Annotated in this window: 118 protein-coding genes, 1 tRNA gene and 1 riboswitch (2 of these 120 only partly in view); of the genes, 58 read left to right on the top strand and 61 right to left on the bottom strand. The window is 61.8% G+C overall.

The genetic code is table 11. The annotated features are described in order from the left end of the window. The 3 genes from GR198_RS14600 to GR198_RS14610 all read right to left on the bottom strand — a co-directional run. Positions 1 to 289, bottom strand: the 5' portion of a protein-coding gene (locus GR198_RS14600) for a potassium channel family protein (RefSeq protein WP_029870408.1). Its footprint begins 161 nt before the window's first position; 289 of the gene's 450 nt are visible here — the first part of the coding sequence; the start codon lies at positions 287 to 289; the stop codon falls past the left edge of the window. Further along, positions 286 to 1,392, bottom strand: a complete 1,107-nt coding sequence (locus tag GR198_RS14605; protein ID WP_029870407.1) for an AI-2E family transporter — start codon at positions 1,390 to 1,392, stop codon at positions 286 to 288. Before GR198_RS14605 ends, GR198_RS14600 begins: the two co-directional genes overlap by 4 nt. A gap of 199 nt (positions 1,393 to 1,591) precedes the next feature. Next, positions 1,592 to 2,416, bottom strand: a complete 825-nt coding sequence (locus tag GR198_RS14610) for a helix-turn-helix transcriptional regulator (protein ID WP_029870406.1) — start codon at positions 2,414 to 2,416, stop codon at positions 1,592 to 1,594. A 97-nt stretch (positions 2,417 to 2,513) separates the two neighbouring features. Here GR198_RS14610 and GR198_RS14615 point away from each other — a divergent pair, with 97 nt between their 5' ends. Together GR198_RS14615 and GR198_RS14620 are read left to right on the top strand one after the other, a co-directional pair. Then, positions 2,514 to 3,437: a phytanoyl-CoA dioxygenase family protein gene (locus GR198_RS14615; RefSeq protein ID WP_164069160.1), complete on the top strand. Its 924-nt coding sequence runs from the start codon at positions 2,514 to 2,516 to the stop codon at positions 3,435 to 3,437. Between the two features lie 297 nt (positions 3,438 to 3,734). Continuing rightward, entirely contained in the window at positions 3,735 to 4,634 is a 900-nt protein-coding gene (locus GR198_RS14620; RefSeq protein ID WP_029870403.1) for a LysR family transcriptional regulator, read from the top strand. On the opposite strand, the gene GR198_RS14625 is transcribed toward GR198_RS14620, so the two are convergent. The 3 genes from GR198_RS14625 to GR198_RS14635 form a co-directional block, all read right to left on the bottom strand. Further along, the gene (locus GR198_RS14625; RefSeq protein WP_029870402.1) at positions 4,597 to 5,871 is read right to left on the bottom strand and encodes an MFS transporter; all 1,275 of its coding nucleotides are present in this window, start codon (positions 5,869 to 5,871) and stop codon (positions 4,597 to 4,599) included. The two genes, GR198_RS14620 and GR198_RS14625, sit on opposite strands and share 38 nt — an antisense overlap. Beyond that, a complete protein-coding gene (locus tag GR198_RS14630) occupies positions 5,868 to 6,518 on the bottom strand; it encodes a winged helix-turn-helix domain-containing protein (protein ID WP_029870401.1) in 651 nt (216 codons plus the stop codon). The genes GR198_RS14625 and GR198_RS14630 overlap by 4 nt, the downstream gene beginning before the upstream one ends. An 84-nt stretch (positions 6,519 to 6,602) precedes the next feature. Then, positions 6,603 to 7,709: an adenylate/guanylate cyclase domain-containing protein gene (locus GR198_RS14635; protein ID WP_029870400.1), complete on the bottom strand. Its 1,107-nt coding sequence runs from the start codon at positions 7,707 to 7,709 to the stop codon at positions 6,603 to 6,605. A 215-nt stretch (positions 7,710 to 7,924) separates the two neighbouring features. On the opposite strand from GR198_RS14635, the gene GR198_RS14640 reads away from it, so the two are divergent. Beyond that, on the top strand, positions 7,925 to 8,149 hold the full coding sequence (locus GR198_RS14640) for a hypothetical protein (protein WP_029870399.1): 225 nt from the start codon (positions 7,925 to 7,927) through the stop codon (positions 8,147 to 8,149). Positions 8,150 to 8,264: 115 nt separating this feature from the next. Here the strand turns inward: GR198_RS14640 and GR198_RS14645 are convergent, their stop codons facing one another. Then, a complete protein-coding gene (locus GR198_RS14645) occupies positions 8,265 to 8,573 on the bottom strand; it encodes a GCG_CRPN prefix-to-repeats domain-containing protein (RefSeq protein WP_003541107.1) in 309 nt (102 codons plus the stop codon). Positions 8,574 to 8,758: 185 nt separating this feature from the next. After that, positions 8,759 to 9,205, bottom strand: coding sequence for an SRPBCC family protein (locus GR198_RS14650; RefSeq protein ID WP_020050677.1), 447 nt, complete (start codon positions 9,203 to 9,205; stop codon positions 8,759 to 8,761). A 247-nt stretch (positions 9,206 to 9,452) separates the two neighbouring features. Then, positions 9,453 to 9,595: riboswitch (FMN riboswitch) on the top strand. Between the two features lie 78 nt (positions 9,596 to 9,673). Between GR198_RS14650 and GR198_RS14655 the strand changes: the two genes are divergently transcribed. After that, positions 9,674 to 10,108 (top strand): 6,7-dimethyl-8-ribityllumazine synthase, encoded by a 435-nt coding sequence (locus GR198_RS14655; protein ID WP_029870398.1) that lies wholly within the window; start codon positions 9,674 to 9,676, stop codon positions 10,106 to 10,108. Positions 10,109 to 10,336: 228 nt separating this feature from the next. Further along, positions 10,337 to 11,026 (top strand): VOC family protein, encoded by a 690-nt coding sequence (locus GR198_RS14660; RefSeq protein ID WP_029870397.1) that lies wholly within the window; start codon positions 10,337 to 10,339, stop codon positions 11,024 to 11,026. Positions 11,027 to 11,171: 145 nt separating this feature from the next. On the opposite strand, the gene GR198_RS14665 is transcribed toward GR198_RS14660, so the two are convergent. Beyond that, a complete protein-coding gene (locus GR198_RS14665; RefSeq protein ID WP_029870396.1) occupies positions 11,172 to 12,056 on the bottom strand; it encodes a LysR family transcriptional regulator in 885 nt (294 codons plus the stop codon). A 123-nt stretch (positions 12,057 to 12,179) separates the two neighbouring features. Between GR198_RS14665 and ampC the strand changes: the two genes are divergently transcribed. Continuing rightward, positions 12,180 to 13,337 carry a class C beta-lactamase gene (gene ampC, locus GR198_RS14670; protein WP_029870395.1) on the top strand — a complete coding sequence of 386 codons (1,158 nt, stop codon included), beginning with the start codon at positions 12,180 to 12,182 and terminating at the stop codon, positions 13,335 to 13,337. Positions 13,338 to 13,460: 123 nt separating this feature from the next. Here the strand turns inward: ampC and GR198_RS14675 are convergent, their stop codons facing one another. Both GR198_RS14675 and GR198_RS14680 read right to left on the bottom strand, forming a co-directional pair. Next, the gene (locus tag GR198_RS14675) at positions 13,461 to 14,237 is read right to left on the bottom strand and encodes a DUF1194 domain-containing protein (protein ID WP_029870394.1); all 777 of its coding nucleotides are present in this window, start codon (positions 14,235 to 14,237) and stop codon (positions 13,461 to 13,463) included. Positions 14,238 to 14,350: 113 nt separating this feature from the next. Next, positions 14,351 to 15,253 (bottom strand): LysR family transcriptional regulator, encoded by a 903-nt coding sequence (locus tag GR198_RS14680; protein WP_029870393.1) that lies wholly within the window; start codon positions 15,251 to 15,253, stop codon positions 14,351 to 14,353. A gap of 193 nt (positions 15,254 to 15,446) precedes the next feature. Here GR198_RS14680 and GR198_RS14685 point away from each other — a divergent pair, with 193 nt between their 5' ends. Continuing rightward, on the top strand, positions 15,447 to 16,172 hold the full coding sequence (locus tag GR198_RS14685) for an SDR family NAD(P)-dependent oxidoreductase (RefSeq protein ID WP_029870392.1): 726 nt from the start codon (positions 15,447 to 15,449) through the stop codon (positions 16,170 to 16,172). Continuing rightward, positions 16,166 to 16,654 (top strand): RidA family protein, encoded by a 489-nt coding sequence (locus GR198_RS14690; protein WP_029870390.1) that lies wholly within the window; start codon positions 16,166 to 16,168, stop codon positions 16,652 to 16,654. The genes GR198_RS14685 and GR198_RS14690 overlap by 7 nt, the downstream gene beginning before the upstream one ends. Before the next feature lie 83 nt (positions 16,655 to 16,737). Here the strand turns inward: GR198_RS14690 and GR198_RS14695 are convergent, their stop codons facing one another. Next, entirely contained in the window at positions 16,738 to 17,277 is a 540-nt protein-coding gene (locus GR198_RS14695; protein WP_003541124.1) for a Pycsar system effector family protein, read from the bottom strand. A 128-nt stretch (positions 17,278 to 17,405) separates the two neighbouring features. Between GR198_RS14695 and GR198_RS14700 the strand changes: the two genes are divergently transcribed. Together GR198_RS14700 and GR198_RS14705 are read left to right on the top strand one after the other, a co-directional pair. After that, positions 17,406 to 21,122 (top strand): FecR domain-containing protein, encoded by a 3,717-nt coding sequence (locus GR198_RS14700; protein ID WP_029870389.1) that lies wholly within the window; start codon positions 17,406 to 17,408, stop codon positions 21,120 to 21,122. Continuing rightward, positions 21,122 to 23,092: an adenylate/guanylate cyclase domain-containing protein gene (locus GR198_RS14705; RefSeq protein WP_029870388.1), complete on the top strand. Its 1,971-nt coding sequence runs from the start codon at positions 21,122 to 21,124 to the stop codon at positions 23,090 to 23,092. Before GR198_RS14700 ends, GR198_RS14705 begins: the two co-directional genes overlap by 1 nt. A 56-nt stretch (positions 23,093 to 23,148) precedes the next feature. Here GR198_RS14705 and GR198_RS14710 read toward each other — a convergent pair whose 3' ends face one another. Beyond that, positions 23,149 to 24,039, bottom strand: a complete 891-nt coding sequence (locus GR198_RS14710; RefSeq protein ID WP_029870387.1) for a LysR family transcriptional regulator — start codon at positions 24,037 to 24,039, stop codon at positions 23,149 to 23,151. Between the two features lie 173 nt (positions 24,040 to 24,212). Here GR198_RS14710 and GR198_RS14715 point away from each other — a divergent pair, with 173 nt between their 5' ends. Then, positions 24,213 to 25,106 carry a DMT family transporter gene (locus GR198_RS14715; RefSeq protein ID WP_029870386.1) on the top strand — a complete coding sequence of 298 codons (894 nt, stop codon included), beginning with the start codon at positions 24,213 to 24,215 and terminating at the stop codon, positions 25,104 to 25,106. Between the two features lie 49 nt (positions 25,107 to 25,155). Here GR198_RS14715 and GR198_RS14720 read toward each other — a convergent pair whose 3' ends face one another. Continuing rightward, positions 25,156 to 25,908 (bottom strand): nucleotidyltransferase domain-containing protein, encoded by a 753-nt coding sequence (locus GR198_RS14720; RefSeq protein WP_029870385.1) that lies wholly within the window; start codon positions 25,906 to 25,908, stop codon positions 25,156 to 25,158. 283 nt (positions 25,909 to 26,191) lie between these two features. On the opposite strand from GR198_RS14720, the gene GR198_RS14725 reads away from it, so the two are divergent. Next, a complete protein-coding gene (locus GR198_RS14725) occupies positions 26,192 to 26,887 on the top strand; it encodes a fumarylacetoacetate hydrolase family protein (protein WP_029870384.1) in 696 nt (231 codons plus the stop codon). Between the two features lie 10 nt (positions 26,888 to 26,897). After that, positions 26,898 to 27,428 carry a gamma carbonic anhydrase family protein gene (locus GR198_RS14730; protein WP_029870383.1) on the top strand — a complete coding sequence of 177 codons (531 nt, stop codon included), beginning with the start codon at positions 26,898 to 26,900 and terminating at the stop codon, positions 27,426 to 27,428. Between the two features lie 40 nt (positions 27,429 to 27,468). On the opposite strand, the gene GR198_RS14735 is transcribed toward GR198_RS14730, so the two are convergent. Together GR198_RS14735 and GR198_RS14740 are read right to left on the bottom strand one after the other, a co-directional pair. Further along, complete coding sequence (locus GR198_RS14735; RefSeq protein ID WP_204337115.1) at positions 27,469 to 28,176, bottom strand: methyltransferase family protein; 708 nt, start codon at positions 28,174 to 28,176, stop codon at positions 27,469 to 27,471. Between the two features lie 89 nt (positions 28,177 to 28,265). Continuing rightward, positions 28,266 to 28,667 carry a hypothetical protein gene (locus GR198_RS14740; RefSeq protein ID WP_032983784.1) on the bottom strand — a complete coding sequence of 134 codons (402 nt, stop codon included), beginning with the start codon at positions 28,665 to 28,667 and terminating at the stop codon, positions 28,266 to 28,268. Between the two features lie 330 nt (positions 28,668 to 28,997). On the opposite strand from GR198_RS14740, the gene GR198_RS14745 reads away from it, so the two are divergent. After that, entirely contained in the window at positions 28,998 to 29,369 is a 372-nt protein-coding gene (locus GR198_RS14745; protein ID WP_029870380.1) for a hypothetical protein, read from the top strand. Positions 29,370 to 29,400: 31 nt separating this feature from the next. Here GR198_RS14745 and GR198_RS14750 read toward each other — a convergent pair whose 3' ends face one another. From GR198_RS14750 to GR198_RS14765, 4 genes are all read right to left on the bottom strand, one after another. After that, the gene (locus GR198_RS14750; protein ID WP_029870379.1) at positions 29,401 to 29,799 is read right to left on the bottom strand and encodes an ester cyclase; all 399 of its coding nucleotides are present in this window, start codon (positions 29,797 to 29,799) and stop codon (positions 29,401 to 29,403) included. 151 nt (positions 29,800 to 29,950) lie between these two features. After that, the gene (locus GR198_RS14755; RefSeq protein ID WP_011652680.1) at positions 29,951 to 30,349 is read right to left on the bottom strand and encodes a Fur family transcriptional regulator; all 399 of its coding nucleotides are present in this window, start codon (positions 30,347 to 30,349) and stop codon (positions 29,951 to 29,953) included. Beyond that, a complete protein-coding gene (gene znuB / locus GR198_RS14760) occupies positions 30,346 to 31,161 on the bottom strand; it encodes a zinc ABC transporter permease subunit ZnuB (protein WP_029870378.1) in 816 nt (271 codons plus the stop codon). Before znuB ends, GR198_RS14755 begins: the two co-directional genes overlap by 4 nt. Next, positions 31,154 to 32,104 carry an ATP-binding cassette domain-containing protein gene (locus GR198_RS14765; RefSeq protein ID WP_029870377.1) on the bottom strand — a complete coding sequence of 317 codons (951 nt, stop codon included), beginning with the start codon at positions 32,102 to 32,104 and terminating at the stop codon, positions 31,154 to 31,156. The genes znuB and GR198_RS14765 overlap by 8 nt, the downstream gene beginning before the upstream one ends. Positions 32,105 to 32,206: 102 nt before the next feature. Here GR198_RS14765 and GR198_RS14770 point away from each other — a divergent pair, with 102 nt between their 5' ends. The 3 genes from GR198_RS14770 (at position 32,207) to GR198_RS35820 (ending at position 34,778) form a co-directional block, all read left to right on the top strand. Further along, positions 32,207 to 33,250, top strand: coding sequence for a zinc ABC transporter substrate-binding protein (locus tag GR198_RS14770; RefSeq protein WP_029870376.1), 1,044 nt, complete (start codon positions 32,207 to 32,209; stop codon positions 33,248 to 33,250). A 146-nt stretch (positions 33,251 to 33,396) separates the two neighbouring features. Then, positions 33,397 to 34,602 (top strand): zinc metallochaperone GTPase ZigA, encoded by a 1,206-nt coding sequence (gene zigA / locus GR198_RS14775; RefSeq protein WP_029870374.1) that lies wholly within the window; start codon positions 33,397 to 33,399, stop codon positions 34,600 to 34,602. Continuing rightward, positions 34,599 to 34,778: a hypothetical protein gene (locus GR198_RS35820; protein WP_029870373.1), complete on the top strand. Its 180-nt coding sequence runs from the start codon at positions 34,599 to 34,601 to the stop codon at positions 34,776 to 34,778. The genes zigA and GR198_RS35820 overlap by 4 nt, the downstream gene beginning before the upstream one ends. A 115-nt stretch (positions 34,779 to 34,893) precedes the next feature. Here the strand turns inward: GR198_RS35820 and GR198_RS14785 are convergent, their stop codons facing one another. Continuing rightward, complete coding sequence (locus GR198_RS14785; protein WP_029870372.1) at positions 34,894 to 35,220, bottom strand: RcnB family protein; 327 nt, start codon at positions 35,218 to 35,220, stop codon at positions 34,894 to 34,896. A gap of 435 nt (positions 35,221 to 35,655) precedes the next feature. On the opposite strand from GR198_RS14785, the gene GR198_RS14790 reads away from it, so the two are divergent. Continuing rightward, complete coding sequence (locus GR198_RS14790) at positions 35,656 to 36,039, top strand: VOC family protein (protein ID WP_012758163.1); 384 nt, start codon at positions 35,656 to 35,658, stop codon at positions 36,037 to 36,039. 242 nt (positions 36,040 to 36,281) lie between these two features. After that, a complete protein-coding gene (locus GR198_RS14795; protein WP_027683853.1) occupies positions 36,282 to 37,613 on the top strand; it encodes a hemolysin family protein in 1,332 nt (443 codons plus the stop codon). A 15-nt stretch (positions 37,614 to 37,628) separates the two neighbouring features. Here the strand turns inward: GR198_RS14795 and chrA are convergent, their stop codons facing one another. Further along, complete coding sequence (gene chrA, locus GR198_RS14800; protein ID WP_029870370.1) at positions 37,629 to 39,050, bottom strand: chromate efflux transporter; 1,422 nt, start codon at positions 39,048 to 39,050, stop codon at positions 37,629 to 37,631. Between the two features lies 1 nt (position 39,051). Then, positions 39,052 to 39,867, bottom strand: a complete 816-nt coding sequence (locus GR198_RS14805; protein WP_029870369.1) for a chromate resistance protein ChrB domain-containing protein — start codon at positions 39,865 to 39,867, stop codon at positions 39,052 to 39,054. Positions 39,868 to 40,245: 378 nt separating this feature from the next. Here GR198_RS14805 and GR198_RS14810 point away from each other — a divergent pair, with 378 nt between their 5' ends. After that, positions 40,246 to 40,554, top strand: coding sequence for a hypothetical protein (locus tag GR198_RS14810; RefSeq protein WP_003541169.1), 309 nt, complete (start codon positions 40,246 to 40,248; stop codon positions 40,552 to 40,554). A 241-nt stretch (positions 40,555 to 40,795) separates the two neighbouring features. On the opposite strand, the gene GR198_RS14815 is transcribed toward GR198_RS14810, so the two are convergent. Continuing rightward, positions 40,796 to 41,098 carry a hypothetical protein gene (locus tag GR198_RS14815; RefSeq protein WP_029870368.1) on the bottom strand — a complete coding sequence of 101 codons (303 nt, stop codon included), beginning with the start codon at positions 41,096 to 41,098 and terminating at the stop codon, positions 40,796 to 40,798. A 247-nt stretch (positions 41,099 to 41,345) separates the two neighbouring features. On the opposite strand from GR198_RS14815, the gene GR198_RS14820 reads away from it, so the two are divergent. Beyond that, complete coding sequence (locus GR198_RS14820) at positions 41,346 to 41,660, top strand: hypothetical protein (RefSeq protein WP_246711100.1); 315 nt, start codon at positions 41,346 to 41,348, stop codon at positions 41,658 to 41,660. 38 nt (positions 41,661 to 41,698) lie between these two features. Here GR198_RS14820 and GR198_RS14825 read toward each other — a convergent pair whose 3' ends face one another. From GR198_RS14825 to GR198_RS14845, 5 genes are all read right to left on the bottom strand, one after another. Beyond that, the gene (locus GR198_RS14825; RefSeq protein ID WP_155248885.1) at positions 41,699 to 42,067 is read right to left on the bottom strand and encodes a hypothetical protein; all 369 of its coding nucleotides are present in this window, start codon (positions 42,065 to 42,067) and stop codon (positions 41,699 to 41,701) included. An 83-nt stretch (positions 42,068 to 42,150) separates the two neighbouring features. Further along, positions 42,151 to 42,226: transfer RNA gene (locus tag GR198_RS14830), tRNA-Lys, on the bottom strand. 329 nt (positions 42,227 to 42,555) lie between these two features. Then, positions 42,556 to 43,467 (bottom strand): PhzF family phenazine biosynthesis protein, encoded by a 912-nt coding sequence (locus GR198_RS14835; protein ID WP_029870365.1) that lies wholly within the window; start codon positions 43,465 to 43,467, stop codon positions 42,556 to 42,558. A 165-nt stretch (positions 43,468 to 43,632) separates the two neighbouring features. Further along, positions 43,633 to 44,406, bottom strand: coding sequence for a DNA mismatch repair protein MutT (locus tag GR198_RS14840; RefSeq protein WP_029870363.1), 774 nt, complete (start codon positions 44,404 to 44,406; stop codon positions 43,633 to 43,635). Then, positions 44,403 to 45,512 carry an endonuclease/exonuclease/phosphatase family protein gene (locus GR198_RS14845; protein ID WP_164069161.1) on the bottom strand — a complete coding sequence of 370 codons (1,110 nt, stop codon included), beginning with the start codon at positions 45,510 to 45,512 and terminating at the stop codon, positions 44,403 to 44,405. Before GR198_RS14845 ends, GR198_RS14840 begins: the two co-directional genes overlap by 4 nt. A 197-nt stretch (positions 45,513 to 45,709) precedes the next feature. Here GR198_RS14845 and GR198_RS14850 point away from each other — a divergent pair, with 197 nt between their 5' ends. After that, complete coding sequence (locus GR198_RS14850) at positions 45,710 to 46,072, top strand: DUF4189 domain-containing protein (protein ID WP_164069162.1); 363 nt, start codon at positions 45,710 to 45,712, stop codon at positions 46,070 to 46,072. A 20-nt stretch (positions 46,073 to 46,092) separates the two neighbouring features. On the opposite strand, the gene GR198_RS14855 is transcribed toward GR198_RS14850, so the two are convergent. The 4 genes from GR198_RS14855 to GR198_RS14870 all read right to left on the bottom strand — a co-directional run bounded on the left by GR198_RS14855 (position 46,093) and on the right by GR198_RS14870 (position 50,860). Further along, entirely contained in the window at positions 46,093 to 47,145 is a 1,053-nt protein-coding gene (locus GR198_RS14855) for an ABC transporter ATP-binding protein (protein WP_029870359.1), read from the bottom strand. Beyond that, on the bottom strand, positions 47,133 to 48,827 hold the full coding sequence (locus tag GR198_RS14860; protein ID WP_029870358.1) for an ABC transporter permease: 1,695 nt from the start codon (positions 48,825 to 48,827) through the stop codon (positions 47,133 to 47,135). Before GR198_RS14860 ends, GR198_RS14855 begins: the two co-directional genes overlap by 13 nt. Positions 48,828 to 48,834: 7 nt before the next feature. After that, the gene (locus GR198_RS14865) at positions 48,835 to 49,812 is read right to left on the bottom strand and encodes an ABC transporter substrate-binding protein (protein WP_164046603.1); all 978 of its coding nucleotides are present in this window, start codon (positions 49,810 to 49,812) and stop codon (positions 48,835 to 48,837) included. Positions 49,813 to 50,092: 280 nt separating this feature from the next. Continuing rightward, complete coding sequence (locus GR198_RS14870; RefSeq protein ID WP_011652698.1) at positions 50,093 to 50,860, bottom strand: alpha/beta fold hydrolase; 768 nt, start codon at positions 50,858 to 50,860, stop codon at positions 50,093 to 50,095. Between the two features lie 231 nt (positions 50,861 to 51,091). On the opposite strand from GR198_RS14870, the gene GR198_RS14875 reads away from it, so the two are divergent. The 3 genes from GR198_RS14875 to GR198_RS14885 all read left to right on the top strand — a co-directional run bounded on the left by GR198_RS14875 (position 51,092) and on the right by GR198_RS14885 (position 54,087). Then, positions 51,092 to 51,559: a MarR family winged helix-turn-helix transcriptional regulator gene (locus GR198_RS14875; RefSeq protein WP_029870356.1), complete on the top strand. Its 468-nt coding sequence runs from the start codon at positions 51,092 to 51,094 to the stop codon at positions 51,557 to 51,559. 224 nt (positions 51,560 to 51,783) lie between these two features. Next, complete coding sequence (locus tag GR198_RS14880; protein ID WP_029870355.1) at positions 51,784 to 52,842, top strand: aldo/keto reductase; 1,059 nt, start codon at positions 51,784 to 51,786, stop codon at positions 52,840 to 52,842. A 201-nt stretch (positions 52,843 to 53,043) separates the two neighbouring features. After that, positions 53,044 to 54,087, top strand: a complete 1,044-nt coding sequence (locus GR198_RS14885) for a DUF2278 family protein (protein ID WP_029870354.1) — start codon at positions 53,044 to 53,046, stop codon at positions 54,085 to 54,087. Positions 54,088 to 54,127: 40 nt separating this feature from the next. On the opposite strand, the gene GR198_RS14890 is transcribed toward GR198_RS14885, so the two are convergent. Next, complete coding sequence (locus tag GR198_RS14890; protein WP_029870353.1) at positions 54,128 to 55,348, bottom strand: aminotransferase-like domain-containing protein; 1,221 nt, start codon at positions 55,346 to 55,348, stop codon at positions 54,128 to 54,130. Positions 55,349 to 55,554: 206 nt separating this feature from the next. Here GR198_RS14890 and GR198_RS14895 point away from each other — a divergent pair, with 206 nt between their 5' ends. From GR198_RS14895 to GR198_RS14925, 7 genes are all read left to right on the top strand, one after another. Beyond that, positions 55,555 to 56,655 carry a branched-chain amino acid aminotransferase gene (locus GR198_RS14895; protein WP_012758181.1) on the top strand — a complete coding sequence of 367 codons (1,101 nt, stop codon included), beginning with the start codon at positions 55,555 to 55,557 and terminating at the stop codon, positions 56,653 to 56,655. Beyond that, complete coding sequence (locus tag GR198_RS14900; RefSeq protein WP_155248884.1) at positions 56,621 to 56,959, top strand: hypothetical protein; 339 nt, start codon at positions 56,621 to 56,623, stop codon at positions 56,957 to 56,959. Before GR198_RS14895 ends, GR198_RS14900 begins: the two co-directional genes overlap by 35 nt. Positions 56,960 to 56,997: 38 nt before the next feature. Further along, positions 56,998 to 57,207 (top strand): AbrB/MazE/SpoVT family DNA-binding domain-containing protein, encoded by a 210-nt coding sequence (locus tag GR198_RS14905; protein ID WP_012758182.1) that lies wholly within the window; start codon positions 56,998 to 57,000, stop codon positions 57,205 to 57,207. Beyond that, positions 57,207 to 57,584, top strand: a complete 378-nt coding sequence (locus tag GR198_RS14910) for a type II toxin-antitoxin system VapC family toxin (protein ID WP_029870352.1) — start codon at positions 57,207 to 57,209, stop codon at positions 57,582 to 57,584. Before GR198_RS14905 ends, GR198_RS14910 begins: the two co-directional genes overlap by 1 nt. Positions 57,585 to 57,702: 118 nt before the next feature. Beyond that, positions 57,703 to 57,954 (top strand): ribbon-helix-helix domain-containing protein, encoded by a 252-nt coding sequence (locus GR198_RS14915; RefSeq protein WP_029870351.1) that lies wholly within the window; start codon positions 57,703 to 57,705, stop codon positions 57,952 to 57,954. Beyond that, a complete protein-coding gene (locus GR198_RS14920; protein WP_029870350.1) occupies positions 57,938 to 58,273 on the top strand; it encodes a type II toxin-antitoxin system RelE/ParE family toxin in 336 nt (111 codons plus the stop codon). Before GR198_RS14915 ends, GR198_RS14920 begins: the two co-directional genes overlap by 17 nt. Next, a complete protein-coding gene (locus tag GR198_RS14925) occupies positions 58,263 to 58,850 on the top strand; it encodes a class I SAM-dependent methyltransferase (RefSeq protein ID WP_029870349.1) in 588 nt (195 codons plus the stop codon). Before GR198_RS14920 ends, GR198_RS14925 begins: the two co-directional genes overlap by 11 nt. Positions 58,851 to 58,898: 48 nt before the next feature. Here the strand turns inward: GR198_RS14925 and ilvC are convergent, their stop codons facing one another. Together ilvC and GR198_RS14935 are read right to left on the bottom strand one after the other, a co-directional pair. Next, entirely contained in the window at positions 58,899 to 59,918 is a 1,020-nt protein-coding gene (ilvC, locus tag GR198_RS14930) for a ketol-acid reductoisomerase (protein ID WP_012758188.1), read from the bottom strand. Between the two features lie 49 nt (positions 59,919 to 59,967). Continuing rightward, positions 59,968 to 60,633 (bottom strand): TetR/AcrR family transcriptional regulator, encoded by a 666-nt coding sequence (locus tag GR198_RS14935; protein WP_020050738.1) that lies wholly within the window; start codon positions 60,631 to 60,633, stop codon positions 59,968 to 59,970. A 141-nt stretch (positions 60,634 to 60,774) separates the two neighbouring features. Between GR198_RS14935 and GR198_RS14940 the strand changes: the two genes are divergently transcribed. Together GR198_RS14940 and GR198_RS14945 are read left to right on the top strand one after the other, a co-directional pair. After that, positions 60,775 to 61,254 (top strand): hypothetical protein, encoded by a 480-nt coding sequence (locus GR198_RS14940; protein WP_029870348.1) that lies wholly within the window; start codon positions 60,775 to 60,777, stop codon positions 61,252 to 61,254. Between the two features lie 22 nt (positions 61,255 to 61,276). Next, entirely contained in the window at positions 61,277 to 61,642 is a 366-nt protein-coding gene (locus GR198_RS14945; RefSeq protein ID WP_017994657.1) for a DUF4087 domain-containing protein, read from the top strand. An 83-nt stretch (positions 61,643 to 61,725) separates the two neighbouring features. Here the strand turns inward: GR198_RS14945 and GR198_RS14950 are convergent, their stop codons facing one another. The 3 genes from GR198_RS14950 to GR198_RS14960 form a co-directional block, all read right to left on the bottom strand. Then, positions 61,726 to 63,408 carry a hypothetical protein gene (locus GR198_RS14950; RefSeq protein WP_029870346.1) on the bottom strand — a complete coding sequence of 561 codons (1,683 nt, stop codon included), beginning with the start codon at positions 63,406 to 63,408 and terminating at the stop codon, positions 61,726 to 61,728. Further along, positions 63,408 to 64,466 carry a glycosyltransferase family 2 protein gene (locus tag GR198_RS14955; RefSeq protein WP_029870345.1) on the bottom strand — a complete coding sequence of 353 codons (1,059 nt, stop codon included), beginning with the start codon at positions 64,464 to 64,466 and terminating at the stop codon, positions 63,408 to 63,410. The genes GR198_RS14950 and GR198_RS14955 overlap by 1 nt, the downstream gene beginning before the upstream one ends. 91 nt (positions 64,467 to 64,557) lie before the next feature. Next, positions 64,558 to 65,466, bottom strand: coding sequence for an AraC family transcriptional regulator (locus GR198_RS14960; protein WP_003541220.1), 909 nt, complete (start codon positions 65,464 to 65,466; stop codon positions 64,558 to 64,560). Between the two features lie 204 nt (positions 65,467 to 65,670). Here GR198_RS14960 and GR198_RS14965 point away from each other — a divergent pair, with 204 nt between their 5' ends. Further along, entirely contained in the window at positions 65,671 to 66,717 is a 1,047-nt protein-coding gene (locus GR198_RS14965) for an NAD(P)-dependent alcohol dehydrogenase (RefSeq protein ID WP_029870344.1), read from the top strand. Positions 66,718 to 66,777: 60 nt separating this feature from the next. On the opposite strand, the gene GR198_RS14970 is transcribed toward GR198_RS14965, so the two are convergent. From GR198_RS14970 to GR198_RS14980, 3 genes are all read right to left on the bottom strand, one after another. Beyond that, entirely contained in the window at positions 66,778 to 68,733 is a 1,956-nt protein-coding gene (locus GR198_RS14970) for an elongation factor G (RefSeq protein ID WP_164069163.1), read from the bottom strand. 320 nt (positions 68,734 to 69,053) lie between these two features. Further along, positions 69,054 to 70,319, bottom strand: coding sequence for an NAD(P)/FAD-dependent oxidoreductase (locus GR198_RS14975; RefSeq protein WP_029870342.1), 1,266 nt, complete (start codon positions 70,317 to 70,319; stop codon positions 69,054 to 69,056). Positions 70,320 to 70,427: 108 nt separating this feature from the next. After that, on the bottom strand, positions 70,428 to 70,892 hold the full coding sequence (locus tag GR198_RS14980) for an Lrp/AsnC family transcriptional regulator (protein ID WP_003541227.1): 465 nt from the start codon (positions 70,890 to 70,892) through the stop codon (positions 70,428 to 70,430). Positions 70,893 to 71,050: 158 nt separating this feature from the next. On the opposite strand from GR198_RS14980, the gene GR198_RS14985 reads away from it, so the two are divergent. The 5 genes from GR198_RS14985 to GR198_RS15005 all read left to right on the top strand — a co-directional run bounded on the left by GR198_RS14985 (position 71,051) and on the right by GR198_RS15005 (position 75,285). Further along, positions 71,051 to 71,770 (top strand): aspartate/glutamate racemase family protein, encoded by a 720-nt coding sequence (locus GR198_RS14985; protein ID WP_029870341.1) that lies wholly within the window; start codon positions 71,051 to 71,053, stop codon positions 71,768 to 71,770. A 228-nt stretch (positions 71,771 to 71,998) separates the two neighbouring features. Then, positions 71,999 to 72,916: a bifunctional helix-turn-helix transcriptional regulator/GNAT family N-acetyltransferase gene (locus GR198_RS14990; RefSeq protein ID WP_164069164.1), complete on the top strand. Its 918-nt coding sequence runs from the start codon at positions 71,999 to 72,001 to the stop codon at positions 72,914 to 72,916. Positions 72,917 to 72,977: 61 nt separating this feature from the next. Beyond that, complete coding sequence (locus GR198_RS14995; RefSeq protein ID WP_029870339.1) at positions 72,978 to 73,601, top strand: TetR/AcrR family transcriptional regulator; 624 nt, start codon at positions 72,978 to 72,980, stop codon at positions 73,599 to 73,601. Between the two features lie 110 nt (positions 73,602 to 73,711). Then, on the top strand, positions 73,712 to 74,920 hold the full coding sequence (locus GR198_RS15000) for an MFS transporter (RefSeq protein WP_012758201.1): 1,209 nt from the start codon (positions 73,712 to 73,714) through the stop codon (positions 74,918 to 74,920). Between the two features lie 131 nt (positions 74,921 to 75,051). Next, positions 75,052 to 75,285: a DUF6429 family protein gene (locus GR198_RS15005; RefSeq protein ID WP_164025734.1), complete on the top strand. Its 234-nt coding sequence runs from the start codon at positions 75,052 to 75,054 to the stop codon at positions 75,283 to 75,285. 48 nt (positions 75,286 to 75,333) lie between these two features. Here GR198_RS15005 and GR198_RS15010 read toward each other — a convergent pair whose 3' ends face one another. Then, positions 75,334 to 75,750, bottom strand: coding sequence for a winged helix-turn-helix transcriptional regulator (locus tag GR198_RS15010; RefSeq protein ID WP_164069165.1), 417 nt, complete (start codon positions 75,748 to 75,750; stop codon positions 75,334 to 75,336). Between the two features lie 137 nt (positions 75,751 to 75,887). Here GR198_RS15010 and GR198_RS15015 point away from each other — a divergent pair, with 137 nt between their 5' ends. Further along, on the top strand, positions 75,888 to 76,775 hold the full coding sequence (locus GR198_RS15015) for an SDR family oxidoreductase (RefSeq protein WP_128406265.1): 888 nt from the start codon (positions 75,888 to 75,890) through the stop codon (positions 76,773 to 76,775). Positions 76,776 to 76,836: 61 nt separating this feature from the next. Here GR198_RS15015 and GR198_RS15020 read toward each other — a convergent pair whose 3' ends face one another. Further along, positions 76,837 to 77,589 carry a pyridoxine 5'-phosphate synthase gene (locus GR198_RS15020; RefSeq protein WP_128406264.1) on the bottom strand — a complete coding sequence of 251 codons (753 nt, stop codon included), beginning with the start codon at positions 77,587 to 77,589 and terminating at the stop codon, positions 76,837 to 76,839. A 450-nt stretch (positions 77,590 to 78,039) separates the two neighbouring features. Between GR198_RS15020 and GR198_RS15025 the strand changes: the two genes are divergently transcribed. After that, complete coding sequence (locus GR198_RS15025; RefSeq protein WP_128406263.1) at positions 78,040 to 78,732, top strand: MerR family transcriptional regulator; 693 nt, start codon at positions 78,040 to 78,042, stop codon at positions 78,730 to 78,732. Between the two features lie 190 nt (positions 78,733 to 78,922). On the opposite strand, the gene GR198_RS15030 is transcribed toward GR198_RS15025, so the two are convergent. Both GR198_RS15030 and GR198_RS15035 read right to left on the bottom strand, forming a co-directional pair. Continuing rightward, entirely contained in the window at positions 78,923 to 80,050 is a 1,128-nt protein-coding gene (locus GR198_RS15030; RefSeq protein ID WP_003560862.1) for an ATP-dependent DNA helicase, read from the bottom strand. 73 nt (positions 80,051 to 80,123) lie between these two features. Beyond that, positions 80,124 to 81,047 (bottom strand): LysR family transcriptional regulator, encoded by a 924-nt coding sequence (locus GR198_RS15035; protein ID WP_131644810.1) that lies wholly within the window; start codon positions 81,045 to 81,047, stop codon positions 80,124 to 80,126. Between the two features lie 131 nt (positions 81,048 to 81,178). Between GR198_RS15035 and GR198_RS15040 the strand changes: the two genes are divergently transcribed. The 4 genes from GR198_RS15040 to GR198_RS15055 all read left to right on the top strand — a co-directional run bounded on the left by GR198_RS15040 (position 81,179) and on the right by GR198_RS15055 (position 84,642). After that, a complete protein-coding gene (locus GR198_RS15040; RefSeq protein ID WP_012758208.1) occupies positions 81,179 to 81,658 on the top strand; it encodes a carboxymuconolactone decarboxylase family protein in 480 nt (159 codons plus the stop codon). Positions 81,659 to 81,726: 68 nt separating this feature from the next. After that, positions 81,727 to 82,482 (top strand): SDR family oxidoreductase, encoded by a 756-nt coding sequence (locus tag GR198_RS15045; RefSeq protein WP_164069166.1) that lies wholly within the window; start codon positions 81,727 to 81,729, stop codon positions 82,480 to 82,482. A gap of 68 nt (positions 82,483 to 82,550) precedes the next feature. Further along, positions 82,551 to 82,967 carry a cupin domain-containing protein gene (locus GR198_RS15050; RefSeq protein ID WP_029870331.1) on the top strand — a complete coding sequence of 139 codons (417 nt, stop codon included), beginning with the start codon at positions 82,551 to 82,553 and terminating at the stop codon, positions 82,965 to 82,967. A 193-nt stretch (positions 82,968 to 83,160) separates the two neighbouring features. After that, complete coding sequence (locus GR198_RS15055) at positions 83,161 to 84,642, top strand: cyclic nucleotide-binding domain-containing protein (RefSeq protein WP_164046621.1); 1,482 nt, start codon at positions 83,161 to 83,163, stop codon at positions 84,640 to 84,642. A gap of 15 nt (positions 84,643 to 84,657) precedes the next feature. On the opposite strand, the gene GR198_RS15060 is transcribed toward GR198_RS15055, so the two are convergent. Both GR198_RS15060 and GR198_RS15065 read right to left on the bottom strand, forming a co-directional pair. Next, entirely contained in the window at positions 84,658 to 85,146 is a 489-nt protein-coding gene (locus GR198_RS15060) for an RrF2 family transcriptional regulator (protein ID WP_164046622.1), read from the bottom strand. 133 nt (positions 85,147 to 85,279) lie between these two features. Beyond that, complete coding sequence (locus GR198_RS15065) at positions 85,280 to 85,831, bottom strand: MarR family winged helix-turn-helix transcriptional regulator (protein WP_164046623.1); 552 nt, start codon at positions 85,829 to 85,831, stop codon at positions 85,280 to 85,282. A 149-nt stretch (positions 85,832 to 85,980) separates the two neighbouring features. Between GR198_RS15065 and GR198_RS15070 the strand changes: the two genes are divergently transcribed. From GR198_RS15070 to GR198_RS15090, 5 genes are all read left to right on the top strand, one after another. Then, positions 85,981 to 86,316 carry a cupin domain-containing protein gene (locus GR198_RS15070; protein ID WP_164046624.1) on the top strand — a complete coding sequence of 112 codons (336 nt, stop codon included), beginning with the start codon at positions 85,981 to 85,983 and terminating at the stop codon, positions 86,314 to 86,316. Between the two features lie 55 nt (positions 86,317 to 86,371). Beyond that, a complete protein-coding gene (locus tag GR198_RS15075; protein ID WP_164046625.1) occupies positions 86,372 to 86,788 on the top strand; it encodes a VOC family protein in 417 nt (138 codons plus the stop codon). Between the two features lie 156 nt (positions 86,789 to 86,944). Next, positions 86,945 to 87,325 (top strand): COG4315 family predicted lipoprotein, encoded by a 381-nt coding sequence (locus GR198_RS15080; RefSeq protein WP_029870325.1) that lies wholly within the window; start codon positions 86,945 to 86,947, stop codon positions 87,323 to 87,325. Positions 87,326 to 87,356: 31 nt separating this feature from the next. After that, the gene (locus tag GR198_RS15085; protein WP_012758217.1) at positions 87,357 to 87,872 is read left to right on the top strand and encodes an RNA polymerase sigma factor; all 516 of its coding nucleotides are present in this window, start codon (positions 87,357 to 87,359) and stop codon (positions 87,870 to 87,872) included. Beyond that, entirely contained in the window at positions 87,869 to 88,651 is a 783-nt protein-coding gene (locus GR198_RS15090; RefSeq protein ID WP_164046626.1) for an anti-sigma factor family protein, read from the top strand. Before GR198_RS15085 ends, GR198_RS15090 begins: the two co-directional genes overlap by 4 nt. 131 nt (positions 88,652 to 88,782) lie before the next feature. On the opposite strand, the gene GR198_RS15095 is transcribed toward GR198_RS15090, so the two are convergent. The 3 genes from GR198_RS15095 to nthA are packed head-to-tail and all read right to left on the bottom strand — an operon-like array spanning position 88,783 to position 90,369. After that, entirely contained in the window at positions 88,783 to 89,151 is a 369-nt protein-coding gene (locus tag GR198_RS15095; protein ID WP_164046627.1) for a nitrile hydratase accessory protein, read from the bottom strand. Next, the gene (gene nthB, locus GR198_RS15100; RefSeq protein WP_164052947.1) at positions 89,138 to 89,797 is read right to left on the bottom strand and encodes a nitrile hydratase subunit beta; all 660 of its coding nucleotides are present in this window, start codon (positions 89,795 to 89,797) and stop codon (positions 89,138 to 89,140) included. Before nthB ends, GR198_RS15095 begins: the two co-directional genes overlap by 14 nt. Then, positions 89,794 to 90,369, bottom strand: coding sequence for a nitrile hydratase subunit alpha (gene nthA, locus GR198_RS15105; protein WP_409514053.1), 576 nt, complete (start codon positions 90,367 to 90,369; stop codon positions 89,794 to 89,796). The genes nthB and nthA overlap by 4 nt, the downstream gene beginning before the upstream one ends. A gap of 423 nt (positions 90,370 to 90,792) precedes the next feature. On the opposite strand from nthA, the gene GR198_RS15110 reads away from it, so the two are divergent. Continuing rightward, on the top strand, positions 90,793 to 92,067 hold the full coding sequence (locus GR198_RS15110) for an SDR family oxidoreductase (protein ID WP_029870318.1): 1,275 nt from the start codon (positions 90,793 to 90,795) through the stop codon (positions 92,065 to 92,067). Continuing rightward, on the top strand, positions 92,067 to 92,543 hold the full coding sequence (locus GR198_RS15115) for a DUF2269 family protein (protein ID WP_029870317.1): 477 nt from the start codon (positions 92,067 to 92,069) through the stop codon (positions 92,541 to 92,543). The genes GR198_RS15110 and GR198_RS15115 overlap by 1 nt, the downstream gene beginning before the upstream one ends. Here the strand turns inward: GR198_RS15115 and GR198_RS15120 are convergent. Further along, positions 92,535 to 93,128: a LysE family translocator gene (locus GR198_RS15120; protein ID WP_029870316.1), complete on the bottom strand. Its 594-nt coding sequence runs from the start codon at positions 93,126 to 93,128 to the stop codon at positions 92,535 to 92,537. The genes GR198_RS15115 and GR198_RS15120 overlap by 9 nt on opposite strands. A 151-nt stretch (positions 93,129 to 93,279) precedes the next feature. Between GR198_RS15120 and GR198_RS15125 the strand changes: the two genes are divergently transcribed. Continuing rightward, positions 93,280 to 94,128 (top strand): aldo/keto reductase, encoded by an 849-nt coding sequence (locus tag GR198_RS15125; RefSeq protein ID WP_164069168.1) that lies wholly within the window; start codon positions 93,280 to 93,282, stop codon positions 94,126 to 94,128. Positions 94,129 to 94,186: 58 nt separating this feature from the next. On the opposite strand, the gene ilvN is transcribed toward GR198_RS15125, so the two are convergent. Both ilvN and GR198_RS15135 read right to left on the bottom strand, forming a co-directional pair. Continuing rightward, positions 94,187 to 94,759 carry an acetolactate synthase small subunit gene (gene ilvN / locus GR198_RS15130; protein WP_003541288.1) on the bottom strand — a complete coding sequence of 191 codons (573 nt, stop codon included), beginning with the start codon at positions 94,757 to 94,759 and terminating at the stop codon, positions 94,187 to 94,189. Positions 94,760 to 94,842: 83 nt separating this feature from the next. After that, complete coding sequence (locus GR198_RS15135; protein ID WP_164052939.1) at positions 94,843 to 96,633, bottom strand: acetolactate synthase 3 large subunit; 1,791 nt, start codon at positions 96,631 to 96,633, stop codon at positions 94,843 to 94,845. Between the two features lie 323 nt (positions 96,634 to 96,956). On the opposite strand from GR198_RS15135, the gene GR198_RS15140 reads away from it, so the two are divergent. After that, a complete protein-coding gene (locus tag GR198_RS15140) occupies positions 96,957 to 98,996 on the top strand; it encodes an ATP-binding protein (RefSeq protein ID WP_164069169.1) in 2,040 nt (679 codons plus the stop codon). Here the strand turns inward: GR198_RS15140 and GR198_RS15145 are convergent. After that, complete coding sequence (locus GR198_RS15145; RefSeq protein WP_164069170.1) at positions 98,981 to 99,907, bottom strand: dihydrodipicolinate synthase family protein; 927 nt, start codon at positions 99,905 to 99,907, stop codon at positions 98,981 to 98,983. The two genes, GR198_RS15140 and GR198_RS15145, sit on opposite strands and share 16 nt — an antisense overlap. Before the next feature lie 21 nt (positions 99,908 to 99,928). Next, a complete protein-coding gene (locus tag GR198_RS15150; RefSeq protein ID WP_164069171.1) occupies positions 99,929 to 100,543 on the bottom strand; it encodes a LysE family translocator in 615 nt (204 codons plus the stop codon). A gap of 151 nt (positions 100,544 to 100,694) precedes the next feature. Here GR198_RS15150 and pdxR point away from each other — a divergent pair, with 151 nt between their 5' ends. Further along, positions 100,695 to 102,203 (top strand): MocR-like pyridoxine biosynthesis transcription factor PdxR, encoded by a 1,509-nt coding sequence (gene pdxR, locus GR198_RS15155; protein ID WP_204337116.1) that lies wholly within the window; start codon positions 100,695 to 100,697, stop codon positions 102,201 to 102,203. On the opposite strand, the gene miaA is transcribed toward pdxR, so the two are convergent. Continuing rightward, positions 102,200 to 103,096, bottom strand: a complete 897-nt coding sequence (gene miaA, locus GR198_RS15160) for a tRNA (adenosine(37)-N6)-dimethylallyltransferase MiaA (RefSeq protein ID WP_164069173.1) — start codon at positions 103,094 to 103,096, stop codon at positions 102,200 to 102,202. The genes pdxR and miaA overlap by 4 nt on opposite strands. Between miaA and serB the strand changes: the two genes are divergently transcribed. Both serB and GR198_RS15170 read left to right on the top strand, forming a co-directional pair. Further along, positions 103,095 to 103,985, top strand: coding sequence for a phosphoserine phosphatase SerB (gene serB, locus GR198_RS15165; protein WP_164069174.1), 891 nt, complete (start codon positions 103,095 to 103,097; stop codon positions 103,983 to 103,985). The two genes, miaA and serB, sit on opposite strands and share 2 nt — an antisense overlap. 316 nt (positions 103,986 to 104,301) lie before the next feature. Next, positions 104,302 to 104,589 (top strand): BrnA antitoxin family protein, encoded by a 288-nt coding sequence (locus GR198_RS15170; RefSeq protein WP_164069175.1) that lies wholly within the window; start codon positions 104,302 to 104,304, stop codon positions 104,587 to 104,589. 15 nt (positions 104,590 to 104,604) lie between these two features. Here the strand turns inward: GR198_RS15170 and GR198_RS15175 are convergent, their stop codons facing one another. The 4 genes from GR198_RS15175 to GR198_RS15190 form a co-directional block, all read right to left on the bottom strand. Next, positions 104,605 to 106,335 (bottom strand): Do family serine endopeptidase, encoded by a 1,731-nt coding sequence (locus tag GR198_RS15175; protein WP_164069176.1) that lies wholly within the window; start codon positions 106,333 to 106,335, stop codon positions 104,605 to 104,607. A gap of 202 nt (positions 106,336 to 106,537) precedes the next feature. After that, positions 106,538 to 107,503, bottom strand: coding sequence for a protease modulator HflC (hflC, locus tag GR198_RS15180; protein WP_164069177.1), 966 nt, complete (start codon positions 107,501 to 107,503; stop codon positions 106,538 to 106,540). A 3-nt stretch (positions 107,504 to 107,506) separates the two neighbouring features. Then, entirely contained in the window at positions 107,507 to 108,589 is a 1,083-nt protein-coding gene (hflK, locus tag GR198_RS15185; RefSeq protein WP_164069178.1) for an FtsH protease activity modulator HflK, read from the bottom strand. 148 nt (positions 108,590 to 108,737) lie between these two features. Then, positions 108,738 to 108,788: the 3' end of a dihydrofolate reductase gene (locus GR198_RS15190; RefSeq protein WP_164069179.1), read on the bottom strand. 468 nt of this gene lie beyond the right edge of the window; only the last 51 of its 519 coding nucleotides appear in the window; the start codon falls outside the window, past its right edge — the gene reads right to left on this strand; it ends in the stop codon at positions 108,738 to 108,740.

Raw genomic sequence — 108,788 nt, forward strand, 5'->3', positions numbered from 1 at the left:
AACCGAGCGACGTGAAAGTGACGCCCGAAAAATACATGGCCGTTTCGAAGTCTTCGAAGGCGCCGAGCGCGCGATATAACAGCGCCCAGAAAGCGACCTGGAAGATATTGCCCAGCATGAGCACGATCATCAGGACCGAGAATTGCACGAAGACCGTCCGCCAAGGCTTTCGGCCCATGGGTTGCGTGCGCGCGTGAGCAAAATAACGCGCGGCCAGCACTGAAGCCAGTGCCTGCAGCGCGAGGCACATCGACATCGCAAGCAGGCCGAGACCAATGACTGTAATCATGGGGCCGGACCTTCGATCTGGGGTCCGTCCTCGGCCGGGCGCTGATGCAGCCATTCCATCAGCAACACGAAGCCGACGGCCAGCAACACAGGGCCGACAAATATACCGAGAAGGCCGTCGGCGATCATCCCTCCGATGACACCCACCAAGATGACCGGCATTGGCACGTCCGATCCACGGCCGAGCATCAAGGGTTTGAGCAAATTGTCGCTCAGCCCGGCGACGAAAGACCAGATGGCGAAGATAATTGCCGGAGTTGTCGCTTCCGTGACAAAGACATAGGCCATGACGGGCAGGGTCAGCAGCAGCGGCGGTATCTGCACGACTGCCAGGAGAAACGTGACCAGCGTCAGAGCACCGGCAGCGGGAAGGCCGATAGCGAAGAAGCCAATGCCGACGAGCATCGACTGGATCACCGCCACGCCGACCACGCCGACCGCCACTCCCCGGATCGTTGAGGCGGTCAGATGGATGAGCCGGGCACCCCGCGCCTTGCTGTTGGTAATGAGCTCCAGCAGACGGAGGGCAAATGCCGCAGCACCCTTGGCATAAGCGACAAGCACGGCGGCGATCGCGATGGAAAGAACGAAGGACAAGCCACCAGTGGCCAGGCCGCCGGCGAAAGATGCGAGCCACGCAGCAGGCTTGCTCAGCATCTCTCCGTATTGACTGAGCGCCAACGGCAGGTTGGCAGCAGCGAGCGACCAGCCCGCCGAGAGCTTCGCTCCGACCGCTGGCACATCGGCAAGCCACGCTGGCGGCGGCGGGATCGTCAGGCTGTGGTTCTGCAAGCCGGAAACAAGCCAGTAAATGGAAGACCCAAGCGATGTGACCACGAGGAACATGGGCACCAGCACCACGGCAACGCCGACCATCCCGATGAGAAATGCCGACCACCGATTGCCGATCCGATCGGACAGGCGCAGATGCAAGGGATTAAGCATGACCGCCAGGATCACAGACCAAAGCAGAATGCCCAGGAAGGGTAACATGATCCTGGCGCAGACATAGACCAGAAGCGCGACGAGGCCCAATTGAACCGCCGCATGGATGATGGATGGTCTCGACGACGCAAGGTCGGCGTTCAATGCGCTGGACGTCATTTTCCCCTCCCCATCCGGAACGTTCGCGAATGAGCGAAGCCGGACGTTCCCCCATCGGACAACGAAACCTTCCAGCCGGTAACACGCCGTAATTGGTGGTTCGGCGAAAATTTTGCCGACGCCATGAAAGGTCGTCTCCAACGCCCCGTGATCATACACGACTTCGTGAAAACGGGATACGGCCGCCGCTGCCGGGCTCTCAAACCCGCGGATATCTCGCACGGAATTCGCGAGGGCTGCAGCCCTCGCGTTCATGAAAGACCCGCGAAAAATAAAACGGGTCATCCAGGCCGATCATCGCGGCCACCGTTTCGATCTTTTCGTCGGTGGTTGCCAATAGCTGTTTGGCATGGTCCATGCGCACCCGAAGCTGAAATGCCTTGGGAGGCAGTCCGGTCTCGAGCGTGAACCGCCTGCGCAGCGTGGCCGGAGACATGCCGTGCTCGGCGGCAAAGGCTGCGAGGTCCAACGGTTGCATCGCCCGCCGCCGTAGCGTTTCCACGATGTCGGCCATATCTAGCCTTTCCTGGCGTCGATCGGCCGCGCCGCTTGCCTCTCTGGCGGCTGATATGACGATGCGATGCAGCATCAATGCCGCCGACGCCTGCCCGAGGTTGGTGTCGTCAAGCAGATCGGCATGAAGCTTGCCGAAGAGCCGCACCACCTCGTCGAGATGATGCAGGGCCACGACGGGATGTCGCTCCGCGATGATCCTCAGCCTCACGAAGTCCCGCGTGAACGACCCTTCGAAAAGCGCCCAGCGCTCGTCCCAGCCGCCTTCGCCGGGGCTATAGGAATGCACACGGTTCGGAAACAGCCAGAACAGTGCAGGTCCGGTCAGGCTCATGCGGCCGGTGGCGGCGGTTTCCAGCCAGCCCTGCCCGCGCTCCACCAGCACGACGGCGAAACTCGGCAGTTTCCGGTCCGTCACCGCACGGCGGGCATGCTGCCTGCCGCTGCCGGTGACTGCCAGTCCGCCGGCCGCGCCGAGCGGCGTTCTATAGATGGCCTCGGCGTCTTTCATGGTGAGCGAAAAGTCCAGCTATGAATTTCCTCTATGTCGGTTGGCCTGCCGGATCAGGTAATTGATGACAAGCCAACTCAAACGACGGAGGAGTGAAATGTCAATTGCTGCGGAGGTCATACAAGCTCGCAAGATGGAATTTCCTCTTGCCGCAAATGGCAGAACCTTGCCCGCGGAGCGGATCGGTTGGCTCGCGCCGACCGATCCCGGCATCGGCATCGACGCCATCCGCCGCCGCTACCAGGACGATGGTTATGTCTGGCTGAAAGGCCTTCTGCCGCGGGCCGATGTGATCGATTTCCGCCGCTGGGTCTTCGAACGCCTCGCCGAAACCGGGCTGGTCGAGCCCGGAAGCGATTTTTCGTTGGGCTTGGCGTCTGCCGGTGGCTTCGACAAAAGCCTGGCGGACCGGCGCCTGATGTCGCTCGTCCGCTCTGCCGCCTATGAAGGCTTCTGCGCGCAACCGCCACTTGCCCGCTTCATGGACGATTTCCTGCAGGGTATCTCCTATCTGCACAAGCGCAAGATCATGCGTTTCGTCCAGCCGGGAACGCCGACGGCCACACCCGCCCACTACGATCTCGTCTATCTCCGCGGCGGCACCAGCCGCCTGATGACGGCCTGGATTCCGATCGGCGACATCCCCACCGAGATGGGCGGCCTGGTCTATCTCGAAGGCTCGCACGCCCTGGGCGTCAGGATGGAGGCCGAGTTCCAGGCAGCAAGCGGCAATCTTTCTGCCGAAGAGCGGGTCAGTGCCTATAACCGCCACATGGCGGAAGGCGGCTGGGTCTCGAAGGATCTGCCCGATATGGCGGAGCGCTTCGACACCCGCTGGCTCGCCGCCGATTATGAGGCCGGCGACGTGGTGCTCCACTCGCCCTACATGATCCACGCCTCGACCACCAACCAGGACCGCAGCCGGCGGCTGCGCCTCTCCACCGACATAAGATATCAGAATGTCGACGACGAGATCGACGTCCGATGGAACAACCATTGGAGTCTCGGCGATATGCTGTAGTCCGGCTTTCCAGAGCCCTTTCGACAGAACCCAGATCGTCTCACGTCGATGCCGGCCGCGCGTCAGCCGGCATTGGCGGCCATGTCCGTCTCCTGCCTGTTTGTCGTGCCCCCGCCACCCTTGTTGACCGGCGATCCGGTGCGATGGCTGCTATAGCAGGTTGTTTGACGAAGGGATGTCGACACAGAAGCGAAGCGGTCGGACCTTACGGCCGCCTTGGGCGTTGATGGTCGGAACCTTGAATCGATCCCATGACTGACCGACTTATGGCTGTAGCCGAACCGCTCGAGTTGCCTGATGCCGCGTACGAACCTGAACGATATTCTGATCTTCATGGCCGTCGTCGATGCCGGAAGCTTTATCGCCGGCGGCCAGGCCATGGGCCTGTCGCGTTCGGCGGCAGGCAAGGCTGTCATCCGTCTGGAAGACCGGCTCGGCGCGCGCCTGCTCAACCGCACGACGAGGACGTTGAGCCTGACCGATGAAGGCCGGATGTTTTACGAGCGCGGGCTGCAGATTCTTGCATCGGTCGACGAGGCGGAGGCGAGCGTTGCGGGGCAGAACAACACGCCGCGAGGCGTTCTCCGGCTGACCGTTCCCGATGCCTTCGGGCGGCTTGTCGTGCTGCCTTTGCTTGAAAAATATCTTCAGGCCTGGCCCAACATCCAGGTCGAAGTGAGCTTCACCGATCGCCCGGCCGACATCGTCGAGGAAGGCTTCGATCTGGCGATCCGGATTGGCGCGACGGCGACGGACACACGCCTGGTCTCACGCGTGATCGCCACCTATAAGGTACGGCTCTGCGCCTCGCCAGCCTACCTTGCCGAGCGCGGCGAGCCCCGCGATATCGACGATCTCGCGGTCCACGACTGCCTGATCTTCGCCGGCCGCAATCGAAGGCAGGGCTGGCGCTTTCGCGGGGAAGGCGGTTCCTGGATCAAGGCGCAGGGCCGCAGCCGCCTGAGGCTCGACAGCGGAGAGGCGATCCGCGACGCCGCCCTGGCGGGGCTGGGCATCGCGCTGCTTCCCGATTTTCTCGTCACCGACGATCTTGCTGCCGGCCGCCTCCGGCAGATCCTGGCCGACCTCGAAACCGACGACGCCAAGATCGTCACGCTCTATCCCGACAAGCGCCTGCTGGAACCACGTGTCCGCCGCTTCATCGACCTGATGGTTGAGGAGCTTGGCCGCGGCTAGAGCTGGACGCTTCAGGCGAGGCCCTGTCAAACCCGCGAAAGCTCTTCAGCGCCAGCGGCGCAAGCGTTGCCGCGAGATAGGCAATCCCCATCAGGAACAGCGCCGCGGCAAGGCCGATCGTACTGATCAACGCGCCGCCAACGAGGCCGCCGAAGGGGATGAGCGCGAAGCAGAGGGCGGCGTTCATAGCGGTGACGCGGCCGGTCAGCGGCTTGGGGATGCGCTCGAAGATCACCGCCGACAGGATCGGATTGAGGAAGCCCGAGGCAAATCCTGCGATTGCCAGGGTGAGGAAGATCAGGGAGAGCGGCGCATCCAGCGCAATAACGAGAAAGCGCGGAAATCCGGTCAGCAGGAAGGCCACCGTATAGACCATCAGTCGCGGCATGCGCTCGCCGATCGCCGCTGCAATCGCCGCGCCTGCGATCGAGGCGCCGGCGAAGGCGGCGAACATCGCACCGAGCAGCTCCGGGCCATGGCCGGCATCCCGTGTCCAGACCGGCAGCAGCACGGCATGATAGGCTTGGTCGAAGAGATTGGTGACCGCCACCATGGCGACGATGCTGACGAGCACGGCATCGCCGCGCAGAAAGCGCCAGCCTTCGCGCAGATCCTCGAGATAGGACGCCCGGTCGACCGGTCGAGTTTCGGGAGCGGGCGCGCGCCGCGTCCCGGGTATGCCCGCGGCAACGATCAGCGCGGCGGCGGCGAAGGTGGCGGCATTGACGAGCAGCGCCTGGCCCGGGCCGATCAGCCCGATCAAAGCGCCGGCGCCGGCCGCGCCCGCCGTCGAGGCCAGCCGCTCGATGGCGCTCGCAACGCCGGTCACTCGTTCGAGCGGTACATTGGCGAGTGTGGCGATATCGGGAACCATCGCCTGCTTGGCCGCATCGGAGGGGCCGCGCAGCACGCCCATGGCAAAGACGAGCGGCAGCAGCACCGGCATGCCAAGCATGCCGAAGAGATCGAGAAGCGGCACCAGAGCGACCACGAGCACCGAAGCCGTGTCGCAGATGATAGCGATGCTCTTGGCGCCGGCGCGGTCGATCAGCGGTCCGCCGAGCGCCTTGGCGATGACATAGGGCAGCATCTCCATCATTGCCGTCAGGCCTGTCAGCACCGGGCTGCCAGTCGTGCTCAGCACCAGCCAGGGAATGGCGATGGTCGAAAGCCGCGTGCCGGAGAGCGAGAATGTCTCGGCAGCCGCGAGCGCCAGGAACGGCCCGCCCCGTCTCACGGCTTATCCTCCCCTTCGCGATGCGGAACGCGGCCCGGATAGGGAAAGGCGTGCAACATGACATAGAAGGGAACCATGCCGGACTCCTGCGACGCCGCCTCCCCGAGCGGCGGGGCCGCCCGCATCGCCTCCAGGATGATGTCCCTCAGCCGTTTCGTCAGGGCCTCGGCCTGTGCCGCCGTCATCGGGATGATGATGTCGTCGGCAGCCGTCGCCTTGCGCCATTTAGCCGGCAGCCCGGCATATTCTTCCAGCGCCTGCTGCATCTGGCCGACCTGCAGCGAGAGTGCAGCCTGGTTGAAGGCGATGTCGAGATCGAGCGCCTCCCCTTCGGCTTCACTTGGCGGCACCGAGGTCAGCTCATGGCTGGCGCGCCACCAGCGGTCGCGCCGCGAGGCATGCGGCGCCTCCTCGATGAAGCCGTACTGGGCAAGCTGGCGCAGATGATAGCTCGTCGCGCCGCTGTTCAGGCCGAGCCGCGCGGCAAGCTGCGTCGCCGTGGCAGGCCCATCGATCCTGAGCATCCCGAGCATGCTCAGCCGGACAGGATGCGTCAGCGCTTTCAGCGCGGTCGGATCGGGCACGACCCGGCTGAGGGTGCGGGGTGCGGTGACTGAGTGAGCAGGCTGCGGGCGCGGATTTTTCATGCCGGCAGCCTACTATTGCAAAGATATCTTTGCAAAGCTTTCTTTGCATAAACGAAGGCCGCTCACGGCGCCCTGCCTTGCGGCTCAATTCTCCGGCAGGGTGAAGACCGCGCAAGGCCGGGTAATGCCGCGCAAGCTGTGCTCTCCGAGCGGCACGAGCACCGTCGCCGTATTCGCCGCAACCGCGCCCGAGATCAGCACGCTTCGGCCGAGCGGCTTGCAGAGCCCTTCCAGCCGACTGACGAGATTGACGGCGGGGCCGATGGCGGTAAAGTCCAGCCGGTCGGCTGCGCCGATATTGCCCCACAGGATCTCGCCGAAATGCAGCGCCGCGCCGAAGGGCAGCGGCGCCAGCCCCTGCGCCTGGCGTATCTGGTCGAGATGGACCATGCCGGCACGGCTGGCAGCAACCGCCCTGAGAGCTGCCTCGCAGGCTTCCCGGTCACCGTGGCCCACCCTTCCTGCATTGTCGGAAGCGCCCGTGACCGGAAAGATCGCCAGCACGCCGTCGCCCATGAATTTCAGCACCTCGCCGCCGAAGGCGTGCACCGCGCCTGCGACGCGGTCGAACCATGCGTCGAGCGTCGCGATCATCGCGTGCGGCTCCGTCACCTCCGAAAGTGCAGTGAAATCGCGCAGATCGGCGCAGAGAAGAGCCGCACGTATGGTCTCGCCGGTGCCGCGGGCAAGCTCGCCGGCCTGCACCCGGGCGGCGCTACGCCGGCCGAGATAGGCTTCGAGCAGGGCTGCCCGCGCCTCGCGCGCCGCGAGCGCTGCGAGCGGTGCGGCGGCAAAACGCGCGACCTCGCGCAGCCGGTCGGCTTCGGCCGGAGCGAATGCGCCGGCCCCTGCCCGGTTGTCGATACCCGCCCAGCCGAGCATGGGACTATCCTGCGAAGGCCCTATTGGCTCTTCCCATACCGGCCCGAGCCCGGTCAGCCAGTCGCGCCCGGCCTCGCTCTGCGGAGCCGCGGCAAAGGCCAGCGCCTCGATGACAGCACCGGTCTCGGCCCGCCACAACCAGGTGCGCCGCGCAATGATCGGATGCGGCACCGAAAGCGTCAGCGTGCCGCCGGAAAGCGGCAGTCCGTCGGCCAGCAGCCGGCGCCCGAGCTCGGCCAGAAACCGTTCGGGACCAGGCGAGGCTCCAGCCTCGTCAACCAGCCAGGCAAGGGGAGACGGCAGATCCATTGCTTAACATCGCACGCCCACGTGGACGTCCGCAAGGACATCCCCGGGTGATCGTGAGGACGTTTCCAGCGACTCAGCCTGTCGCCCGCAAAGGCCGTCCGCATCGCGTGTCGAAAACCATTCGGCACGGTGGAAAACAAAAAATAAACACTTTAAACTTGCGCGACTTTGATTCCATTATAGGGTCGTTCGTCATCGTGTGATTGAGGGGTACGATGGGCACGATATTCTGGCCGAAAGATCCGTTGGATGGGAATGACATGACGCTGCTGACGTCGATCCTTCGGCGATGGTGCGAAAGATATCAGGTCGAGCTGACGGCGGAGGAGAGCGGCCGCAAGGCGAAGGAACTCGTCGAATGGTTCGAATTCGGCGTCAAGGATCCCGTCGAGCTCGAGGAATTGATCGACGACAAGTACTGGCTCGTCAGCAGGATCTGACCCTCTCGGGCAGATCGGTAGCACGCTGGCTGTCAGCGTCGGCGACGCTTTTTCATTAGAAAAGGCCGGGCGAAAATCGCTCCGGCCTTCGTCCATCTCCATCTAAGCGAGACTTTTAGTCATTGTCCCGCCAACGCCGGTCGCGATCCCAGCGCCTCTCATGGCGCCAGCGCGGGCCATCCCAATCGCGGTGACGCCGCTCCCAGCCCCAGCGGGGCGGACCACCGTAGAAAGCCACCGGCGGCGGGCGTCTCCAGTTTCGCCGGCATTCGCCCCAGCGCGTCAGATGCCAGCCGCGACCGCAGGCGTAGTCGACCGTTGTGATATTGCTCTGGACATTGATTGTCCCCATCGGCATCGCCTGCGCTGTGCCAAACGAGAGGCTGCCAGCGAGCAAGGCAGCCGCGATAGAAAGTGCCTTCATCGAGAACTCCATTTCAATCCAGCCGTCCACACCTTATGACCGCCAAATTGAACTGGAGATGAACTGCGCGTTCATGTTTGCGGGAGAAAAAGAAGCGCTTCCGCACGGCCGGTCTGAGCGCTCGCCGACCGCTGTTGGCGCAACGGCAAGGGCTTCAGAGCCGCTCCGTCGCCCGCAAAATTTGTTCATGTCCTGCCGTAAAAAGGGTCGGGACCCGGATCACCCCCAGCGGCGACCTCGGTCAGCCGTCCGAGATAATGTGCCCAGCCCTCCGCATGACCGGCGCATTGCTCGGCGCTCGGCAGGCCGCTATGGGTGAGCCGCAGCAGCGTTCCGCCCCCCTGCTCGATCAGGTCGATCTCGACCAGGCTCGACCCCGGCGGCACCACCTCGCTGCCGTCCCAGCCGAAGCTGTAGGCAAGGCGGTGAACCGGAACCACCTCACGAAACGAGCCACGCGCAAAGCGGGCGCCGGTGACGTTTACGAGATAGAGCCCGCCGGGCTGCGGCTCGACCTGCGCTTCCGTTCCCATCCAGCGCAGGATCTTTTCCGGGTCGGTCATCAACGCGAACACCGCGGCCGGCGGCGCCGCGATGTGCGCCTCGCGGTGGACGACGAAGGGGTCTTGCATCTCTCTCTCCCGTGGTTGCCACGGCCTTACCCACCTCCGGTGGAGACGGCGCATCCTGTCTTTGCCGTGCTATTCTGACGTGAATGTCCTCACGCATAGCATGTAGGCGCAAGCCCATCCTCCGCAAGAGGACCTGCCCGTCGCGATCGACCAACAAGCGAAATCGCCGCGTCGGGAGCCCTGATCCTGCATTGGCCGCGAAGCATTTCTACCTATTGCCAGCCCGTCACCTTCCCCCTATTGTTCGCGCCGTTCTCAGGGCGGGGTGCAAGTCCCTACCGGCGGTATGCAATTTAGATTGCGAGCCCGCGAGCGCCTTCTTCGGAAGGGTCAGCAGATCAGGTGAGATGCCTGAGCCGACGGTCATAGTCCGGATGAAAGAGAACGTGCGTTCCTGCCGCCCTTGCGGCTGTCGGGGACGTTCGTGATCGCCTTGGGTGATGTGTCTGTTCGCCAAAGGAGATTACTGTGACACCCACCCGCTATGCCTTCGTCAAAGCCAGCTGGCACGCCGACATCGTCGACCGCGCCCTTGATGGCTTCCATCAGTTTATTCCGCCCGAGCAGATCGATGTGTTCGATGTTCCCGGCGCATTCGAGATGCCGCTGCTGTCGCGCGATCTTGCGGCAACCGGACGCTATGCCGCTGTCGTTGCCGCCGCCTTCGTCGTCGACGGCGGAATCTACCGCCACGAATTCGTCGCCCAGGCCGTCGTCGATGGGCTGATGCGCGCCGGCATGGATACTGGTGTGCCGGTGCTGTCGGTTTCGCTGACGCCGCATCAGTATCAGGAAACCGAGCACCACAAACAGATCTACCGCGCACATTTCGTCGAGAAAGGCCGCGAGGCAGCAAAGTCGGCTCTGACGATCGGCAAAACCCGCGCCGCTCTCGCTGCGTAGGAACTTCCCGCAGGTGGCGGGGAACAGGCCCCGCCACCTCATCGGATCGACCTGACTTTTACCAACCCGCGCGGATCGAGAGCGACGCGCCTTGCGTCGCAGCGGAATCCGCCAACACCGGCCAAATCAGACAGAATAATTGATTCGACGGCCTCTCCGCGCTGTGGTCCACTGGCCGGTGACATGTATCGCCATTCTTAACGCATCCAAAACCTCAAGGAGCTGAAGATGAGCAATGCCATGCGCAGTGAAACCCCCATTGAGACCCCGAGAACACAGCCTGTCGATACCAAGCTCGAGGTGGTCGTCATCCCCGTTTCCGACGTCGACCGCGCCAAACGTTTCTACGACGGCCTGGGCTGGCGGCTCGATGCCGACTTCGCCAATGATGCCGATTTCCGTGTGATCCAGTTTACCCCGCCCGGCTCCGGCTGCGCGATCATCTTCGGCAAGAACGTTACGGCCGCCGCCCCCGGCTCCGCCCAGGGGCTCTATCTTATCGTCTCCGACATCGAGGCCGCCCGCCGCGATCTGATCGCCCGTGGCATCGAAGTCAGCGAAGTCTTCCATGATGCAGCCGGCGTCTATGCCGGCAAGGACGAACCATACCTGTTCGGGCGGCTCCGCATTGCCGGCCGCGATCCCGATCACCGCAGCTATCGCTCCTTTGCCTCCTTCAAGGATCCCGATGGCAACGGCTGGCTGTTCCAGGAAGTCACCACGCGCCTGCCGGGACGCATCGACGCCGACGGGACGACATTCACGACGTCGACCGATCTCGCGTCAGCCATGCGCCGTGCGGCGACCGCGCACGGCGAACACGAGAAGCGAAACGGCGGCAAACACGACGAGAACTGGCCGGACTGGTACGCCGAATACATGGTCAGCGAACAGGCCGGCAAGCAGCTGCCCTTATAGGCAACAGCGGCGACGTCATTTGAGAAGCAACGGCATTTCGGTATGGCGCGCGCCATACCGAAATGCTCTATCGTGTCTTCGCCTCACCAATTTCACCGATCTCCTTGCCGCCGTCAGGTCGAGGATCAGAATCCACCAGAAGCCGTCATTGCGATGCGGGAGACATCTGCGACGTCATCCAATCGGAAAATGCTAGCATGGCCGCTGTTGGCGGCCTCGATTGCAGTCGGGTCAGCCAGTAGCTCCCCAACGATATGGTCGTGGGAAAAGGTTGTCTGATAGCCCCCGAGGATAGATGTCTGGAAAACATCGACGGCGGCGCCAGAGCGATCCCCAGTCCTTGCAGAGCCGCCTCCATCATGGCGAGGGAAGAGTCGAAGACGATACCGGCGTTTATCTGTGCCGCCGGCGGAACGTTCGCTGCGGCAAACCAGGTGCTCCACTCATCCGTTCGATAGCTCCGCAAAAGCGTCGCCTCGACCAGATCTGCAGGCGACCTTAAACGCTCGGCCAATTTGGGTGTGCACAGAGGAGAGAGCGGAGCATCGAACAGACGCAGCGCCTCAGTGCCGTGCCAGGAACCGCTGCCGAAGCGAATGGCAAAGTCCAGTCCCTCGGCCGCGATATCGACGCGATTATTGTTTGTCGAAACGCGCACATCGATGAACGGGTGCTGCTGTTGAAAATCCGAAAGCCTTGGCAACAACCAGCCGATGGCAAACGTCCCCACCACGCCCAGGAACAGCAATTCCCGAATCTGCCCGGCTTCGATCCGGTCCAGCGTGATCGCCATCTGATCGAAGGAATTGGTCAAGGTCGGCAAAAGAGCTTCGCCTTCAGCGGTGATTTTCAAGCCTCTTGGGAGACGCTGAAAAAGGGCTGCCCCCAATCGCTTCTCCAGGCTTTTGACCTGCTGGCTTACAGCGGCCTGGGTAACGCAAAGCTCGATCGCGGCCCGGGTGAAGCTGAGATGTCTTGCCGATGCTTCAAAGGCCCTCAAGCCATTCAAGGGGAGGAATTGCCGAACCATCTTAGCCCTAGATTTTCTTGGATCTCCTCCGAGATATCATCGTTTGCTGCCGCAAAACAGTGCCATTAAATGCCGTCCTCATGCGCCTTTGCGCTGATGAAGCTGCTTTTAGAGGATGAAGAAATGACGCGTGATTGGATAGGAATTCTATCGGCCGCATTGGTCTCGACATGCATTTCCACAAGTGGCTTTGCGGCTGACGAGCTGAAACTGAAAGCCATCTCGGACGCCGCGATAAAACCAATCATGGATAAATACGGCATTCCGGGCATGGCCGTTGCCATCACCGCTGACGGACAGAACCACATCTTCAACTACGGCGTCGAGTCGAAGGACACGGGCAGGCCCGTCACCTCAGCGACCATGTTCGAACTGGGATCGATCAGCAAAACCTTTACAGTCACCCTCACCTCCTACGCAGAAGTGACCGGCCGACTTTCGCTGTCGGACAAGGCAAGCAAATATCTTCCGTCGATGAAGGGAAGGCCCTTCGGCGATGTCGTCCTGATGGATTTGGGCACCCATACGGCTGGTGGATTTCCGCTGCAAGTTCCCGATGACGTCAAAACCGAAAAGCAACTGATGGAGTATCTCGCAAGCTGGAAACCATCATATGCCGCCGGAACGCACCGAACATACGCCAATCCAAGCATTGGCGCGCTCGGATATATAACGGCAAAAAGCATGGGCAAAGACTTCGCAGCTCTTATGGAAGAGCAATTGTTTCCTTCTCTCGGGTTGACGAGCACGTATATCAATGTGCCGAAATCGAAAATGGCCGACTATGCCCAAGGCTACAAGCGAAGCGGCGAGCCGGCTCGGATGACACCCGCCACTCTTTCGTCCGAGGCCTATGGAGTGAAATCCACAGCAGGCGACATGATCCGGTTCATCGACGCGAATATGGGACTGGTCGAATTGGACGATAAGCTCCAGCAGGCGATCACGAATACGCACACGGCATACTTCGATGTCGGCGCGATGACCCAGGACCTTATTTGGGAACAGTATTCCTATCCTGCGACATTGACGACGTTGATGGACAACAATTCCAGCGCGATGCTCAAGGCCATTCCCGTCAAGCAACTGATGCCGGCAATGAAACCGCGCGACGATGTCTGGATCAATAAAACCGGCTCAACGAATGGTTTCGGCGCATATGTCGCGTTCGTCCCGAAAGAGCGGCTCGGTATCGTCATTCTGGCCAACAAAAACTATCCCAACGAGGACCGCGTCTCCGCCGCTTACCAGATACTGACTGATATAATTTCGGCGCGCTGATCCGGTAGAGCATGATGCCGAAAAGTGTGCGCGGTTTTCGGACGACATCATGCTCTAACTATGCAATTCAGAACAGGATTGAGATTTTAGGCCGACCCGGCCTAAAATCATCCTGTTCTGGCATCAACGGTCGAAGATGTCCCGCCACTGCTTCTCACCGATCAGGCAGTCGGCACCCGCCTCGGCGCCGGCTGTTTTCTGCACCGTCGCCGGCGGGGAAATGGCGCTAATCTCCAGCACCAGCTTGCGGCGCACGGCAACGGCGAAATCCTCGATTTTGCGGACCGGCAGCACGAAGGCGCCGGGACCGCCGATCACGCAATCCGCATAATATTTATCGAGCCCGTTGGGCGCATCGGAAGGCCGCAGCATGATGGCGAGGCCATTGATGATCATGCCGGCTTCTATCGCCTTGTCGCGGGCGGGGGTGACGGGATCGCCGGAATTGTTCGGCCCATCGCCGGAGACATCGATCACCTGCCGCCTGGACTGAAAGGGACTGGAAACGATCATGCTGGCGCCCTGGGCGATCGCGGTGGAGATCGATGTGCGCCGCTGCGTAGCAATCGGCCGGGCTTCGAGTTTGTCGGCAAAAGCAATCGCATCCTCTTCCGTCTCGATCACCTGCCAGTCGATGACGGAATCCTGGACGACATAACCTGCCCATTCGAAATAGCTGATGGCGATGCGGCCGGTCAGCCCGCCCTTGACCGCGTCGATGAATTCCTTGTGCTTGAGCGCTTCGACATAACCCTCGCGCTGAATGCCGATCTCCTCGAAGTCCATCGACCGCGAGGTGTCGACGGCAAGCACGAGGGTCACATCGACCTCGCTTCCCCCCGCCTGCGCGACAGGGACGAGGCCGGAAAGACCCATAAGCACCGCAAGTGTCGTCAGCATTGGCAATCCAATCCCTGCGCCATCCAAGCCAGCGAACTCTAACACAGCTTGACCGAGGGAGGACGCTCGCCCTCGCGCACGGCTTCAATTTTCGGTGATGGAATCGGAAGCCTTCAATGCAAGGGCAGCCACAAGGGGGTCTTCCATGCTTTCAGCGCCTCGAGAAAGACCTGCAATCGGGAGGGCAGGAAGCGGCGCGTGGGATAGACGGCGTGCACGAAGATTTCCTCGGACGACCAGTCCGGCAGCAGGCGGACGAGTTCGCCTCTTCTGATCTGTTCGTCGCAATAAGTCGAAGGCAGCAGGCCGATGCCGTGTCCGCGATAGGTGAAGGCGCTCACCGCAGCGAAATCCCGGCTCGATACCTGCCCCGACACATGCAGGCGAACCGATTTGCGACCGCTCACGAGATGCCATTCCGCCTCGCCGTTGCGGCCGTTCAAGAGCACGCACTGATGGTCCTTCAGGTCTTCGGGCTTCAAGGGAGGCACCCTGCCCTTCAGATAGTCCGGTGCGGCGACCAGATAGCGCACGCTCTTGCCGAGCCGCTGCGCAACGATGGAGGAATCCTTAAGTTCGCCGAAGCGGATGCCGAGATCGACATTCTCGGCGATCAGATCGAGAAACAGGTTGGTGATGAAGAGGTCGATCTGGATATTGGGATAGGTCTTCAGGAAGGATGAGATGAATTCGTAGAAGACCTCCTGTCCGAAGATCACAGGCACCGAGATCTTCAGCAAACCTTCCGGTTTTTTCTGTATCTCGGTGAGCGCCTGCTCGGCATCGAGGAGATGGGCGAGCGGTTCGCTGCACTTGTTGAAATAGGCCTGGCCCTGCGCGGTCAGGCTCAGCTTGCGGGTCGTCCGCTGGATGAGCGTCACCCCGAGTTGCTCCTCCAGCGACGTCACCTTCCGGCTGACGGTCGATACCGGCATGCCGAGGGAATGGGCAGCACGGCTGAAGCTGCCATACTGCGCCACCTTCACGAAAACGGCGATGTCGTTCAGATCGGCCATGCGCTTATTTTTGCATGGATGAAAAAGAGAATCCAGATATTTCCATCTAATCAGGTAATGGAGTTTTCGCCATATTCACCTTGCGAAAACAACCACAACCGATGGAGGCGCATTCGCAGCAGCCCCATCTCGAGCGACCCCGCCTTTGCAACCGCAAGGCCCGCGTTGCCCGAACCAGATTATGGAGATCAGCATGACTACGAGAAAAACGGTCATCGTCACGGGCGCCTCCCAGGGTATCGGAGCCGGCCTCGTCAACGCCTTCATCCAGCGCGGCTACAATGTCGTCGCGACCTCGCGCCAGGTCAGCGCCTCGGAGGCTTTCCAAGCCTCGGACAGGCTGGCGCTCGTCGATGGCGACATCGGCGATGCCGAAACCGCAGCGCGGGTGGCAAGGACAGCAATCGACCGCTTCGGCTCGATCGACGCACTCGTCAACAATGCCGGCATTTTTCTAGCCAAGCCGTTCGTCGAGTTTACGATGGCCGACTTCCAGAAATTGTCCTCGACCAATCTCGAAGGCTTCATCCACCTGACCCAACAGGTCGTCAGGCAGATGCTCGCGCAGAAAACGGGCGGTAGCGTCGTCAGTATCACCACGCCATTGACCGATCATCCGATCGCCGGCTTCTCCGCCTCAGTCTCGATGATGACAAAGGGCGGTATCAACGCCATCTCCAAGAACCTGGCGATGGAATATGCGAACGAGAAAATTCGCTTCAATATCGTCGCTCCCGGTGTGGTGGACACGCCGTTGCACAAGGACAATCCTAAGGACTTCCTGAGCACGCTATCGCCGATGGCAGGCATTTCCAACGTCGAGGAGATCGCCGATGCCGTCGTCTTCCTCACCGAAGCTCCGCGCGTAACCGGGGAGGTGCTGCACGTCGACGGCGGCGGACATCTGGGCAAATGGTAGACCATGCGAAAGCTGAGGCAGCCGGCGCGGAACGGCGGCTGCAGGAACTCGGCATCGCCCTTCCCCCACCGCCGACGCCCTTGGGCGCGTATGTCGAGGCGGTCAGAACCGGCAAGCTGGTCTTCTTCAGCGGTATGCTGCCGGTCGTCGACCGCAAGCCCCGCTATATCGGCCGCGTCGGCGGCGCGCTGACGGTCGAAGACGGCAGGAAGGCCGCCGAGACAGCGACCCTTAGCGCCCTTGCGGCAGCCAGAGAATATCTCGGTTCGCTGGACAGGGTGGCGAAGGTCGTCAAGCTCGGCGTCTACATCGCCACCGAAGGCGATTTTCGCGACCACCCAAAGGTCGCCGACGGGGCATCCGAAATGCTGCTTGCAGTCTTCGGCGAAGACAAACTCTCCGGCCGAATCGTCCTCGGCGTGTCCAGCCTGCCGTTAGGCGTGCCGATCGAGCTCGAGCTCGTTCTCGAAATCGAAGATTGAACGGGCGGGCGCGCCCTCGGCGCGCCCTGCATTCTTGGCCGCGCCTGCGCTCAGCGCATTTGCTGGCTTCGCCGTTTACTCCCTCACACGGCAATCAACAGCAGCACATAGGCGATCACGCTTACCATCAGCCCACGAAACGCGAAGGTGACGCAGCGGTATTTGTTGCGGGCGATAGCAGAGAGGATGTTGGCGTTTTCGAGATACTGGTCGAAGAGGTAGCGCTCGTCACGGCGTAGTGCGGCCTCGAAGAACATATCGCGATGGTCAGGCCAGGCGCCCCAGAATAGCGAGGTGGAGGTGCCGAGACGCCGCGGCAGCACAACAAGAATCGCCGACAGGATCGAGAAGACCGAGGCTGCCGCAAGCAGGCCTGAGAACAGCATGCTGCCCGGCGTGCCGCCGGTGTAACGCGTCAGGCTGAACACGGCCCTCACTTCGCTGGAGCTCACAAGAAAGGCGAGCATGAAAGTAAAAATATATGCGGCCTTTTGGTCGGATATCTTGATCTGATCATAAAATATGTCGTTGATTTTCTTGATATGATCGAAATACTCAGTGCTGACGTCGCCGCTCGACGGCTTGCTCAGCATAACCTCAGGTGCACTTTCAAATTCGCTCACGTGAATACTCCGCCATCAAGTGTTTCCCTGATATTACACTTGACGACGAAAGCAAGAACACGTGTGCAACATGCTTGACTTTTCCACTCTACACGGACAAAGGGAGAGCGGGGTATGGGGTCGAGGACATGCGGGGTTATTTCAGTAACATCTGTCGCGTCGGGGTGGCGCTTGCGTTAGTCGTACCGGGCTTTTCGCCACCGGCGGCGGCCGACCCCGTGCAGCGCGCAACCCCCGTCGCCGGTTCCGTCATCGCCCGCAAGACCGGCGAAGAAGTCCGCTTCATCGACGTGTCGAACTGGCGCGTCGTTGACATCAATCAGGATCTGCTGACCGGCGACGTGCTGCGCACCAACGCCAACGGCCAGCTCGCCATCGTCTTTTCCGATCACACCCAGGTTCGCCTCGGCCGCAACTCATCGCTGCAGGTCAAGAAGATGGCCGCAAGCGGCGACACGACGCTGGAGCTGCAATCAGGAACGATCTGGGCGCGCGCCGAGCGCGGCGGCCAGGGCCTGACGGTGGAAACGCCGGCGGCCGCAGCCGCCATCCGCGGCACCGACTGGACCATGACGGTCGAGGGCAACAAGACTTCGATGATTGTGCTCGAAGGCCGCGTGGCGCTCAGCAACCCGCAGGGCAGCGTCGAGGTGAACGAGGGCGAAGGGGCGGTCGCGACCATCGGCCAGGCGCCGAGCAAGATCATCAGCGTCAATCCTGACGACCGCGAACAGATGCTCTTCTATCTGGACCTGCGCGACGGCTTCGACCTGATGCCGACTTCGCCGTTGCGGGCCGACCGCATGGCGACAGAACGCCGCCGCCTGGTAGGGCTGCCGCCGGAGCGTCGCACAACCGAAGACTGGCTGGAACTTGCCGAAGTGCAGAGCGCCTTCGACGGACGCCAGGCTGCAGCCGCAACGCTGCAGAATATCCGCGGCCGCAAACTGACGACAGCCCAGCAGGCGCGCGTCGACCTGATCGACGCCACCATCGCTGGCTCGGAAAAGCGCTACGGCGATGCCGCCAAGCTCTTCCAGAAGGCTCTGCCGCATCTCGACGCGACACGCCGCAACATGGCCCAATATGGCGGCTATTTCGCCCGTTCGCTGGCCGACCCCGCCCATGCCGAACAGCCGCCGGCCAACACCGCCGGCCCCTATGGCGCGATCATGGAGGCCTATACGACAGGCTTCCTAAAAAACCCGCGCGCAGCGCTTGAGATCATAAAGAAAGCGGAGCAGCGGTATCCCGATGATCCGACCCTGCCGGCGGTCCGCGCCCAGCTGGCGCAGCTCACCGATGACCGTGAGCAGATGAAGGAAGCGATAGAACGCTCGCTGTCGCTCGACCCAGATCATCCGATGGCGCTCTCCGCCCGTGCAGGCTACAAGGCAATTTATGAAAGCGATATCGACGGCGCGCTTGCGGACCTGAACCGCGCCATCGCGCTTGCCCCGGGCGCATCAGGCACGCTGAATTCTCTCGGCCTGCTGCAGAGTTCGCGCGATGCCGATGGCGAAGCGGAACAGGCCTTCAAGAAGGCGATCGAACTCGATCCGCAGGACCCGTTGCTGCGCGCGAATCTCTCGATCCTTTATCTCGATCAGGGGCGCATGAAGGAAGCCAAGCACGAGATCGACACGGCAATTGCGCTCGATCCATCCTTCGATATAGCCCTGCTCGCCCGTGGCCGATACTACCTGCAAACTGGCGAGCGCGACAAGGCGCTGCAAGATTTGCTCGCCGCCAGCACCGCCAACCCGGCGCATTCGCAATCACAGCTGATGCTCGCCGCCGCCCATTACGAAAAGGGCGACCGCATCCCTTCCCAGCAGGCGCTCGACAATGCCGACCGGCTCGACAAGAACGACCCGGTTATCTCGGCCTTCCGCACCGCCGTCGATATCGACGACTACGACGCCGACGGCGCGATCCGAAACGCGCAGGAATTCCTGCGCCGCTCGCGCGCCCGCGGCGGCGATTACAGCGGCCTCGGCGCCAATGCGAGCGCCGGTTCGACACTGAATGACGCCTTTCGCCTGCAAGGGTTGGATGCCTGGGGCCGCTACTACGGCGATGCCGTCTTTGATCCCTTCAACGGCACCGGTTATATCGATCAATCGATCAAAGGCAGCATCTTTCCTTTCGTCAACGCGACCAGCTTCAGCGACGACAACATCATCCAGAATCGCGGCAACGCGTCGAGCTACTCATCCTTCATCCAGGGCCTGCTGCTTTCGCCGCACATGCTTTCCGGCCGCTCGCGCTCGGCAACGCTGTTCGATGTGCCCTTCATCGAAGGCTCGCTCGGCGGCGGCATCAACAGCGTCGACGGCCATACGAGGCGCATCGGCGAAGCCGATATCCAGGGCTATTCCAACGAGACGATCCCGATCAGCTTCTATGGTAACTTGACCTGGGAAGAGCTGGCGCTCGACCGCGACTACCAGGATTTCGGCGGTGTCCAGACGGATAACAAGCTGCTGAGCGCCAACGGTTATCTGACGGCAACGGTCACGCCAGATGATCGCGTGGTAGCCTTCGTCAACCACGGCAAGAATGACGGAACTCTAAACGCGTTATCGTCAAACACCGGGTTCATGGAACTCCTGTTCCGTGTGCCTATCCCGCTGCCTCTCTACACAACAGAGGAGACTCTACGGGAAAGCACATATGCCGGCATCGGCTGGAGCCACACGTTTGCCTATGAAAACGTGTTGAATGGAGCACTGCTTTATTCAGGAAGCAAATCGAATACGAGCAGCGTGCTTGATGTCGACCTGGACCCAGTGTTTATCGGCAGAGGGATTCCCTTCATCATTCCCTTTACCAACGTCACTCAGGAGACCGAATCCCAAACCTATATCGGCGCTTTGAGCCATTCCATAGGTGCCGGACCTTTGACCTTTCGCTACGGCATCGAAGGCGGCTGGTTGGATGCCAGCAGCACGGTCGATACGACGCTCCTAGGCTTGACAGCTCCTACCGATCGTACCGAGAACACCATCGATATCGGCCGCGGCTATATCGATGTGCTGCATGAGATCACGCCGGACCTCAAGGGCGAATACGCCTTGTTCGCCACGCGCCTGGAGGGCGACGGCATCGATATCAGCCGGCTGGAGCCGCGCTTCGGCCTCGCCTGGGCGCCGGTTCAAAACCACTGGCTGCGTGCTGCCTTCATGCGTCAAAGTTTTGATATTGGAATTCCGACCCTTGCCCCCATCGGTGTCCTCGGGCTTCAGGCCAACCAGTTTTCCGCCAATCCGCGGGGCTACACGGATACGGTCGCCCTGCAGTGGGATGCCGAATGGGCCGATCGATTCTTCACCTCGGTCGAGTATCAGCACCAGGAACTGCATGATTTCTCGATCGATTTTCCAATGATCTCGCTTCCGTCGGATACGAGCCTGCCGATCTCGCGCGGCAGCATCGATCGCGCTGCCGTCACAGCAAACGTCGTGCTCGGCCATGGCTTCGGCCTTTCGGCTACCTATGCCTATATGGATTCAGAGAACAGGGATCCGCTCGAGCCGATTTATGGAGGCCCTCTTCCCTTCATACCGCAGAATTCAGGACAGATTGCGCTGACCTGGGTCAACGAAGCCAAGGTCAAGGCGACGGTCGCCGCCAACTATATCGGCGAGCGCGACGGCGATCGGTTTGGCACCAAGCTCGACGATTACTGGAGCCTCGACGCCCACCTGGTCTGGGAACCGTTCGACAAGCGCCTCGAGCTGGAGGCGGCCGCCTATAACCTGCTCGACGAGGACTTCGAGATCACCCCCGGTGTGCCCGGCTGGGGCCGCGCCTTCAAGGGCACGCTCAAAGTCCGCTTCTGATGCGGATGCGGGACAAACCTCGGCAGGCCAGGCAGATCAGGAGCCGCCATCTCAGGCTGCTGGTGCTGTCGCTGACGACGCTGATCGCCATCTCGCTGCTGTCGCGCCTACCCGCCTGGTCACTGCTGGCGCTCAGAAGCTTCGACTATCTCTCGACCGTCGACGATCCCCGTCCGCCACCCGGCGGACCCGTCATCGTCGCGATCGACGAACCCTCGCTTGCCGATATCAACGCGCAATGGCCCTGGCCGCGCAGCCTTCATGCCCAACTCGTCACTCAGTTGCGCGCCGCCGGCGCCCGCGTCATCGGCCTCGACATCATCCTGGCCGAACCCTCAACCCCGGAGAACGACAACGCGATCACTAACGCCGTCGGCCCGGATGTCGTCCTTGCCGGCGACGAGACGTTGATCGAGACGCCGCAAGCCACGCAACTCATCCGCGTCACCCCGCTGCAGCAACTGACCGAAGCGGGAGCGAAGACCGGCATTGCCTCCGTCGATCTTAGCGGCGATGGCACTTTCCGGCGGATTCCGGCCTATGAGGACGGGTTTGCGGCGACGCTGGCGAAAGCGTCTGGAACGATTTCGGCAACCCTGCCGGCGGGCCAGCTTATTCAATCCTTCGGCCCGGCCCGCTCCTATCCCACGGTCTCCTATTACCAGGCGCTCGATCCCGCACATCTTCTACCGCCGGATTATTTCAAGGGTCGCGTCGTGCTCGTTGGCCTCAGCCTGCAGAACGCGCCGGTGATCGATAAGGGCGGTGTCGATGCCTTTGCCACGCCCTATACCGTCCACACCGGCACGTTGACCTCGGGCGTCGAAATCCAAGCGACGATCTACGACAATATCCGCCGTGGCCTGTCGATCGAGGAAGCCCGCCTACCGGTGGTGGCCGCCTGTATCCTCATATCGGTCCTGCTTGCCGCCGCCACCGTCTGGCGCTCGACGGGATGGCTGACGATCGTGACCAGCGCAGCGGCGCTGCTCGCCTTCGCGGCCATCAGTTTTGCCGGCATCCGGCTTGCCCATATCTTCGTTTCGCCGCTCGGACCGACGGTCGCCTATATCTCGGTCGTCTTCGGCCAAGCCGCCTTCGACTACGCCGAAGAGCGTCGCAACAAGCGCCAGATCATCCGCGCCTTCGCACAATATATCTCGCCCGATCTCGTTCGGCGCCTGTCGCAGGATCCCTCACAGCTGAAGCTCGGCGGCGAGCGGCGCACGCTGTCGGTGTTGTTTTCCGATGTGCGTGGGTTCACCACCATCGCCGAGACCTTGAAGGATGATCCGGAGCAGCTGACCGGCCTGATCAACCGGCTGCTGACGCCGCTTTCCGAAGTGGTGATGGACCATGGCGGGACGATCGACAAATATATGGGCGATTGCATCATGGCCTTCTGGAACGCGCCGCTCGACGAGCCCGATCATGCCCTGCACGCCGTCAAAGCCTCGCTTGCCATGCAGTCGGCGATATCGACCCTCAACCGCGAGCTGGAGCGGGAGGCGACCCAGCGCGGCGGCAGGCCGCATGTGTTGAAGATGGGTGTCGGCATCAACACCGGCGAATGCATCGTCGGCAATATGGGCTCGACCCGCCGCTTCGACTATTCCTGCCTCGGCGACAGCGTCAACCTCGCCTCCCGCCTCGAAGGCGCCTCGAAGAATTATGGCGTGGCACTGCTGCTCGGCGAGGAGACCGCAAGGCTGGTCGCCGGCACCTACACCGTCGTCGAGCTCGACCGCATCATCGTCAAAGGCCGCACCGTGCCCTCGCCTGTCTATACCGTCGTGCACGATGCCGACGCCGAAGCCCTTGCCGCCCATCGGGCCTATCTCGAGGCGAAATACGCCGGCACGCTTGCGCCATCCGACCCCGCTTTCGACAGGCTGGCCGCCGATATCCCCGAGCTTGCCGGCTATTACGCGATCATGCGGGATGCGTTGACCGGATCCGGTGAGGAGTGACCATCATTTTCAGGGAGCGAATGCCACCGGCGGCTCTCCGTCCTAATGGCGGCAAATCAGCTCGCCAAGGTCAGGCCGCCGTAACGGCTGACTTCATTTTCGATTTCGGCGACCAGAGTATCGAGCGCGGGATTTCGCGCCTTACGGGCCCGACGCACCACATAGGCCAGGGCGGGAGGCGTGGGCAGGCGGTTGGTGATGATATCCATCGCGGGGCGCAGGTGGCGCCCGTTCAGAAGCGCCACCCCCAGGGCTGAGGTGACCGCCGAGACGATTCCCGCGGCGCTGGCGCACTCAAACACCGTCTCGAGAAGCGTGTCGTCATCCTGGCCGATATCGAGAGCCCATTGGCGATAGAAGCATTCGTCGTCGAAAGACAGGAATGGAATCGGACCACTCGGTGGCAGAGCCAGGTCGGAATGCTTCACCCAGTAGAGCTGCTCCCGGAAAAGCACGATATCGGTCGGACGAACCTCATGGGCAAAGATCTGCACGATCGCAGCGTCGAGCTCTCCTTGCTCCAGCATCGCCCGTAGAACCAAACTCATCCTGACCTTGGTCCGCACGGCGACATCAGGATGGAGGCGGCGAAACCGGCCCAATATGCGGGCGAGATCGGTACACGTCGTGTCCTCGGTCAGCCCGAGGGCGATGCGTCCTGCGAGCGGCGTTTTCGTCAGGCTGAGAAGCGCTTCGTCATGAAGACCGAGAATGCGTTCGGCGTAATCCAGCAAATCCTCGCCGGCGGCTGTGAACACAGGCGCTCCCGGCTTGCGGCTGAGAAGAGCACAATCGAGGCTGACTTCAAGCCGCTTGATCTTGTGGCTGACAGCCGATTGCGACAGGCCCAGCGCCTCGGCAGCGCGAGTGATGCCGCCATGACGGCGAACGGACCACAGGACCCGCAGCGCGTCTATTTCCAATCGCCGGCTGTTGAGTTCGGTCAAGGCAGGCACTCCTCCGCTGACTACGTTGCAAAGCCTATGCATGGAGGTGGCGATGCTGGCAAGCCATCATCGATAAATCAATCATCCTGTCATGTCTTCATCGAAATTTGTCATGTGCGATCTCGACCCTTTGGGCATATGGCTGAACAGAATGAAATCAAAATGAGTATTCCATGACCGATAAAGCTATCGCTCGGCCTGCGCTGCATCACCGCTTCCTATGGCCCGTGCTGGCGACGCTTCTGGTGATCAGCTGGAGTTCCGGTTTCGTCGGCATTCGCTACGCCAGCGAGGAGGCGAGCGTCATCCTGGTCTTGTTCTGGCGCACCCTTCTATCGGGAACGATACTGCTACCCTTCGCCTTGGCTATCGGACCGCGGATGCCGTTGCGCGGCGTGCTGGGCCAGATGCTGTTCGGCGTGATGTCGGTCTTCCTCTATCTCGGCGGATTCGCTCTCGCCATCGAGCAGCGCGTGCCGACGGGGCTGGTCGCACTGATTTCCGACCTCTTGCCGCTGGCGATTGCCTGCCTTTCGCAACCTCTCCTGGGCGAGCGACTGACATTGCGGCAATGGCTGGGGACGGCGATCGCGGTGGCGGGCGTTCTGCTCGTTTCGCTCGACAGCCTGAGCTTCGGCGAGGCCCCGCTCTGGGCCTACGGGCTGACGGCCGGCTCGATGCTGGTTTTCGCCCTCGCCACCGTTCTCTACAGACGGCAGCGCACGGTGCATATGCCTATCCACCAGAGCCTTTGCATCCAGACCCTAACCGGCTCAGCCTTGTTTTCGTTCTGCGCCTTCATGCAGGGCAACATGATCCCGCCGATGACCGTCGATTTCGCCATCGGCATGACATGGCTCGTGCTGATTGCGACCTTCGCCGCCTATTCGGTCTACTACACCAGCCTTCGACTGTTCCCCGTGGCGCAGGTCAGCGCCGCGATCTACCTCAGCCCGCCTGTCACCATGTTATGGGCCTGGGCTCTATTTTCCGAGCCGCTGACGGCAACCGTGTTCATCGGGCTGGCGGTGACACTGGTGGGCGTCTGGATGACCTCGCGAGCGTGAACGCCGCCGGAGCAAGAAAGAAGCCGCAGCTTCCCTTTCTTGACCGCGGTTATTCCAGGCGGCGCGCTTCCAGCGGCGCGTCCTGTCTGAACCCCTCGAAATAACGGCCGCCATGCAGGGCAAGCTCCCGATCGGCCAAAGCCAGAAATCGGGTGCCGTCGCCCACTACCGCCAGTCTGAACGCCGCGTCGAATTCGGCTGCCAGTTGCGCATCGAGCTTCTTCATGAGGCGCGGCGCCCATTTTCCGCGGCCGGTCCATGCGCCGCGTCCGAGGAGGATCAGATCGGCCAGCTTCTGATAGAGCAGCGCGGCGATCGCCACGATCTCTTCGGGCGGGCGGTCGCCGCGCAGGTCATCGGCCAGATCGCTGACTTGATAGCGCAGCATGTCATAACTTTCGCCGGCAAGAGGTTTCGGCCCCGCCGCCAGCATGCTTGCCGCCTTTGCCTGAATGACGCGCGCGCTGTCGATATCCGATCCCACTATACAGCCCGTCGCGACCATGTTGGCCATGATGGGATAGCCGCTGTCGGCATCCTGATGGAGATAATGCGCCAGCGTCTGCGGATCGTGGACGAAGGCCTCGACCGGGAAACCGTCCTCAGTGAACGATTCCCGCCAGGCTCTTTGGAGCGACGGAAACACCACGACCAGATCGATATCCGAAAAGGTGGTGCCTTCGCCGCGCATGATGGAGCCGGCGACATAGGCGAACGCGGCCCCGCCATAGCGGCTGGCGATGCAGTGGCGGGCGACGGCCAGCGCCGGCTCCGCAAGAATATGCTTCTGGATATCGTCCACGATCTCGTCCTCGAGTGCGGACACGGGCGGGAACAAAAAACCCGCTCGTCTCCGGCGGGTTGGTCTTAGCGGCGATGAACGGATTTCAGTTCACGCGTCTACCACCCACCGCGGCGCGGTGGTCGTAGACGTCATCGAAACTGCAAAAATCCTGCTCATGGCTAAGGTTAACCCGCGGCCGCGATAGCGTCAATGCACCGAAGCCGGACGCCAAGGACGGCTTTCCCGGCGCGATGTTTTGCGTCTAAGATGCATCAAGACTCGAAACAGGAAGAGCCCGCCAATGTCCGATCCCGCCACCGTCATCCCGCTTCCGCAACCGGTGTTGTTGCCGGTCGAAAGCAGCGCCGAGCGTTTTCCGGTGCGCCGCGTCTACTGCGTCGGGCGCAACTATGCCGACCATGCGATCGAGATGGGCCATGATCCCAGCCGCGAACCGCCCTTCTTCTTCCAGAAGAATGCCGACAACCTGCTGCCGGCGGGCAAGGCCTTTCCCTATCCGTCGCTGTCTTCAGACGTGCATTACGAAGTCGAATGCGTGCTGGCGCTGAAATCAGGCGGCGCAAACATCGAGGCTGCGGACGCGCTCGACTGCGTCTATGGCTATGCCGTCGGCATCGATTTCACCCGCCGCGACCTCCAGGGCGAGGTAAAGAAGCTTGGTCGCCCCTGGGAGGTCGGCAAGGCCTTCGAACATTCCGCCCCTATCTCGTCAATCGTTCCGGCAAGCCGCCTCGGCCACCCCGCGGAAGGCAGGATCTGGCTGGAACAGAACGGCAAGCGCGTGCAGGACGGCGATCTCAACCAGATGATCTGGAAGGTGCCGGAGATCATCGCCGAACTGTCGAAGCTCTTCACTCTCGCAGCCGGCGATATCATCATGACCGGCACACCCGCCGGCGTCGGCGCCGTGGCCAGGGGCGATCGCATCAATTGCGGCATCGACGGCGTCGCCACCCTATCGGTCGAGGTCGTCTGAGGAGAAAGCAATGCCCGTCTACGCGCTTGGCGGATTGACGCCGAAACTGCCCGCCGCCGGCCTCTATTGGATCGCACCGGATGCTAACATCATCGGTCAGATCGAACTCGGCGAGAATGTCGGCATCTGGTTCGGCGCCGTGCTGCGCGGCGACAACGAAAAGATCACCGTCCGCGAAGGCACCAACATCCAGGAAGGTGTGATGGCCCATACGGACATGGGCTTCCCGCTGACGATCGGAAACGGCTGCACCATCGGCCATCACGCCATCCTTCACGGCTGCACCATCGGCGATAACACGCTGATCGGCATGGGCGCCACCATCCTGAATGGTGCGAAGATCGGCAACAACTGCCTCGTCGGCGCCAATGCGCTGGTGACGGAGGGCAAAGAATTCCCCGACAACTCCCTGATCGTCGGAGCACCGGCCCGAGCAGTGCGCGTACTCGACGAGGCGGCAATCGAAGCCATCCGTCGCTCGGCAGAAAACTACGTCGCCAACTGGCAACGCTTCGCCAGGGATCTCAGGCAGATCGGGTGATTGGGTAACTTGGCGGCGGGTGGCGAAGCACCCTCTCCGCTCACCAGACTCCCGGAATCCACCGCCACCGCACACGCGCCATATAGTCCGCATAACCTTCGAGGCCCTTGCGCAGTTCGGCTTCCTCGCCGAGCGTGCGGCCGAAGAGGACGACGACGAGCAGGCCGGCGGGGATCAGCGCGTAGAGCGATCCAAGCGACAGCGCCATGCCGGCGCTGAGCACGATGGCGGTTGCGTATCCGGGATGGCGGATTACGGCGTAGGGTCCGGTGTCGATCACCTTGTGGTCGCGGTCGGTTTGAATGCGCACCGTCGGCTCGAAATGCCGGTTGACCGATTGCGCCCAGGTCAGGCCGAGATAACCTGATGTCATCAGGAGATAGCCGATAAAGACGACCCAATCGGGCTGCGGCGCCCAGTGGAAACGTCCGTCGTCGAATGCGCCGACCGGAAGAATGGCGGCAAAGAGAATGATCGTCAGCGTCGCCACCACGGCGTCCCAGGATTTGGTACCCTTCTGGTATCGGCTGCGCGCCGCAAACAGCTCCGGATTCGTCCGCCAGATCCAGATGATTGCGACAGCAGTCAGCACAAGGAACAGGCCGAGAAAAATCCAGCCGCGCGGCCAGTCGAGCGTGCCCGCCGGCCAGAACAGCGCGGCAAACATGACGGCAATGGTGATGGCGAGCGATCCGAGCGATGGCGCCGCCGCGAATGAGTGACCGGGCCGCATGTCCCGCTGCGTCATGATCGCTCTCCGTTCCATGACAGCGCCGCGCATCCTTTTAGACGCGCAGAAGGACGCTGCACATGGCGGATTTCATTGAGAAAATCGCCTTACTCGGCGGCTTGGAGAAACTGGCTGTTTCGTGAGGATGAGGCAAGAGCCTGAACCCTGGCTTCGGCCTTGGCGATCAGCTGATAGAATTCGTCCTGCGCTTCGACATCTAGCTGAATGACAGCGTTGACGTCGTCGGGCGTATCGCAAACGCAGGCGACCGCAGAAATCGGACAGATGCCGCCGGGATAGCGTCTGCCGGTGCCCGTATATGCGCGACGTCCCCAACGCTCGGAATAGACCGTCTCTTCCCGCTCAAGCTGCAGGATCGTTCCCTTGCAGGCAGTCACGATAGCCGCCTTGCCGTAGGCGAACCAGTGATAGTTCAGCCTCCGGAGAATATATTTGCCGGTGATATCTTCGCCAGCCAGTTCGGCAGGGTTTTCAATCATTCTAATCATGACGGCTTCCTCAACGTTTAAACAATATCCGTCATGTCTTCGCGCGCAGCAAGTCAAAAAACGCTGCTTTTGGAGACACTTAGTCACAAAGTGTTTCCGATTCTTACATTAACCACGCGCCGAGCACCCCCTTGTGCACACAATTCTTCGTCGAATTTCCCGCAACCTGCTACCGATTTCGTCATTGTCCGAGGTGGCAGTCACGTCAATGTCCCCTTGTGTTTTTCGGCGCGGGCTCGATATGTCTCCCTGATTGGTCCGAAGAACGCGCCGTTTTCATCCCACGAAACGGCCGGCTGTTTCGCCAGTTGGTCACCGCAGGAGAGTTTCATGGTCGACGCGATCAACCCCATCTCCGCCACCGCCCCGTCCGAACCCACCAAGGTCGGCACCAGCACCTCGATCGGCTCCGAACCAGACAATGCCTGGGTCGCCGCCCGCCAGTCGCAGATCACTGCCGATCAGCTGGCAGCGAAGAAGGCTGTGGAGAAGGAGGCCGCAAACGGTCTCATCCCGCACGCGGATCTGATCGTCGAAAACGAGGAGCATCCGCAAAAGCGGCACGGGCATGCGGCATCGGAAGAAGGGGAAGAGGCCGGCGAACAGGCCGAACAGCCGGTCTTGTCAGGCGAAAGCGATCGGATCGGCACCCGGAATTTCGACGACGATACGCCCTTCGGCGAACGCGTCGCCATCATCTGATCGAAACGCAGACCGGAAACCGTCCGCGCGGTCAATTCGAGCCCGCAAGCTGGGCTTCGATCGCCGCCTTATCAATGACCGACCAGACCTCGACGATCTTGCCCCCGCGAAATTCGTAGATGACGTTCTCGGTGAAGGAAAGGCGTCTGCCGTTCACATCGAGGCCAAGGAATTTTGCCTTCGGCCTGCAATCGAAGCCGAGCCTGCAGGCGATGTATGGCGGATCGCAAAGCAGCATCAGCACCTTGAAATAAAGATCGGGAATCTCATCGAAGTCCCGCTCGAGCATGGCGACGTAACCCGGCAGCCCGAGCCGCCGGCCGTTATGAACCGCATCGTCGCCGACGAACTGCCCGAGATTGGGCCAGTCCTGCCTGTTCAAGCAGGCGATGTAGCCGCGGTATATCTCCGCGAGTTCGGTTTTCGTCACGCGATCGTCCCTGGCTTGGGTTCTGGCCGGGTTACCGGCCCTCGCCCTTTTTGATCGCCGCTTTGTGATCGGCGTCTAATAACGTCGGGATCCTTCAGGCTCTGCCATCCCAATAGCCCGCGAGGCGATCGTCTAGCGAACGCGAGGAAGCTTATGCCGCACAGGCCTCGCACAACCCGCGGATCTCGATCGTCGTCTTCTCGGGCTTGAATTTCTGGCCCCGCACCCATTCCATCAGTCGGTGGTCGACCTCGTGGTCATGGAACTCCGTCACCTGGCCGCAGCTTTCGCAGATCGCGAAGGCGACGATGCCGTGGCTGTGGCAATCGTCGCCCGGATGGGCGCAGGCGACGAAGGAGTTGATGCTTTCGAGCCGGTGCACCACGCCATATTCGAGCAGCTTCTCCAGCGCCCGGTAGACCTGCAGCGGCGCGCGAAAACCGTGGTCGCGCAGCTTGTCGAGGATGGTGTAGGCGCTGAGCGGCCCTTCGGCCTTTTCGAGCACGTCGAAGACCAGCGACTGGTTCTTGGTCAATTGCGGTGTCGTCATGAGCCTTGTCCTTGCATGACCGCGCGGTGGCGCCTGACGGGAAGCAGGCTGAGAATGAAGAGGATCAGCGCCGCGACCACGATCGAGGGGCCGGAGGGCGTGTCGTAGGTGAGCGAGCCGAACAGACCGCCGACGACGGCCGCCGCCCCGATCAGCGAGGCGAGCACTGCCATGATCTCCGGCGTCGGTGAAAAGCGCCGCGCCGCAGCCGCCGGAATGATCAACAGCGAGGTGATCAGCATGATGCCGACGATCTTCATGGCAATGGCAATGACGACGGCCATCAGCAGCATAAAGAACAGCCGCGCCCGCTCCGGCTTCAGCCCTTCGGCCTCGGCGAGCTCGGCATTGACGGTCGCAGCCAAGAGCGGCCGCCAGAGCCAGGCCATTGCCAAAAGCACGAAGAGCCCACCGCCCCAGATCAGCGCGATGTCGGTGCTGGAAACGGCAAGGATATCGCCGAACAGGAAGGCGATGAGATCGATCCGCACCCAGCTCATGAAAGCGACCATGACGAGGCCGATCGCGAGTGTCGCATGCGAGAGAATGCCGAGCAGCGCATCGGCCGACAGCGCCTGGCGCTTCTGCAGGAAGAGCAGCAGCACCGACACAAGAGCGGCGACAGCAAAGACAGCCAGTGTCAAGTTGAGTTCGAAAAGCAGCGACAGTGCGACGCCGAGCAGCGCCGAATGGGCGATCGTATCGCCGAAATAAGCCATGCGCCGCCAGATGATGAAGCAACCGAGCGGCCCCGTCGTCAGCGCCAGGCCGACGCCGGCAAGGATGGCGCGCACGAAGAAATCGTCAAGCATGGCGCTCTCCCGCTTCATGCGCGTGCGGATGGGCATGGTCAGGATGGGCATGCGCGGGGTCATGACTATGGTCATGCCCGGGATGATCGTGATCATGTTCATGACCGGCATGCCCATGCTCATCCGCGTGATGGCCGTCGTCGGGGTGGCAATGATCGGTGACGGAGCCGTCGGCATGTTGCACCCGGCCGTCCGGCAAGTGCGTATGATCATGGTGATGGCTGTAGACGGCCAGCGTCTGCGCCGCCCGGCTGCCGAACAGGCGCACATATTCCGGGCTGCGGCTGACGGATTCAGGCGTGCCGCGGCAGCAGACATGTCCGTTGAGGCAGATGACCGTGTCGGTTTCGGCCATGACGACATGCAGGTCGTGCGAGATCAGCAGGATGCCGCAGCCCGTCGCATTGCGGATCGACTTGATGAGGTCGTAGAGGGCGATCTCGCCGGAAAAATCGACCCCCTGCACCGGCTCGTCGAGGACCAGCAGATCGGGCTTGCGGGCAATGGCGCGCGCCATCAACGCCCGCTGGAATTCGCCGCCGGAGAGGTGCTGGACCTCGGCATCGAGCATATGGGCAATGCCGGCGGATTCGAGCGCCGAGAGCATATCGCGCTCCGGCAGCGGTCCTGTCAGCGTCATCAGCCGGCGCACCGAAAGCGGCAGTGTCCAGTCGATCGTGAGCTTCTGCGGGACATAGCCGACCTTGAGGCCAGCTTTGCGCTCCACCCTGCCCTCATCAGGCTTCAACACACCGATCGCCGCCTTGGCGCTGGTCGACTTGCCCGAGCCGTTCGGCCCGATCAGCGTCACGATCTCGCCGCGCGAGACGGAAAAATCGACACCGCGCACCAGCCAGCGGCCGTTGCGCAGAATGCCGACATCTTCAAGCGAAACCAGCGGTTCGGCCCTGATACCAGCGGGGGTCTTTGCGGGAGAGAGCATCAAATTTTCCGAAAGTGCTGTTGCGTCCTGCTATTGCACACGTTATAGCATAACGCAATTGATGTAATAACATAACAATTGCAATTCAAGCGGAGCATATTGATGAAACGCGCCTTGGGGCCTGCCCTCAAAATCTTGGCCCTCAGAATGCCGGCCCTCGCAATCCCGGTCCTGGCGATCCCCACCCTGCTCTTTTCCGGCACCATGCGGGCAGCCGATGCACCCGTCGTCGTCACCTCGATCAAGCCGATCCATTCGCTGGTTTCGGCGATCATGCAGGGTGTCGGCGAACCTGAATTGATCGTCGATGGCGCCGCCTCCCCGCATACCTACAATCTGAAGCCATCGAATGCCCGCGCCCTGCAGGACGCCAAGGTGATCTTCTGGGTCGGCCCCGGCCTCGAGGCCTTCCTCGAAAAGCCGCTGCAGGCGCTGGGCCGGGATGCCAGCATCGCGGCCCTCGACGACGCGCCCGGTCTCGTCAAGCTGCCTTTCCGTGAAGGCGGCGCCTTCGAGCCGCATGATGACGCCCCGGAGCACGAAAGTGCTTCCGGTCAGCATGATGAGGCTGACGCCGCACATGATGCTGATCCCGGGCACGCCAGTGACCATGACCATGACCACGATACATTCGACACCCATCTCTGGCTCGACCCGATGAACGCCAAGGCCATGGCGGCCATGATCACCACGACGTTGGTCGCCGCCGACCCCGCCAATGCTCTGACCTATCAGGGCAACGCCAAGGCGCTGGACGACAGGCTGGATGCGCTCGATACCGAGATCAAGGGCATGGTCGCTCCCGTCAAGGACAAGCCCTTCATCGTCTTCCACGACGCCTACCAGTATTTCGAACACCGCTACGGTATCCGCGTCGCCGGCTCGATCACGGTCAGCCCGGAAACCATTCCCGGTGCCGAGCGTGTTTCGGAAATCCACCGCAAGGTCGGCGAACTCGGCGCCACCTGCGTCTTTGCCGAACCGCAGTTCGAGCCGCGCCTCGTCAATGTCGTCATCGAAGGCACGCGCGCCAAGTCAGGCGTGCTCGATCCCGAAGCGGCAACACTGAAGGCCGGTCCCGATCTCTACTTCAACCTCATGCGCGGCATCGCCAACAGCATGAAGGACTGCCTCTCCAGCGCATGACACTCATGCGCCGCTCCGCGCGTCCTGCCGGACACGCGACGCTCCAGGGAGAGCTGAGGCGGAAAAAGGCGGACAACCCCGTTCCGCCTTTTTTCGGCCCCCAAAATGTAATGATATAACATAAACAATACTCTGATGAGGATCCCATGAACAACAGACTTCCCGTTACGGTGCTTTCAGGCTTCCTCGGCGCCGGCAAGACGACGCTGCTCAACCATGTGCTGACCAATCGCGAAGGCTTACGCGTCGCGGTTATCGTCAACGACATGAGCGAGGTGAATATCGATGCCGCCCTGGTGCGCGACGGCGGCGCCAATCTCTCCCGCACCGAGGAACAGCTCGTCGAGATGACCAATGGCTGCATCTGCTGCACGCTGCGAGACGATCTGCTGAAGGAGGTGCGCCAACTCGCCGATCAGGGACGCTTCGATTACCTCTTGATCGAATCGACCGGCATCGCCGAGCCCCTGCCCGTTGCCACCACCTTCGAATTTCGCGACGAGAATGGCCAAAGCCTTTCAGATGTCGCAAGGCTCGACACCATGGTGACCGTCGTCGACGCCGCCAATCTGCTTGCCGATTATGCCTCGGCCGATTTCCTCGCCGACCGCGGAGAAACGGCCGGCGACGGCGACAACAGAACCATCGTCGACCTGCTGGTCGAACAGATCGAATTCGCCGACGTCGTGGTGCTGAACAAGATCGGCACGGCAACCAAGGAAGAGCGCGACGCCGCGCGCAAGATCATCACCGGCCTCAACCCGGATGCGAAGCTGATCGAGGCGGATTTCGGCAAGGTCGCCTTGAAAGACGTGCTCGGCACCGGCCGCTTCGATATCGACAAGGCCGAGACCCATCCGCTCTGGTACAAGGAACTGCACGGTTTCCGCGACCACGTGCCGGAGACCGAGGAATATGGCATTCGCTCCTTCGTCTATCGCGAGAAGCGGCCCTTCCATCCGGCAAAACTGCAGGCCTTCCTCGATCGGACATGGCCAGGCGTGGTGCGCGCCAAGGGCTTCTTCTGGCTGGCGACGCGCCCGCACCATGTCGGCGAGATCAGCCAGGCGGGCGCAATCGTGCGCACCGGCAAGATGGGTCTCTGGTGGGCGGCCGTACCCCGCGAACAATGGCCTGAGGAACCGGCCTTCATGCGCGCCATCGGCCCTTATCTCGACCCCGTCTGGGGCGACCGCCGCCAGGAAATCGTCTTCATCGGTGCCGATCCGATGGACGAAGCCTGGATCAGGAAGGAACTCGACGCCTGTCTCATCAGGACAGATGTCTTCGCGCCCGAGCGCTGGCGCGACCTGCCCGATCCTTTCGCCAGCTGGAACAGGCAGGCGGCATGAAGGCGAAGGCAATCAAACGCACTCTCTGCGTCTGTACCGAATGCGAACCGCTGCCGCCGGTCGAAGGGCTTCATCCGCTTACGCACGAGGAGGATACCGACGCTGAAATCGGAAGACCAAGAGGTTTTCTCGGCATCATTGCTGAACGGGTCATGCCGTCACGCAGGCAACCCTAAAGCGGGTCATAACCGCCGCCAGCTGAAGAAGCGAAGGAAGGGCGCGAAACGGCTACACGCCCTCCCCAGAATCAAAAAGGCGGCCGAAGCCGCCCTTTCCTGATCTATCGACCGATCAGCGACCGGCAATAATGCTGGAGATGACGCCGCTGGTGACGCCGATCAGCAGGTAATCGTTATCGGCCCTGACCCAGCGATAACCGCGCGGCGGAGGCGCCAGCCGGTAGCGGCGGTAGTCGTTGACATCGGAGAACCGGCGACGTTCGCTGGCATTGACGCGGTATCCCCTCTTCCAATGCGACCGGACGACCGTCTTCTTGACGACCACCTTCTTCTGCACGACGACCGGCGGACGGCGATGATCGTCGGCGCTGGCCTGGGAAACAACCATCGGAGAAAGAAGGAAGGAGGCGGAAAGAAGAGCTGCAAAAATCTTTTTCATGTGGGGGTCCTCATGTTGGGCACGTGACCAAACTAGGGCCGAAAAGATGAACCGAAACTGAAATAAAAATTAAACTTTTGTAATGGAATCCAATAGCTACGGGTCGAAGCTTGTACTTTAGATTAGACTTATACTCAGCGCTCGAGGTTTTGGCCCGGCCGGTTGGCTTCGTCTTCTGAAACCCTTCGGCCTCTGCTGCTCATCGCGTGGAAGGCGCGGCCGTGGAGGGCTGTCCCGCTGCTGGTGGCAGGCGGCATCCTCTTGATTCGATCTAGTCTCGCCCAAAGGTGCTCAGCGGCATCAAGAGATGCATAAAAATTTGAAACGGGCGCATAATCGAGTTTCGAAGCGACGCATCTTGGGAACAGGAGAATTCTACATGTCCCGTGAGGGGACGATCAGATCAAGACAACGAAGACCACAATGGAGGAAAACATGCCCGGTATCAGCATGCGCTACATCGTCGACGACGTCGACGCCGCGGTGGAATTCTACACGAGACATCTCGGCTTCTCCGTCGCGCTTCGTCCCGCACCGAGTTTCGCCATCCTGACCAGGGACGGCTTTCGTCTGTTCGTCAGCGGCATGACGGGACCGGGCGGAGCATCTCAAGCAATGCCCGACGGGCGAAAGCCGGAGCCTGGCGGATGGAATCGTATCCAGATTGAGGTCGGAGACCTAGAGGCGAAAGTCACCGCACTGCGCCAAGCCGGTGCGCGCTTCCGCAACGAGATCGTGCAGGGCATCGGCGGCAAGCAGATCCTGCTCGATGATCCGGCCGGAAACCCGATCGAACTCTTCGAAGCGCCCAAGAGGTGAATGAGGCGACGTCGGTCATGCGGTTCACCACGCGTTTTACGCTTCGCATCGGTGAACCGCACGCATGATCCCGGTCATGCGGTTTGCCACGCATTTTTCGGCCAGCATCGCAAGCCGACGCAGTATTTCGATTACGGCAGCCCGGCTTCGGCATCTCTCACCCCAGGACTAGCCGGAACGCCTTGCCACCGGTGTGCGAGCGTGTAGTTTCGGATTCCCATCAATTCGAAGGCAGGGAAAACATGTCCGATTCCGCCGGCGGGCTCTCCGACTATGTTGGGATACTAGCCGTGTTTCTTCTCGTCGCCGCCAATGGCTTCTTCGTTGCCGCCGAATTCGCCCTCGTGTCGGTCAGGCGCAGCCGCGTCGCCGAACTCGCTGCGGCAGGCCGCATGAACGCCTCGGCACTTCAGCGCGCCGTCGACAATCTCGACTCCAACCTTGCAGCCACCCAGCTCGGCATCACCATCTCGTCGCTCGCGCTCGGCTGGGTTGGAGAACCGGCGCTTGCGCACCTGATCGAGCCGCTGCTGTCCTGGTTGCCCGGGCAATGGGCGACGGCGGGCGCGCATACTGTTGCCGTCGTCATCGCCTTCGTCATCATCACGGCCCTGCATATCGTGCTCGGCGAGCTCGCGCCGAAGAGCCTGGCGCTTCAGCGCAGCGAGGCCACTTCGCTTGCCGTGGTGCGTCCGCTCGGTCTGTTCCTGGTGCTGTTCAAGCCGGCGATCTTTGTCCTGAACGGCATGGGCAACATGGTGCTGCGGGGTGTGGGTCTTCGCGCCGGAACCGGGGAATCGTCGTTCCATTCGCCGCAGGAGCTTAAGCTGTTGGTCGCCGAGAGCCAGGAGGCCGGCCTTCTCAACCAGGTGCAGCAGCAGCTCGTCGAGCGGGTGTTCAACATCGGCGACAGGCCGATCTCCGACATCATGACCCCGCGTCTCGACATCGAATGGTTCGACGCCGACGACAGCGAGGCCGAGATCCTGAAGACCATCCGCGAATGCAGCCACGAGCAATTACTGGTCGCCCGCGGCTCGATCGACGAGCCGATCGGCATGGTGTTGAAGAAGGACCTTCTCGATCAGGTTCTCGACGGCGGCAAGGTCCGGCCGATGGAGGTGATCAAGCAGCCGTTGGTGCTGCATGAGGGCACCTCGGTCGTCCGCGTGCTCGACAGTTTCAAGGCCTCACCCGTTCGCCTCGCCATCGTCATCGACGAATATGGCAGCCTCGAAGGCATCGTCACCCAGACCGACCTGCTCGAAGCCATCGCCGGCGACCTGCCGGGATCCAACGAAGAGCCCGACATCGTCGTCAGGGAAGACGGGTCGCTCTTGATCGATGCGATGATGCCGGCCTTCGACGCCTTCGAACGGCTGGGCCTGCGCGATCGTCCGGATGCCGATTTCCATACGCTGGCGGGCTTCGCGCTGCATCAGCTCCAGCACATCCCCGAAGCCGGCGAAACCTTCGTCTTCGACAACTGGCGCTTCGAAGTGCTCGACATGGACGGCATGCGTATCGACAAGATGCTCGCGACGCGCATTCCCGCGGATGGGGCGGAGGCCTAGGGCCAAAGAAAGGCCCTAGTTCACCGCCAGCGTCCAGAGCATTCCCGCGGCTGCGCAGGCTAGCAGCGTCGCGATGACGGAAGCCTTGAAGCGGAAGATCGCTATCGCCGCGGCGGCAGACAGCGCCATTGCCGCCGGCACGGCCGATTGCAGCACGGGAATATCGAGCCGCAAGCTGCCAAGCTGGACGGTCGCAACCTCTGCAAACAGCGTGTGCAGGGCAAACCAGATAGCGAGGTTGAGGATAACCCCGACCACCGCCGCTGTTATGGCCGACATCGCGCCGGCGAGCGCTATGTTGCCGCGCAGTTTTTCGATGAACGGCGCACCGAGGAAGATCCAGAGGAAACAGGGCACGAAGGTGACCCAGCTCGTCAGTATCGCCGCAAGGGTCGCAGCAAGCATCGGGTTCAGCGCTCCCGAATCCCGGTAGGCGCCCATGAAGCCGACGAACTGGACGACCATGATCAGCGGCCCCGGCGTCGTCTCGGCCATGCCGAGACCATCCAGCATCTCGCCGGGTTTCAGCCAGCCGAAATGCTGCACGGCCTCCTGTGCGACATAGGCAAGCACGGCATAGGCCCCGCCGAAGGTGACGACCGCCATTTTGCTGAAGAAAAGGCCGATTTCGGTAAAGACGTTGTCAGCACCGAAGGTTGCGTAGAGCGCCGCGAGCGGCGCGAGCCAGAGGGCAAGCAGCACGGCCGAGATACGCAGCGACCAGGCCAGATTCGGGCGCGCATGCGCCGGTATGCCTTCGCCGAGCGCCGACTCCGCATCCGACAGCACCGGGCCGCTTCCGGCCTTATGGCCGCCGCCCATCTGAAAGGCGGCAAGCCCGAACCTGCCGCCGAGGAAGCCGGCAATGCCGGCCGCGAGCACGATCAGCGGGAACGGCACATGGAGAAAGAAGATGGCGATGAAGGCCGCTGCCGCGATACCGACCATGACGCGATTCTTGAGCGCACGGCCGCCGATGCGGATGACGGCCTGCACGACGACGGCAAGCACCGCCGCCTTCAGCCCGAAGAACAGGCCGGCGACGATGCCGACATTGCCGTAAGCCGCGTAGATATAGCTGAGACAGAGGATCGACAGGAACCCAGGCAGTACGAACAGCAGGCCGGCGACCAGACCGCCCACTGTCCGATGCATCAGCCAGCCGATATAGATGGCGAGCTGCTGCGCCTCGGGTCCGGGAAGCAGCATGCAATAGTTCAGCGCATGCAGAAAACGGTGCTCACCGATCCATCGCTTCTCGTCGACAATGATCCGGTGCATGACGGCGATCTGGCCGGCAGGGCCGCCGAAACTCAGGGCGGCGACGCGCAGCCACACCCTGAAGGCATCGCCAAACGAGACGCCGTGATGATGCCCCTCTCCGGCGTCTTCCTCCGCCATTTTGCCACTGGGCGCATTATCCGTCATCTCGACCATCTCATGCTCTCTTCTTCGGCGCCGGCCAGTTGTGGGTTTCCTCGGTCGCATCGCGGCACCACCGGAAGAAGGCGTCGTAGAGAAGCATCCCGGCCTCGAGCTGTTCCAGATCGTCGGAATACATCCTGGAGAGGCCGAGCGAGGCGGCCAGCAGGCCCGCCGCCTCGGGCGCCAGATCGAGCCTCGCTGTATCCGCCGCCCTGACGATCCGCGCCAGACGCAGGAGCGGCTCCGATGCCAGCCCGAACTCCTCGACCATGACATCAAAGGTGCAGAGTTCGCCGCGATGGCTCCAGAACACGTCATCGATATCGAAGGGCACCGCCCCGAAGCGCTCGCTGACGGCTAAAACCTCAGGCGCCGGCACGAAAAGGAATACGGCGCTCGGATCGACGAAGCGCCGGATCAGCCAGGGACAGGCGATGCGGTCGATCTTCGGCCGCGCCCGCGTCACCCAGACGGTGCGTCCCTCCGCGTCGCGGCGCGGCAGCTTTTCCTCGGGCACAGCCAGTCCACCTGTGATCCAGGCTTCGAAGCCGCCTTCGAGGCTCTCGGCGTCGATCCCGGCATGGCGCAGGTAGGCGGCCACGCCATGGCTGAGCTTGCTGCCCTTCTGGCAGACCACGACGACGGAATCCGCATCGACGCTGCCCGCCCAGGACCCGACCTCGGCATGGCCCCGCCGGATCGAGCTAGGTACCAGGCGCGGATCGAGCGCGAAGTCCTCCTCGGTGCGAACGTCGACAATGCAAGGTGCACCGGGGGTTCCGATGAGGCGGTTGAGCTTGTCGGGAGAAATTTCGAGAAATGACGGCATGACGCGTCCCTCCGTTGATCGGTTTTACTGGACGCGATTCTTCAGCATGACGCCTCGTGGGGTGATCGCGACCCCATGCAGAAATCATTCGCAAACAGACCCCGTGGTGTCAAGCGCATTGCGCCATGGCGGCTTGCCGTCCGCACCGGCGGCCTGCCACCCACCACCGCATCCGATCAGCCGGCAGCTCTACCGCTGGGTCCCTGCCGGTCGCCCGCAAGCAGATGAGGAGTGAGCGGCAAAGCCCGCGAATGCACGGAGCGCCAGTAAAGCGAGAAAAGTGACTACGAAAACCCAATCAGCACAAGCGCTTCGGCCCAGAACGGAACAAAATGCCCACTTCGGCATTATTCTGTCACCGAAAGAGGAGAAAGTACCATGACGTACGACCCCAATAATGCCAACGACCCGAACCGCCCGCTGAACCCTAATCTGGATCTGCGCACCACGCCGAGCGCGCGCAGCAGTAATACGTGGGTTGTCTGGGTCGCTGCATTGGCCGTGATCGCTGTCGCTGCATTCGCCTATTCGCAGTGGAGCACCCCCGGCACATCCCCGGACACGACAGCCTCCACGACCCAATCAGAGCCGGCGCCGGCCAAGCCGATCGCTCCGACCGACAACAGCGCAACGCCTGCACCGGCACCCGCACCGGCCACTCCGCCGGCTGCCCCTGCACAGCAGTAATCGCTGCTCGGTCAGAAGAAGCCGGCCCAGTGCCGGCTTCCTCTCGGCTGCGAGTTCTTGAAGATTTTTAAGCAAACCCTATTTAAGGGATACTAAATCTGTCTCTGGCGGCTGACCACGGAGGTACTGGCAGCCGTTATCGAGACCGATCGAGGAAGGTCGGTGCGAGTTTCGCCCGGCCTTTTTTCTTGACCTCGTCATCCATGCGGAACAGGCTACTGGCAACGCCTGGATCGGAATATTATTTGGGAATCCTGTTATAGAAGGACTGCGGATCGTACACGCACTCGTAGTCGAGTAGGCAAAGCTTGCCATTGGCATCCCGCACCCTTGCGGTGTCGTACTTGTCGCCGAGATTGCACCTGGCCGGCGGATAACGGAAGCTGCGGCCGCCAAAGCCCATACGCACAAAAACCGCCTTATCCTTGCGAATGATCTGCGCAAGCTCTTCGCAACTGTGATCCCTGGCATTGACCTCCACCGCCTCGGCGGCAAGAGCGACGGACGGAAACAACAGTGCGACGGCCAGAACAACGCTTTTCATGGAAACTCCTGAATGTGAGAGAGCGAAGGTAGGGCATCGCACCGCATGCCGCCAGTGCAGGAACGGCCGGAATCATACACAGAGCATAGCCCTGCCTTTTTACCTCTCGGCACACTTTAGAAATCAGCCTCGCACGAGCTCTTTGAAGGCAGCAAGGCCCAGGTGGCGGAACACGCCTGCGCTACTGCCCCGGCGAGGGCATCACGACATCCCGATCCATTAAGATGTTTTGTCTACGCTGCCGGCCATGAAACCGACGTTTGGACGCAGACACCTTGCATTGCCAAAGCCGCAGCGGACAAGGGCCGTTCCAGCGCAGAAGGTCGATGCGTCGCCCGCCAGGAGCTTCAATTGGCCGAAAACCAGGCGTTACGCCAAAAACGCGACCTTGGCCCTCTTGATCGTCACAAAGATTGCGGTTGCGACTATTTACGTCCTTAGCCTAAACGCCTCGCATTCCTTCCAGGAATACGCACCGCCCATCGCAGTGATGGCGGCACTGTCGTTTTTCATCGTCGCAGCTCTCGGGCTCGCCGGGATGAAACTGAGCGGCAGCGATTGAGGGACACACAAAGAACGATTTTCGGAAAGCGCGATGCGCTAGGGAAAGTTATAGGGCGACGCGGGGTCGAAGACGCAGGAATAATCAAGGATGCACTGCTTTCCCTCTGCATCGCGCAAACTGGTCGTGGTGCGCTTATCGCCCATGCTGCATTGGGCGGGTGGATAACGGAAACTGCGGCCGCCGAAACCGACGCGGACAAAGACCTTTTTGTTCTGGCGGATAATCTGCGTAAGCTCGCCGCAGCTATGCTCGCTCGCTTTGACGTTCATGGTGCCTGCGGCAAAGGCAGGCAACGGCAGAGACAATGCGACGGCAAAAATAACGCTTCTCATAGACCCCTCCCGATACGCGAGAGGGAGATAGGGCGCACGGACCGACGCGGCCAGTCCCGCGGACAGCGTCAACCATGCCGCTCGCTGCGAGAACGGTTTCCGGCAGGCCGGAAAATCCGGCCTGAATTCGAATATATCAATCTTTTCAAGAAATTTGGTGGGTGATGTAGGGCTCGAACCTACGACCCGCTGATTAAGAGTCAGCTGCTCTACCAACTGAGCTAATCACCCGTTCGCGCTTGGCTGCGCGGTGTGACGGGGCGTATAAACAGGATCGGCAGCCTTGTCCAGCGCATAGCCGAAATTTCTTTGTTAATCGCGAAGATTTTTCGGTTTGGCTGAAATGCAGCGCATAACCCCGAAAATCGGAATCGATTTTCGGAAAGGATTATGCGCAGATTCAAAGTGATAGAGCGTCCTTAGCGCATCCTGTTGGACGCGCGGCGCTCTAATGCATGTCGCCTAAAAGTGCGCAGCGGTTTTGGGATAACGACTTGCATAAAACAAAGACTTAAAGCGCGTCGCATGAATCCGGATTGACGCGACGCGCTTTAATCAAATCAAAGGTCGAGCGTGCCGCTGGCCAGCCGCACTGCCTGACCGCCGATCCGCGCGTTGGAGATCGCCCCGCCGTCGACATCGATATGCAGGTGGATGAAGGACGGCCGGCCCATCTCGACCCCCTGCTCGATCATGATCGGATGATGCCCATCGGTCAGCCGGTCGAAATGGTGGATCGCGCCGGAGAGTGCGGCTGCCGCCGAACCGGTAGCCGGGTCTTCGACGATGCCCATGCCGCTTGCGAACATGCGCGCATGGAACTTCGCCACGTGGTTGACGCCGCCGCGGCAGTAGACATAGGCCGAGGCGAGCGCGCCATCAACGAAGGGCACGATCTTTTCCCAGAGTTGCGGATCGAATTCCAGCCGCTGCGCGGCTCCGACATCGTGCACCGGAATGAGCAGGAAGGGAACGCCGGCGCTCCAGACCGACGGAACGTGATTTTCGAAGCCGATCTCGGTCACCTTCAGCGATAGCGCATCGGCGATGCCGAGCTTGTCGAGCGGCATTGTGGCCGGCTGCGATTTGCGCGGCAGGTCGAATTCGGCAAAGCTCGCCTCCCCCTCTCTCAGCCGCACCGCGCAGCGCACCGGCCCGACATTTTCCTCGAGCACCGAGACGAGATCGCGCGTCGCAGCACCATGCGCCCGTTCTGCCAGCGCTACCGCCGTGCCGACCGTCGGATGGCCGGCAAAGGGCAGTTCGCGCCCCGGCGTGAATATCCTCAGCCGTGCCGCATAGGCGGGATTGGTCGAAGGCTGCACGAAGACCGTCTCGGAGAGATTGATCTCCCGGGTGATCGCCTGCATCGCCTCGTCGCTGAGATCGTCTCCGTCGAAGATCACCGCCAGCGGATTGCCCGCAAGCTTTCGATCGGTGAACACGTCATAGACGCTGTAGCTTCGCGCCACATCGGCCTCCTTGAATCGTCATCGCGCCGCCAACCTGCCCGACCATGCGAGCGAGTGCAAGGCGCTAAAACGCGTCACGTCAACCGGATTCACACGACGCGCTTTCGATCGTTACGTGATGCGTGTCGTTATCCCGAAACGCTACATGGCTTTGGGCGGCATAGATCAACTCCGCTCGGCCTGACCGAAATACCAGTCGATCACAGGCAACATGGCGATGTTATAGGCATGGGCGGAGGGATCGGCCGAGCGGATCGCCACCGCGCCCGCGATCTCCTGATCCTCGGCGACGAGCATATGCCGCTCGATCCGCTCGATCATCTCATCCGCCGTCATGTCGAAGCGGAATAGCCGCAGCAGCGTCACCGTGCGCTTGTTATGGGTGGCGAACAGCTCCTCGCCGGCGACGGATTCGGCAAGATCGAGCCCGGTCTCCTCATGGACTTCGCGGCGCATGTTCGCCTCGATGTCGCAGCGCCCCTCGACGATATCCTCCGGCTCAAGCGAGCCAGCGGCGAAATAGACCTGTCCGGGATTGGCGGTATGGGCGCCCATGCGGATCGCCACCAGTGCGCCGTCGGAGGTCTCGAGCACCGGATAGGCGAAGATGTGAATGCCGCCCTGGCGCCGCGGCTGCCGGCGCCACCACATGAAGGCCGAAAAGGGAATGACGTGGCCCTCGCCGGCAATCCCGTCTTCACCGAGCGATACCAACCGCTGGAACACCATGCGCCCGTCGAACAGCGCCGGATTGGCAGCAGTCTCCCTGACCCAGTTCTCCCGGATCGCCGCTTCTTCGGCGGCGACGAGGGGATGGGGATCGGGCAGAATGCGCAGATCCACGCCGGCAATCGGGAAGACCGTCGCCTCCGGCGGCCAGCCGGCGAAATCATCGGAAATATTGATGTTGGTGAAATTCGCGTTCAAATTTGCATTCATGGGAGATCCAGTGTCATGACGATGGGGCAGTGATCGGACGCCTTCGGCCTGTCCCAGCCGGTGCGCGGATAACGATCCACCTCCTGCCCCGGCGGGAAGATGGTGCGGTAGGGCTGGCCGCTGCGGATGATTTCGGGCAGGCTGCCGGCATTATGGGCGGCAAGTGTTGGCGAAAGCCAGAGATAGTCGAGTTGGCACAGCCACTGTTCCTGTGGCCCGCGCGCGTGATAGAGTGTCCAGCGGTCGAGGAGGTCGCGGCGGCGCACGACATTTTCGGCAAAGCCGTCGCTACTGAAAACGTCGAGCGCGCTTTCGGTCTCGTTCTGATGTTCGAAGCGATAGCCGGTACCCCGGCGGCCGATGACATCGACACGCTCCTGATAATCGTTCATGTCTCCGCAGATGGCGAAGCTCTTCGTGCCGGCTTGCTCCGCACCGAAGCGATCCTCGATGATGCGGCGCACGGCGCGCGCCTCGGCGCGGCGGATCGGCATGGTCGATTGCCGCCCGTCCAACCCGTCGCGCGGATTGCCCATCGACTTGAAATGCACGACGTAGAGCGAAAATGGCCGGCCGCCGATCAGAAGGTCGAGCTCCAGGCAGTCGCGCTTGAAGATCTTGTCTTCGATGCGGTTGGTGAGCGCCAGCTCCTCATTGAAGAGATCGAGATCGCGATAGGTCGTCATCGCATGGCTTCTGATGTCCCGGAGCTCGATCTTCTGGCCGTCGCGCGTTTCCTCGCGCATCAGCACGGCAACATCGATGCCGCGGCTGTCATTGCCCTCGACCAGGTATTTCTGCCGGTAGCCGTTACCGACCATGCGGAAGAGATAGCCGTATTCGAAGGCCTGAAGGGCAGCCATGTTGTCGATTTCCTGCAGGCAGAGGATATCGGCGTCAGCGTCGGCGATCGCGAGGGCCGACATCTGCCGCGTGTCGTCGGTCGCGGCAATCACCCGCGCCTGCTCGAGCTGCTGGTACACACCCTCGCTCGACACCTGGAAAAGCTTGATGACCCGGTCCTGGCGCAGTTGGTTGCGGAAGCCGGTGAAATCGAAACGGGTGAGAAGATTTTCGACATTGAAGGTGGCGAGGCGAAGCGACATGGGAAGGATCCGGTTGCGGGCAGTACCTTATCCGGCAATAGCCGCGGGAAAAGATGGCAGGGTCAAGAAATATGCGAATAATCACTCCTCTTGGAGCCCCAGAGGCGATTGCCTGTGACTTAGGCGGCAGACATTCCGCCGCAAGCCTCGGATAGTTCTTAGCAGAGGACAATCGCCGTTCCGGCGTGGGGCATTTCATGAAGCGGGTTCTTGCATCGTTTGCGGTTCTGACGTCCCTCGCCGGCGCGGCCCTTGCCGACACCTACGGCGCCATCGCCTACTCGCCGTCGACCAGCGCCATCGGCTGGTCCCATGCTTATGACAATCGCGGCGACGCCGAAACCGCTGCCCGGCGCAACTGCGACAGCAGCGCCAACGATTGTCGCATCGCTATCTGTTTCCGAAACGGCTGTGGCGCAGTGGCCGTCGGCCATCGCAGCGGCTGGGGCTCCGGCTGGGGTTATGATGGCCGCGAGGCCCAGCGCCAGGCGATACGCAGCTGCAGAAAGCAAACCGGCAGCTGCCGCGTCATCCGCTGGCAGTGTTCCGGCAGCGAATGATACTGGCTGGGCGCGGCGTCTCAAAGCCGCCACGCCGCGCGCACCGATAGCCTGAGGCTCTCACCCGTCCGGACGGGAAAGCGGGAATAGGCCCGCAGCACCTGACTGTCGGCGAGGATCAGCTTCAGCGCATAACGCTCGCCCTCGAAGAGAACGGACTCGACCGTCGCCGCGACCCCCGCGCCGGCGGTATTTTCACCGGAGACCGTGACATCTTCCGGCCGAACGAGGACATTCACCCTGTCGCCACTGGTAGTTCCGGGAGCATCACCGGCAAACATCGGCTCCAGCGCCTGCCAGTCGAGCGCCCTGTTGTCACCAGCGGCACGCGGCAGCGTCACGATCGCGCCCCGCCCGATGAGCCCGCCGACGATGCGCCCTTCAGGCCGCGCGTAGATCTCGGCGGGCGCCGCCACCTGCAGCAGCCGCCCTTCCGACATGACGGCGACGTCGGTCGCGAGCGCCATCGCCTCGCTCTGGTCGTGGGTGACGTAGATCATCGTCGCGCCCGAGCGCTGGTGGAACTCGCGAAAAGTCTCTTCCATCTCCTGTTTCAGGTGCCGGTCGAGATTGGCAAGCGGCTCGTCGAGCAGCACCACGTCGGGCGATGTCACCAGGCAGCGGGCAAGCGCCACGCGCTGGCGCTGGCCGCCGGAAAGATCGGCCGGGCGTCGTTCGGCGTAGTCGGCGAGCCGGACGGTGCCGAGCGCGTCGCGCACCTTCGCCCGGTAGGCCTCGCCCGAGATGCCGCGCACTTTGAGAGGATAGCCGACATTGTCGGCAACACTCATATGCGGCCAAAGCGCGTAGGACTGAAAGACCATCGCCATGTTGCGCTTTTCCGGCGGCAGCGACTGCGCCGCGTCGGCAAGCAATCTCTCGCCGAGATGGATCGAGCCGTCGCTTGGCGTCTCGAAACCGGCGATCATCCGCAGCACTGTCGTCTTGCCGCAACCGGAAGGCCCGAGCAACGCCAGGAAGCCGCCCTCGCGCACATCGAGCGAAAAACCGCTGACGGCGGCGCGCCCGGTGCCGAAATCCTTGCCGAGCTGGTTGAGGATCAACCTCGCCATGGGACCACTCCTTTCGGCAGTCGTTTCGCCAGAAGTTCGAGCAGCAGCATCAGCACAACAACCATGAGGACGACGAGCACCGAGAGCGCCGAAGCAAGGTCCGAGCTGCCGCTGTCGTCAAGATTGTAGATGGCGACGCCGAGCGTCTGGGTGCCGGCAGACCAGAGCAGCGCCGAGATCGTCAGCTCGTTGCAGGCAATCAGAAAGACAAGAATAACGGAGGCGCCGGCGGCCGGCGCAATCAGTGGCACGATGATATCGGCAAGCCGGCGGAAGAAGCCGGCGCCGGAAAGCCGTGCGGCCTCCTCCAGCGCCGGATCGAGCTGGTGGAAGGCGCTGACCACGGGTTTCAGGCTGACGGCGAAGAACGAGGAGAAATAGGCGATCAGGATGATCCAGATCGTGCCGTAGAGCGAGAGGTGGAGGATCGGGATCGGTGCTGCGAACACCAGGATGAAGCAGACCGCCATGACGATGCCGGGCAGCGAATAGGGTATCTCGATCAGGCTGGAGACGATGCGGGAAGCCGCATCCTTGCGCCGCGTCAGCGCGTAGGCCGCAAGCACTGTCACCACAAGGAGACCAAGCGCGGTCGCGCCGGCGAGCGACAGCGAGTTGATAAAGGCGGTGCGCGTCACCGCCTGCCGGAACAGGATCTCCTCAAAGGCATGCAGCGACATCGTCTGGAAAGTGAGCGGCACGCCATAGGCCGGCACCAGCGCGCCGGCGACAAGCGCGAAGAAGGGTGCTGCCAGCATGAAGAACAGGATCGCCCAGACGAGCGGTGTGAAGGCCAGGCGCCAGGCGCCGAGTTCGAAGGCCGCACTCGCCCCGGATAGCCCGATGACGCGGTAGTCGCGGCCGCGCAACGCCCGGTCCTGGATCATCAGCCCGACGACCGAGATGATGGCGATGATCGCCGAGAGCACGGCGATATCGCCGAAGGTGCGGCTGGTGAAGGCGGAGAACTTGGTGAAGATCAACGTTGGCAGCGTGAAGATCGAGGCCGGAATGCCGAGAATGGCGGGAATGCCGAAATTGCCAGTGCAGGAGACGAAGGAGATCGCCGCACCCGCGATGATGCCGGGCAACGACAGCGGCAGGATGATATCGCGGAACACCCGCAAGCTGGAGGCGCCGGAAAGCCGTGCGGCTTCGACCCCGTCGCGCGGCAGCGTCATCAGCCCGGCTCGGAGCGCCAGGTAGACCAGCGGAGCATGCTGCACGCCATAGAGCAGCGCGATGCCACCCACCGAATAGAGCGGCTGCGGCGAACCGAGTGGCGGGGCGATGTGCAGTGCCTTCAACAGCGGGCTGGAGGGGCCGGACATCTGCACCCAGGCAAGCGCCGTCACCTGCGGCGGGATCATCATCGGCAGCACGAAGAAGAAGCTGAGCGGCCCCTTGGCGCGGATATCGGTCAGCGTCAGCAGGAAGGCAAAGAGGCAGCCTATGACGAGCGAGATCACCGTGCCCAGAATGGCGGTGACGACGGTGTAATAGGTCGCCGACCAGAGCGACGCCTCGCTCAAAACCGTCATCACGCCGCCATTGGCGAAGGCCGCTATCCCGACCATGGCAAGGCGGGCGAGCGGCAGCACGCTGAGGATCAGGACGATGATGACGACAAAAGGAAACAGCCAGGCGGGCTGGCTGTTTCCGGTTTTGATGTATCCGTGCATGAAAGGATCAGTTCGAGCCGTAGATGCCCGAGAAGGTCTTGAGATCCTGATCGGAATTCTTCAATGCTTCGGCCGCCTTGATCGGCAGGACCTTGATGGTGTCGCGCGCCGGAAAGCCTTCCGGCAGCTTCATACCGTTGCGGGCCGGGATGTAGCCGAGCTTCAGGAAGCCTTCCTGGCCCTTTTCGGAGAGCACGTAATCGACGAACTTCTTAGCGGCATCGGCATTCTTAGTGCTGGCGAGGATGCCGACCGGCTCGGTGACGGCCGAAACGCCTTCACTCGGGAAGACGAATTCGACGGGAGCGCCCTTGGCCTTCTCACGGATCGGCAGGTAATCGACAACCATGCCATAAGCCTTTTCGCCCGAGGCGACGGACTTCAGCACCGCGCCGTTGCCGCCGGCAGCAATCGCGCCATTTTCCGCAAGCGACTTGTAAAAGTCCCAGCCGAGTCCCGGAACGGCGGCAAGCGTCTGGGCGTGGATGAGGGCCGCACCCGAGGCAAGTGGGCTCGGCATGGTGACGAGGCCCTTGGCTTCCGGCTTGGTCAGGTCCTTCCAGCTCGCAGGCTTCATCGCTGCCGAGGTATTGTACATGATGCCGGTGGTGATCAGCTTGGTGGAATAGTAATAGCCGTCGGCGTCATAAAGGGCGGCGTCGTATTGGGCGGCTTCCGGCGACTTGTAGGCCAAGAGCTTGCCGTCTTCCTTGAGGCGCTCCAGCGTCACCACGTCGGCGATGAGGAGAATGTCGGCAACCGGGTTGCCGGCCTGGATCTCGGCCTGGAGTTTGGCCATGATCTTCGGCGTGCCGTCGCGTACCCAGTCGACCTTGATATCGGGATTGGCGGCCATGAAGCCATCGACCGTCGCCTGCGCGTCCTCGTTCGGCTGGCTGGTGTAGAGAACGAGGTTTGCGGCCGAAGCCGGAATGGCAAAGAGGCTCGCGGCGACAAGTGCTGCGGCGGAGACGATCGTTTTCATGGGAGGGGTCCTCGATTTCGATACCCCTCCCTTATTAGGGGTCGTTGACAGAGATGTGACAGCGCGCGGCGGTTGGTCCACGCCCTGCACCACAGCTTTCCCATCGACCAGTCGTGACCTCACGCTCGCCTCGGTCAGTTCACTGAGGATCAACTGAAGCAGATGGCTGATCAGCAGGCCCCGCCGATACGTCGCGCAGGCAGAGCCGGTCATGCCCGCGGACAAAACCTCCACGGCGGCCGGCCACGGCGCTCACGCGCCGTGGCCCTCGGATCGAGTACTATTTTGCTGCCTCTTCGATCAGTTCAGCCACCTTCTCGGGATGCGACACCATCACGACGTGGGAGGCGCCATCGACCACCACGGTCCGCTTGGAGCCTGCCCGCTCGGCCATGAAGCCAAGCGCTGCGGCCGGGATGTTCTTGTCGCCGGTGCCGTAGACAAACCATGACGGCAGCTTCTTCCAGGCGGGCTCACCGGATTTTTCGGTCAGGGCAGCCTCGGTGACCGGACGTTGGGCAGCCGCCATCAGGGCCGCCTGTTCCGCCGGCACGTCGCTGGCGAACTGATCATGGAACTTGGCCTGGTCGATATAGAGATCGACACCGCCGGCGCTGAGCTTTACCGGGGCCGCAAGCGCTCCGCTCAGCGTACCGCCCGGAAACTTGCCGGCGAGATCTGCGACCGATTCTCCGGCATCCGGCGCGAAGGCCGCGACATAGACCAGCGACCTGACGTTGTCGTGGCCGTTGGCCGCGGTCGAAATGACCTGGCCGCCGTAGGAGTGACCGACAAGGACCACAGGGCCGGCGATGCTGCCAACCACGTCGGAGACATAGGCAGCGTCGTTAGAAACGCTGCGCAGCGGATTGGCGGCTGCTACGACAGAAAAGCCGTCCTTGCGCAGGATTTCGACGACGCCGTTCCAGCTGGATGAATCGGCAAAGGCGCCATGGACGAGGACAACGGTCGGCTTGGCCGGCTGAGCAACGGCAGCACCGGAAAGAAGAGCGCCCGCCAGGGCGACGGCAGCAGCAAACTTGAACATTGGTCATTTCCTTTCGTCGGTTGAGTTTCAAAGAAGCCGAATGGGGAGCCACAAGGGAATTCACCTGCTTGCGCATCCGTTGACGCAGCAAACCTCCGCAGCTTTCCGTATTCGGTATATAATTTGTCAGCGATTTATTTGCACACGATCTAATTAGGTCTTCTCGTTTGCCGAGTCAATAGCTTGCAAATAGATCGCGCACAAATTATATTGAGATCAAAGGAGAGCGTGATGAAAGACACCACATCAAATGATCTCGCTGACGTGCCCAGGATCGATGAAATGCTTTGCTTTTCGATCTATTCGGCAAGCCACGCCTTTAACCAGCTTTACCGTCCCCTGCTCGACGAGCTGGAACTCACCTATCCGCAATTCCTGGTCATGACCACTTTGTGGGCGCGCGACGACCGCACGGTGAAGGATCTCGGCGAGACACTTTTTCTCGACTCCAGCACCCTCACTCCGCTGCTGAAGCGGCTGGAAAATGTTGGCCTCGTCACCCGCAACCGAAATCCCGCCGATGAGCGCCAGGTGCTCTTGCGCCTGACGGAGAAGGGACTGGCCCTCAAGAGCCGTGCCTCTTATGTGTGCGACTGCATCGGCAAGGCTGTCGGTCTCGACGCCAAGGCTGTCAGCAAGATTCGGGACACAATCGCTTCGCTTCGCGACAATATTCACAAGGACAAGCACGAGAGCTGACGTGGCCTCCACCACGTCGACGCTGCGCCAAGACAAATTCCGTCGACAAGCCGATGACATATTGTACGATCTGCCGCTCGGCTCGTGATCGGCCATAGCCGCCGCGTGGCCGGAAGATACCGGCGCTCAGAATCTTGCCTAAGCCTCACGCAGCCGTGAACGCGCAGCCATTGCTATCTCGGAGCGTTGAGGTACGTCAGTCTTGTTTAAAGGGAGGAGTTTCAATGGAATATCGTTTGCTCGGCCGTTCCGGCCTGAAGATTTCGACTTTGACCATGGGCACGATGACCTTCGGCGGCGTCGGCTGGGCGAAGACCGTCGGCGACCTCGGCGTTTCCGAGGCGCGCAAGATGATCGATATGTGCATCGATGCCGGCATCAACCTGATCGACACCGCCAATGCCTATTCCGACGGCGAATGCGAAAACATCATCGGCGATGTGCTCTCCGGCAAGCGGCCGCAGGGGGTGCTGCTCGCTACCAAGGCGCGTTTTCGCATGGGTGATGGCCCGAACGACCAGGGTCTGTCGCGCTACCACCTGATCCGCGAATGCGAGGCGAGCCTCAAGCGCCTGAAGACCGATGTCATCGACCTTTACCAGGTGCATGAATGGGATGGCCAGACGCCGCTTGAAGAGACGATGGAAGCCCTCGACACCCTGATCAGGCAGGGCAAGGTGCGTTATGTCGGCTGCTCGAATTATTCCGGCTGGCACATCATGAAGGCGCTTGGGCTCGCCAACGAGCACAGGTACCAGCGCTTCGTCAGCCAGCAGATCCACTATACGCTGGAAGCCCGCGACGCCGAATACGAGTTGCTGCCGATCTCGATCGACCAGGGTCTCGGCGTGCTGGTCTGGAGCCCGCTGGCCGGCGGCCTGCTCTCAGGCAAGCATCGCCGCAACCAGGCAGCGCCCGAAGGTACGCGCCAGTTCGCGGGCTGGACAGAACCGCCGATCCGCGACGAGAACCGCCTCTGGAATATCGTCGAAACGCTGGTCGCGATCGGTGAGGAACGCGGCGTTTCCGCCGCACAGGTGGCGCTCGCCTGGTTGATCGGCCGCAAGGCGGTGACCTCGGTCATCATCGGCGGCCGCACCGAAGCCCAGTTCCGCGACAACATCGCCGCCGCCGAACTGAAACTCACGGACGACGAACGCAAGCGCCTCGACGCGGTCAGCCTGCCGCCGGTGATCTATCCCTACTGGCACCAGCTGAACACGGTTAGCGACAGGCTTGGTGAAGCCGATCTCGAGCTTTTCGGCCCGCATCTGGAGCAATAGGCGATAGCGGATCAAGCATTGCACGGCGAAAGACAAAGCATGTCGCGCAAAAGTGTACAGCGGTTTTGCGACCACGACATGCTCAAATCAAAGACCTAAAGTGTGGCAGGCGAATCTGAAAGATCGCGTCATACTTTAGCCGTCACAAAAGATGCACTTTCGCCGTGTTACCGTAAGATCCCGCCCCCCCCGAGGTTCTCCATGCTGAAGAATTACAAGGTCCTGAAGGGTACGGCGAGCACACTCGCCCTCGACGACGACAACGATCCCCATATCGAAATCCGCATCGAGGCGAACGGCGTCAGCTATCGCATCGCGCTCAACGTCCGCTCGAAGGAATCGCCGCACGACCTGCTCTACGCCAATATCGTCGATTTCAAGCACCCGGCGCTGACGGAGGCGCTCGAAGCCCTGCCGATGGGCCTGACCGATATCCGCAAGGACCGTCCGGAGCTTGCGATCGACTATGTCCGCGGCGGGCTGATCGAGCGCGAGGACATGAATGTCGCGCCCTTCCAGCTATCCGGCCCGAAGAACGACCTGCGCGATTTCATCGAGCCGATCGTCCAGGAAGGCATTGCCGATTCCGACGTGCATTTCTACGCCTTCGGCGAGGCCTGGGGGCCAGAGAACAACAAGCCGGACCAATATTTCGACTTCGAACCGGGCAACGGCATCCACGACATCCACATGAACCAGGGCGACGGCGGCAGCTTCAAGGCTACCAACGGGCCGAACCAGGACGGTGCCCTTCTCGTCCATTTCAACGATACCGACGAATGGGCGGCGATCTTCCTCTGCTTCCAGTCGCAGAACTGGAACACCGATGCGGCGACCGGCCATCCCGTTTCCGACAGCCGTGGCGGCCAGGGCCGCGGCGAAGGCACACGCCGGCCGCAGCCGATCGTCGCCTCGTCGCTACGCATCGTCGCCGCGCTGATCAACCCGGTCAACGGCGAAGGCGGCACCGAGGCCGAAACGGTGACGATCATCAACCGCTCCGACATGGAGGCATCGCTCGAAGGCTGGAAGCTGGAGGACGAAAACGGCAGGACCCAGACGCTGTCGGGATCGCTTAGCGCAGGCGAGCTGCGCACCATAGCGCTCGATGCCGCAGCCGGCGGCCCGCAGCTTGCCAACCGGGGCGGCGACATCATCCTGCGCAATGCCGACGGCGCCGTTGCCGATCGGGTCGGCTACGGCAAGAGCGAGACGGCGAACGAAGGCTGGACGACGATCTTCTGATCGGCGCCCTGCCGTTGATCCGTCAGCAGGGCGGCTGGAATCAGCTGCCGATCTCGGCCGAGATCAGCGCGCTCAAGCGGCCGATGCCATCTTCGATCATCTGCTCGTTGGCGCAGGAGAAGCTGAGGCGGATGGTGTTGACGCCGGAACCGTCGGCGAAGAAAGCCTTGCCGGGTACGAAGGCGACTTTGGCGGTTTCGAGCGATTTCGCCAGGAGCTTGGCGCCGTCCATGCCCTCCGGCAGCGTGATCCAGATGAACATGCCGCCTTCCGGCTTCGTCCAGCTGGTGCCTTCAGGCATGTATTTATCGAGGGCTGTCAGCATGCAGTCGCGACGTTGGCTGTAGGCGGCCTTGATCTTGGCGACCTGCGCGTCGAAGCCGCGCTCGGCGACATCTGATATCGCCATCTGGTTGATCGTCGAAGAATGCAGGTCGGCCGCCTGCTTCATCAGCACCAGCTTGCGGATGACGGGCGCATTGGCGACGATGAAGCCGACGCGAAGGCCGGGCGCCAGCGTCTTCGAGAAGCTGCCGCAATAGATCGTGCGCGTATCGTCGATATGGCCCTTCTCGGCGATTTCGAGCGCCAGGATCGGCGGGATCGGATCGCCGTCGTAACGCAGCGACTGGTAGGCCGCATCCTCGATGACGGCAATGTCGAGATCTTCCGCCAGCGCCAGGACCTTCTTGCGGCCATCGAGATCGACGGTCTCGCCGGTCGGATTGGAGAAGTCGGTGGAGAGATAGGCGAACTTCACCTTGCCGCCGGCAGCGGAAGCAGCCGCGCGGTAGGACTCGGGCGTCCGGTTGCCGTTCGGCGTCAGCTGGTCGTAGGCCGGTTCATAGGCATTGAAGGCCTGCAGCGCGCCGAGATAGGTCGGCCACGTCACGAGCGCGGTGTCATCAGGCGACAGGAAGAGCTTGCCGAGATAATCGAGGCCCTGCTGCGAACCGGACACGATGAAAACGTTATCGAGTTCGCAGGGGATGTCGAGAGCCGCCATCTGCCCGACCAGCCATTCGCGCAGCGGCTTGTAGCCTTCGCTGACCGAATATTGCAGCGCCGAATTGACGGCGGCGCCGTCAAAGATATCGGCATAGGCCTGCTTGAATTCCTGATCGGGAAAGAGCGTCGGATCCGGAATGCCGCCAGCAAAGGAGATGATGTCGGGCCGGTCGAGAAGCTTCAGGAGCTCGCGGATCTCGGATGCGCGCATGCGCGACGAGCGCGACGCAAACATGGTGTCCCAGTTCAGCATGGGGTTTCCTCGTATTTTTCTATTCCCCCAGCAGACCATGTCGGAGAATTTATGTCAATAATACTGACCTATTTTCTTGTCCCTGTGACAAGAAAGCGATTATTCCTCTGATCGATACCCAAACCGCCTGATTCAGGCCTTTCCAAGACCAGCCCGGCGGCAGTAGTGTCCCCGCCACTATTCAATGTACTATCAAGGTGCCAGCAATGACCGCGACGACGACCTCTCCTGAAATCAAGATCGAATTGCACAAGTCTCCCGTCTCCGACGCCGACCGCATCCAGGCACTGGAGACGCCCGGCTTCGGTAAGGTCTTCACGGATCATATGGTCCTGGCACGATGGACTGCCGACAAGGGCTGGCACGATGCGAAGGTTACGCCGAGGCGTCCTCTGGAGCTCGATCCTGCAAGCGCCGTGCTGCACTATGCTCAGGAAATTTTCGAAGGCATGAAAGCCTACAAGGCAGACGATGGCCGGATTCTGCTCTTTCGGCCCGAAGAGAATGCCCGCCGCTTCGCGCAGTCGGCGACCCGCATGGCTATGCCTCCTGTGCCCGAAGAACTCTTCCTGAAGGCGGTCGAAGAACTGGTCCGCGTTGACAAGGCCTGGATTCCATCCGGCGACGCCAGTCTCTACCTTCGCCCCTTCATGTTCGCCAACGAGGCGTTCCTGGGCGTTCGTCCCGCTCAGGAATATGTCTTCTGCATCATCGCCTCTCCGGTCGGCGCCTACTTCAAAGGCGGGGCGAAGGCGGTCTCCCTATGGGTCGAGACCGAATACACCCGTGCTGCCGCCGGCGGCACCGGCGCTGCAAAATGCGGCGGAAACTACGCAGCCAGCCTCGTGGCGCAAGCCGAGGCGGCGAAAAAGGATTGCGATCAGGTCGTCTTCCTGGACGCAGCAGAGCATCGCTGGGTCGAGGAACTCGGCGGCATGAACGTCTTCTTCGTCATGAACGACGGATCGGTGGTGACCCCGCCTCTTGGCGGCACGATCCTGCCGGGTATCACCCGTGCTTCGGTGATCGTGCTCGCTGGAGAAAAGGGCTTGCGCGTCGAGCAGCGTCCCTACTCCTTCGCGGAATGGCAGCAGGACGCAACCAGCGGCAAGCTCGTCGAAGCCTTCGCTTGCGGCACTGCCGCCGTCCTGGCGGGCATCGGCCTGGTTCGACATGCCGGCGGCGAGTTTCTGGTCGGAGACGGACAGACCGGCAAGTTGACCAGCGAATTGCGCCAGCAACTCGTCAGTCTCCAGAAGGGCGTAACAAACGATGAGCGCGGCTGGACGCGCCTTATCCCGGCCTGAACTCCGGACGCTTCACGCCAAAGGCGGCGTCAACACCGACATGGTGGGCGCCGCTCTCCGCCTCGCCCGCAAAGCCGCCGGCTGGCGATCTATTCCGCCCTCGTCGGAGTTCGTTTCGATTTGCACGATACGATGTTCTTCGAGCCGACAACCATTGAGCAATCCGCAGATCTCTTTCGAAACCGAGCGCCGCCCGGTTTTTTTGTGGCCGAGTCAACCGGAAGAAACCATCGTCAACTTCCCATTTGGCGACCGAAATAGCACCAATGCCAAAAACGGTTCGCCATTGACCGACGCCAAGTGAATTCTTACTATCTATCAATCGATAGAGGAAAGGTAAGAATGGCAACCGCAACCCTCTCTACAAAATTCCAGATCTCCATTCCCAAGGAAGTGCGTGAACAACAGCACTGGTCGGCGGGACAGGAATTCGTGTTCATACCCAAAGGCAAAGGCGTTTTGCTAATGCCGGTCCCGACGCTTGCCGATCTTCGCGGCCTCGCCGAAGGCGCAGACAACAAAAACTACCGCGACCGGAACGACCGTTTCTAATGCGCGTGATCGACAGCTCCGCATGGATAGAATGGCTGACGAAAAGTGCTGCCGGAACCAGGCTGCAGGCCGAAATCCCGGAACGCGATCAATGCATCGTTCCGACGATCGTGCAGCTTGAGCTTTCCAAATGGCTGGCACGCGAAAAGGACGATGAAGCCGTCGACAGCTTCATCGCTTATACCGCGACATGCATGGTTGTTTCTCTCGACACGACGCTTGCTCGCCGTGCTGCCGAAATATCGGCAGCCCATAAACTCGCCACCGCCGATGCGATCATTTATGCGACCGCGGAGCGCCACGATGCCGACATCCTCACCTGCGATGCCCATTTCAAGGATCTCGAACGCGTCATCTATATCGATAAAAAAGACTGATCCGCATGTGACCCAAGCCCTCGACGGCGCGGCACAACGCTTCTATCACAAACTGGGAAATGATAATCTGGCATCTGGAATGGCTGAAAACCGGCATGTGCAGGCGGCACCGAATCCAATGGCGAAAATGACGATCTCGCTTCCGGATAATCTGGCGGACTACGTCGAAAGCCGTGTCGCAAGCGGCAGATACAGCAGTGCCAGCGCATTCCTGGCGGAGCTTATTCTGAAGGATCAGCTCCATCATAAGCTTGACGACGAAGAACTGCGCAACATTCTGAGACAGGCTGAGGAAAGCGGCCCGAGCGAGCGACGCATTCCCGACATCCTGTCGGAAACGAAGGCAAAGCTGCGTGACAACCACCTATAGGCTGACTCGAACCGCTTACTCCGTGCTATCAGGCATCGACGAATATGCTTGCCTCAATTTCGGCGAGGCGCAGGCAGACGCCTATCTTCTCGACTGGGACAGGATTTTCGTGCTTCTTTCGCATGCTCCCTCCATGGGAGAAGAATGCGACGAACTCGGTGTCGGCCTTCGCCGCCTCCTCCACATGCGTCACGTCGCCTTCTACAGGGTGACATCGGAAGGGATTGTCGTCATTGACATCATCGACGCCGACCGGCTTCCTGAAAGACATCTTCAATCCAATCGACGCCAGCGATCGGCCGAACAGCATGCCTCTTGACTGCACCTCCGCCTTCTATGAGGAAAATGCCGAGACATACGCCAAGCGGGCGCGCAGCCTGCCGAAGCAGCAGCTCGATGCCTTCCTCGCCGGGCTTGCGCCGGGTGCGGCAATCCTCGAACTCGGCTGCGGCGGCGGGCAGGACAGCGCCTACATGCTGGCGCGCGGTTTCGACGTGACGCCGACGGATGGCTCGACCGAGCTCGCAAGACAAGCGGAGGCGCTGATCGGCAGGCCGGTCAGGGTCATGCTGTTCCAGGAGCTCGACGCCGACAGCGCCTTCGACGGCGTCTGGGCGCATGCAAGCCTTCTCCATGTTCCAACATCTGAGCTGCCCGACGTCTTCGCCCGCATCTGGCGCGCGCTGAGGACGGGCGGCATCCTTCACGCAAGCTTCAAGGCAGGGGAAGCGGAGGGCCATGACGGCTTCGGGCGTTATTACAACTATCCCTCCGCCGAATGGCTTTCGGAGCTTTTGACGAAAGGCGGCTGGCGGAATATCGCCATCAGCGAAAGCGACGGCGGCGGCTATGACGGCAAGCCAACCCGCTGGCTGACCGTCGGCGCAGAACGGTAAAGGCCGGAGCTTTCGCGCCGGCCTCCAACCATAGAATCTTGAAGCCGCTTAGTTGACCGACTTGTCGACCAGCTTGTTCTTGCCGATCCAGGGCATCATGCCGCGCAGCTTGGCGCCGACTTCTTCGATCGGGTGGCTGTCGTTCAGGCGGCGGATGCCCTTGAAGCGCGAGCCGCCGGCGCGGTATTCCTGCATCCAATCGGACGTGAACTTGCCGGTCTGGATGTCCTTGAGAACGCGCTTCATTTCGGCCTTGGTCTCGGCAGTGATGATGCGCGGACCGGAGACATATTCGCCCCACTCGGCCGTGTTGGAGATCGAGTAGTTCATGTTGGCGATGCCGCCTTCATAAATCAGGTCGACGATCAGCTTCACTTCGTGCAGGCACTCGAAATAGGCCATTTCAGGCGCGTAGCCGGCTTCGGTGAGCGTTTCGAAACCGGCGCGGATGAGCTCGACGAGACCGCCGCAGAGAACAACCTGTTCGCCGAAGAGGTCGGTTTCGCACTCTTCGCGGAAGTTGGTTTCGATGATGCCCGAACGGCCGCCGCCGACGCCGCAGGCGTAGGAGAGAGCGAGTTCAAGGGCGTTGCCCGACGGATTCTGGTGAACGGCCACGAGGCAGGGAACGCCGCCGCCCTTCTGGTATTCGCCGCGAACCGTATGGCCCGGGCCCTTCGGCGCGATCATCACGACGTCGACCGAAGCCTTCGCCTCGATGAGGCCGAAGTGGATGTTGAGGCCGTGGGCGAAAGCGATCGCGGCGCCATCGCGGATATTAGGCGCGATGTCGGCCTTGTAGATGTCGGCCTGCAGTTCGTCCGGGGTCGCCATCATCATCAGGTCCGCCCAGGCGGCAGCTTCGGCAACTGTCATGACCTTGAAGCCATCGGCTTCGGCCTTCTTGACGGTCGGCGAACCGGCCTTGAGTGCGATGACGACGTTCTGGGCGCCGCTGTCCTTGAGGTTCAGTGCATGGGCCCGGCCCTGCGAACCATAGCCGATGACGGCCACCTTCTTGGCCTTGATGAGGTTGAGATCGGCATCACGATCGTAATAGACGCGCATTTGAAGTTCCTTCCCTTTGCTTGTCTTGTTGACTGTCATTAAAGCGGAATCAGCCGAGAACCGGCATCTCCGCCAGAACCTTGTCCGTGCCATAGAGCCTGAGGAAGGCGGTGACTGCCCTCTCCGCCTGGCGTGCGGTATCCTTGAGGCCTGGTTCGCCGAGCAGCATGCGCACATGCAGGTCGGAGACAACAAGGCCGTAAAGCGTGTGATAAGCCTCGTCGGCATCGGCAAAACGCAGGAGCCCTGCCCTTTTGCCGGCATCGATCAGCGCCATGGCGCGCCGGTCGATCTGGCGACGGCCGCGCTCGAGCAGCAACTTGCCGAGTTTCGAGCCGTCGCGGTTCGACTGACCGATCGCCAGCCGGTTGAGCGCCAGCGAGACGTCGCCGGCAAGCACCTCCAGCAGGTCACGCGCAAAAATGACGACATGGTCGTGCAGGCTCGCCGCCGTCAGCCGCTCGCCGTTGCGCTCGAAGGTGCGCACCTTGCTCGCCTGATAGGCGATCATCGCCGACAGCAGCCCGTCGCGATCGCCGAACCACTTGTAAAGGCTTTCCTTCGAGCAATTGGCGGCTCGCGCCACACCCGAGGTCGTCAGCGCCTTCTCGCCGCCATCGACGAGCAACTGCAACGCCTGCTCCAGAACGGCGTTCTGGCGCGGCGAAAATTCGCTCGGCTCTGCGGTATCGACGGACACGATCATGGCTCCCATTTACGTACCGTACGGTACGGTTCGTAAGGTTTATGCGATAAACCGAACAGGTCGTCAAGAAGCCTGGATAGATTTTTTTAATACGTGAAACCGCGATGAAACACCAGAATTGGATAGGCGCGAATCCTCGGCGATCGCATAATGTCGCGCTACGCCATTTGCCCGGAGGCTCCGATGTCACGCCTTTCTGCAGCCCTTCTCCTGCTCGGAGCAATCCTCCTTGGCGGCTCAAGCGCTCTCGCGCAGTCCGACAGCGACGTCTATAATCGCATCGAGGAACTGCACGGCGATGCCGCGGGCTTCGACCGACCGCTGCGCCAGCTTGTCAAAGCGATGCGATCGGGCGAAGCCGAGACCATCGCCGGCCTTGCCGAATACCCGCTGACGGTCAAGGCCAATGGTGAGACCTACGACGTCGAGAGCGCCGAGGATTTCATTGACAATTTCGACGATCTCGTGACGCCGGAAACGCGCCGCGCCGTCGGACGCCAGCAATACGAGGATCTCTTCGTCAACAGCGACGGCGTCATGCTGGCCGGCGGCGCCGTCTGGATGGGCGCGATCTGCGAGGACAACGCCTGCGAGGCGAGCCATTGGGCGATCATCGCGATCAACAACTGATATCTTTCGAGGGGAAAAGGCAATGAGATACCGGATAGCGGCCGCGGTCATGATCGCAGCTCTTGTCGTCGCAGCCAATGCGCGGGCCGCCGAAACGCGCTGCGGCTGGATCGAGAATCCGACGCCCGCCAACTGGTGGCTGGAGGACGCGGAGAACACCTGGACGATCATGACCCAGGGCGACGATGCCGGCGAGGTGGAAGGCATGGAGCTGATCTCCGACATCTCCGAACATGATTATGTCAGAACCAACGGCAATTACGGCTATGCCTGCGCCTGCATGAGTGTGGAGACTGATGGCAAGGATCGCATCACCCGCATCCTCTCCTTCCGTCAGCTAAAGCTCGCCAAATGCCGTGCCGACAAGGCGCTGAAATTCCCCGGCTGACTAGCGCCTCACCCGAAAACCGGATGGCGGCCGCAATCATCACCCAATCGTCCAGAGGCAATCGATCCACGAAGGGCCCCGACCTATGACGCCCTGGCGCAACCGGTGGGAATCGAGAGAGGCTCTGGCGGCATCACCTTGTCGATTGCGTAAAGCTTTGCGAAACCCGCATCTTCGACCAGCGTCAGCCCCGCCGGCATCAAGGTGCCGACATAGCGGTCGGGGATATCGGCATTGGCGACCAGGACGAAATCGAAACGCCCGCGCCAATCCGACAGATAAGGCGCAAAGTTTCTATATTCCTGCATCATTGCTGGGCATGAAAGCACGCCGATCGACAGCAGATTGCCCTCGGGAACCGCGATCTCCGACCATGGCGGCAGAACGGATAACGGCTGCTTGCCTTTTGCCGTGAAGAGCGTCGGCACGAAAGCATGGGAGAAGGGCACGGCAAGCGTCGGCAGGTGCCGGAAAGTATCCAACCCCCAGGCAAAATGCCGGTTGGAGTGGGCAAGACCGCTCACTGTCTCGGGTTCATGTCCCAGAGGCAGCACGGCTGCACCGGCCGGCACCTTTTTAAGCACAGTCTCGACGGCGGCAACATCCTTCTGTGCCAGCCACCAGTTCCAGCCGATCCAGCCGGTGCGACCGAAGACTGCGAGATTGATGATGAGCGCCAGCAACAGCGCTTGCCGGCGCGTGAGATTGGCAAAGGGGCACATCATCGCCATGGCGACGAGCGCTGTCATGATCGGAAAGCGCCAACTGATCCATCCGGTGCCGAGCATGTGGCGAGGCGAAACACAGGAGAGCAGCAGCAGGCCGCAGGCGGCGACGGCAAGCCCCGCATGCATGCGGATATCGCCCGCGCTGATGGCACGGGTGCAGATGAGGATCAGCGGCAGAACCAGCACGACATCCACCACCGGGACATAGGTCGTGATGGCGGAGAGCATATTAAGGACGATCAGGACGATGCCGTCGTTCCAGGCAAGGCCGAGGCCGTTGCCGCCGGCGTTGGGCAAAGCCGCCGTATGGAGATAGAGCGCGAGCGGCGGCAGGGCGCAGGCACCGAGCGCCAGCGCCAACCGGCCGCCGAGCCTCATGAGAGCCGCCTTCGATCGCACGATATCGATGCGCCAGGAAAATTCGAGGCCGCAGACGATCGCCATATAGAAGCCAAGTGCGAAGAGATGCATCACCGTCAGCAGCAGCGCGGCGGCGAGCCGCCAGGCAATAACCACGGCGGGATTTCTGCGCTGCAGCCGCAGATCGACGCAGGCGAAGAACAAGGCCATGCCGAGGCCGATCTGGAAGTTGATGAAGCCGCCGATCATGGTGGCGCACCAGCCGAGCGACAGCATGGCGGTCTGCCAGTGGTGCCGGCCGCTGAAAAGCGCGCGGTGCAGGCCGATTGCCCCGAGCGGCGGCAGCACGATCGCCAGGAAAAGCAAAGCCCGCGCAAGCCTGTCTGCGCCGACCAGCGGCCCCAGCCAGGTGGCTAGAACGTCGATCCCGACATTGGTGAAGGTGCGGTTCCAATCGACCGCATAGATCTCAGGAAACGGTTGCTCGCCGATCCCGCCCGAAAGGAGCCAGATACGGGCGTAATGATTGGCGTAATCGAGAACTGGCGGAAAGGGAAACAGGAGAACCAGAGCCGCGGCAAGTCCGACGAATGCGACGATCGCAACGGTGGAATCCTGCCTGGCGATCGATTCCTCAGGCCCGGCTGCGGCCACAGCAGGCGCGGCAATCCGGTCCATTATCCGATCCGGCTGTTCTTTTGCGAGCGCGGCGGCTCTTCGGATGTAAAGGCCGCATCCAGCGCGGCGCGCTTGTCGCTGGCGCTCATCTCCGAGAATGCGATCGACAATTCTGCATGTTCACTGCCGCGCACGATCGTCTCGACCATGAACATCGGCCGCCTTTTGCTCTCCTGGACGAGGCGACCAAGATACTCGCCGATGATGCCGATGCAGATCAGCTGGATAGCGCTGAAGGCGCTGACCGCGGCCATGATCGACGACCAGCCGGTCACCGTCTCGCCCTGCAGCCAGCGAACGAAGGTGTAGACGAGCAACGCGATCGCGACGCCCGCACTCATCATGCCAAGCCATGTGCTGATGCGCAGCGGCGTCGTCGAAAAGCTCGTGATCGCATCGAGCGCGAAATTGATCATCTTTCGCAGAGGATATTTCGTCGTGCCGGCAAAGCGGGCGTCACGCTCGTAGGGGAGAGCCACCTGCCTGCCGCCGATCCAGCTGACCATGCCGCGGATGAAGCGATCGCGCTCCGGCATCGCCAGCAGGATATCGACGACGCGCCGGCGCATCAGCCGGAAGTCGCCGGTATCGCGCGGAATGGTCACGGAAGCGAGCTTGGACAAAGCGCGATAGAAAAGCGAAGCGGAGGCCAGCTTGAACCAGCTTTCGCCCTGGCGGCGCGTGCGCTGACCGTAAACGACGTCGGCGCCGCGCTCCATGATCGGCATCATCATCAAAAGCAGCTCGGGCGGATCCTGAAGATCGGCATCGATCAAAAGCACGCGCTCGCCCCGCGAGGCGGCAAGCCCCGCCGTCGATGCCAGCTGGTGACCGTGATTGCGCAGAAGACGAACACCGAGCACCTGCGGCACATCTGCCGCCAGATCCGAAATGATCTCCCAGGTGCGATCGGACGAGCCATCATCGACGAGAATGAGCTCGAAGGCATCACCAGTGACGCTATGGGCAGCGGCTGCAGCGCGGCGGCAGAACTCGCGCAGCCCTTCTTCCTCGTTGTGACAAGGCGCGACGATGGAAAGAAATGGGACTTGCGCCATGCTGACGTCGGTGCCTGCTTGATGTTTGGCGCCAGACTAGCGACGAAACGTCAAACATCCTTTAACGATTGGCTACCGGTCGCAAGGCCGACTATTCCGCCGCCATGACCTCGCGGGCGCCGTCGATATCGCGAGCCGGCGAGGCGCCGTAAAGGCGGCTATATTCGCGGCTGAATTGCGACGGGCTTTGATAGCCGACGCGATGACCGGCCGTGCCCGCATCGAGCCGCTCCACGAGCATCAGGCGGCGCGCCTCGTGCAGGCGCAGCTGCTTCTGATACTGCACCGGCGTCATCGCCGTGACCGACTTGAAGTGATGATGGAAGGACGACACACTCATGCTGACGCGGTCGGCAAGGTCTTCGATGCGCAATGGCCGCGCGAAATTCTCCTTCAGCCATGCGACGGCGCGCGCGACCCTGTTGCTGTGGCTGTCTGCAGTGGCGATGTTGATCAGCCGCGCGCCATCCGGCCCGGTCAGCACCCGGTAGAGGATTTCCTGCTCGATCAGCGGCGCCATGGCAGGAATGTCGCCTGGACGATCGAGCAAGCGCAGCAGGCGAACGGCAGCATCCAGGAGCTCCGGCGGAGCGACGTTCACCGCCATCCCGCGCTGCCCGTCGGTATGGGCGGCCGGGCTCGGAATATCGATGCGGCTGAGCAACTCCAGCAGCTTCTCCGAGTCGATTGCCAGTCCCAGGCAGAGATGCGGAACCTCAGGGCTTGCCTCCGTGACCCGCCAGGCGACCGGCAGGTCGAGCGAGGTCAGCAGATAGTCTCCGGTCCCGTAGCTGATAAGTTCCGTGCCGAGGCGCAGGCTCTTGGCGCCCTGCAGTACAAAGGCAAAACAGGGCCGGTAGCTGCTGTGCAGCGGATCGCTGGGCTTGGACCGACGGCTGATGTGAAGATTGCCGATATCAGTCGCGAACTCGCCGTCACCAGCCGCGAAGCGCATCGCGATATCGACAATTTCCTGATAGGGGCTGAAGGGCAAAGTCATGCGGCAACTCTTTCTGTCAACTGTCTGACGCCGGCGATACCGCTCTTATCTAGAGTGCCTTGGCCATTTCGCAAACAGGCCGTCGCCTTACTTTTGCAGGATCGTGCAAAAAGCTGAGAGGATCGCTCTAACCCTCTGACGCAGTTCCGGGCAATAGTCCACCATCTCTTTCAACCCCCACCACAATCGAAAAGGATGGTTCCCATGCCTATTGCAAGAGGCTACGCCGCGACCGACGCTTCCAAGCCGCTGACCCCTTTCACCTTCGAACGCCGCAACCCGAACCCCGATGACGTCGTTATCGACATCAAGTTTGCCGGCATCTGCCATTCGGACATCCACACTGTCCGCAACGAATGGAAGAACGCCGTTTATCCGATCGTGCCGGGCCATGAGATTGCCGGCATCGTCTCGGCTGTCGGTTCCGGTGTGACCAAATTCAAGGTCGGCGATCGGGTCGGCGTCGGCTGCTTCGTCGATTCCTGCATCGGCTGCGCCGAGCGCGACCTCGATCGCGAACAGTATATGCCGGGGCTCGCCGGTACCTATAACGACTTCGAAGCCGACCGCAAGACACGGACCCAGGGCGGCTATTCCGACTCGATCGTCGTTAGGGAAGGCTATGTCATGTCCATTCCGGACAATCTGCCACTCGATGCCTCCGCGCCGCTGCTCTGCGCCGGCATCACGCTCTATTCGCCGTTGCGCCACTGGAATGCCGGTCCCGGCAAGAAGGTCGCGATCGTCGGCATGGGCGGTCTCGGCCATATGGGCGTCAAGCTCGGCGCCGCCATGGGCGCCGATATCACCGTTCTCTCCCAGAGCCTTTCCAAGAAGGAAGATGGGCTGAAGCTCGGCGCCAAGGAATATTACGCCACCAACGACCCGGAAACCTTCACGAAGCTCGCCGGCACGTTCGACCTGATCATCTGCACCGTCAGCGCCGAGATCGACTGGAATGCCTATCTCGGCCTCCTGAAGGTGGATGGTTCCTTCGTGGTGGTCGGCGCGCCGGAAAACCCGATCCCCGTGCATGCGTTCTCGGTCATCCCCGGCCGCAAGAGCATATCAGGCTCGATGATCGGCTCGATCAAGGAAACCCAGGAAATGCTAGACTTCTGCGGCGAGCACAACATCGTCTCCGAGATCGAGAAGATCAACATCCAGCAGGTCAACGAAGCCTATGAACGCGTCCTGAAAAGCGACGTCCGTTACCGCTTCGTCATCGACATTGCCTCGCTGGCAGCTTGAGAAAACGAGAGGCGGCTCCTTTGGGGCCGCCTTTTTGATAACGGCATCCTCCATCCGTCCTCATGCTGAGGCTCTCGTGGACTGCAGCCGCAGCAGATATTCGACTGGTTTGAACGGATCAGGCCCTGAACGCCGGCGAACGCGCGGCGGGCCGGCCATTGGGGCATAATGGTCGAAAGAGGTTTCCATGGTCCCCGCCCCGCTCGTCAGGCCCGGCAATTGCTGCTGGACGCTCTGGATCATCGCGGACGCCATGGTGCCTTCCAGCCGGGCCATGCCGTCGGCAATCACGGAATCCGTCATCGTCGCAGCAGATTTCGCAAGCAGGGTCAGCAAGCCGTTCAAGCTCTCCGCGGGCGCTTCGAGATGAAAGCGGTCGATCGGTTCGCATAGGACGGTTTGTGCCGCCGACAGTGCATCTGCCAGCACCCAAGGCGTCAGCTGCCGGAAATCGGCGGCGGTGCTTGCAGGCGAGCTGTGCCGGGCTGCCGTCATCGCGACGTGGCAATCGATGACCTGCCAGCCGAAAACGCCCTGTTTCAGCGTTTCGAACACGGTTTCTTCGACTGCCCTGTAAAAGCCGGCGGGCATCTGGCCCACGTCCACATCAAGCGCAAAGCTGTTGCCTGCCCCTTCTGGACGTGGTTCGACGCGTAGACCGACGGTGGCGAGAAACGGATTGGGCTCCTTGAAGAGGATCTGCAGGCCTTCCCCGGTTCCCACAAGCCTTTCCACTAAGATGACCGTGCTTTCCTCGAACCCAGCCTCGAGACCGAAATCCGTCAGCAGGGTCGATTGGACGACTTCCTTCTGCACCTCGCCATAGAGCGATACGAAGATTTCGTCGGCATCATCGTTCCGGCGCAGATTGATCAACGGGTCCTGCTCCGCCATCTGGTTCAGCGCCAGCCAGAGGGCCACCTTGTCGGAGGGCCGCCGGGCAAGGACGCGGGTTTCGAGGCTGGGCGGGGCAAACTGCGGCCGCCCAGCCGCGAGCAGGTCGCCGCCCACCGCATCCCCGATGCGGGCGCCGGCAAGGCCGCTTACGCGCGCGATCTGCCCGGCGCGGAAGCTTGCGGCGCCATGAACCCGGCCGGCCTCGAAAACCTCGATCGCGGTCACTCTTTCCGGGCCTCTGGGCAAATCCAGATGTTGCCGCAGCTGGACCGTGCCTGACGTCAAGTACATATAGGCCAGCTTTTCACCGCCCCAGCCGCGTTCGATCTTGAAGATGTTTCCGGCAATCGGCCCGTCCGGATCGAGGCGTCGGTCGGGCAATATCGTCGCGATGGCCGATGTCAGGGCCGGCACGCCGACGCCGATCGTTGCCGCACCTGCGAAGACAGGATGCACCAGACCACTCGCGACCTGATCGCTCAGGCAGCGTCCAAGCCTGTCCACCGTCAGGCGATCGGGCGCCAAGACGTAGTCGTCCAGCAGCGCCTCGTCATTCTCCGCGAGTGCTTCGCAGAGCGGCCTGAAAAGCGGTTCGCATCCGGGAGCCAACGCCTCCACCCGAGCAAGCCTGCTGCCGGCATCGACGACGGAAGACATAGCGATGGGGCGAACCGGCAATTGGGCGGCAAGGACCTTCAGCAGGTCCTCATATTGCGCGCCGAGACGATCGACCTTGTTGACGAAGAAGATGAAGGGAACGCCAAGCCGCCGCAGCGCCCGCACCAGCACTCGCGTCTGGGCCTGCACGCCTTCGACCGCCGAAACGACGACGATTACGGCATCCAGCAATCCGAGCACCCGCTCGACCTCGGCGATGAAATCCGGGTGACCGGGCGTGTCGATGAGATTGACGATCCTGTCGCCGATGGTGAACGACACCACCGCGGCCCTGATCGTGATGCCGCGTTGCCGTTCGAGCTCGAGAGTGTCCGTCTGTGTATTGCCGGTATCGACGCTGCCGAGCTTGTCGATGACGCCAGCGTCAAAAAGCAGTCTTTCGGTAAGGCTAGTCTTGCCTGCGTCCACATGGGCGAGGATGCCCAGATTCAAAGTGCGCATGAACCACCAACTTCTCAGAATTTCGAATGTGATTTTCGTGAGAAGTGAATCGGCGCATTGGAACCTCTACTCGCTGTAGCTACGGCTGGATGCGTAACCCCCGGTGGTTGGGAGACGCGGTGCAAACCCTAAGGGCGTGTGCGGAGGCAAGTCAAGCTTGGGCATATCGCATTCACGGCGTGGACACGCTCGTAGCTGGTTTCTTGGACCGGCGTGCCGTGACCGCCCCCTCTGCCCTGTGGGGGAGATGCCCGGCAGGGCAAAGGGGGGCGGTCACGGCATGCCCTCTCCTGCTGTCCCCAACATGACCCAAAGAAGAGTTACCCCTCCTCCCGCATCGTCTCTCGCTGGGTGATCAACCGGGCGCTGTGCTGACCGCTCAGATAGATCCAGAGCCAGCTCCAGGCGACGGAGAAGCGCGAGCGGGTGCCGATCAGGAAGTAGATATGGGCAAGTCCCCAGATCCACCAGGCGAGCCAGCCCTTCAGCTTGATCCGGCCGAAATCGATGATCGCAGCACTCTTGCCGATCGTCGCCAGGCTGCCCTGATGCCAATAACGGAAAGGCGCCGGCGCCGGTTTGCCGGATATGCGGGCGCGGATCACCTTGGCGACGTAACCGCCCTGCTGCTTAGCGGCGGGCGCAATGCCCGGCACCGGCTTGCCGTCCTCGCGCATGACGGAGGCGGTATCGCCGACGACGAAGACGTTAGGCAGCCCCGGCGCGCTCAGATCCTTCTCGACCACGACGCGGCCCGCCCGGTCGGCCGCAACGTCGAGCCACCGCGCCGCCGGCGAGGCGGTGACGCCGGCTGCCCAGACGATCGTCCGGCTGGCAACGAAGGTCTCGCCGATCTTCACGCCGTCGGCGTTGCATTCGGTCACCGGCTTGCCGAGATGGATCTCGACCCCGAGCTTCTCCAGCGCCTTCTGCGCATAGGCCGAAAGCTCCTCGGCGAAGGTCGGCAGCACCCTCGGGCCGGCCTCGACCAGCACGACGCGAGTCTTGCGCGTGTCGATGTTGCGGAATTCCTTGGGCAGCGTGAAATGCGCAAGGTCAGCGATGATGCCGGCCAGCTCGACGCCTGTCGGCCCCGCCCCGACGATGGTGAAGGTCAACAGCGCATCGCGTACGGCCGGATCGGCCTCCATCTCCGCCTTCTCGAAGGCAAGCAGCAGGCGCCGGCGGATCGTCGTCGCATCCTCCAGCGTCTTCAGGCCGGGCGCCACCGGCTCCCATTCGTCGTGGCCGAAATAGGCATGTGTCGCCCCGGTCGCCAGAACCAGCGTATCGTAACCAAGAGTCATGCCGTTGCGTAAGGAAACCGTCTTCGCACCGCTGTCGACGCCGGTGACCTCGCCGAGCAGCACCGTCACGTCAGGCCGGTCGGCATAGAGGCGGCGGATCGGCCAGGCGATCTCCGAGGTGGAAAGAATGGTGGTCGCCACCTGATAGAGCAGCGGCTGGAAGAGATGGTGATTGCGCCGATCGACCAGCGTGATCCTGACACCGGCGCCCTTCAAACCGTTGACGAGTTGCAGCCCGCCGAAACCGCCGCCGACAACGACGACATGATGATCGCTCATGACTTACCCCTTTGCGCCATTTCGCTCAAAGCCAATGTGGCCTTCGCCGCGATGGTTGCAACTGCCGTTTCGGCATAGCTCCCCTGCATCCCGGTCGGTGGAGCTGGCTCAATCGGCATACCCAACGGGAATTGCCGTGCCGCCTTTCAGAAGTTCCATCGAGATCGAGGCCGAGACGTCGAAGAGTTCGATCTTGCGCACGATCTGCTTGTAGATCACATCGTAATGCTCGACGCGCGGCAGCACGATCTTCAGGATATAATCGTGGTTGCCGGTCAGCCGGTGCGCTTCGACGATCTCCGGAATGTCGCTGATGATCCGGCGGAAGGTCTCCGTCCATTCGTCGGAATGGTGCGCCGTCTTGACCAGCGCGAAGACAGTTGTCGGCACGCCCATTTTTTCCCGGTCGAGCACGACGATGCGCCGGGCGATATGGCCGCTCTCCTCAAGCCGCTGGATACGCCGCGAGCAGGCCGATATCGAAAGTGCCACGCGCTCGGCAAGATCGGTCACGGATATGCCCGCATCCTTTTGCAGCATGTCCAGAATGCGTCTGTCGCGATCATCAAGCATGTGTCGAACATACACCTCTCGCGTCCTTTTTGCAGGATTTCATAAAATGACGCAAAATCCTATCACATATATGACGCGAGAGACAAACAAAGCAAACACGTCGCGTCGGGATTGCGGCATCATTTTCTAAAGTTCAGAAGCATGGAGAGCATGAAGAAATGGAAACGATCGGCCTTATCGGCGGCATGAGTTTCGAAAGTTCGGCGGTCTATTACCGTGTCGTCAACGAGATGGTGCGTGACCGCAAGGGTGGCCTCGCCTCGGCCGAACTCATCCTGCATTCTGTCAATTTCGAGGAGATCGTCGCGCTTCAGAAGGCCGGCGACTGGGATATGGCCGCCCGTCGCCTCGCCGACGTGGCTCTGCGCCTGCAGATCGCCGGCGCCGGCTGCATCCTGATCTGCACCAACACCATGCATCTGATCGCCGACAAGGTCGCGGAGAAGATCTCCGTGCCGCTGATCCACATTATCGACGAGACGGCGAAATCGCTGCATGCGGCCGGCCGCAAGCGCCCGCTGCTGCTTGCTACCCGCTACACGATGGAGCACGGCTTCTACAGCGACCGCATGAAGAGCCTTGGTGTTGATATCATGGTGCCTGATGCGAGCGACCGCACGACGGTGCACGACATCATCTTCAACGAACTCTGCGCCGGCAAGGTGCTCGACAGTTCTCGCGACAAACTCATGGCGGTGATTGCACGCGCCGTTGATAACGGCGCCGACAGCATCATCCTCGGCTGCACCGAGATCTGCCTGATCCTCGACCCCGACCATTTGCCGCTGCCGGGCTTCGACACCACAGCGATCCATGCGCGGGCAGCGGTCGATTTCGCGCTTGGAATGGACGAGGCAGCAGAAGAAGAAGCCGCCTGATATTGCCGTGTTAGTTGACTCAGTCCACTAAATACAGGACAAGATCTCCATCTGGAGATCTTTGCCGGACTGCTGACAAAGTCGGCCAACTCCTCTTTCGTCATGCTCGGGCTTGTCCCGAGCATCTGCAACCAGTGCAGCAGATCCTCGGCACAAGGCCGAGGATGACGCCGAGTGAAGAGCACGGTTCGTCAGCAGTCTAACCAGAATCTCCATTTGGAGATCATCATGTCTAACCTATCGCTCATCGAAACCGCCCGCGATTTCAACCGCTTCTATACGAACTTCCTCGGCCTGCTGAACAAGGCCTATCTCGACACGCCCTTCACGCTGACCGATGCCCGCATCCTCTTCGAGATCGGCTCGCATGAGGGCATCAGCGCTGTAGCACTTGTCCGCGACCTGCATCTCGACCCGGCCTATCTCAGCCGCATCCTCAAGCGTTTCCGCGCCGAAGGGATGATCGAAACCAGCCCCGATCCGGCCGACTTGCGCAGCCAGGTCATCATTGTCACCGACGAGGGACGAGAGCAGTTCGAAGAACTCGGCCGGCGCGCCAATGCGCAGATCGCCGCCCGGTTCGACAATCTCGCCAGCGGCGAGCCGGAGGCGGCGGTCTCCGCCATGCAGACGATCCGCGCCCTGCTCGACCCGGCGGCAAAGCCCACACCGGCCATCATCCGCGCCCACCGCGCCGGCGATATCGGCTGGATCGTCCAGAGCCAGGGCCGTTTCTATGCCGAGGAATATGGCTGGGATCTGCGCTTCGAGGCGCTGGTCGCCGAGGTCGCCGGGAAATTCCTCGCCAATTTCGATCCGGCCAAGGAATATTGCTGGATCGCCGAACGCGGCGGCGTCAATGTCGGCTCCAGCCTCGTCACCAATGGCGGCGACGGCATCTCCAAGCTCCGCCTGCTCTATGTCGACAAATCAGCCCGCGGCCTCGGGCTCGGCAAACTGCTGGTCGACGAATGCATCCGCTTCTCCAGAGAGAAGGGTTATCGCGAACTCTCGCTCTGGACCAACGACATGCTGGAGGCCGCCCGCGCCATCTACGTCAAGACAGGATTCCGCCTTGTCTCCGAGGAGAGACATCGCATGTTCGGCCCCGAGGCGAACGGCCAGAACTGGGTGCTCGATCTCTGAATTTGTTGCGTCGCAGAAATTTCACTTGATTTGGAAACGGTCATTCCCTAATTAGGGCGCCATGACCGACGCCACCCTCACATCCGAAGCAAAGACCCGCAGCCGCGGCCGTCCGCGCGAGTTCGATATGGACGCAGCACTCGATGCGGCGCTGCGCGTCTTTTCCGAACGCGGCTACCACGCCGCCGCCATCAGCGAATTGACCGAAGCAATGGGCCTTGCTTCGGGGAGCATCTACAAGGCATTCAAGGACAAGCGCGGTATCTTCCTCGCTGCTTTCGCCCATTATCGAAAACTCGGCCGACGGCGCCTGGAAGCGATGATCGCGTCTGCAAAGACCGGTCGCGAGAAGGTCTTCGAGATGGTGATGTATTATACCGAGCTCTCCTATGGCGAGGCCGGCCGCAAAGGCTGTCTCGTCGTTGGCGGCGCTAACGACTTCGCCCTGCTTGACGAGGAAGCCGCGGCCCACGTCGTGACTGCCTTTGCCGCGGACGAAAAGCTGATGGCCGATCTTATCCGCATCGGCCAGGCAGACGGCACCATTCCGAAGACGGTAGACCCGGATGCCGCCGCCCTCGCCTTCCTCTGCTTTACCAAGGGCCTACGCGTCATCGGCAAAACAGGACGCAGCAGGGGAGAGATGCTGTCCGCGGCCGAGGCCGCGATGAAGCTCGTAACCTGAAAAGTCCGCACCGTGGACGAGAGAAATACCGGCATTCGGTCAAGGATCGGGTAGCCGCAGCCAGCTTTTTTGCATTCAATTCTTTCAATCTTTGAATACCGGAGTTTCCGATGAGCATTTCAGCCACCACGCCGGATGAGGCCATTCCCCGGGCGCTATCCCCCTGGCTCACCTTCCTTTTCGCCGCCGCCTGCGGGCTGGTGGCCGCCAATCTCTATTACGGCCAGCCGCTCGCCGGCCCGATCAGTGCCGATCTCGGCTTCACGCCTGCAGCCACCGGCCTGATAGTCACGTTAACGCAGATCGGCTACGGCCTCGGCCTGCTGCTGATCGTGCCGCTCGGCGATCTCACCGAAAACCGCCGTCTGGTGCTGATGCTGATCGCCGTCTCCGCCGTTGCGCTCATCGGCGCGGCGCTGTCCTCGACGCCCACTACCTTCCTCGTCGCCTCGCTCTCTATCGGTCTTTCATCGGTCGCAGTTCAGGTCCTGGTTCCCTTTGCCGCCAACATGGCGCCGGATGCCACCCGTGGCCAGGTCGTCGGCAACGTCATGAGCGGCCTGCTCTGCGGCATCATGCTGGCGCGCCCCTTCGCAAGCTTCGTCGCCGAAGCCTCTTCCTGGCATGTGGTCTACTACGTCACTGCTGGCGTCATGCTCGTGCTCGCCGTCGTGCTCCGCGCCAACCTGCCGGTCCGCCGGCCGACGACCCGGCTACGCTACGGCGAACTGCTCGCTTCCATGGGCCACCTGGCACTGACCTCGCGGGTGCTGCAGCGCCGGGCGCTCTATCAGGCCGGCATGTTCGGTGCCTTCAGCCTGTTCTGGACGACGACGCCTCTGCTGCTCGCAAGTCCCGCCTTCGGCCTCACACAGAACGGCATTGCCCTCTTCGCCCTCGCAGGTGCTGCCGGCGCCATCGCCTCGCCGATTGCCGGCCGGCTTGCCGATCGCGGTATGACGAAGATCGCCTCGACGCTTGCCATGCTGCTCGGCATGGCTGCCTTCCTGATTGGCCATTTCGCCGGCGACGGCTCGCTTGGCGCTTTGCTGCTCTTGACGGCAGCGGCGATCCTTCTCGATTTCGGCGTGACCACCAATCTCGTCTGCGGCCAGCGCGCCATCTATGCGCTAAACCCGGAACACCGCAGCCGGCTCAACGGCCTCTTCATGGCAACCTTCTTTGCCGGCGGCGCGCTGGGCTCAGCACTCGGCGGCTGGGCCTACGCAACCGGCGGCTGGACGATGACGGCCTGGATCGGCTTCTGCTTCCCGGCGCTGGCCTTCCTGCTGTTCCTGACGGAAGGACGCGGCAAGTAAGGCGCCATCAATCCAGGATCGAACATCTAAAATCTTGACAGAGCCAACTTATAGATGCCCACATCCAGGAAGCAGCGTATGCATCCTTTTGAGAGCTGCGGAAGTTTCGCCTTTTTGCATGGGATTCCGACATGGAGATAGACGAAGAGAAAATCGACGATGCTGTGCTCGCATTGTTATGGCTGACGCTGCATGACGGAGACCGTGCCTGGAAGGGTTTTGACTGGAGCGTGATGGACCGTTTGCATCAGAAGGGTCTGATTGCAAATCCCGCAGGCAAGGCCAAGTCTGTCGTTCTGAGCGACGAAGGTTTGCGAAGATCGGAGGAATTGTTCCGCGCTCTGTTCATGCGGCCAACCAAATAATCGCTGTTTCCGTTTCCGGAAACGCCAAATTCGCTTTTATCAACGGTACTAGCCGCTGACGGAATCGAAATGTGAACGGGCGGCGCGAACGGCATCATGGTTCGCTTCTGCCCAGTTCAGAAGCTGCGACAGCGGCTGGTAGAGCGAACGTCCAAGTTCGGTCATCGAATATTCAACGCTCGGCGGCTTGGTCGGGAAGACCTCGCGGTCGATATAACCATCCCTCTGCAGGTCGCGCAGCGTCTGCGTCAGCATGCGCTGCGAAATATCAGGGATCATCCGCCGCAGCTCGCCGAAGCGATAAGGCCGATCCGCCAGCACCTCGAGCAGCAGCGTCGACCATTTGCCGCCGATCTGCTGCATCATGTCCCTGACCGGGCAATTGCCGAAATCCAGGCCGGCGAGATCGATCTCGCGCCGCGCCCCCGGCATCCTGTTCTTCAGACTGACGACCGCGCCACTCATCTGCTGGTTCCCTTTTGGTAACGTAGAGCCGAAAAACTGCCTCCTTTACATCGCCAAGTCAATTCCTATTCTAGCGTTACTCTCTTTTTGAGACCACCGGCACAACACAGCCAGCACAACACAGAAGGAAACGACGTATGAGCGAAATCATCCTGGTCACCGGCGCTGCTGGGCAGCTCGGCCGGCGTGTCATCCATCACCTCATCGAGACCTACAAGGTCGCCCCCGGCAACATCGTGGCGGCGACGCGCAGCCCCGAAAAGCTCTCCGAACTCGAAAACAAGGGCGTCGTCACCCGCAAGGCCGATTTCGATGACGCGGCAGGCCTGGAGAAGGCTTTCGCCGGCGTCGACCGGCTGCTGATCATCAGCACCGATGCGCTGGACACTCCCGGCAAGCGCCTAGCCCAGCACAAGGGCGCCGTTGCAGCGGCCGTCAAGGCAGGCGTCAAGCACATCGCCTACACCTCGATGCCAGCGCCCGACAATTCGCTCGTCACCTTCGCACCCGATCATCTCGGCAGCGAAAATGCCATCAAGGCAAGCGGCATCGCCCATACGATCATCCGCGACGCCTGGTATCACGACAATTACCTGCACGGCATGCCGCACAACCTGCAGGGCGGCAAATGGTACAGCGCCACGGGCGACGGCAAGATCTCGACCATCTCGCGTGACGACTGCGCGCTGGCGATCGCCGCAGCCCTTGCCTCCGGCACATCCGAGAGCGCCACCTATACGGTGACCGGCACCCAGTCGCTGAACAGCCGGCAGATTGCCGCCATCGTTTCCGACGTCGCCGGCAAGCCGCTCGAAGTGATCGACGTCACCGACGAGCAGCTCGGCCAGGGCATGCGCGGCGCCGGCCTTCCCGGTTTCGTCGCCGACATGCTGGTTTCTGCCGACGCCAACACCCGCGCCGGCAAGTTCGACATCGTCACCGAAGACTTCACCAAGCTGACCGGCAAACAGCCGCAGCCGCTGAAGGATTTCTTCGTCGAACACAAGGCGACCCTGACCGCCTGAGGCGGGATAAGGCCGTCTGGAAAGCTCGCCTCGCACATGAGGGGCGGGCTTTCTTCAAAGATCAGGTCGTCTGCCCGCAAGCCCGGCAGAAGCGCCGCACCGTTTCCGCCATGCCGTATTCCAGCGCATCGGCGGTCAGCCCGTGACCGATCGAGACCTCGGCAAGCCGGGGAATGCGCTTCACCAGATCAGGCAGGTTTTCGACCGTCAGGTCATGGCCGGCATTGACGGAGAGGCCGATTGCAAGGGCCGCATCCGCCGTCCGACCGAGCGCTTCGAGGATCGGGGCCGCCCGTTCCGGCGCGTCGAAGCAACCGCCATAGGGGCCGGTATAGAGCTCGATTCGATCGGCGCCGACCGCCTTGGCGATCTCAACCGCCTGTGCGTCCCCGTCACCGTCGGCAAACAGCGACACCCGGCATCCCATCGTCTTCAGCCGCGCGACGGTATCGGTCAGGAACGCCTGATGCTTGCGGAAATCCCAGCCGTGATCGGAGGTCGCCTGCGCGGGATCGTCGGGCACCAGCGTCACCTGCTCGGGCGCTGCCCCGGCGCAGAGTTCGAAGAATTCCTCTGTGGGATAACCCTCGATATTGAACTCGGCTTTCGGGAATTCGTCGTCGATCAGGTTGCGGATGACAGGCAGGTCGGAGAAGCGGATATGGCGCTGGTCGGGGCGCGGATGCACGGTCAAGCCGCTCGCACCGGATTTTAGCGCGATACGCCCGAGCGCTTCGACGCTCGGCCAGGGCAGGTCGCGCCGGTTGCGCAGCATGGCGACGGCGTTGAGGTTCACGGAGAGCTTGGCGGGCATGGCGAGATCCATCGGTCACGGAAATGGGAGGCCTGCTTTTAAGCCAAGTGCTCCGCGATGGCCAACGAGATTCACAAATGGATGCGATGCCAATCGCTGATGGGCGCCGAAATTACGCTGAGCATTTGCCGCACGCGTACCGCAGATAGTAAATCCCGTCACCTTTGAAGAGGACCGCGAGATCCCGCAGTGCAGCACATGTTTTTGTGCAACACACCCAAGAACCCGGCAAAATATGCCGGCAAAGTTGCTATCCCATTTAAAAGAGATTATTTTTAGCACTTATAAAAAAGATCGTTCACGCATAACGTGGAGATCGTATCGCGTAGTGTACGCCGCGTACTGCTTCTTTCCCAATGAGAAGAACGCCTAGAGGAAACCCCACTCGCCGCGCATGGGAAGCAACTGGCAAAACCGCATGAGGTGCAACAACATGCCCCAGGAGGGTTCATGCCAGACGGTTCCAAACGCCTGTTTGCCACCGCCGGTATCGCTTCGGAGGCCCGGTCGAAATACCGGTTCCTGCCTTCGGCCGCGCTACCGCCGGATCTACCTGATGGTCCGGTGCCCATTGCCGACATGGCAAACGCATTCGGCGTCACGCACAGGACACTGCATTTCTATGAAGAGAAAGGGTTGATTTCAGCCAACCGCATCGGCCTGATGCGGGTCTACGGCCAGGACGACGTGATGCGCATGGCCGTCATTACAGTCTGCCGCGAAACCGGCATGCCGATCGCCGTCATCCAGGAACTGATGGACGAACTCCGCAATGCCGATTCGCAGGAAACGGCCGAGGCGATGTTCCGCGAGGCCCTGCAGGTGCGCAAGCGCGAACTGACGGCTGAGATGTCGACCCTGCACCGCCAACTCCAGCAGGTCGGCGACCTCCTGGATTTCGACGGCAGCGTCGAGGCGCCGCCGCTGAACGACAATCAGGACAGTGCAAGCCTGACCGCACAGGAGCGGCGTTGCCTGGAACTGATGGCCGAGGGTTATTCCACCCAGCGCATCGCCCGGGCGCTCGACCTGAAACATGACGAAACCCGTGACCTGGAGGCCGGAATCATCCTGAAATTCCGCGCCAACAACCGCTTCCAGGCCATCGCCAAGGCAGTTCTGCTCGGTATCGTGCAGGCTTAAAGCATGTCGCGCAAAAGTGTGCAGCGGTTTTGCGATAACGACATGCGTAAAAACAAAGACTTAAAGCGCAGGGAGCGAATCTGAAAGATCGCGACGCGCTTTAGTACCATCCGCCTAAGATACGGCCGCCACCGTTTCTTCCTCGCCAGTCCAGATCGGGAATGCCACCTGGTCGCGGGTGCGACTGGAATTAGCGCACGATCGTCAGCGTCTCCGCCGCCCGCGTGATCGCGGTATAGAGCCAGCGTTCCCGCGTATCGCGAAACGCCCAGCTCTCGTCGAAGAGCACGACATCGTTCCATTGCGAACCCTGCGCCTTGTGAACGGTCAGCGCGTAGCCGAAGTCGAACTCGTCGTAGCGTTTGCGGGTGTTCCAGGGAATCTCGCCCTCGACATCCTCGAAGGCCTGCTTCAGCAGTTTGATCTTGGCCGCTCCCCGGTCCATGTCGTCATCCTCAGGGCGGACGAGCAGATTGATGCCGGGCTTCGTCGTTTCCTTGGACGAGGTCATCACCTGCCAGAGCGAACCGTTGAGCAAGCCCTTGGCCGGATCGTTCCTGAGGCAGACGAGCTTGTCGCCGGTCTGCGGATAATCGGCATTGAAGCCTTTCAGCTCGCGCAGGCGCTGATTGTAGCGCCGCCGCGTGCGGTTGGTGCCGACGAGCACCTGATCGGCATCGAGCACCAGCTGCTGCGTCACCTCGTTCTTCGAGATCACCTTGGCCGTGCCGTAATCGCCGTACATCACCTCATTGCCTTCGCGCACCTGCATGGCGAGCTTGATGATCGGATTGTCGCGCGCTTGCCGGTGGATATCGGTGAGCAGGTAGTCCGGATCCTGATTGGTGAAGTAGCCGCCGCCTGTGACCGGCGGCAACTGGCCGGGATCGCCGAGCACCAGGATCGGCGTGCCGAAGCTCATCAGATCCTTGCCGAGCGCCTCGTCCACCATCGAGCATTCGTCGACGATGATCAGCGCCGCCTTGGCGACCGGGCTTTGCCGGTTGATCGAAAACATCGGCGCGATCGAGGTCTTGCCCGTTTCCTCGTCTTCCACCGCCTCCTCGCCGCGCGGCCGATAGATCAGCGAATGGATCGTCCGGGCGTTGGAGGCGCCGCGCGAGCGCAGCACCTGCGCCGCCTTGCCGGTGAAGGCGGCAAACAGCACGTCGCCGTCGACATTTTCGGCAAAATGCTTGGCAAGCGTCGTCTTTCCCGTTCCGGCGTAGCCGAACAGGCGAAAGAGCGGCGAGCGCCCTTCCTTCAGCCATTTCGAAACAGCCTTCAGGGCTTCATCTTGTTGCGGCGCAAATTGCATGATCGCAGGACTTGGCAGGATTCGCGGGATTTAGGCAAGGCGGAAAACGGCAAATCGCCCGGCCGGACGATCATCAGTTCCACTGCCGGTCCGCGCCGCTGGCGCACATCGACGGGTCCTGCCCCATAGCCTCGGTGAGAAAATCCAGAACCGTCTTGACGCGCAGCGGCATGTTGCGCCGCGAGGGATAGACGACGGTAACCGGCAGCCGGCTCGGCTGGAAATCCTTCATCACGGGGACCAGCCGGCCGGCGGCGATATCGGGCATCGCGATGATGTGCGAAAGCACCGCAAGACCCGCTCCAGCAAGGGCTGCCCGGTGAATGGCGACGGCATTGCAGGCGGTCAGCCGCGGCGAGATCCGGACCGATATGTCTTCCGAACCGTTCGAGAAGGACCAGGTATTTGCCTCGCCTGCCCTGTTGTAGCACAGGCATTCATGGTCCTTGATCTCCTTCGGTGCGCGGGGAGCCGCCCTGCGTGCGAGATAGGCGGGAGATGCAACGAGGAAGGCGGTCGTCCAGCCGATCCGCCGGCAGACGAGGCTGCTGTCGGCGACCTGGCCCAAGCGCACTTCGAGATCCAGGCGCTCCTCGATCATATCCGAGCCCTGCTCCCTGAAGATGAGTTCGACCGAGAGCTTCGGATGGGCGGCGAGAAGATCGCCGAGCCGCTCGCTGAGATAGAGGCCGAGTGGTGCTGGAACGCTGAGCCTGACCTTTCCCGAGGCCGTGGTTCCGTCAGATCCGGCCGCATCGCCGAGCTCCTCAACCGCTTCGAGAATCCGCAGCGCCATCGGCAGCATCCGCTCCCCCTCTGCCGTCAGCGACAGGCCGCTCGTCGTGCGATGCAGTAGGCGGGTGTTGAAATGGCCCTCGAGGGCTGCAACCTGTCGCGAGACCGCCGGCTGCGTCACTTCGAGATCGTGCGCCGCCGCCGAAAACGAACCCGTCTCCACGACGCGCTGAAAGGTCCGCAATGCCGAAACGATATCCATCCCCTGCCCCTCATACTTTTGCGCATAGGCTTTATGCAGCCAGACTAAGCGAGAATGGCTTTACAGTCCAGCAATTAAGGATATCTTCTATCCATAAGGATATTTAATGTCCTTAATTAAAGGAGAGACACATGACCCAGCGACTGAACTACGCCCAACAGTCCCCCGAGCTTTTCAAGAAATTCATGGAATTCAGCATGGCGCTGAAGAGCAGCGTGATCGACGAGAAGCTGCAGGCCCTCGTCGAGGTCCGCGCTTCGCAGATCAATGGATGCGGCTTTTGCCTGGATATGCATGTGAAGCAGGCCAAGATCCTCGGCGAGACGGAACTGCGGCTCTACCACGTCGCCATCTGGCGGGAATCGAACCTGTTCATCCCCCGCGAGCGTGCAGCCCTTGCCTGGACCGAAGCACTGACGAAGCTTCCCGAGGGCGGCATTCCCGACGAGATTTACGAACGGGTGCGCGGCCAGCTTTCCGAGAAGGAGATCTCGGATCTGACTTTCGTCGTCATGGCGATCAACGCCTGGAACCGTGTCAATGTCGGCTTCAAGACCGTGCCCGGCACGGCCGACAAGGCCTACGGCCTCGATAAGGCTGGCCTGAACTAAACCGCGCAATTCATTGAGAAGATTCACCTTTGACGCTGCCGCACCACGGCAGCGAACGGAGATCCATTATGAAAATCGTTGTCATCGGCGGAACCGGCCTTATCGGTTCGAAGACTGTCGAACGCCTGCGCAAACGCGGCCATGACGTGATTGCCGCCTCGCCGAACTCCGGCGTCAACACGATCACGGGAGAAGGACTGGCGGAGGCGCTCTCGGGCACCGAAGTCGTGCTCGACCTCGCCAATTCGCCGTCCTTCGAGGATAAGGCCGTGCTCGAATTTTTCGAGACCTCGGGCCGCAATCTTCTCGCCGCCGAAAAACTCGCCGGCGTCAAGCACCATATCGCCCTCTCCGTCGTCGGCACCGAGCGTCTGCAGGAAAGCGGCTATTTCCGCGGCAAGCTTGCCCAGGAAAAACTGATCAAGGCATCGGGCATTCCCTACACCATCGTCCATTCGACGCAGTTCATGGAATTCCTCGGTGGCATCGCCCAATCGGGAACGGTCGGCCAGACGGTCCACCTGTCGCCGGCCTATGTGCAGCCGATTGCTTCCGACGACGTGGCGGACGCCATGGCGGAAGTGGCCCTCTCTGCTCCCGCCAACGCGACGCTCGAGATCGCGGGTCCGGAACGGGCGCGCCTCAGCGAGCTCGTCGCCCGCTATCTGAAGGCCATGAAAGACCCGCGCACCACCGAGGCTGATGTCGAGGCGAGATATTTCGGCGCAAGACTGAATGATCAGTCGCTCGTTTCCGACAACAACCCGCGGCTCGGCTCGATTACCTTCGAGCAGTGGTTCGCAAAGTCCATCCAGCCGACATGACTGACGTGCCCTCGAGACGCGACCGCTCGGGCGCGTCTTCCCCCGACCCAGCAACCATGGAGATTCCGATGATCAGAACATTTTTCCTCGCCGCCGCCCTCGCCTTTCCGGCTGCCACCGGCGTCAGCGCCCATGACAGCAGCGAGTCTGCGAAGGTGACACTCGTCTATGAGCACGAGCTTCCGAACGTGCCGGGTAAGAGCATCAAAGGCGTGCTGGTCGAATACGGCCCGGGCGGCTTCTCCGAAGGCCACACCCATCCCGACACCGCCTTCATCTATGCTACCGTGCTCGAAGGAGCGATCCGCAGCCAGGTCAATGACGGCCCGGTCAAGGTCTATCATGCCGGAGAGAGCTTCTCCGAAATGCCGGGCGACCGTCATGGCGTCAGCGCCAACGACAGCGAGACCAAGCCCGCCCGCCTGCTCGCCGTCTTCGTCGTCGACACCAACCAGAAAGAGCTGACCTATCCGCTCAAGAAATGACGATCCGCATTACAGCGCCGCGCGTCTTTCAGATGCGCAAAGGACGCTGCAACACTTTGAATCTACGCATCGTGCTTTCCGAAAATCGGTGCCAATTTTCGGGCCGATGCGATACCGCCTGCGCAGGCCTGATGCTTGCGCAGGCGGCCGAGATGCTGAATCATGTACGGCCCCGCACCCCGGAGACAGAGAGATGATTGACGACGCCCTCTTCGGCAAACCTCTGATATCCCTGATAACAGTCGGATTCGCCGGAATCGTCGTCTGGCATCTGCTCTCCCGCCACCGGCCGACGACGCGGCTGGTGGTGCAGATCCTCTTCTTTGCGGTAATGACGCTGATCCTCGTCGGCAGCGGCATCGAACCCCACCGGTTTCAAGGATATGAGTCCGAGGATCCGCGGGCCCTGCTCGTCATCGTCGCAAAAACCCTCTGGTGGATCCATCTGGCATGGGCCGTCATCGGTTTCATCAGGCTCTATCTGGTGCTGGAGGGCAGTCCGCGAGAGGCTCGCCTGCTCCAGGATCTGGTCATCGGCGTCGTCTATATCGGCATGGCCCTGTCGGTTCTGGCCTTCGTCTTCGGCGTGCCGATCGGCACCCTCGTCGCGACCTCGGGCGTGGTCGCCATCATTCTCGGCCTGGCGCTGCAGAACACGCTCGCTGACGTCTTCTCCGGCATCGCCCTGACACTCGGACGGCCATACATCATCGGCGACTGGATCCTTCTCAGCGACGGCACGGAGGGGCGCGTCGTCGAAAGCAATTGGCGCGCAACACACATCCTGACCAGCGCCAACAATGTCGTCGTTCTGCCGAACAGTTTTCTGGCAAAGCTCGGCCTGACGAATGTCAGCCGGCCGGACGAGAGCCATCTCCTGATCCTCACCATCCGCATCGCCCCGACGCGCATGCCGGCATCGGTCCGCCACGTCATGGCAACGGCGCTTGCGAGCTGCAATTCGATCGTGCGCGAACCACCGCCGGTCGTGGCACTCAAGGGGCTGGATGCCACGGCGCTTGAGGTCGAGCTGCAGTTTCGGGTGACGAGCCCGAGCCAGCGGGTGCCGGCGCGGAACGAGGTGCTCGATCTCGTCTATCGCCATTGCAAATCCGCCGGCCTGCTGCTGGCCATTCCGCCGTCGGCGACGGTGCTGACCGCCGATCTGCCGACGGAAGAAAGCGCAAAGCCGCCGAGCGTAACGCCGCTTGCCCTGATCGAGGCCATTCCGGTCTTTGCGACGCTGACATCAGATGAAAAGCGCAGGCTCGCCGAAACCACGACTGTCCGGGAGTTCCGCAAGGGCGATGTGATCGTGCGGGAGGACGAAATGCTCCCCTCACTGATGATGGTGCGCGCCGGCATCATCACAGCGCGGAACGCAGGCGAGGAATGCGGACGGCTCGCGCCGGGCGATTTTTTTGGCGAGACCGGACTGCTCGCCGGCATGCAGGAAGTCTGCACCCTGGAGGCTCTGACCCCCGTGACCGCCTATGAGATCGACCAGGAGGCCTTCGCGCCGCTGCTAAGCGAACGCCCGGCGCTGGCGAAAGAAATCGCCGACCACCTCGCCAGCCGGGCCGAGCGTTTCCGCAACGGCGCCTCCTTGCCCCCGGAACATGCCCGCAGCGCCCATGCCATCCTGAAGACCATCAGGACCATCTTCAAGGCATAGCGATCGGCACCCCGCTCAGCCGGCGCGTTTGAGCACCCATTCGAACGTGCTCCGCCAAATGTCGGCCGGCACTTCCTCGGACAAGGTGCCGACCAGATCGGAAAGCCGGACGCGCCTCAGCGTATCCCGCCAGGCCTCGTCGGCCTCCCACATGATGCGTGCGACCGCGCATGGCTTGCTGTCGCAATATCCTTCCGGCCGGCAGGGATTGTTCGCCCGGATGTTCGTACAGGTGAAGCTGCGGGCCTTCCCCTCGACCGCCTCGACGATCTCTAGAAAGTTGATATCCATGGAGGCCTTGGCAAGCCTGTAGCCGCCACTCGGACCGAGCGTGGTCTCGACCAGCGACGCCTGCGAAAGACTCTGCAGTGCTTTGGAGAGATATTCCTTCGGCAGACCATGAAGCTCGGCGAGCGCCTTGGTGGAAAGGTACCTGCCCTCTGGCAGGCCCGCGAGAATGGCGCAGCAGTGAAGCGCCCACTCGACCTGGCTTTTCAGGATCATTCAGCAACTCGTGTGATGGCTGGCTCTGCCAATGGAATTAAGGACATATCATATCCGAAAACCGACACGATGTAAATGAGCTGCAAAAGCAGCGTGTTGCTGCCTGAACGGCGATGCGGGCTCCGATCTCCCCTCAGCCCGCCTTCTCGTCCTCTCCCCGCGCCTGCTCATTTTCAATTCCGGCGATCAGCTTGCGCAGCAGCGCCGCAAGCGCCTCGCGCTCCTTTCCATCAAGAGCCTGCAGAAACGAAGCTTCGCTCGCCATGTCTGTGCGGAAGGCCTTTTCGGCGAGTGCCGCACCCGCCTCGCTCAATGCCACCAGCACGCTGCGCCCATCGCGTGGTGATTTCTCCCGGCGGATCAGGCCCGCCTTCTCCAGCCGGTCGAGCCTGTGGGTCAGGCCTCCCGAGGAGATCATCAGCGCCGAATACATCTCCGTCGGGGTCATCAGGTAAGGCGCTCCGGAACGGCGAAGCGTTGCAATGACGTCGAACTCGCCGCGGTCGATGCCAAAATCGGCAAATGTCGCCTCGATGCTGGGACGCACCAAGTTCGACAGCCGGAAGGCCCGGCCCAGGATCGCCATCGGCTCGGTGTCGAGGTCGGGCAGTTCCAGCGCCCATTGCCGGCGCAGCCGGTCGACATGATCCTCGCAGGCGCCGCCTTCTTTAGTTCCATTCGTCATTTTCTGCCTCATATGCCACCACAGCCGAGACATACACCTTCCATCTGCATCGAGGAAGATATCTTGACAGGAAGATAGTTTTGGGAATATATATATCTTCTCACGAAGATAGTTTTGCGATCGCAGCTGGCACCAGCAGGAGGCACGTGATGTTCAGGATTCTTCGCCACCAGGAACCGCGACCCGATCAGAGCCGCACGGTCCGCTTCGAAGGCCGCGACCATGGCGGCGAGATATCGCTTTTCCTGGTCGACAATGAGCCCGGCCAAGGGCCTGACCTGCATGTCCACCCCTATTCCGAAACATGGGCCGTCAGAAAGGGCGAAGCCGAATTCACGGTGGGCGACGCCAAGACCCGCGCCTTTCCCGGCGATATCGTCGTCGTGGCCGCCAACATTCCCCACCGCTTCGAGAATGTCGGCACCGAACGCCTCGAAATCGTCTGCATTCATGCCAGCGACAAGATCGTGCAGGAGTTTGTGTGAGGCGAAGCCGCCTGGAAGGCAAAGCTCGGAAGACAAGGAAGAGGAGAGAACTGCAATGCCCAAGATGATCTTCGTGAACCTGCCGGTGAAAGACCTTGCCGCTGCGACCCGCTTCTATGAAGCGATCGGCTGCAGCAAGAACGAACAGTTCAGCGATCACCAGGCGTCGAACATGGTTTGGTCCGACGCCATCTTCTTCCATCTGCTGACGCGCGATTTCTTCGCGACCTTCACGCCGAAGCCCGTTGCCGAAGCGCAGAAGGCGAGCGAAATGCTGATCGCCCTGACGATGGACAGCCGTGAAGAGGTGGACGCTATCGTCGAGGCAGCCGCAGCCGCCGGCGGCAAAGCCGATCCGCGCGCGCCGACGGACATGGGTTGGCTCTACAACCGTGCCTTCGAAGATCCCGATGGCCATATATTCGAAGCGGTCTGGGTCGACATGGCGGCGGCGACTGCCACCGGAGCATAGCCGATAAGGCGCCCGACACGAAGTGCGCGGGCGAAACGGGCTTCGGCCCTCCTCGCCCGCCATGAAAACTTTTGCTGCGCCTGGAATAAAACCACCGCGCCTCGTGTCTCATCTCAGGTATCGCAAGATTGCGTGCCCAATCTGAGGAGAGAAATCATGAAATCCGTGAAATTCCTGTCCGTCGTGGCGGCCGTCGCCCTTGCCGCGACCGCTGCTTTCGCCGCTGCTCCCGTCAAGGAAGTCGACTCCGCCAAGGGCAAGGTTCTTGCCGGCGAAAACGGCATGACGCTCTACACCTTCAAGAAGGACGTCAAGGGCGTTTCCAACTGCAACGACGATTGCGCCAAGAACTGGCCGCCGCTGATGGCCGCTGGCGATGCCAAGGCCGATGGTGCATATTCGATCGTCGATCGCAAGGATGGCACGAAGCAATGGGCCAAGGACGGCATGCCGCTCTATTTCTGGGTCAAGGACACGAAAGCCGGCGACATCACCGGCGATGGCGTCGGCGGCAACTGGGATCTCGCCAAGCCTTGATCGCAGGGGCCTTGATGACAAGAGAGCCGGCGTGAAAACACCCGCACCCGAAACCTTCGAGGGCCAGATCCTGGCCCTCCTGCCCTCGCTCAGGCGCTATTCGCGCAGCCTGACGCGCTCGGATGCCGATGGCGAGGACCTGCTCCAGGACTGTGTCGAAAAGGTTCTCACGCGCCGCGGCCAATGGCGCGGCCTCAACCTGCGCGGCTGGGTCCTGACCATCATGACCAATCTCTACCGCAACGGCCGGCGCGGCAAGACGCGCGACGGCCTTGTCGAGCTCGATGCCGCAGACAATCTGGCCGCGCCCGAACCACCGGCCGATCCGCTGGAACGTGCCCGGCTGGACGATGCGCTGAACAGCCTTTCGGAGGAACATCGCGCCGTGCTGATGCTCGTGGTCATCGAGGGATACACCTATGGCGAGGTCGCAGCCGCGCTCGATATCCCGATCGGCACCGTCATGTCGCGCCTGTCGCGCGCCCGCCGGCGCGTCGCCGAGCGATTGAAGGCCGACAACATCATTACGCTTCGGAGACCGAAATGAACGACACCAATCCGAGCGTCACCGAAGCCGACCTTCACGCCTATGCCGACGGCCAGCTGCCGGAAACGGTGCGCGCCCGCATCGAGACCTTCCTCGCCGACAATCCCGACGAGGCGGCGATGGTCGCCGAATGGCAGGCGCAGAATTCAGGCATCCGATCGCTGTTTGCCGGTTATGAGAAGGCGAAGGACACCGATCCTCTGCTCGTCGTCCTCCCGCGTGCTGTTTCATCGGGACCGAAACGCTGGGCGATCGCCGCATCAGCCCTCCTCGCCTTCACGCTCGGCGCCGTCAGCGGCCATTATGGCCCCGCACTTCTGGAAAAGCCGGAGTTGCAGCTTGCCGGCTCCGAAACCCTGCCGAAACAGGCCCAGACCGCGTTCACGGTCTATGCCGCCGAGGTTCGCCATCCCGTCGAGGTCTTCGCAAACGAGGAGGTCCACCTCGCCACCTGGCTCGGCAAGCGCCTGGCAATCCAGAACCTCAAGATCCCGAACCTGCAGCCGCTCGGCTTCAAGCTTGTCGGCGGCCGCCTGCTGCCGGTCGACGGCAGGCCGGGCGCCATGTTCATGTATGAAAACCAGGCCGGCGAGCGCCTGACCGTCATGGTCGGCCGCAACGCGGAGAACCGCACGACGAGCTTCCGCTTCGCCTCATCGGGCAATCTCGAAACCTTTTACTGGATCGACGGTGAACTCGGTTATGCCGTGACCGGTGAAATCTCCCGCGAGACGCTGCGGGAGGTAGCCGAGGAGTGCTACAAGCAGTTCCCGTCCTAGAGTAATTCCAGGAAAAGTGCAAAGCGGTTTTCCCGGGCAAAGCGCGAAGCGATTTTCGCCAGGAATTGCGTCAAGAAACAAAAGGTTAGAGCGGTTCTGCGCTTCCGTGAACAGCTGAACCGATCTAAGGATCAGCGTGAGGGATCGTTGCCGAGCTCGATTGGCCGTCCATGCGGCGTCGCCTCCGCCGCCCGCTGCCAGCTCTGTTGCAGTGCCAGGATCGTTTCCGCATCGGCGATTCCGTTGTCGACGATAAGGTCGGAGAGTGCCGCCACCCAGCAGTCGAAATAGTCGCTGCCATCTTCGGCCCGGCCAGGCTTGTGCAATTGCGCGGAAAGCGTTTCAGCCCATTGGCTCCAGCTGAACAGGCCTTTTGCGTGCAGGTGCACGGTCATGGCAAAAGCTTCGGCCGCCCATGGCTCAGGAAAAACTGGCTCGCCCTCCGGCGACTTCGGCAGCCCGGACGATTGCATCAGCGGCGACATTTCATGCTGGTTCAAGATAGCTCTCCCAGGCATCGATCGACACGGTCAGCGTGGGATCGGCATCTCCGCCCCAGATCTCCGCGCCATCGAAGACAACCGTATAGAGCCATTGCGGGTTTTCGCCCTCGCCATGTGCATTGTCGTCAGGGAAGACGAAAGCACCCTGCACTACCTCGACCACGCCAGTTTTGGCTCGGGCATAACGCGGCAGGCGCGTATGTGTTACCGGATTGAAATTCTTCGTCCTCACCGTCTCGCCGACAGCAAAGAGCGGCGCGGTCTTAACAGGACGATCGCAAGGGCCGCCCTTCGCCAAAACGCCGGGCACCATGTCCGCCCTCAGCACCCGCTTCGGAACGGCTCCTGGCTGCTGCGCATGACCGGACAGCAATTCCGCGCGCGTCGCAAAGCCATGCCGTTCGAGCAGCTTGTCGATGCCGCGGATCCAGATCTCGTAATAGCTGGCGGCGAGGTAATCGGCCGGCGGAATATTCTCGCGCGCATGCCGGCTTTCATCGATCGTCCATGCGCCGAAAGCGCCGCAGGAAAGCGTAATGCCGAGCGCCCGCTTTTCCCATTCTGCATGGAAATAAGGCTCGTCCTTTTCGGGCGCGACAGGACCGAAGCCCATCTGCCCGCCGAGATCGTGCGGTCCGTTCATGCGGCGCTCTCCGGCTTGCGGGCAACGGCCGTACCGATCATCGCATCGCGGCTGACGAGGCCGGCGAGCGTTTGCTCATCCATTCCGTCGGTCCCTCCGGGCCGTTCGGGAATGACGAGGTAACGCAGCTCCGCCGTCGAATCCCAGACGCGGACCTTCTTGTCCTCAGGCAGCGTCAGGCCGAATTCGGCCAGCACGCCGCGCGGATCGATGACGGCGCGCGAGCGGTAGGCCGGCGCCTTGTACCAGACCGGCGGCAGGCCGAGCACCGACCAAGGATAACAGGAGCAGAGGGTGCAGACGACGAGATTATGGGTCTCGGCCGTATTGAAGACGGCCCGCATATGCTCGCCCTGCCGGCCGGTATAGCCGAGGCTGGCGATGGCCGCCGTCGCATCGCGCCTCAGCCAGTCGGCGAAATCAGGATCGCTCCAGGCCTTGGCAACGACATGCGCGCCGTTCCTCGGCCCCACCTTCGTCTCGTAGGTCTCGACGATCATATCGATCGCCGCCGGATCGATCAGCCCCTTCTCCGTCAGCAGCGTTTCCAGCGCCTTCACGCGCGCCTGCATGTCGGAATAATGGTTGTCGTGATCGTGGTGGTGGGAATGATCGTGGTCATGATCGTCGTGCAAGGCAAGATCCTCCTCTAACGGCAGATAGGCAACTTCCGCATCCGCGGCTTGCTCCCTCTTCTCCCCAGCGGGGAGAAGGCGGCCCGAAGGGTCGGATGAGGGGACGGCACGGCAAAACATTTATTGTTGCCCTTCGCTTACGCTCAGCGCATTCGCAGCTTTGCTGCTCACCCCCTCATCTGCCTGCCCGGCACCTTCTCCCCGCTGGGGAGAAGGGGGAATGAAGCAAAGCCCCGCTCTCTATCAAAGCATCCTTCGAAGTATTCACCCTCTTTCTAAACATATGCCGCAGGCCCGCCAAGCCCTTCTATGCGCCCAAGCCCTCCTATCCCACTCACGCTTTTCCGCTAATCTCCTGCCATGAACATCCTGATTCTCGGCGCAACCGGCTTCATAGGCTCCGTCATCGCGGCCCGGCTGGTTGCCGACGGCCACGCCGTGACTGGGCTCGGCCGTAATCCCACGCGTGCACGCCTGAAACAGCCGGCGCTCGACTGGCGGCGCGCAGATCTATCGCGCATGACGAAACCAGCGGATTGGGACGAGATCCTCAAGGACCAGCATGTCGTCGTCAATTGCGCCGGCGCCCTGCAGGACGGCCTGTCGGATGATCTGTCGGCCACCCAGGAAGAGGCGATGCTGGCGCTCTATTCCGCGGCAAAACGCTCGTCGCGCCCGCTGATCGTGCAGATATCGGCAAGGACGGCGGGAGCCGCTGGCGATCTTCCCTTCCTCGCCACCAAGCGGCGGGCCGACGAGGCGCTGGCGGCAAGCGGCCTGCCTTACCTCATCCTGCGCCCTGCCCTCGTTCTCGGCCGCAATGCCCATGGCGGTTCGGCGCTGCTGAGGGCGCTTGCCGCCTTTCCCCTGATGCTGCCGCTGGTCCATGCCGAAAGTCCGGTCGAAACACTTTCGGTGGACGATGTGGCGGAAGCCGTGTCGCGGGCAGTCACCGGCGGCATCTCCGGCGATATCGATCTTGCCGCCAACGAAGTTCTGACGCTCGCCGATCTCGTCCGCCTTCACCGCCGGTGGCTCGGCCTGCCGCCCGCCCGTGTGTTCTCTCTTCCCCGCTGGCTTGCCGGCCCGGTGACGTGGCTGGCCGATCTATCAGGACTGCTCGGCTGGCGTTCGCCGCTGCGCTCGACGGCGATGACTGTCATGTCCGAAGGTGTGCGGAGCTCGAAAACAGGGAGCGGTCTTGCCACGACACCCGCGGCAGCGACCCTCTCGGCCAATCCCTCCGGCGTACAGGATCTCTGGTTTGCCAGGCTCTATCTTCTGAAGCCGCTCGTCATTGCGGGCCTATCCGCTTTCTGGCTGCTCTCCGGTGTGATCCCGCTGCTGGCGCTGGAGAAGACGTCCGTTCACTTCCTGCCGTTCATGCCTGAGGCCGCGGCAACTGCGCTGACGCTTGCAACCTGCCTGATCGACATCGCTCTCGGCGCCGCCGTCCTCCTTCGCCCGCTGGCGAAACGTGCCCTTCTCGGCATGCTGGCCGTGTCGTTCGCCTATCTTGCCGGCGCCAGCCTGCTCGAACCCGCACTCTGGCTCGATCCGCTCGGTCCCCTCGTCAAGGTGCTGCCATCGATCCTGCTGACACTCACCGCACTTGCCACCCTGGATGAACGCTGATGCTTGAGGAATGGCTGCTGCTTGCCCATGTCATCGGCGCGACCGTGCTCTTCGGCACCGGCGCCGGCATCGCCTTCTTCATGGTGATGGCGCACCGGACACGCGATCCCAAGCTGATCGCCCATGTCGCCAGCACGGTTGTCATCGCCGACACCCTCTTCACCGCTACCGCAGCCATTCTCCAGCCGACAACCGGCTATCTGCTGGCCCGGTCGATCGGCTGGGAACTGTCGGAGGGATGGATTGCGCTGTCGCTGCTGCTTTATGTCGTGACCGGCCTGTTCTGGCTGCCGGTCGTCTGGATCCAGATCCGGCTGCGCGATCTCGCCCGCGCCGCAGCAGCGGCGGGAAAAGCCCTGCCGCCGGCCTATTTCAGCCTTTACCGCATCTGGTTCGCCTGCGGTTTTCCGGCCTTCTTCGCTGTCATCGGCATTCTCTGGCTGATGCTCATGAAGCCGGCAATCACTCTATTTTAGCATCGGCCAGAGGCTTAGCACCAACAGCACCGCCATGCTGATATTGAACCATTTCAGCCGCACCGGATCGGAAAGCCATTCCCTCAGCGCCGAGCCGAAGCCTGCCCAAGTCGAGACGCTGGGCACATTGACTGCCGCAAAAGCGAGACCGACGATCAGCACGCTCACCAGGTAGAGTTGCGTATTGGTATAGGTCGCCATCGCAGTGACCGCCATCACCCAGGCTTTCGGGTTGACCCACTGGAAGGCGGCCGCCGCCAAGAAGGACATCGGCTCGACGCCGCTCCTGCCTTCGCTGAGCGAGCGCGACGAGGCGATCTTCCAGGCGATCCAGAGGAGATAGGCGCCGCCGGCAAACTTCAGCGCCGTATAGACCACGGGCACCGTGTGCAGCAGCGCGCCGAGCCCAAGACCGACGCCGATCAGCAGCGAGAAGAAACCGACACCGATGCCGAACATATGCGGGATCGTCCTGCGGAAGCCGAAATTCACGCCCGATGCGAAAAGCATCATATTGTTCGGTCCCGGCGTGATCGAGGTCGTGAAGGCGAAGAGAACGAGGGCGAGAAATGTATCCAGCGGCATGCGACCTCCCGAAGCCAGCTTTTCTGCGGCCTGCTTATTTAGGTCAGCATAACTGTCCTAAACCACCGATGCCATTACATCATTGTCATGGTGACAGGATTACTTGAAAGATGGCGATCCGGCCCAATCTCCTGTCGAACGGACAGAAACCATGCAGGACGACCCGATTCCATCGATCACATTCCCTGATGGCACTGAGGTGCCGGCGCTCGGCCAGGGTACCTGGGCCATGGGCGAGGATGCCGGCCATGCCAGGGCTGAGATCGAAAGCCTGAAGGCCGGCATCGATCTCGGCATGACGCTGATCGACACCGCCGAAATGTACGGCGACGGTGGCGCCGAAGAGATCGTCGGCCAGGCGATCAGGGGCCGGCGCGACGAGGTCTTCATCGTCAGCAAGGTCTATCCCTGGAATGCCAGCCTGAAAGGCACGGTCGAGGCCTGCGAGCGCAGTCTCGAACGGCTGGGCACCGATCGCATCGATCTCTATCTGCTGCACTGGCGCGGAGACCATCCGCTCACAGAGACCGTCGCCGCCTTCGAAATGCTGAAGGCATCCGGCAAGATCGGCGCCTGGGGCGTCTCCAACTTCGACACCGACGACATGGAGGAACTGCTCGGCGTGCCCGACGGCGCCAATGTCGCCGCCAACCAGGTGCTCTACAATCTCTCCCGCCGCGGCATCGAATTCGATCTGCTGCCCTGGTGCCAGAGCCGCGGCATTCCCGTCATGGCCTATTCGCCGATCGAGCAGGGAAATATCCTGCATCATCCCGAGCTGATCCGCATCGCCAAGGCCTATCAGGCAACACCCGCCCAGCTGGCGCTCGCCTTCCTGCTCGAACGCGACGGCGTCATCGTCATTCCGAAGACCTCGAATGCCGAACGCGCAGCCGAAAACCGCGGCTGCGTCTCGCTCGACATCACCGACGAGGACTGGGACGTCCTCGACGCCGCCTTTCCGCCTCCCACAAAGAAAAAGCCGCTGGAGATGCTCTGATCTCTAGCGGCTTTCCCAATGATTGCAGCATCGGGCTTAGATGCCCGGGCTGTAATATTTACATGCCCTGCACGCCGCGGTTCATCGCCGCAATGCCGGTACGGCACACCTCGATGAGGCCGAGCGGCTTCATGATCGCCACGAACTGATCGATCTTCGACGATTTTCCGGTGATCTCCAGAATGAAGTGACCGACGGTCGCATCCACTACCTTGGCATGAAAGGCATCGGCAAGGCGCAGGGTCTCGGCGCGCATCTCGCCCTCGCCGATCACCTTGATCAGCGCCACTTCGCGCTCGATCGGCCGGTCCTGGCCGAGTTCGCGGGCGCGCACCGTCAGGTCGACGACGCGATGCACCGGCACGATGCGCTCGAGCTGCGCCTTGATCTGCTCCAGCACCTGCGGCGTGCCGCGTGTGACGACGGTGATGCGGGAAAGATGCGCCTGATGCTCGGTCTCGGAGACCGTCAGGCTCTCGATATTGTAGCCGCGGCCGGAAAACAGGCCGATGACCCGGGCAAGAACGCCCGGTTCGTTGTCGACGAGAACCGAAAGCGTGTGGCTTTCGACGGCCGCCGTTTCCGGCGAGATGAAATAGGCGGAGCCCGTGGGCTGTAGGTGTGCGTTCATGGTCTTGAGTTTCCTCTTCCCTGCCGCATAACCCTGAAAATCGAAAGCGATTTTCGGAAAGGGTTATGCGCAAATTAAAAATGTCAGACGAGCGCGCGGCCCTTGGCGTCGATCGCATTGGCGACCGCTTCGTCGGTGGCTTCGTCCGGCAACAGCATTTCGTTATGGGCCTTGCCCGAGGGGATCATCGGGAAACAATTGGCGAGATTGGCGACACGGCAATCGAAGATGACAGGCTTTCTGACCTCGATCATCTCCAGAATGGTGTCATCCAACGCATCCGGTTTTTCGCAGCGCAGGCCGACGGCGCCATAGGCCTCCGCCAGCTTGACGAAATCGGGCATCGCCTCCGTATAGGAATTCGACAGGCGGTTGCCGTGCAGCAGCTGCTGCCACTGGCGCACCATGCCCATATACTGGTTGTTCATGATGAAGATCTTGATCGGCGCATCGTGCTGGATCGCCGCCGACATTTCCTGGATACACATCTGGATCGAGGCGTCGCCGGCAATGTCGATGACGAGGCTGTCGGGATGGGCGATCTGCACGCCGAGCGCGGCCGGCAGGCCGTAGCCCATCGTGCCGAGGCCGCCCGAGGTCATCCAGCGGTTTGGCTGCTCGAAACCGAAGAACTGTGCCGCCCACATCTGGTGCTGGCCGACTTCGGTGGTGATGTAGGTATCGCGATCCTTGGTATGGGCAAAGAGCCGCTCCAGCGCATATTGCGGCATGATGACGTCATTGCTCTTCGTATAGGCGAAGGAGTTGCGTGCCCGCCAGCGGGCGATATCGGTCCACCAGTCTTCCAGGCGACCTTTTTCCGGCTTCTTCGGCAGCGCCCGCCACAGGCGGACCATGTCTTCGAGGACATGGCCGACATCGCCGCGAATGCCGATATCGACCCGGACGTTCTTGTTGATCGAGGATGGATCGATATCGATATGGATCTTCTTCGAGTTCGGCGAAAAGGCATTGAGACGGCCGGTGATGCGGTCGTCGAAACGGGCGCCGATGCAGACCATGACGTCGCAATCGTGCATCGCCATGTTGGCTTCATAGGAGCCGTGCATGCCGAGCATCTTCAGCCAGTTCTTGCCCGAAGCGGGATAGGCGCCGAGGCCCATCAGCGTCGAGGTGATCGGGAAATCGGTGAGCTCGACCAGCTCGCGCAACAGCTTGGAAGCCTCGGGGCCGGAATTGATGACGCCGCCGCCGGAATAGATTATCGGACGGCGCGCATTCGCCATCAGTTCGATCGCGGCATGGATCTGGTTGAGGTCGCCCTGGATCTTCGGCTGGTAGCTCTTCTGGATCGCGTAATCGGCGGGCGGCGTGTAGGTCCCGGTCGCAAACTGCACGTCTTTCGGAATATCGACGACGACGGGGCCTGGACGGCCGGACTGGGCGATGCGGAAGGCCTCGTGAATGACGGCGGCAAGCTGGTTGACATCCTTGACCAGCCAGTTGTGCTTGGTGCAGGGCCGGGTGATGCCGACCGTATCGCATTCCTGGAAGGCGTCGGAGCCGATCAGTGGGGTCGGAACCTGTCCAGTCAGGCAGACGAGCGGGATCGAATCCATCAGCGCGTCCTGCAGCGGCGTGACCGCATTGGTAGCGCCCGGACCCGAGGTCACCAGCATGACGCCGACCTTGCCGGTGGAGCGGGCGTAACCTTCGGCCGCATGGCCTGCCCCCTGCTCGTGGCGGACGAGGATGTGCTTGACATCCTCCTGCTGGAAGATCTCGTCATAGATCGGCAGGACGGCGCCGCCGGGATAGCCGAAAATATGTTCAACGCCATTGTCCTTCAGCGCCTTGAGAACGATCTCCGCTCCCGTCATCCGATTGCCTGCCGCCTGATTGTCCGTGCTCATCTGTCTGTTCCGTTTGATGCTGGGATTGCGTTTGTGGCCGGAAGCCCGAATTTCGGGCATAAAAAAAGGCCCCTGAGGAGCCTGTCATCTAGCGCATGGGTGGCTATCGCCGGATGGTTACACCATCCTGCCCATGCGCTTTCCCACCACGATAAGAGCCGTTGCGATTTTCATGGTCGGAAGTGATAGACAGAAAATTTCGCAGCGTCAACGCATGCCGCAATAAAAAACTGCCAGCCTCCCCCAGACCGGGAAATCCATGGGCGGAAGGATTTGTTAAAGGAAGGGCTATATTCTCGCTTCCCATTGCAGGAGTAGGCCCTTTGCTTAACAACGACTTGCACGCGTCTGGTAAGGCGGGTGAACAGGATCGCCGCGATGGCCATACACCGGGGAACCGCTTTCTCGGCCGCGTCGTTGCATGCAGCGGGTCGCGGGCCACCATCGCCGCCGTCGCCGAACAGGGCGGCACCGATCTGACTGAACTGTGGTCCGTGGGCCGGCTGATTTCGATCAGCGTCGGCCGCAACCGCGTCGTCGCGCTCGTCTATCAGATGAATACCGGCAGCCATTCCTGGGGCGAAGGCGAGGACAATACGTTCAGGATCGAGACCGAGCTGCTTGGCGAAGTCCGTGTCGACGAGGACGGGCGCGAGGAATTCTCGACCGGCATCTCGCGTTATCCCTATCTCGGCGCCATCGCCCACCGCATCCGATCCGCCGACCTGATGCGCATCTACGATGCCGGCGAAGGCACGACCGCCGTCATCGGCAAGCTGACGCAGGACGAAAGCATCGATGCGGCGATCCATATCCCCACGATGCTCTCCAAGCATTTCGCCGTCGTCGGCTCCACCGGCGTCGGCAAGTCGACGGCCGTGTCGCTGCTCCTGCACAAGGCGATCGCGGCGGATCCGAAGCTGCGCGTCCTGATCCTCGATCCGCATAATGAATTCGCCGCCGCCTTTCCCGAGCACGCCGTCACCATCGATACCGATACGCTCGACCTGCCCTTCTGGCTGATGCGGCTGGAGGAGTTTGCCGAGGTCGTGTTTCGCGGCCGCCCGCCGGTGCCCGAAGAGCTCGACATGCTGCGCGATATCCTGCCGGAGGCCAAGCGCGCCTTCCGCGGCAGCGACAATTCACTGGTGCGCCGCACGACCGAAAAGAGTTCGATCACCGCCGACACGCCGGTTCCCTACCGCATGGCCGATCTGCTGGCGCTGATCGACGAGCGCATCGGCCGCCTGGAAGGCCGTTCGGAAAAACCCTTCCTGCGGTCGCTGAAGATGCGCCTCATCGCTGCGATCAACGATCCGCGCTATCACTTCATGTTCTCCAACAACACGATCAGCGACACGATCACCGAAACCATCGCGCAGATCTTCCGCATCCCCGGCGAGAACCGGCCGATCTGCACTTTCCAGCTTGCCGGCATCCCCTCCGAGGTCGTCAATTCTGTCGCCTCCGTACTCTGCCGCATGGCCTTCGAGGTGGCGCTGTGGAGCGACGGCGCCATCCACATGCTCGTCGTCTGCGAGGAAGCTCACCGTTATATCCCCTCCGATCCGAGCCTCGGCTTCGTGCCGACGCGCCAGGCGATCGCCCGCATCGCCAAGGAAGGCCGCAAATACGGCGTCTCGCTCGGCATCATCACCCAGCGCCCCGGCGAGCTCGATCAGACGATCCTGTCGCAATGTTCGACGCTCTTTGCCATGCGCCTTGCCAACGACCGAGACCAGGAAATCATCCGCTCGGCCATTCCGAACTCGTCGATCTCGACGACCAGCTTCATCTCCTCGATCGGCAACGGCGAAGCGATCGCCTTCGGCGAGGCGATCAGCGTGCCGATGCGCATGCGTTTTTCCCGCGTCGACGAAAAGCTCTTGCCGAAGGCGAGCAGCGCCAACAGCAAGAACAGCGAAGAAGATCCGGACACGGTCGATCTGCGCAAGATCGTCACCCGCATGCGGGCGGTGACCGTCGGACCCGACATTTCGAATTTCCAGCAGAACTACGCCGCGTCCGTGGCAGACTTCGACGAGGCTGATCCAGCCGACGAGGATCTCGACGCGAAGCAATACACGCCGCCCGTCTCTTCCGCCGCGCCGCCCGCCTCCGTACCGCTCGAATCCTACCGCCGCGAACTGCTGCCGCAAACACCGCGGCTGGACCCCGCCACGTCACCCGCGATCGATCCCAGGCTGGACGCGCTCCGCCGTGAGATGCGCCGCGACGAGCCGGTCTTTCCCCGGCCGGCACCGCCGGCGGACCAGCCCGCCGTCTCGCGCCGGGAACCCGGCACGTCGCTGCGCGAAAGCATCCTGAAGAAACCGCTGAGCAGCCTTTACAACAAGGAATAAGCCTTCAACTCGCTCTCCAGGGCGATCAGAGGCTCGACGGCCTCGAGCACACGCTGCCGGTCCATCGGCCCGAGCGGCAAGAGAGGGCGTGGAAGCTCTGCCCTGGCGAGTGAGAGAAGGTCGACCAGCGCGTAGACCACGCGAAGGCTTCCGAACGCCTTGAACGTTTGCCAGAGCGGATCGAGAAGACCATCGAGCCGACGCACTTCACCGTCTTCGCCTGCAATCGCGGCCTTGGTCAGGGCAAGGGCGACGCGCGGAAGCAAGCCGCCGATGACGCTGTACCAGGCATCAGCACCTGAAAGCAGCGCTTCGGCCGCGCCCCAGTCGCCGCTGTAGCCGATCGCAAGCCTGGTCTTCTCTCGCAATGCCGCCAGCTCGCCTTCGAAATCGCCGTCAGCAGGCAGAGGCATCTTCACGGCCCTGATCGTCTCGATATCGGATAGGCGCTGCAGAAGATCCCGGCTGAAGGTGAAGTGGGTCGTGCCGGGATTGTTGTAGATACAAAGCGGCAGCTTCGCCGCCTCCGTGACGGCAAGGAAATGCTGATAGGCCTCTTCCTGAGTAAGCGGCGTGTAGGACACCGGCGCCAGCAGAAGAGCGTCTGCACCGGCGGCCTCGGCATCCCTTGCCAGGCTCCGGGCATGGTCTGTCCTCAGAGCCCCGACGCCGACGACGAGGGGAATACGACCGCGAACGCACTCGACCGCAGCCTCGACGGCTCGCCGTCGATCCTCGCGTGTGAGAAAGGCGTAGATCCCGGTGCTGCCGAGAAGGCCTATCGAAGCGACGCCTGCATCACACAGGCGTTCCAGCAGGCGGCCGAGGGCTTCGGTGTCAACCCGGCCATCCCTATCGGCGGGCGTGGGCGGAAAGGCCGAAAGGCCATGAAACGGAGAAGCGACAGACATGATGCGATCCTGAAAATCCGGTCAATGTGAGAACAGAAGGCGCGATCCGGCGCCCGCGAAGAAGACGGCGAGACTGCCCTCGATCCACCGCCGCGCACGGGCGTAGCCGCGCACCATCGGTGCCGTGGAGAAGAGCACGGCATAGCCAGCAAATATCGAGATCCCCAAGAGCACGCAGCCACCGAATGCCGTGACGGCCATCTCCGGCGAAGCGCCCGGCTTGAGGCCGAGCGACATGATCGCCACCCAGGCCAGAACCGCCTTCGGATTACCGAGATGCATCAGAACGCCGCGACGATAGAGCGCGCCGAGTTGCGCGGCGGGTCGAACGACCTCGCTTGCCGGCATATCCGACGTAGCTGCCGAGCGGGCCGCCCTCCAGGCGAGCCAGAGAAGGTACAATCCGCCTGCGATCTTGAGGAACAACAGGGCATGAGCATAGCGGACCAGGAGCGTCGAGATGCCGGTGACCGCGACCAACCCCCAGCATGTCGACATCGTGATAACCCCGGCGGCAAGAACCAGCGCCGGTCGACGCCCTTGCCGCATCGCCACGTTCATGATGGCCATGTTGCTTGGTCCGGGACTGCCTGCAGCGATTGCGTAGGCGATGTAGACGACGAGAAGATCCTGCATTTATGTCTTTTCCAGAAGTTTGCGCTCGCGCACGGTACCACCCCGACGACGAAAAGCACGCCCTCGGGAAGTCGCCAATCTGCTTCCTTTTCTTTGAAAATTGGTCCACCATGAAGCTCCATTTTGAATAATTTCTATGGACCATTTTGCGATGTCCAAACGACGTAGCACCATCGAAATACCATCGCTCAAAGCGATCGAGCGAACGGCCAATGTGAGTCGCCAGCTTGCACAGGCCCTGCGGAACGCGATCGCCCGCGGTGAGCTGAGGTCAGGAGAACGCCTTCCTTCGACGCGGAGCCTTGCGGCTTCGCTGAAGATCGCGCGCGGCACCGTTGTCGAGGTGTTCGATCAGTTGACCGCTGAAGGCTATCTCGAAGCGCGGGTCGGAGCCGGAACCCGTGTTGCCGCCGATCTGATCGACACCACGCCGGCGCCCCCGCTTGCACCGGCTGTGCCATCTACCGCGGATGCCGTCGATCTGCCTTCCCAGGCTGCCCGGCTGATTGCCGTCGCCCGTGCGCTCACCCCGCACCCGCCCGTTCCCTTCGCCATCGCCGTCCCGGCTTGTGGCATTGCGCCCGACGACAACTGGCGCCGTCTCGGCAACCGCGTGCGCGCGTCGCGACAGGCCGCACCCTCGGGTTACCACGATCCTATGGGTTTGCTGGAACTCAGGCTTGCCATTGCCGACCACGTCCGCCGCGCGCGGGCCGTTCATTGTGAGCCGGAACAGGTCATCGTCACGTCAGGCACCCAGCAAGGCCTCTATATGGCCGGCCGGGTGCTTCTCTCGCGTGACGATCCGGTATGGGCCGAGGACCCGGCCTATCCCGGCTTGACGGCGGTGCTCGATGATCTCGGCGTACAGATGCACCGCCTGCCGGTCGATGCACAGGGAATGAACGTGGAACGCGGCCTCGAGCTATGTCCGCAGGCGCGCGCCGCGTTCGTCACCCCTTCGCACCAATATCCGATCGGGATGCCGCTCAGCATGGCGCGGCGCAATGCCTTGATCACCTGGGCCGACCAAAATCGCGCCTGGATCGTCGAAGACGACTACGACAGCGAGCTGCGTTATGCCGGACACCCCTTTCCCTCGATGCAAGGGTTGCGTCCCTCACGCGTCATCTATCTCGGCACCTTCAGCAAGGTGCTCTTTCCTTCCCTGCGCCTCGGCTACGTCATCGCCCCTTCGCCACTCGCGGAAGCCTTTGCCGGCGCCCGTGCCATTCTCGACCGGCATTCGCCGATCGCCGAACAGCACGTTTTGGCGGCCTATATGAGGGAAGGCTATTTCGAAGCGCACATCCGGCGCATCCGAGGCCTCTATGCCGAGCGCCGCGCTGTTCTGCTTTCGGCGCTCGATCGGGCCTTGCCTGAGGGCTGCCGCGTGCAGCAGAGCGACCAGGGCATGCATATTCTCCTATGGCTGCCTGAGGAGGTCGACGACGTGCAACTCGCAGCCCGCGCCCTCTCGGCCGGCCTCGCCGTGCGGGCGATCTCCCCGATGTATGCCACCCGGCCGGCGTGCCCCGGCCTGATGCTGGGCTTCGGCGGATTTCTGCCGGAACAGCTGCAGGCGGCGGTCGGCGAACTCGTCAAACTGCTGAGCCAGCAGATGTCTGCAGCGGGAGGTCCGCAACAAGCTGAGGCCTAAACCGTCAGCCGCTCCCAGCTGTCGTCGATCTGGTTGCGGAACCATGTCATTTGCCGCTTGGCATATTGCCGCGTCGCCGCAGCCCCCTTCTCCAGCACCTCGCCGCGCGTCATCTCACCCGTGAGCATCGCCGCAATCTGCGACACGCCGATTGCCTTCATCACAGGCGCCTCGGCCGGCAGGTCGAGCGCAAGCAGCGCCCGTACCTCATCTTCCGCGCCTTGCTGCAGCATCTTTTCGAAACGCCCGTTGATGCGCTGGTGCAGCAGAGCCCTATCCGGCAGCACGACGATCTTGCGGGCCTCAGCCGCGTCGATGATCACCGGTCCCGACCGGCCCTGGAAATCGGCGATCGACCGCCCCGTCGCCTTTACCACTTCAAGCGCCCGGACGATGCGCTGTCCGTCCTGGCGGTTAAGGCTTGCTGCCATGGCGGGATCGACCTCGGCGAGTTCGGCATAGAGCCCGTCCGGCCCCTCCTCCAGCAGCCGCGTCCTGAGTTTCTCCCGCAGCACCTCCGGTATCTCCGGCATATCCGAGAGACCGCCGGTCAGCGCCTTGAAATAAAGCCCCGTGCCGCCGACGAAGACCGGCAGCCGTCCCGCGTCCCTCAGCGTCGGCAGCAACGCTGCGACATCGCGTAGCCAGGCGCCTGTGGAATAGGCCGCAGCCGCCGGCACGTGGCCGTAGAGATGATGCGGCACGCCCTGCATCTCGTCGTCCGACGGTCGCGCCGTCAGCACTCGCAGCGTGTCGTAGACCTGCATGCTGTCGGCATTGACGACCGCGCCGTCATGGCGTCTGGCCAATTCGACGGCGAGCGCGGACTTGCCGCTGGCGGTCGGCCCGGTTATCAGGATCGCGTTCACTGTGCTCAGAAGGTTTTCCATCATGGCCCTCGTTGCCACGCTTGTTGCCAATCCGTCAAATCCCGTACTGACACCCGAAATCGCCGAACAGGCGGCCGAGGCCGTGAACGCTTCCGGTCTCTACTGGCTGGCCGATGGCGTTGCCTGCGACATCGCACTGCGCGACGGCACCGATGCGCAAGCGGCCGAGGCCAATATCCTTGCCGTCATATCAGGCGCGCCCATCGACCTCGTTATCCAGGAGCAGGAGACCCGCCGCAAGAAGCTGCTGATCGCCGATATGGATTCGACGATGATCGGCCAGGAATGCATCGACGAGCTCGCCGCCGAAGTCGGCCTCAAGGAGAAGGTCGCGACCATCACTGCCCGGGCCATGAACGGCGAGATCGCTTTCGAGCCTGCCCTGCGTGAGCGTGTCGCCCTGCTGAAGGGGCTGCCGATATCGGTCGTCGACGAGGTCATCGCCAAGCGCATCACGCTCACCCCGGGCGGTCCGGAACTGCTTGCCACCATGAAGTCGAAAGGCCATTACACCGCGCTTGTCTCCGGCGGCTTCACCGTCTTCACCAGCCGCATCGCCGCCACCCTCGGCTTCGACGAGAACCGCGCCAACACGCTGCTAGAAGACGGCGGCATCCTCTCCGGTTTCGTCGCCGAACCGATCCTCGGCAAACAGGCAAAAGTCGATGCGCTGAACGAAATATCGGCTCGCCTTGGCATTTCGCCGGAAGAAGCGATCGCCGTCGGTGACGGCGCCAACGATCTCGGCATGCTGCACCTTGCCGGCTCCGGCGTCGCGCTCCACGCCAAGCCCGCTGTTGCCGCAGAAGCGCAGATGCGCATCAACCACGGCGACTTGACCGCCCTGCTTTATATCCAGGGCTACCGGAAGACGGATTTCATTTCCCGATGATCTCTTAAAATTTACAAATTTGTACGTACAATTTTGTTGGATAGCACATGCCACGGTTTCAATGGAACGACGAGAAAAACCGAACCAACAAGGCCAAGCATAGCGTATCCTTCGAGACGGCGTGCCTGATCTGAATGATCCGCAGTATCTTCTCATTCCGGACGCGGTCTATGACGGCGAACAAAGATGGCTGGCGATCGGCACCGTGGGTTTGGTGACTATACTGGTGCCGTCCATGTCATCCACGATGCCGAGGATGGAGAGACCATTCGAGTGATCAGCGCTCGAAAGGCGACATCGCACGAGAGAAGACGATATGAGCAATGGACCCTTGACTGACGCACAACTCGCCGAACTCCAGGCACTGGAGAAGCTTTCCGACGAGGATATTGACACCGGCGACATTCCTGAGATCACCGACGAACAGTGGCGCCTTGCCCGCAAGGGCAATTTGTACCGGCCGCTGAAGCAATCGGTGACCATCCGCGTAGACGCCGATATCCTAGACTGGTTCAAGAGCCATGCGGGCGGTCGCGGCTACCAGACGGATATCAATGCCGCGCTGCGCACCCACGTCGCCCGGCATCAAAAAGGGAGCGGCTGACCGCTTCTTTTTCGCTTATTCCATCGGCACCGCCACGAACCGCAGATCCCCATTCGCCGATGCGATCATCAGCTGGGCGTTGCGGCGGCCTTCCTGTTTCAGCGCCTGCACCTTGGCGGCGACCGCATCCGGCGACTTCATGAACTCCTGCGCCACCTCGACGATCACGTCGCCGGGCTTCAGCCCCTTTTCAGCCGAGGCGGAGCCGGGCGTCACTTCCGTCACGACGACGCCATCAACGCTCTCGGCGATGCTAAAGGCCTTGCGCGTTTCGGCGCTCAACAGCGACAGCGAAAGCCCTAGCACGTTCTTCGGCGTGGCCGCATCCGGCGACACCTGGCCCTTATGCTGGTCGGGTGTATCAGGTGCAGGCTTGGCCTGATCGCCGGTGTCAGGCTGGTCCATGTCATTGTTCTCGCCGGGATCCGGAGTGATCACGCCGTCGTCCTGCGAGCCATCGGGTGCTGCATCGTCGGGTGCAGCCGCCTGATCGCTATCCTCGAGCCGGCCGAGCTTCACCTTGACGGTCTGCTCCTTGCCGTCGCGCAGCACCACCACGTCGACTTCCTTGCCGACCGTGCTTTCCGCCACGACGCGCGGCAGGTCGCGCATTTCGCTGACGGTCTTGCCGTCGAATTTCAAAATGACGTCGCCCGCCTTGATCGAGCCGTCGTCGACGGGGCCGCCCTTGATGACGCCGGCGACCAACGCGCCCTTTGCAGTGTCGAGCCCGAGGCTGTCGGCGATATCGTCGGTCACCGGCTGGATGCGCACACCGAGCCAGCCGCGCCGCGTCTCACCATATTCGCGCAGTTGGTCGACGACGCCGGAAGCAAGCTCCGACGGCACCGAGAAGCCGATACCGATCGAGCCGCCGCTCGGCGAAATGATCGCCGTGTTGATGCCGATCACTTCACCCTTCATATTGAAGAGTGGGCCGCCGGAATTGCCCTTGTTGATCGCCGCATCCGTCTGGATGAAGTTGTCGTAGGGACCGGCATTGATGTTGCGGCCGCGCCCGGAAATGATGCCCACCGTCACCGAACCGCCGAAGCCGAACGGATTGCCGATCGCCATCACCCAGTCGCCGATGCGCATTGTGCTGGAATCGCCGAATTTCACGGATTTCAGCGGCGTCTTCGGCTCGACCTTCAGCACCGAAAGATCGGTCTTCGTATCGGTGCCGATCAGCTTCGCCTTGAGCTTCGAACCATTGGCAAAATTGATCTCGATATCGTCGGCGCCCTCGATCACGTGATTGTTGGTGACGATATAGCCGGCCGGATCGATGACGAAGCCGGAGCCAAGCGAGCTGACATTATGGTTGCCGCCCTTGTTACCTTGCTGCTTGTTGAAGAAGTCATTGAAGAATTCCTGGAAAGGCGAGCCGTCGGGGGCGCGGGGCGCCGGACCCGCGCCCTCATCGTCCTTCACCTTCTGCGAGGTCGAGATGTTGACCACGGCGTCGAGCAGTCCCTCGGCGAGATCGGCGACGGAAGCCGGGCCGGTGTTGGGCACGGCGGCCTGGATCGGAGCGGTCTGCTGCGGTGCGACGGCTGCGGGAGGCGCAGTAGTGGGAGCAACCGTTTCCGGAGTAGCTGGAGCGGGTGCAATAACCCCGGGTGCGGTCGTCTCAGGCGTGGTTTGCGCATAGGCAATCCCGCTCACGCCGGCTTGCGCCAGGATTGCGGCGCTGGCCATAAGCGCGAGCGTTCGTCTGAAGGGCGAGCGAATCGTGGGGGCCATCAAGCTTCCTCATAAGGGGTGCAATGCGCACATTGAGCATCAGCATAAGGCGGAATGATGGAGGGTGAAATCACCTTTTCGCGAAATCCCCGTGCAATGTGACGTGCCCTCGCAAAAGCCGGATCGTCACAATCATTCCACGAAAAAAGGGCCGGCGCTCGGGCCGGCCCTTCCAGAATTATCGGGTTACTTTCTCCTGCCGTCAGTTCGCCGGCTGGGCGGGTGCTGCGGGAGCAGCTGCGCCGGGAACTCCCGGAACTGGCGCGGCCGGATTTGTCGGCTGCAGGGTGCCGGCGGCATTGTCGAAATAGCGGAAGAATTCCGAATTCGGCGACAGCACCAGCGTCGTGTCCTGCGACGAGAGAGCGGAGGAATAGGCCGCCATCGAGCGATAGAACTCGAAGAAGGCTGGATCCTTGCTGAAGACTTCGGCGAAGACGCGGTTGCGTTCCGCATCGCCCTGGCCTCGAAGGATTTCCGCATCGCGCTGGGCGCCTGCGGTGAACTCGACGACCTGACGGTCGGCGATGGCCCGGCGCCGTTGGCCTTCCTCATTGCCCTCGGCACGGATACGCTCGGCCTCAGCGAGGCGTTCCGACCGCATGGCATTATAGGTGTTGGGCGCAACCTCCGGCGAAAGGTCGGTGCGCCGGATGCGAACGTCGTCTATATGCAGGCCGAGATTTTCGGCATCCGTGCGCAGGTCGTCGCGAATCTCCAGCATCATCGCGACACGCTCTTCCGAGAGCGCGGCATTGTAGTCGCGCAGACCGTAGACGCGGCGAAGCGATGAATCGAGCTGGGCTCTCAACCGCGCTTCCGCGGCTTCGCGATCGCCCGATACCGTTTCGCGGAAGCGGCGAACATCCGCGATGTTATAGATCACGAAGGCATCGACGTCGAAGGTCTGGCCATCCTGAACCTGAACGCGAATATTGTCGAGATCGAGCCTCAGCGCCTGCTTTTCGACCAGCTGAACGCGGTCGGCATCCATAAAGCCGAAAGGCAGCTTGAAATAAATGCCAGGCTCGGTCTTGACCGACTGGATCTGGCCGAAACGGACGACGATGGCCTGCTCGCGTGCATTCACCACGAAGATGGACGAATAAAGCCCGACCAGCACGATGGCGACGATGATGAAAATAATGGGAAGTCTGTTCGATGTCATGACTCAACCTCCCTGCTGTGCCGGCTTGCCAAGCTCATTGAGCGGCAGATAGGGCAGGACGCCCTGCTTCTCGTCAATGATGACCTTCCGGGAATTCTTCAGCACCTGCTCCATCGTTTCGAGATACAACCGCTTTCGGGTCACGTCGGGCGCCTTGGAATATTCGTCGTTGATCGCCGTGAATCGCTGCGCTTCACCTTCCGCCTCCTTTACGACACGGTCCTTGTAGGCGGCTGCATCTTCACGGATTCTGGCTGCATCGCCTCGCGCCTGGCCGAGCTTCTGGTTCGTGTAGCGATTGGCCTCTTCGATCGTGCTGTCACGGTCACGACCGGCACGCTGCACTTCTTCGAAAGCATCGGCGACTTCCCGCGGCGGCGCCACGTTCTGGATCGTCACGCCGGTCACGGTCACGCCCGCGCCATAGCGGTTCATCGTGTCCTGCAGGATATTGAGCACGTCCACTTCGATCGGCTGACGATTGCTGCGGAAGGCGTCCTGCGCCGGACGCCGGCCGACGATTTCACGCATGGCACTGTCGGAAACCTGCTGCAGCGTCTCTGCCGGATTTTCGACGTTGAAGAGATAGGCCTTGGGATCGCTGACGGTATAAAAGACCGCGAACTGCACATTGATGACGCTTTTGTCGCTGGACAGCATCAGGCCGTTCGAAGACGAGGCCGAAGTCGCCCCGATATTCAGCTGCTGCACGGTCACCTTGACCGTCTCCACCGTTTCCATCGGCCAAAAGTGGAAATGCAGGCCCGGCATGGAAATCTCGTCCTTCGGCTTGCCGAACCGCAGTTCGACGCCGCGCTCGTCCGGCTGCACGACATAAATGCACTGGATCAGCCAGAAGACGGCGACAATCGCCACGACCATCACTGCCACGCCGCCGTTGAAGCCGCCGGGAATGATATTGCGCAACTGGTCCTGGCCGCGCCGGATGATATCTTCCAGATCAGGCGGTCCGCCCTTGCCGCCGCCACCGCGCGGCCGGTTCGGCCCCTGTCCCCATGGTCCCTGATTATTACCGCCGCCGCCGCCCCAAGGGCCGCCGCCGCCATTCTGATTGCTCCAGGGCATCAAAACCTCGTTGTTCGTTAAGTCTCCACGCATCCGAAACCGTGGGGGCTGACCGGCGGACGCGTTGGTGACCGTTATAGGTATCACCGCATCGGCTTTCAACGCAGCGTGAGAAACTTGGTCAATTTAATTGGAAAATAGTTCATTTTCAGGCGTAACGGCGTTCGTAGACGATGAAACGCGTGGGATAGCTGTCCTT

It is taken from the genome of Rhizobium leguminosarum (assembly GCF_010668065.1).
Lineage (GTDB): Bacteria > Pseudomonadota > Alphaproteobacteria > Rhizobiales > Rhizobiaceae > Rhizobium > Rhizobium leguminosarum_S.

What these genes read in the sequence shown, in the direction of transcription:
- GR198_RS15075 (WP_164046625.1), top strand. Translation starts at nt 86,372, where the DNA reads ATGCCCAAGATGATCTTCGTGAACCTGCCGGTGAAAGACCTTGCCGCT.
- GR198_RS14715 (WP_029870386.1), top strand. Translation starts at nt 24,213, where the DNA reads ATGACCGATAAAGCTATCGCTCGGCCTGCGCTGCATCACCGCTTCCTA.
- GR198_RS15135 (WP_164052939.1), bottom strand. Translation starts at nt 96,633, where the DNA reads ATGAGCACGGACAATCAGGCGGCAGGCAATCGGATGACGGGAGCGGAG.
- GR198_RS14875 (WP_029870356.1), top strand. Translation starts at nt 51,092, where the DNA reads ATGAAAGACACCACATCAAATGATCTCGCTGACGTGCCCAGGATCGAT.
- GR198_RS15060 (WP_164046622.1), bottom strand. Translation starts at nt 85,146, where the DNA reads ATGATCCTGAAAAGCCAGGTCGAGTGGGCGCTTCACTGCTGCGCCATT.
- GR198_RS15170 (WP_164069175.1), top strand. Translation starts at nt 104,302, where the DNA reads ATGAGCAATGGACCCTTGACTGACGCACAACTCGCCGAACTCCAGGCA.
- GR198_RS15000 (WP_012758201.1), top strand. Translation starts at nt 73,712, where the DNA reads ATGAGCATTTCAGCCACCACGCCGGATGAGGCCATTCCCCGGGCGCTA.
- GR198_RS15090 (WP_164046626.1), top strand. Translation starts at nt 87,869, where the DNA reads ATGAACGACACCAATCCGAGCGTCACCGAAGCCGACCTTCACGCCTAT.
- GR198_RS15050 (WP_029870331.1), top strand. Translation starts at nt 82,551, where the DNA reads ATGATCAGAACATTTTTCCTCGCCGCCGCCCTCGCCTTTCCGGCTGCC.
- GR198_RS14935 (WP_020050738.1), bottom strand. Translation starts at nt 60,633, where the DNA reads ATGGGAGCCATGATCGTGTCCGTCGATACCGCAGAGCCGAGCGAATTT.
- GR198_RS14850 (WP_164069162.1), top strand. Translation starts at nt 45,710, where the DNA reads ATGAAGCGGGTTCTTGCATCGTTTGCGGTTCTGACGTCCCTCGCCGGC.
- GR198_RS15080 (WP_029870325.1), top strand. Translation starts at nt 86,945, where the DNA reads ATGAAATCCGTGAAATTCCTGTCCGTCGTGGCGGCCGTCGCCCTTGCC.
- GR198_RS14755 (WP_011652680.1), bottom strand. Translation starts at nt 30,349, where the DNA reads ATGACGACACCGCAATTGACCAAGAACCAGTCGCTGGTCTTCGACGTG.
- GR198_RS14765 (WP_029870377.1), bottom strand. Translation starts at nt 32,104, where the DNA reads ATGCTCTCTCCCGCAAAGACCCCCGCTGGTATCAGGGCCGAACCGCTG.
- GR198_RS15115 (WP_029870317.1), top strand. Translation starts at nt 92,067, where the DNA reads ATGCTTGAGGAATGGCTGCTGCTTGCCCATGTCATCGGCGCGACCGTG.
- GR198_RS14790 (WP_012758163.1), top strand. Translation starts at nt 35,656, where the DNA reads ATGCCCGGTATCAGCATGCGCTACATCGTCGACGACGTCGACGCCGCG.
- zigA (WP_029870374.1), top strand. Translation starts at nt 33,397, where the DNA reads ATGAACAACAGACTTCCCGTTACGGTGCTTTCAGGCTTCCTCGGCGCC.
- GR198_RS14855 (WP_029870359.1), bottom strand. Translation starts at nt 47,145, where the DNA reads ATGGCGAGGTTGATCCTCAACCAGCTCGGCAAGGATTTCGGCACCGGG.
- GR198_RS14820 (WP_246711100.1), top strand. Translation starts at nt 41,346, where the DNA reads ATGAAACCGACGTTTGGACGCAGACACCTTGCATTGCCAAAGCCGCAG.
- GR198_RS14955 (WP_029870345.1), bottom strand. Translation starts at nt 64,466, where the DNA reads ATGGCGCAAGTCCCATTTCTTTCCATCGTCGCGCCTTGTCACAACGAG.
- GR198_RS14980 (WP_003541227.1), bottom strand. Translation starts at nt 70,892, where the DNA reads ATGCTTGATGATCGCGACAGACGCATTCTGGACATGCTGCAAAAGGAT.
- GR198_RS14915 (WP_029870351.1), top strand. Translation starts at nt 57,703, where the DNA reads ATGGCGAAAATGACGATCTCGCTTCCGGATAATCTGGCGGACTACGTC.
- GR198_RS14735 (WP_204337115.1), bottom strand. Translation starts at nt 28,176, where the DNA reads ATGACGCAGCGGGACATGCGGCCCGGTCACTCATTCGCGGCGGCGCCA.
- GR198_RS14745 (WP_029870380.1), top strand. Translation starts at nt 28,998, where the DNA reads ATGGTCGACGCGATCAACCCCATCTCCGCCACCGCCCCGTCCGAACCC.
- GR198_RS14615 (WP_164069160.1), top strand. Translation starts at nt 2,514, where the DNA reads ATGTCAATTGCTGCGGAGGTCATACAAGCTCGCAAGATGGAATTTCCT.
- ilvN (WP_003541288.1), bottom strand. Translation starts at nt 94,759, where the DNA reads ATGAACGCACACCTACAGCCCACGGGCTCCGCCTATTTCATCTCGCCG.
- hflK (WP_164069178.1), bottom strand. Translation starts at nt 108,589, where the DNA reads ATGCCCTGGAGCAATCAGAATGGCGGCGGCGGCCCTTGGGGCGGCGGC.
- GR198_RS14840 (WP_029870363.1), bottom strand. Translation starts at nt 44,406, where the DNA reads ATGAATGCAAATTTGAACGCGAATTTCACCAACATCAATATTTCCGAT.
- GR198_RS15120 (WP_029870316.1), bottom strand. Translation starts at nt 93,128, where the DNA reads ATGCCGCTGGATACATTTCTCGCCCTCGTTCTCTTCGCCTTCACGACC.
- chrA (WP_029870370.1), bottom strand. Translation starts at nt 39,050, where the DNA reads ATGGTCGAGATGACGGATAATGCGCCCAGTGGCAAAATGGCGGAGGAA.
- GR198_RS14770 (WP_029870376.1), top strand. Translation starts at nt 32,207, where the DNA reads ATGAAACGCGCCTTGGGGCCTGCCCTCAAAATCTTGGCCCTCAGAATG.
- znuB (WP_029870378.1), bottom strand. Translation starts at nt 31,161, where the DNA reads ATGCTTGACGATTTCTTCGTGCGCGCCATCCTTGCCGGCGTCGGCCTG.
- GR198_RS14785 (WP_029870372.1), bottom strand. Translation starts at nt 35,220, where the DNA reads ATGAAAAAGATTTTTGCAGCTCTTCTTTCCGCCTCCTTCCTTCTTTCT.
- GR198_RS15040 (WP_012758208.1), top strand. Translation starts at nt 81,179, where the DNA reads ATGACCCAGCGACTGAACTACGCCCAACAGTCCCCCGAGCTTTTCAAG.
- GR198_RS15150 (WP_164069171.1), bottom strand. Translation starts at nt 100,543, where the DNA reads ATGCAGGATCTTCTCGTCGTCTACATCGCCTACGCAATCGCTGCAGGC.
- GR198_RS14635 (WP_029870400.1), bottom strand. Translation starts at nt 7,709, where the DNA reads ATGGATCTGCCGTCTCCCCTTGCCTGGCTGGTTGACGAGGCTGGAGCC.
- GR198_RS15070 (WP_164046624.1), top strand. Translation starts at nt 85,981, where the DNA reads ATGTTCAGGATTCTTCGCCACCAGGAACCGCGACCCGATCAGAGCCGC.
- GR198_RS15175 (WP_164069176.1), bottom strand. Translation starts at nt 106,335, where the DNA reads ATGGCCCCCACGATTCGCTCGCCCTTCAGACGAACGCTCGCGCTTATG.
- GR198_RS14860 (WP_029870358.1), bottom strand. Translation starts at nt 48,827, where the DNA reads ATGCACGGATACATCAAAACCGGAAACAGCCAGCCCGCCTGGCTGTTT.
- GR198_RS15055 (WP_164046621.1), top strand. Translation starts at nt 83,161, where the DNA reads ATGATTGACGACGCCCTCTTCGGCAAACCTCTGATATCCCTGATAACA.
- GR198_RS14725 (WP_029870384.1), top strand. Translation starts at nt 26,192, where the DNA reads ATGTCCGATCCCGCCACCGTCATCCCGCTTCCGCAACCGGTGTTGTTG.
- GR198_RS14940 (WP_029870348.1), top strand. Translation starts at nt 60,775, where the DNA reads ATGTCGCGCTACGCCATTTGCCCGGAGGCTCCGATGTCACGCCTTTCT.
- GR198_RS14900 (WP_155248884.1), top strand. Translation starts at nt 56,621, where the DNA reads ATGAGCGCGGCTGGACGCGCCTTATCCCGGCCTGAACTCCGGACGCTT.
- GR198_RS14990 (WP_164069164.1), top strand. Translation starts at nt 71,999, where the DNA reads ATGTCTAACCTATCGCTCATCGAAACCGCCCGCGATTTCAACCGCTTC.
- miaA (WP_164069173.1), bottom strand. Translation starts at nt 103,096, where the DNA reads ATGATGGAAAACCTTCTGAGCACAGTGAACGCGATCCTGATAACCGGG.
- GR198_RS15025 (WP_128406263.1), top strand. Translation starts at nt 78,040, where the DNA reads ATGCCAGACGGTTCCAAACGCCTGTTTGCCACCGCCGGTATCGCTTCG.
- GR198_RS35820 (WP_029870373.1), top strand. Translation starts at nt 34,599, where the DNA reads ATGAAGGCGAAGGCAATCAAACGCACTCTCTGCGTCTGTACCGAATGC.
- GR198_RS14885 (WP_029870354.1), top strand. Translation starts at nt 53,044, where the DNA reads ATGCTGAAGAATTACAAGGTCCTGAAGGGTACGGCGAGCACACTCGCC.
- GR198_RS14925 (WP_029870349.1), top strand. Translation starts at nt 58,263, where the DNA reads ATGCCTCTTGACTGCACCTCCGCCTTCTATGAGGAAAATGCCGAGACA.
- GR198_RS14810 (WP_003541169.1), top strand. Translation starts at nt 40,246, where the DNA reads ATGACGTACGACCCCAATAATGCCAACGACCCGAACCGCCCGCTGAAC.
- GR198_RS14660 (WP_029870397.1), top strand. Translation starts at nt 10,337, where the DNA reads ATGAGCAATGCCATGCGCAGTGAAACCCCCATTGAGACCCCGAGAACA.
- GR198_RS15020 (WP_128406264.1), bottom strand. Translation starts at nt 77,589, where the DNA reads ATGCCCGCCAAGCTCTCCGTGAACCTCAACGCCGTCGCCATGCTGCGC.
- GR198_RS14740 (WP_032983784.1), bottom strand. Translation starts at nt 28,667, where the DNA reads ATGATTAGAATGATTGAAAACCCTGCCGAACTGGCTGGCGAAGATATC.
- GR198_RS14730 (WP_029870383.1), top strand. Translation starts at nt 26,898, where the DNA reads ATGCCCGTCTACGCGCTTGGCGGATTGACGCCGAAACTGCCCGCCGCC.
- GR198_RS14705 (WP_029870388.1), top strand. Translation starts at nt 21,122, where the DNA reads ATGCGGATGCGGGACAAACCTCGGCAGGCCAGGCAGATCAGGAGCCGC.
- GR198_RS14795 (WP_027683853.1), top strand. Translation starts at nt 36,282, where the DNA reads ATGTCCGATTCCGCCGGCGGGCTCTCCGACTATGTTGGGATACTAGCC.
- GR198_RS14845 (WP_164069161.1), bottom strand. Translation starts at nt 45,512, where the DNA reads ATGTCGCTTCGCCTCGCCACCTTCAATGTCGAAAATCTTCTCACCCGT.
- GR198_RS14975 (WP_029870342.1), bottom strand. Translation starts at nt 70,319, where the DNA reads ATGAGCGATCATCATGTCGTCGTTGTCGGCGGCGGTTTCGGCGGGCTG.
- GR198_RS14650 (WP_020050677.1), bottom strand. Translation starts at nt 9,205, where the DNA reads ATGCAAGACCCCTTCGTCGTCCACCGCGAGGCGCACATCGCGGCGCCG.
- serB (WP_164069174.1), top strand. Translation starts at nt 103,095, where the DNA reads ATGGCCCTCGTTGCCACGCTTGTTGCCAATCCGTCAAATCCCGTACTG.
- ampC (WP_029870395.1), top strand. Translation starts at nt 12,180, where the DNA reads ATGACGCGTGATTGGATAGGAATTCTATCGGCCGCATTGGTCTCGACA.
- GR198_RS14645 (WP_003541107.1), bottom strand. Translation starts at nt 8,573, where the DNA reads ATGAAGGCACTTTCTATCGCGGCTGCCTTGCTCGCTGGCAGCCTCTCG.
- GR198_RS14905 (WP_012758182.1), top strand. Translation starts at nt 56,998, where the DNA reads ATGGCAACCGCAACCCTCTCTACAAAATTCCAGATCTCCATTCCCAAG.
- GR198_RS14945 (WP_017994657.1), top strand. Translation starts at nt 61,277, where the DNA reads ATGAGATACCGGATAGCGGCCGCGGTCATGATCGCAGCTCTTGTCGTC.
- GR198_RS15015 (WP_128406265.1), top strand. Translation starts at nt 75,888, where the DNA reads ATGAGCGAAATCATCCTGGTCACCGGCGCTGCTGGGCAGCTCGGCCGG.
- GR198_RS14960 (WP_003541220.1), bottom strand. Translation starts at nt 65,466, where the DNA reads ATGACTTTGCCCTTCAGCCCCTATCAGGAAATTGTCGATATCGCGATG.
- GR198_RS15045 (WP_164069166.1), top strand. Translation starts at nt 81,727, where the DNA reads ATGAAAATCGTTGTCATCGGCGGAACCGGCCTTATCGGTTCGAAGACT.
- GR198_RS14690 (WP_029870390.1), top strand. Translation starts at nt 16,166, where the DNA reads ATGGTAGACCATGCGAAAGCTGAGGCAGCCGGCGCGGAACGGCGGCTG.
- GR198_RS15030 (WP_003560862.1), bottom strand. Translation starts at nt 80,050, where the DNA reads ATGCAATTTGCGCCGCAACAAGATGAAGCCCTGAAGGCTGTTTCGAAA.
- GR198_RS14870 (WP_011652698.1), bottom strand. Translation starts at nt 50,860, where the DNA reads ATGTTCAAGTTTGCTGCTGCCGTCGCCCTGGCGGGCGCTCTTCTTTCC.
- GR198_RS14815 (WP_029870368.1), bottom strand. Translation starts at nt 41,098, where the DNA reads ATGAAAAGCGTTGTTCTGGCCGTCGCACTGTTGTTTCCGTCCGTCGCT.
- GR198_RS14910 (WP_029870352.1), top strand. Translation starts at nt 57,207, where the DNA reads ATGCGCGTGATCGACAGCTCCGCATGGATAGAATGGCTGACGAAAAGT.
- nthB (WP_164052947.1), bottom strand. Translation starts at nt 89,797, where the DNA reads ATGAACGGACCGCACGATCTCGGCGGGCAGATGGGCTTCGGTCCTGTC.
- GR198_RS14995 (WP_029870339.1), top strand. Translation starts at nt 72,978, where the DNA reads ATGACCGACGCCACCCTCACATCCGAAGCAAAGACCCGCAGCCGCGGC.
- GR198_RS14680 (WP_029870393.1), bottom strand. Translation starts at nt 15,253, where the DNA reads ATGGCCGATCTGAACGACATCGCCGTTTTCGTGAAGGTGGCGCAGTAT.
- ilvC (WP_012758188.1), bottom strand. Translation starts at nt 59,918, where the DNA reads ATGCGCGTCTATTACGATCGTGATGCCGATCTCAACCTCATCAAGGCC.
- GR198_RS14985 (WP_029870341.1), top strand. Translation starts at nt 71,051, where the DNA reads ATGGAAACGATCGGCCTTATCGGCGGCATGAGTTTCGAAAGTTCGGCG.
- GR198_RS15125 (WP_164069168.1), top strand. Translation starts at nt 93,280, where the DNA reads ATGCAGGACGACCCGATTCCATCGATCACATTCCCTGATGGCACTGAG.
- GR198_RS14640 (WP_029870399.1), top strand. Translation starts at nt 7,925, where the DNA reads ATGGGCACGATATTCTGGCCGAAAGATCCGTTGGATGGGAATGACATG.
- GR198_RS15145 (WP_164069170.1), bottom strand. Translation starts at nt 99,907, where the DNA reads ATGTCTGTCGCTTCTCCGTTTCATGGCCTTTCGGCCTTTCCGCCCACG.
- GR198_RS14605 (WP_029870407.1), bottom strand. Translation starts at nt 1,392, where the DNA reads ATGACGTCCAGCGCATTGAACGCCGACCTTGCGTCGTCGAGACCATCC.
- pdxR (WP_204337116.1), top strand. Translation starts at nt 100,695, where the DNA reads ATGTCCAAACGACGTAGCACCATCGAAATACCATCGCTCAAAGCGATC.
- GR198_RS14865 (WP_164046603.1), bottom strand. Translation starts at nt 49,812, where the DNA reads ATGAAAACGATCGTCTCCGCCGCAGCACTTGTCGCCGCGAGCCTCTTT.
- GR198_RS14630 (WP_029870401.1), bottom strand. Translation starts at nt 6,518, where the DNA reads ATGAAAAATCCGCGCCCGCAGCCTGCTCACTCAGTCACCGCACCCCGC.
- hflC (WP_164069177.1), bottom strand. Translation starts at nt 107,503, where the DNA reads ATGACATCGAACAGACTTCCCATTATTTTCATCATCGTCGCCATCGTG.
- nthA (WP_409514053.1), bottom strand. Translation starts at nt 90,369, where the DNA reads ATGCAGGCGCGCGTGAAGGCGCTGGAAACGCTGCTGACGGAGAAGGGG.
- GR198_RS14890 (WP_029870353.1), bottom strand. Translation starts at nt 55,348, where the DNA reads ATGCTGAACTGGGACACCATGTTTGCGTCGCGCTCGTCGCGCATGCGC.
- GR198_RS14895 (WP_012758181.1), top strand. Translation starts at nt 55,555, where the DNA reads ATGACCGCGACGACGACCTCTCCTGAAATCAAGATCGAATTGCACAAG.
- GR198_RS14675 (WP_029870394.1), bottom strand. Translation starts at nt 14,237, where the DNA reads ATGCTGACGACACTTGCGGTGCTTATGGGTCTTTCCGGCCTCGTCCCT.
- GR198_RS14950 (WP_029870346.1), bottom strand. Translation starts at nt 63,408, where the DNA reads ATGGACCGGATTGCCGCGCCTGCTGTGGCCGCAGCCGGGCCTGAGGAA.
- GR198_RS15035 (WP_131644810.1), bottom strand. Translation starts at nt 81,047, where the DNA reads ATGGATATCGTTTCGGCATTGCGGACCTTTCAGCGCGTCGTGGAGACG.
- GR198_RS14700 (WP_029870389.1), top strand. Translation starts at nt 17,406, where the DNA reads ATGCGGGGTTATTTCAGTAACATCTGTCGCGTCGGGGTGGCGCTTGCG.
- GR198_RS15010 (WP_164069165.1), bottom strand. Translation starts at nt 75,750, where the DNA reads ATGAGTGGCGCGGTCGTCAGTCTGAAGAACAGGATGCCGGGGGCGCGG.
- GR198_RS15065 (WP_164046623.1), bottom strand. Translation starts at nt 85,831, where the DNA reads ATGACGAATGGAACTAAAGAAGGCGGCGCCTGCGAGGATCATGTCGAC.
- GR198_RS14685 (WP_029870392.1), top strand. Translation starts at nt 15,447, where the DNA reads ATGACTACGAGAAAAACGGTCATCGTCACGGGCGCCTCCCAGGGTATC.
- GR198_RS15005 (WP_164025734.1), top strand. Translation starts at nt 75,052, where the DNA reads ATGGAGATAGACGAAGAGAAAATCGACGATGCTGTGCTCGCATTGTTA.
- GR198_RS14665 (WP_029870396.1), bottom strand. Translation starts at nt 12,056, where the DNA reads ATGGTTCGGCAATTCCTCCCCTTGAATGGCTTGAGGGCCTTTGAAGCA.
- GR198_RS14805 (WP_029870369.1), bottom strand. Translation starts at nt 39,867, where the DNA reads ATGCCGTCATTTCTCGAAATTTCTCCCGACAAGCTCAACCGCCTCATC.
- GR198_RS14880 (WP_029870355.1), top strand. Translation starts at nt 51,784, where the DNA reads ATGGAATATCGTTTGCTCGGCCGTTCCGGCCTGAAGATTTCGACTTTG.
- GR198_RS14965 (WP_029870344.1), top strand. Translation starts at nt 65,671, where the DNA reads ATGCCTATTGCAAGAGGCTACGCCGCGACCGACGCTTCCAAGCCGCTG.
- GR198_RS14970 (WP_164069163.1), bottom strand. Translation starts at nt 68,733, where the DNA reads ATGCGCACTTTGAATCTGGGCATCCTCGCCCATGTGGACGCAGGCAAG.
- GR198_RS14610 (WP_029870406.1), bottom strand. Translation starts at nt 2,416, where the DNA reads ATGAAAGACGCCGAGGCCATCTATAGAACGCCGCTCGGCGCGGCCGGC.
- GR198_RS15110 (WP_029870318.1), top strand. Translation starts at nt 90,793, where the DNA reads ATGAACATCCTGATTCTCGGCGCAACCGGCTTCATAGGCTCCGTCATC.
- GR198_RS14620 (WP_029870403.1), top strand. Translation starts at nt 3,735, where the DNA reads ATGCCGCGTACGAACCTGAACGATATTCTGATCTTCATGGCCGTCGTC.